This is a genomic window from Methanolinea sp., from assembly GCA_016699325.1.
In the GTDB taxonomy this organism is placed as follows: domain Archaea; phylum Halobacteriota; class Methanomicrobia; order Methanomicrobiales; family Methanospirillaceae; genus UBA9949.
In genome coordinates this window covers 1,146,306-1,261,648 of the sequence record CP064971.1, presented here as the reverse complement: position 1 = coordinate 1,261,648, position 115,343 = coordinate 1,146,306, and the positions used below count along the sequence as shown (strand labels likewise).

116 protein-coding genes, 4 tRNA genes and 2 pseudogenes (2 of these 122 cut by a window edge) are annotated in these 115,343 nt (G+C 54.2%); 45 read left to right on the top strand and 77 right to left on the bottom strand.

Annotation, left to right across the window (positions count from 1 at the left end; genetic code table 11):
* The 6 genes in view from cobA to IPI71_06625 are tightly spaced (each overlapping or abutting the next) and all read right to left on the bottom strand, a layout consistent with a single transcriptional unit that may run on beyond the window.
* On the bottom strand, positions 1-701 hold the 5' portion of the coding sequence (gene cobA, locus IPI71_06650; protein ID QQR70361.1) for a uroporphyrinogen-III C-methyltransferase. It extends 49 nt beyond the left edge of the window; the window shows 701 of its 750 coding nt (coding positions 1-701); its start codon is at positions 699-701; the stop codon falls past the left edge of the window.
* Positions 691-1,581 (bottom strand): hydroxymethylbilane synthase, encoded by an 891-nt coding sequence (hemC, locus tag IPI71_06645; GenBank protein ID QQR70360.1) that lies wholly within the window; start codon positions 1,579-1,581, stop codon positions 691-693. Before hemC ends, cobA begins: the two co-directional genes overlap by 11 nt.
* Complete coding sequence (locus IPI71_06640) at positions 1,572-2,813, bottom strand: glutamate-1-semialdehyde 2,1-aminomutase (protein ID QQR70359.1); 1,242 nt, start codon at positions 2,811-2,813, stop codon at positions 1,572-1,574. Before IPI71_06640 ends, hemC begins: the two co-directional genes overlap by 10 nt.
* Entirely contained in the window at positions 2,800-3,783 is a 984-nt protein-coding gene (hemB, locus tag IPI71_06635) for a porphobilinogen synthase (GenBank protein ID QQR70358.1), read from the bottom strand. The genes IPI71_06640 and hemB overlap by 14 nt, the downstream gene beginning before the upstream one ends.
* On the bottom strand, positions 3,762-5,036 hold the full coding sequence (locus IPI71_06630) for a glutamyl-tRNA reductase (protein QQR71974.1): 1,275 nt from the start codon (positions 5,034-5,036) through the stop codon (positions 3,762-3,764). Before IPI71_06630 ends, hemB begins: the two co-directional genes overlap by 22 nt.
* The gene (locus IPI71_06625) at positions 5,033-5,656 is read right to left on the bottom strand and encodes a bifunctional precorrin-2 dehydrogenase/sirohydrochlorin ferrochelatase (GenBank protein ID QQR70357.1); all 624 of its coding nucleotides are present in this window, start codon (positions 5,654-5,656) and stop codon (positions 5,033-5,035) included. The genes IPI71_06630 and IPI71_06625 overlap by 4 nt, the downstream gene beginning before the upstream one ends.
* 292 nt (positions 5,657-5,948) lie before the next feature.
* Between IPI71_06625 and wtpA the strand changes: the two genes are divergently transcribed.
* The 5 genes from wtpA to IPI71_06600 all read left to right on the top strand — a co-directional run bounded on the left by wtpA (position 5,949) and on the right by IPI71_06600 (position 9,785).
* A complete protein-coding gene (gene wtpA, locus IPI71_06620; GenBank protein QQR70356.1) occupies positions 5,949-7,016 on the top strand; it encodes a tungstate ABC transporter substrate-binding protein WtpA in 1,068 nt (355 codons plus the stop codon).
* A gap of 103 nt (positions 7,017-7,119) precedes the next feature.
* Entirely contained in the window at positions 7,120-7,956 is an 837-nt protein-coding gene (locus tag IPI71_06615) for an ABC transporter permease (GenBank protein QQR70355.1), read from the top strand.
* The gene (locus tag IPI71_06610; protein QQR70354.1) at positions 7,943-9,004 is read left to right on the top strand and encodes an ATP-binding cassette domain-containing protein; all 1,062 of its coding nucleotides are present in this window, start codon (positions 7,943-7,945) and stop codon (positions 9,002-9,004) included. Before IPI71_06615 ends, IPI71_06610 begins: the two co-directional genes overlap by 14 nt.
* Positions 9,005-9,100: 96 nt before the next feature.
* A tRNA-Gly gene (locus IPI71_06605) sits at positions 9,101-9,172 on the top strand.
* Positions 9,173-9,326: 154 nt separating this feature from the next.
* Positions 9,327-9,785, top strand: coding sequence for a YbhB/YbcL family Raf kinase inhibitor-like protein (locus IPI71_06600; GenBank protein QQR70353.1), 459 nt, complete (start codon positions 9,327-9,329; stop codon positions 9,783-9,785).
* Between the two features lie 74 nt (positions 9,786-9,859).
* Here the strand turns inward: IPI71_06600 and IPI71_06595 are convergent, their stop codons facing one another.
* Positions 9,860-10,483 (bottom strand): DUF333 domain-containing protein, encoded by a 624-nt coding sequence (locus IPI71_06595; protein ID QQR70352.1) that lies wholly within the window; start codon positions 10,481-10,483, stop codon positions 9,860-9,862.
* 304 nt (positions 10,484-10,787) lie between these two features.
* Here IPI71_06595 and IPI71_06590 point away from each other — a divergent pair, with 304 nt between their 5' ends.
* Positions 10,788-11,570 (top strand): DUF169 domain-containing protein, encoded by a 783-nt coding sequence (locus IPI71_06590; GenBank protein QQR71973.1) that lies wholly within the window; start codon positions 10,788-10,790, stop codon positions 11,568-11,570.
* A 6-nt stretch (positions 11,571-11,576) separates the two neighbouring features.
* Here the strand turns inward: IPI71_06590 and IPI71_06585 are convergent, their stop codons facing one another.
* Positions 11,577-11,939, bottom strand: a complete 363-nt coding sequence (locus IPI71_06585; protein QQR70351.1) for a hypothetical protein — start codon at positions 11,937-11,939, stop codon at positions 11,577-11,579.
* Between the two features lie 49 nt (positions 11,940-11,988).
* On the bottom strand, positions 11,989-12,285 hold the full coding sequence (locus IPI71_06580; GenBank protein QQR70350.1) for a hypothetical protein: 297 nt from the start codon (positions 12,283-12,285) through the stop codon (positions 11,989-11,991).
* Positions 12,286-12,406: 121 nt separating this feature from the next.
* Here IPI71_06580 and IPI71_06575 point away from each other — a divergent pair, with 121 nt between their 5' ends.
* Entirely contained in the window at positions 12,407-13,111 is a 705-nt protein-coding gene (locus IPI71_06575) for a small multi-drug export protein (GenBank protein QQR70349.1), read from the top strand.
* A gap of 78 nt (positions 13,112-13,189) precedes the next feature.
* Here the strand turns inward: IPI71_06575 and IPI71_06570 are convergent, their stop codons facing one another.
* Both IPI71_06570 and IPI71_06565 read right to left on the bottom strand, forming a co-directional pair.
* A complete protein-coding gene (locus IPI71_06570; protein ID QQR70348.1) occupies positions 13,190-13,795 on the bottom strand; it encodes a DUF2121 domain-containing protein in 606 nt (201 codons plus the stop codon).
* A 45-nt stretch (positions 13,796-13,840) separates the two neighbouring features.
* A complete protein-coding gene (locus IPI71_06565; protein QQR70347.1) occupies positions 13,841-14,179 on the bottom strand; it encodes a cupin domain-containing protein in 339 nt (112 codons plus the stop codon).
* Positions 14,180-14,252: 73 nt separating this feature from the next.
* Here IPI71_06565 and IPI71_06560 point away from each other — a divergent pair, with 73 nt between their 5' ends.
* The 3 genes from IPI71_06560 to IPI71_06550 all read left to right on the top strand — a co-directional run bounded on the left by IPI71_06560 (position 14,253) and on the right by IPI71_06550 (position 16,633).
* The gene (locus IPI71_06560; protein QQR70346.1) at positions 14,253-15,050 is read left to right on the top strand and encodes a 4Fe-4S binding protein; all 798 of its coding nucleotides are present in this window, start codon (positions 14,253-14,255) and stop codon (positions 15,048-15,050) included.
* A 43-nt stretch (positions 15,051-15,093) separates the two neighbouring features.
* Positions 15,094-15,429: a cupin domain-containing protein gene (locus IPI71_06555; GenBank protein ID QQR70345.1), complete on the top strand. Its 336-nt coding sequence runs from the start codon at positions 15,094-15,096 to the stop codon at positions 15,427-15,429.
* A gap of 127 nt (positions 15,430-15,556) precedes the next feature.
* Positions 15,557-16,633, top strand: a complete 1,077-nt coding sequence (locus tag IPI71_06550; GenBank protein ID QQR70344.1) for a glycosyltransferase — start codon at positions 15,557-15,559, stop codon at positions 16,631-16,633.
* Positions 16,634-17,344: 711 nt separating this feature from the next.
* Here the strand turns inward: IPI71_06550 and IPI71_06545 are convergent.
* From IPI71_06545 to IPI71_06435, 23 genes are all read right to left on the bottom strand, one after another.
* Entirely contained in the window at positions 17,345-17,728 is a 384-nt protein-coding gene (locus tag IPI71_06545; protein ID QQR70343.1) for a hypothetical protein, read from the bottom strand.
* Entirely contained in the window at positions 17,694-18,494 is an 801-nt protein-coding gene (locus IPI71_06540; protein ID QQR70342.1) for a hypothetical protein, read from the bottom strand. Before IPI71_06540 ends, IPI71_06545 begins: the two co-directional genes overlap by 35 nt.
* A 131-nt stretch (positions 18,495-18,625) precedes the next feature.
* A complete protein-coding gene (locus tag IPI71_06535; GenBank protein QQR70341.1) occupies positions 18,626-19,918 on the bottom strand; it encodes a DsrE family protein in 1,293 nt (430 codons plus the stop codon).
* A 92-nt stretch (positions 19,919-20,010) separates the two neighbouring features.
* The gene (locus IPI71_06530) at positions 20,011-20,757 is read right to left on the bottom strand and encodes a SagB/ThcOx family dehydrogenase (GenBank protein ID QQR70340.1); all 747 of its coding nucleotides are present in this window, start codon (positions 20,755-20,757) and stop codon (positions 20,011-20,013) included.
* Positions 20,758-20,846: 89 nt separating this feature from the next.
* Positions 20,847-21,650 carry a formylmethanofuran dehydrogenase subunit C gene (locus IPI71_06525; protein ID QQR70339.1) on the bottom strand — a complete coding sequence of 268 codons (804 nt, stop codon included), beginning with the start codon at positions 21,648-21,650 and terminating at the stop codon, positions 20,847-20,849.
* An 8-nt stretch (positions 21,651-21,658) separates the two neighbouring features.
* Entirely contained in the window at positions 21,659-23,365 is a 1,707-nt protein-coding gene (locus IPI71_06520) for a formylmethanofuran dehydrogenase subunit A (GenBank protein ID QQR70338.1), read from the bottom strand.
* A gap of 2 nt (positions 23,366-23,367) precedes the next feature.
* Entirely contained in the window at positions 23,368-24,741 is a 1,374-nt protein-coding gene (locus IPI71_06515) for a formylmethanofuran dehydrogenase subunit B (GenBank protein QQR70337.1), read from the bottom strand.
* The gene (locus IPI71_06510; protein QQR70336.1) at positions 24,742-25,155 is read right to left on the bottom strand and encodes a molybdopterin dinucleotide-binding protein; all 414 of its coding nucleotides are present in this window, start codon (positions 25,153-25,155) and stop codon (positions 24,742-24,744) included.
* Between the two features lie 53 nt (positions 25,156-25,208).
* Positions 25,209-25,481, bottom strand: a complete 273-nt coding sequence (locus tag IPI71_06505; GenBank protein QQR70335.1) for a 4Fe-4S binding protein — start codon at positions 25,479-25,481, stop codon at positions 25,209-25,211.
* Between the two features lie 439 nt (positions 25,482-25,920).
* Positions 25,921-26,811: a 4Fe-4S binding protein gene (locus IPI71_06500; GenBank protein QQR70334.1), complete on the bottom strand. Its 891-nt coding sequence runs from the start codon at positions 26,809-26,811 to the stop codon at positions 25,921-25,923.
* Between the two features lies 1 nt (position 26,812).
* Positions 26,813-28,162, bottom strand: coding sequence for a metallophosphoesterase (locus IPI71_06495; GenBank protein ID QQR70333.1), 1,350 nt, complete (start codon positions 28,160-28,162; stop codon positions 26,813-26,815).
* 1,097 nt (positions 28,163-29,259) lie between these two features.
* Positions 29,260-29,748 (bottom strand): ferritin, encoded by a 489-nt coding sequence (locus IPI71_06490; GenBank protein ID QQR70332.1) that lies wholly within the window; start codon positions 29,746-29,748, stop codon positions 29,260-29,262.
* 102 nt (positions 29,749-29,850) lie between these two features.
* On the bottom strand, positions 29,851-30,606 hold the full coding sequence (locus IPI71_06485; GenBank protein ID QQR70331.1) for a hypothetical protein: 756 nt from the start codon (positions 30,604-30,606) through the stop codon (positions 29,851-29,853).
* Positions 30,607-30,802: 196 nt separating this feature from the next.
* Positions 30,803-30,979 carry a YHS domain-containing protein gene (locus IPI71_06480; protein ID QQR70330.1) on the bottom strand — a complete coding sequence of 59 codons (177 nt, stop codon included), beginning with the start codon at positions 30,977-30,979 and terminating at the stop codon, positions 30,803-30,805.
* Positions 30,980-30,982: 3 nt separating this feature from the next.
* Positions 30,983-33,421 (bottom strand): heavy metal translocating P-type ATPase, encoded by a 2,439-nt coding sequence (locus IPI71_06475; protein QQR70329.1) that lies wholly within the window; start codon positions 33,419-33,421, stop codon positions 30,983-30,985.
* A 280-nt stretch (positions 33,422-33,701) separates the two neighbouring features.
* Positions 33,702-34,058: a hypothetical protein gene (locus tag IPI71_06470; GenBank protein QQR70328.1), complete on the bottom strand. Its 357-nt coding sequence runs from the start codon at positions 34,056-34,058 to the stop codon at positions 33,702-33,704.
* A 94-nt stretch (positions 34,059-34,152) separates the two neighbouring features.
* Complete coding sequence (locus tag IPI71_06465) at positions 34,153-35,385, bottom strand: anion transporter (GenBank protein QQR70327.1); 1,233 nt, start codon at positions 35,383-35,385, stop codon at positions 34,153-34,155.
* Between the two features lie 15 nt (positions 35,386-35,400).
* Positions 35,401-36,084 carry a 2,5-diamino-6-(ribosylamino)-4(3H)-pyrimidinone 5'-phosphate reductase gene (locus IPI71_06460; protein ID QQR71972.1) on the bottom strand — a complete coding sequence of 228 codons (684 nt, stop codon included), beginning with the start codon at positions 36,082-36,084 and terminating at the stop codon, positions 35,401-35,403.
* Between the two features lie 347 nt (positions 36,085-36,431).
* Positions 36,432-37,046: a LysE family transporter gene (locus IPI71_06455; protein ID QQR71971.1), complete on the bottom strand. Its 615-nt coding sequence runs from the start codon at positions 37,044-37,046 to the stop codon at positions 36,432-36,434.
* A gap of 91 nt (positions 37,047-37,137) precedes the next feature.
* Positions 37,138-38,676: a DUF98 domain-containing protein gene (locus tag IPI71_06450; protein ID QQR70326.1), complete on the bottom strand. Its 1,539-nt coding sequence runs from the start codon at positions 38,674-38,676 to the stop codon at positions 37,138-37,140.
* A gap of 194 nt (positions 38,677-38,870) precedes the next feature.
* Positions 38,871-39,716 carry a methyltransferase domain-containing protein gene (locus IPI71_06445; protein ID QQR71970.1) on the bottom strand — a complete coding sequence of 282 codons (846 nt, stop codon included), beginning with the start codon at positions 39,714-39,716 and terminating at the stop codon, positions 38,871-38,873.
* A complete protein-coding gene (locus IPI71_06440; GenBank protein QQR70325.1) occupies positions 39,709-40,551 on the bottom strand; it encodes an ABC transporter ATP-binding protein in 843 nt (280 codons plus the stop codon). Before IPI71_06440 ends, IPI71_06445 begins: the two co-directional genes overlap by 8 nt.
* Positions 40,552-40,556: 5 nt before the next feature.
* A complete protein-coding gene (locus tag IPI71_06435; GenBank protein ID QQR70324.1) occupies positions 40,557-41,639 on the bottom strand; it encodes an iron ABC transporter permease in 1,083 nt (360 codons plus the stop codon).
* 276 nt (positions 41,640-41,915) lie between these two features.
* On the opposite strand from IPI71_06435, the gene IPI71_06430 reads away from it, so the two are divergent.
* Together IPI71_06430 and IPI71_06425 are read left to right on the top strand one after the other, a co-directional pair.
* Positions 41,916-43,121, top strand: coding sequence for an iron ABC transporter substrate-binding protein (locus tag IPI71_06430; GenBank protein QQR70323.1), 1,206 nt, complete (start codon positions 41,916-41,918; stop codon positions 43,119-43,121).
* Between the two features lie 730 nt (positions 43,122-43,851).
* Positions 43,852-44,589: a tetratricopeptide repeat protein gene (locus tag IPI71_06425; protein QQR70322.1), complete on the top strand. Its 738-nt coding sequence runs from the start codon at positions 43,852-43,854 to the stop codon at positions 44,587-44,589.
* A 166-nt stretch (positions 44,590-44,755) separates the two neighbouring features.
* Here IPI71_06425 and metG read toward each other — a convergent pair whose 3' ends face one another.
* On the bottom strand, positions 44,756-46,747 hold the full coding sequence (gene metG / locus IPI71_06420) for a methionine--tRNA ligase (GenBank protein ID QQR70321.1): 1,992 nt from the start codon (positions 46,745-46,747) through the stop codon (positions 44,756-44,758).
* 34 nt (positions 46,748-46,781) lie between these two features.
* Here metG and IPI71_06415 point away from each other — a divergent pair, with 34 nt between their 5' ends.
* Entirely contained in the window at positions 46,782-47,582 is an 801-nt protein-coding gene (locus IPI71_06415; protein QQR70320.1) for a hypothetical protein, read from the top strand.
* On the opposite strand, the gene IPI71_06410 is transcribed toward IPI71_06415, so the two are convergent.
* A complete protein-coding gene (locus IPI71_06410; protein ID QQR70319.1) occupies positions 47,575-48,489 on the bottom strand; it encodes a phosphoesterase in 915 nt (304 codons plus the stop codon). The two genes, IPI71_06415 and IPI71_06410, sit on opposite strands and share 8 nt — an antisense overlap.
* 151 nt (positions 48,490-48,640) lie before the next feature.
* On the opposite strand from IPI71_06410, the gene IPI71_06405 reads away from it, so the two are divergent.
* Positions 48,641-48,714 (top strand) — tRNA-Phe (locus tag IPI71_06405).
* A gap of 200 nt (positions 48,715-48,914) precedes the next feature.
* Here the strand turns inward: IPI71_06405 and IPI71_06400 are convergent.
* The 5 genes from IPI71_06400 to ppsA are packed head-to-tail and all read right to left on the bottom strand — an operon-like array spanning position 48,915 to position 54,366.
* Positions 48,915-49,532: a methyltransferase gene (locus IPI71_06400; GenBank protein QQR70318.1), complete on the bottom strand. Its 618-nt coding sequence runs from the start codon at positions 49,530-49,532 to the stop codon at positions 48,915-48,917.
* Position 49,533: 1 nt separating this feature from the next.
* Positions 49,534-50,475, bottom strand: coding sequence for a diphthamide biosynthesis enzyme Dph2 (gene dph2, locus IPI71_06395; GenBank protein QQR70317.1), 942 nt, complete (start codon positions 50,473-50,475; stop codon positions 49,534-49,536).
* On the bottom strand, positions 50,459-51,007 hold the full coding sequence (locus IPI71_06390; protein QQR70316.1) for a purine phosphoribosyltransferase family protein: 549 nt from the start codon (positions 51,005-51,007) through the stop codon (positions 50,459-50,461). The genes dph2 and IPI71_06390 overlap by 17 nt, the downstream gene beginning before the upstream one ends.
* Positions 50,979-52,097 (bottom strand): tyrosine decarboxylase MfnA, encoded by a 1,119-nt coding sequence (mfnA, locus tag IPI71_06385; protein ID QQR70315.1) that lies wholly within the window; start codon positions 52,095-52,097, stop codon positions 50,979-50,981. The genes IPI71_06390 and mfnA overlap by 29 nt, the downstream gene beginning before the upstream one ends.
* Entirely contained in the window at positions 52,087-54,366 is a 2,280-nt protein-coding gene (gene ppsA, locus IPI71_06380; protein ID QQR70314.1) for a phosphoenolpyruvate synthase, read from the bottom strand. Before ppsA ends, mfnA begins: the two co-directional genes overlap by 11 nt.
* A gap of 473 nt (positions 54,367-54,839) precedes the next feature.
* Between ppsA and IPI71_06375 the strand changes: the two genes are divergently transcribed.
* Together IPI71_06375 and IPI71_06370 are read left to right on the top strand one after the other, a co-directional pair.
* A complete protein-coding gene (locus tag IPI71_06375; protein QQR70313.1) occupies positions 54,840-56,441 on the top strand; it encodes a phosphoglycerate dehydrogenase in 1,602 nt (533 codons plus the stop codon).
* 378 nt (positions 56,442-56,819) lie between these two features.
* A complete protein-coding gene (locus IPI71_06370; GenBank protein QQR70312.1) occupies positions 56,820-57,179 on the top strand; it encodes a transposase in 360 nt (119 codons plus the stop codon).
* A 309-nt stretch (positions 57,180-57,488) separates the two neighbouring features.
* Here the strand turns inward: IPI71_06370 and IPI71_06365 are convergent, their stop codons facing one another.
* The gene (locus IPI71_06365; protein QQR70311.1) at positions 57,489-58,619 is read right to left on the bottom strand and encodes a 4-vinyl reductase; all 1,131 of its coding nucleotides are present in this window, start codon (positions 58,617-58,619) and stop codon (positions 57,489-57,491) included.
* Between the two features lie 120 nt (positions 58,620-58,739).
* Positions 58,740-59,360, bottom strand: a complete 621-nt coding sequence (locus IPI71_06360) for a hypothetical protein (protein QQR70310.1) — start codon at positions 59,358-59,360, stop codon at positions 58,740-58,742.
* Positions 59,361-59,518: 158 nt separating this feature from the next.
* Here IPI71_06360 and IPI71_06355 point away from each other — a divergent pair, with 158 nt between their 5' ends.
* The 4 genes from IPI71_06355 to leuS are packed head-to-tail and all read left to right on the top strand — an operon-like array spanning position 59,519 to position 65,406.
* Positions 59,519-60,295 carry a prepilin peptidase gene (locus IPI71_06355; protein ID QQR71969.1) on the top strand — a complete coding sequence of 259 codons (777 nt, stop codon included), beginning with the start codon at positions 59,519-59,521 and terminating at the stop codon, positions 60,293-60,295.
* A gap of 4 nt (positions 60,296-60,299) precedes the next feature.
* Positions 60,300-60,665, top strand: a complete 366-nt coding sequence (gene hisI, locus IPI71_06350; GenBank protein ID QQR71968.1) for a phosphoribosyl-AMP cyclohydrolase — start codon at positions 60,300-60,302, stop codon at positions 60,663-60,665.
* A gap of 25 nt (positions 60,666-60,690) precedes the next feature.
* Positions 60,691-62,577: a Flp pilus assembly complex ATPase component TadA gene (gene tadA, locus IPI71_06345; protein ID QQR70309.1), complete on the top strand. Its 1,887-nt coding sequence runs from the start codon at positions 60,691-60,693 to the stop codon at positions 62,575-62,577.
* A 48-nt stretch (positions 62,578-62,625) separates the two neighbouring features.
* A complete protein-coding gene (gene leuS, locus IPI71_06340) occupies positions 62,626-65,406 on the top strand; it encodes a leucine--tRNA ligase (GenBank protein ID QQR70308.1) in 2,781 nt (926 codons plus the stop codon).
* A gap of 4 nt (positions 65,407-65,410) precedes the next feature.
* Here the strand turns inward: leuS and IPI71_06335 are convergent, their stop codons facing one another.
* The gene (locus tag IPI71_06335) at positions 65,411-65,731 is read right to left on the bottom strand and encodes a DUF5611 family protein (GenBank protein ID QQR70307.1); all 321 of its coding nucleotides are present in this window, start codon (positions 65,729-65,731) and stop codon (positions 65,411-65,413) included.
* Positions 65,732-65,766: 35 nt separating this feature from the next.
* On the opposite strand from IPI71_06335, the gene IPI71_06330 reads away from it, so the two are divergent.
* The 3 genes from IPI71_06330 (at position 65,767) to IPI71_06320 (ending at position 67,057) form a co-directional block, all read left to right on the top strand.
* The gene (locus tag IPI71_06330) at positions 65,767-66,495 is read left to right on the top strand and encodes a proteasome assembly chaperone family protein (protein ID QQR70306.1); all 729 of its coding nucleotides are present in this window, start codon (positions 65,767-65,769) and stop codon (positions 66,493-66,495) included.
* A 5-nt stretch (positions 66,496-66,500) separates the two neighbouring features.
* Entirely contained in the window at positions 66,501-66,893 is a 393-nt protein-coding gene (locus IPI71_06325; protein QQR70305.1) for a DUF473 domain-containing protein, read from the top strand.
* 89 nt (positions 66,894-66,982) lie between these two features.
* Positions 66,983-67,057: transfer RNA gene (locus IPI71_06320), tRNA-Arg, on the top strand.
* A gap of 188 nt (positions 67,058-67,245) precedes the next feature.
* On the opposite strand, the gene IPI71_06315 is transcribed toward IPI71_06320, so the two are convergent.
* Positions 67,246-67,701 carry a HEAT repeat domain-containing protein gene (locus IPI71_06315; protein QQR70304.1) on the bottom strand — a complete coding sequence of 152 codons (456 nt, stop codon included), beginning with the start codon at positions 67,699-67,701 and terminating at the stop codon, positions 67,246-67,248.
* A 697-nt stretch (positions 67,702-68,398) separates the two neighbouring features.
* Between IPI71_06315 and IPI71_06310 the strand changes: the two genes are divergently transcribed.
* Positions 68,399-68,701, top strand: a complete 303-nt coding sequence (locus IPI71_06310) for a HEAT repeat domain-containing protein (GenBank protein QQR70303.1) — start codon at positions 68,399-68,401, stop codon at positions 68,699-68,701.
* Between the two features lie 625 nt (positions 68,702-69,326).
* Here the strand turns inward: IPI71_06310 and IPI71_06305 are convergent.
* The 7 genes and pseudogenes from IPI71_06305 to IPI71_06275 form a co-directional block, all read right to left on the bottom strand.
* A complete protein-coding gene (locus IPI71_06305; protein QQR70302.1) occupies positions 69,327-70,238 on the bottom strand; it encodes a pyruvate ferredoxin oxidoreductase in 912 nt (303 codons plus the stop codon).
* A complete protein-coding gene (gene porA, locus IPI71_06300; GenBank protein QQR70301.1) occupies positions 70,235-71,392 on the bottom strand; it encodes a pyruvate ferredoxin oxidoreductase in 1,158 nt (385 codons plus the stop codon). The genes IPI71_06305 and porA overlap by 4 nt, the downstream gene beginning before the upstream one ends.
* Position 71,393: 1 nt before the next feature.
* Positions 71,394-71,654, bottom strand: coding sequence for a 4Fe-4S binding protein (locus IPI71_06295; GenBank protein ID QQR70300.1), 261 nt, complete (start codon positions 71,652-71,654; stop codon positions 71,394-71,396).
* A gap of 1 nt (position 71,655) precedes the next feature.
* Positions 71,656-72,198, bottom strand: a complete 543-nt coding sequence (locus IPI71_06290; GenBank protein ID QQR70299.1) for a pyruvate ferredoxin oxidoreductase subunit gamma — start codon at positions 72,196-72,198, stop codon at positions 71,656-71,658.
* Between the two features lie 108 nt (positions 72,199-72,306).
* Positions 72,307-72,507 (bottom strand): hypothetical protein, encoded by a 201-nt coding sequence (locus IPI71_06285; protein ID QQR70298.1) that lies wholly within the window; start codon positions 72,505-72,507, stop codon positions 72,307-72,309.
* A gap of 55 nt (positions 72,508-72,562) precedes the next feature.
* Entirely contained in the window at positions 72,563-73,435 is an 873-nt protein-coding gene (locus IPI71_06280; GenBank protein QQR70297.1) for a methanogenesis marker 12 protein, read from the bottom strand.
* A gap of 57 nt (positions 73,436-73,492) precedes the next feature.
* A pseudogene (locus IPI71_06275) lies at positions 73,493-74,307 on the bottom strand (DUF368 domain-containing protein).
* A 116-nt stretch (positions 74,308-74,423) separates the two neighbouring features.
* On the opposite strand from IPI71_06275, the gene IPI71_06270 reads away from it, so the two are divergent.
* The 7 genes from IPI71_06270 to IPI71_06240 all read left to right on the top strand — a co-directional run bounded on the left by IPI71_06270 (position 74,424) and on the right by IPI71_06240 (position 80,061).
* Positions 74,424-75,371, top strand: a complete 948-nt coding sequence (locus IPI71_06270) for an NAD-dependent epimerase/dehydratase family protein (protein ID QQR70296.1) — start codon at positions 74,424-74,426, stop codon at positions 75,369-75,371.
* Positions 75,372-75,394: 23 nt separating this feature from the next.
* Entirely contained in the window at positions 75,395-76,558 is a 1,164-nt protein-coding gene (locus IPI71_06265) for a cofactor-independent phosphoglycerate mutase (protein QQR70295.1), read from the top strand.
* Positions 76,559-76,615: 57 nt separating this feature from the next.
* Positions 76,616-77,101: a hypothetical protein gene (locus tag IPI71_06260; GenBank protein QQR70294.1), complete on the top strand. Its 486-nt coding sequence runs from the start codon at positions 76,616-76,618 to the stop codon at positions 77,099-77,101.
* A 13-nt stretch (positions 77,102-77,114) separates the two neighbouring features.
* Positions 77,115-78,239 carry an ORC1-type DNA replication protein gene (locus tag IPI71_06255; protein QQR70293.1) on the top strand — a complete coding sequence of 375 codons (1,125 nt, stop codon included), beginning with the start codon at positions 77,115-77,117 and terminating at the stop codon, positions 78,237-78,239.
* Positions 78,240-78,314: 75 nt separating this feature from the next.
* Positions 78,315-79,259 (top strand): methenyltetrahydromethanopterin cyclohydrolase, encoded by a 945-nt coding sequence (gene mch, locus IPI71_06250; protein ID QQR70292.1) that lies wholly within the window; start codon positions 78,315-78,317, stop codon positions 79,257-79,259.
* Between the two features lie 22 nt (positions 79,260-79,281).
* Positions 79,282-79,917, top strand: a complete 636-nt coding sequence (locus IPI71_06245) for a class I SAM-dependent methyltransferase (protein ID QQR70291.1) — start codon at positions 79,282-79,284, stop codon at positions 79,915-79,917.
* A gap of 70 nt (positions 79,918-79,987) precedes the next feature.
* Positions 79,988-80,061: transfer RNA gene (locus IPI71_06240), tRNA-Val, on the top strand.
* A gap of 816 nt (positions 80,062-80,877) precedes the next feature.
* On the opposite strand, the gene IPI71_06235 is transcribed toward IPI71_06240, so the two are convergent.
* Positions 80,878-81,447, bottom strand: coding sequence for a peptidylprolyl isomerase (locus tag IPI71_06235; GenBank protein QQR70290.1), 570 nt, complete (start codon positions 81,445-81,447; stop codon positions 80,878-80,880).
* A 178-nt stretch (positions 81,448-81,625) separates the two neighbouring features.
* Between IPI71_06235 and nifB the strand changes: the two genes are divergently transcribed.
* Entirely contained in the window at positions 81,626-82,519 is an 894-nt protein-coding gene (nifB, locus tag IPI71_06230) for a nitrogenase cofactor biosynthesis protein NifB (protein ID QQR70289.1), read from the top strand.
* Positions 82,520-83,293: 774 nt separating this feature from the next.
* Here nifB and IPI71_06225 read toward each other — a convergent pair.
* Positions 83,294-83,749: a GNAT family N-acetyltransferase gene (locus tag IPI71_06225; protein QQR70288.1), complete on the bottom strand. Its 456-nt coding sequence runs from the start codon at positions 83,747-83,749 to the stop codon at positions 83,294-83,296.
* A gap of 173 nt (positions 83,750-83,922) precedes the next feature.
* On the opposite strand from IPI71_06225, the gene IPI71_06220 reads away from it, so the two are divergent.
* The gene (locus IPI71_06220; GenBank protein QQR70287.1) at positions 83,923-84,624 is read left to right on the top strand and encodes an epoxyqueuosine reductase; all 702 of its coding nucleotides are present in this window, start codon (positions 83,923-83,925) and stop codon (positions 84,622-84,624) included.
* A 559-nt stretch (positions 84,625-85,183) separates the two neighbouring features.
* Positions 85,184-85,672, top strand: coding sequence for a hypothetical protein (locus IPI71_06215; protein ID QQR70286.1), 489 nt, complete (start codon positions 85,184-85,186; stop codon positions 85,670-85,672).
* 944 nt (positions 85,673-86,616) lie between these two features.
* Here IPI71_06215 and IPI71_06210 read toward each other — a convergent pair.
* Positions 86,617-86,973, bottom strand: a complete 357-nt coding sequence (locus tag IPI71_06210) for a rubredoxin (GenBank protein ID QQR70285.1) — start codon at positions 86,971-86,973, stop codon at positions 86,617-86,619.
* Between the two features lie 129 nt (positions 86,974-87,102).
* Here IPI71_06210 and IPI71_06205 point away from each other — a divergent pair, with 129 nt between their 5' ends.
* Both IPI71_06205 and IPI71_06200 read left to right on the top strand, forming a co-directional pair.
* Positions 87,103-87,294, top strand: coding sequence for a hypothetical protein (locus tag IPI71_06205; GenBank protein QQR70284.1), 192 nt, complete (start codon positions 87,103-87,105; stop codon positions 87,292-87,294).
* A 47-nt stretch (positions 87,295-87,341) separates the two neighbouring features.
* Positions 87,342-87,524, top strand: a complete 183-nt coding sequence (locus IPI71_06200) for a hypothetical protein (protein QQR70283.1) — start codon at positions 87,342-87,344, stop codon at positions 87,522-87,524.
* A 109-nt stretch (positions 87,525-87,633) separates the two neighbouring features.
* On the opposite strand, the gene IPI71_06195 is transcribed toward IPI71_06200, so the two are convergent.
* Together IPI71_06195 and IPI71_06190 are read right to left on the bottom strand one after the other, a co-directional pair.
* Positions 87,634-88,968: an NAD(P)/FAD-dependent oxidoreductase gene (locus IPI71_06195; GenBank protein QQR71967.1), complete on the bottom strand. Its 1,335-nt coding sequence runs from the start codon at positions 88,966-88,968 to the stop codon at positions 87,634-87,636.
* A gap of 14 nt (positions 88,969-88,982) precedes the next feature.
* Complete coding sequence (locus IPI71_06190) at positions 88,983-89,921, bottom strand: hypothetical protein (protein QQR71966.1); 939 nt, start codon at positions 89,919-89,921, stop codon at positions 88,983-88,985.
* 72 nt (positions 89,922-89,993) lie between these two features.
* On the opposite strand from IPI71_06190, the gene IPI71_06185 reads away from it, so the two are divergent.
* A complete protein-coding gene (locus tag IPI71_06185) occupies positions 89,994-90,287 on the top strand; it encodes a hypothetical protein (GenBank protein QQR70282.1) in 294 nt (97 codons plus the stop codon).
* 89 nt (positions 90,288-90,376) lie between these two features.
* On the opposite strand, the gene IPI71_06180 is transcribed toward IPI71_06185, so the two are convergent.
* On the bottom strand, positions 90,377-91,138 hold the full coding sequence (locus IPI71_06180) for a TrmB family transcriptional regulator (protein QQR70281.1): 762 nt from the start codon (positions 91,136-91,138) through the stop codon (positions 90,377-90,379).
* A gap of 68 nt (positions 91,139-91,206) precedes the next feature.
* On the opposite strand from IPI71_06180, the gene IPI71_06175 reads away from it, so the two are divergent.
* Complete coding sequence (locus tag IPI71_06175; protein ID QQR70280.1) at positions 91,207-92,481, top strand: S-layer protein; 1,275 nt, start codon at positions 91,207-91,209, stop codon at positions 92,479-92,481.
* Complete coding sequence (locus IPI71_06170) at positions 92,481-93,182, top strand: glucose-6-phosphate isomerase (protein QQR70279.1); 702 nt, start codon at positions 92,481-92,483, stop codon at positions 93,180-93,182. Before IPI71_06175 ends, IPI71_06170 begins: the two co-directional genes overlap by 1 nt.
* Here the strand turns inward: IPI71_06170 and IPI71_06165 are convergent.
* Both IPI71_06165 and IPI71_06160 read right to left on the bottom strand, forming a co-directional pair.
* The gene (locus tag IPI71_06165; protein QQR70278.1) at positions 93,160-93,906 is read right to left on the bottom strand and encodes an NAD+ synthase; all 747 of its coding nucleotides are present in this window, start codon (positions 93,904-93,906) and stop codon (positions 93,160-93,162) included. The genes IPI71_06170 and IPI71_06165 overlap by 23 nt on opposite strands.
* 477 nt (positions 93,907-94,383) lie before the next feature.
* Positions 94,384-95,271, bottom strand: coding sequence for a TIGR00269 family protein (locus tag IPI71_06160; protein QQR71965.1), 888 nt, complete (start codon positions 95,269-95,271; stop codon positions 94,384-94,386).
* Between the two features lie 55 nt (positions 95,272-95,326).
* Here IPI71_06160 and IPI71_06155 point away from each other — a divergent pair, with 55 nt between their 5' ends.
* From IPI71_06155 to IPI71_06135, 5 genes are all read left to right on the top strand, one after another.
* A complete protein-coding gene (locus IPI71_06155; GenBank protein QQR70277.1) occupies positions 95,327-96,184 on the top strand; it encodes a serine/threonine protein phosphatase in 858 nt (285 codons plus the stop codon).
* Positions 96,181-98,133 carry a DUF460 domain-containing protein gene (locus IPI71_06150; GenBank protein QQR70276.1) on the top strand — a complete coding sequence of 651 codons (1,953 nt, stop codon included), beginning with the start codon at positions 96,181-96,183 and terminating at the stop codon, positions 98,131-98,133. Before IPI71_06155 ends, IPI71_06150 begins: the two co-directional genes overlap by 4 nt.
* Entirely contained in the window at positions 98,126-98,986 is an 861-nt protein-coding gene (gene thiL, locus IPI71_06145) for a thiamine-phosphate kinase (protein QQR70275.1), read from the top strand. Before IPI71_06150 ends, thiL begins: the two co-directional genes overlap by 8 nt.
* Positions 98,987-99,073: 87 nt before the next feature.
* Complete coding sequence (locus IPI71_06140; protein ID QQR70274.1) at positions 99,074-99,457, top strand: hypothetical protein; 384 nt, start codon at positions 99,074-99,076, stop codon at positions 99,455-99,457.
* A gap of 151 nt (positions 99,458-99,608) precedes the next feature.
* On the top strand, positions 99,609-100,424 hold the full coding sequence (locus tag IPI71_06135; protein ID QQR70273.1) for a hypothetical protein: 816 nt from the start codon (positions 99,609-99,611) through the stop codon (positions 100,422-100,424).
* A 271-nt stretch (positions 100,425-100,695) separates the two neighbouring features.
* Here IPI71_06135 and IPI71_06130 read toward each other — a convergent pair whose 3' ends face one another.
* Positions 100,696-102,729, bottom strand: a complete 2,034-nt coding sequence (locus tag IPI71_06130; protein ID QQR70272.1) for a tetratricopeptide repeat protein — start codon at positions 102,727-102,729, stop codon at positions 100,696-100,698.
* Positions 102,730-102,869: 140 nt separating this feature from the next.
* On the opposite strand from IPI71_06130, the pseudogene IPI71_06125 reads away from it, so the two are divergent.
* Positions 102,870-104,463: pseudogene (locus IPI71_06125) on the top strand (IS1634 family transposase).
* 35 nt (positions 104,464-104,498) lie between these two features.
* On the opposite strand, the gene IPI71_06120 reads toward IPI71_06125, so the two are convergent.
* The 16 genes from IPI71_06120 to IPI71_06045 form a co-directional block, all read right to left on the bottom strand.
* Complete coding sequence (locus IPI71_06120) at positions 104,499-104,705, bottom strand: hypothetical protein (protein ID QQR70271.1); 207 nt, start codon at positions 104,703-104,705, stop codon at positions 104,499-104,501.
* 293 nt (positions 104,706-104,998) lie between these two features.
* Complete coding sequence (locus IPI71_06115) at positions 104,999-105,139, bottom strand: hypothetical protein (protein ID QQR70270.1); 141 nt, start codon at positions 105,137-105,139, stop codon at positions 104,999-105,001.
* On the bottom strand, positions 105,136-105,810 hold the full coding sequence (locus IPI71_06110) for a hypothetical protein (GenBank protein QQR70269.1): 675 nt from the start codon (positions 105,808-105,810) through the stop codon (positions 105,136-105,138). Before IPI71_06110 ends, IPI71_06115 begins: the two co-directional genes overlap by 4 nt.
* A gap of 229 nt (positions 105,811-106,039) precedes the next feature.
* Positions 106,040-106,453: a hypothetical protein gene (locus IPI71_06105; protein QQR70268.1), complete on the bottom strand. Its 414-nt coding sequence runs from the start codon at positions 106,451-106,453 to the stop codon at positions 106,040-106,042.
* 210 nt (positions 106,454-106,663) lie between these two features.
* Positions 106,664-106,852: a hypothetical protein gene (locus tag IPI71_06100; GenBank protein QQR70267.1), complete on the bottom strand. Its 189-nt coding sequence runs from the start codon at positions 106,850-106,852 to the stop codon at positions 106,664-106,666.
* Positions 106,853-107,082: 230 nt separating this feature from the next.
* Complete coding sequence (locus tag IPI71_06095; protein ID QQR70266.1) at positions 107,083-107,907, bottom strand: hypothetical protein; 825 nt, start codon at positions 107,905-107,907, stop codon at positions 107,083-107,085.
* A 230-nt stretch (positions 107,908-108,137) separates the two neighbouring features.
* A complete protein-coding gene (locus tag IPI71_06090; GenBank protein QQR70265.1) occupies positions 108,138-108,701 on the bottom strand; it encodes a hypothetical protein in 564 nt (187 codons plus the stop codon).
* Positions 108,682-108,963: a hypothetical protein gene (locus IPI71_06085; protein QQR70264.1), complete on the bottom strand. Its 282-nt coding sequence runs from the start codon at positions 108,961-108,963 to the stop codon at positions 108,682-108,684. Before IPI71_06085 ends, IPI71_06090 begins: the two co-directional genes overlap by 20 nt.
* 96 nt (positions 108,964-109,059) lie before the next feature.
* Positions 109,060-110,211: a hypothetical protein gene (locus IPI71_06080; GenBank protein QQR70263.1), complete on the bottom strand. Its 1,152-nt coding sequence runs from the start codon at positions 110,209-110,211 to the stop codon at positions 109,060-109,062.
* Between the two features lie 500 nt (positions 110,212-110,711).
* Positions 110,712-111,524, bottom strand: a complete 813-nt coding sequence (locus IPI71_06075) for a hypothetical protein (GenBank protein QQR70262.1) — start codon at positions 111,522-111,524, stop codon at positions 110,712-110,714.
* 419 nt (positions 111,525-111,943) lie between these two features.
* Complete coding sequence (locus tag IPI71_06070; protein QQR70261.1) at positions 111,944-112,744, bottom strand: hypothetical protein; 801 nt, start codon at positions 112,742-112,744, stop codon at positions 111,944-111,946.
* A 146-nt stretch (positions 112,745-112,890) separates the two neighbouring features.
* Positions 112,891-113,457, bottom strand: coding sequence for a hypothetical protein (locus IPI71_06065; GenBank protein ID QQR70260.1), 567 nt, complete (start codon positions 113,455-113,457; stop codon positions 112,891-112,893).
* A 141-nt stretch (positions 113,458-113,598) separates the two neighbouring features.
* Positions 113,599-114,324, bottom strand: a complete 726-nt coding sequence (locus tag IPI71_06060; GenBank protein ID QQR70259.1) for a methyltransferase domain-containing protein — start codon at positions 114,322-114,324, stop codon at positions 113,599-113,601.
* Entirely contained in the window at positions 114,321-114,659 is a 339-nt protein-coding gene (locus tag IPI71_06055; GenBank protein ID QQR70258.1) for a nascent polypeptide-associated complex protein, read from the bottom strand. The genes IPI71_06060 and IPI71_06055 overlap by 4 nt, the downstream gene beginning before the upstream one ends.
* A 5-nt stretch (positions 114,660-114,664) precedes the next feature.
* A complete protein-coding gene (locus tag IPI71_06050; protein QQR70257.1) occupies positions 114,665-115,138 on the bottom strand; it encodes a pseudouridine synthase in 474 nt (157 codons plus the stop codon).
* Positions 115,083-115,343 carry the final stretch of a DHH family phosphoesterase gene (locus IPI71_06045; GenBank protein ID QQR70256.1) on the bottom strand. Its footprint extends 1,137 nt past the window's final position, so 261 of the gene's 1,398 nt are visible here — the last part of the coding sequence; the start codon falls outside the window, past its right edge; its stop codon occupies positions 115,083-115,085. The genes IPI71_06050 and IPI71_06045 overlap by 56 nt, the downstream gene beginning before the upstream one ends.

Here is a 115,343-nt window from a genome sequence, read left to right as displayed (position 1 = left end):
CCAATGACGATGACTGCCGGGGGCTTCACCCCTTGCTCCCCGGCAATCTCCCCGATATCCCGGAGGGTCCCGGTGGTCACCCGCTGGTTTTCCCGGAGCCCGTTTTCGATTATTGCCACCGGGGTACCGGGATCCATTCCGTTCCCCATCAGGGATGCTGCGATTTCCGGGAGGTTCTTCACTCCCATCAAGATTACGAGGGTCCCCTGCTGCTGTGCCAGGAGTTTCCAGTCTAGCGCCTGTTCCGGCTTGGTGGGATCCTCGTGGCCTGTAATAATCGTGACCTGCGAGGCGAACTTCCGGTGGGTCAGGGGAATCCCCACCGCGCCGGGAACGGCAAGGGCACTTGTGATGCCAGGGACAAGTTCCACAGGGATGTTGTTGGCCCGGAGAACTTCGAGCTCCTCCCCACCGCGCCCGAAGAGGAAGGGATCACCGCCCTTCAACCGGACCACCTGCTTTCCCTCACGGGCCTTCGCCACCATCAGGGCTTCGATCTCCTCCTGCTTTAGGGTATGTTCCGACCCGTATTTTCCACAGTCGATCTTCTCAGCCTTTTCCGGCAGTCCGGAGAGTATTTCCTCACCAGGCAGCTGGTCGAAGAGAATCACGTCAGCCGAATCGATCACTGCGCGGGCCCGGATGGTGAGAAGTCCCTCCCCTCCTGGCCCTGAGCCTACCAGATATACCTTACCGCTCATCCCTGATCCCCATTCTCTCGTATGCTTCCCTGATCAGCGTTCTTCCTTCCTTCCGCAGTATCCTTCCGCAGGCACGGGCTTCGTCCATCGATGTGACATCCTCCTCGATCCTTACCTGCCGGTCACCGTCAAGCGAGAGGATCTCCCCGATTAGGTGGCCGTTTTGGCAGGAGATACCATGAGGGGTGAAGCATCCACCGCCCACTTCCTCCATCACCGCCCGTTCAATCCCTGTATCGAAGCGGGTCTCAGGGTGATCCATCTCCGTGAGGATCGCTGTCAGCTCCGGGTCATCCCGACAGACCACGGCAATGGCCCCCTGGTTCGGGGACGGTACGAACTGGTCAGGGGATAGCCTCGTACCCGGAACCGAGAGTGACATCCGCTCGATGCCTGCCTCCGCAAGCACGATGGCATCGTACTGGCCGTCCGCGAGTTTCCGGAGCCGGGTGTCCACGTTGCCCCGCAGCGGTTCCACGAAAGTTCCCGGCAGGTTGCGGAGGATCTGGGCCCGCCGGCGGGTGCTCGAAGTCCCGATGATGTGCACGATATCGAGCGGGAGTGTGTGGGCCAGGAAATCGGCGGGCGAATCCCGTTTAAGGATAGCGGCCGTGACCAACCCGGCCGGCCGGAGCGCGGGGATGTCCTTCATGCTGTGGACGGCACAGTCAATTCCGCCTTCGAGAATGGCATCGTCGAGTGCCCGGACAAAGACCCCCTGCCCGCCAATTTCATGGAGCGGCACCCCATCTATTGAATCCCCCCGGGTGGTGATAATGGAGAGCTCGGTCCGGTGTCCCAGGTCACCGAGCAGCGCCGCTACCCGCTCGGCCTGCACCATGGCCAGCCGGCTCCCCCGGGTCCCTATCTTCAGAGACATGCCTGGTATGCCGCCGCAATCCTCCCGATATCTCCTTCTTCATGGACGGCTGAGAGGAAATTGGTCTCAAACTGTGACGGTGGGAGGAAAATTCCTTCTTTTCGCATTGCATTCCAGAATGCCGAAAATTTTGCGGTATCGCATTCCTTCACCTCCTGGTAGGTGCGTGGGGGTCGGTCCCTGAAGAAATATTTGAACATCGATCCCAGCTGCACAAACGACCCTCCGGTCTTCCGCTCCACGGCCTCGCCGATTCTCGCTCCTGCAGCCTGCATCGCCTGGTAGCTGTCCCGGTGTGCGTGCAGCCATCGGACTGTGGCTATGCCGGCAGCGAGGGAGAGGGGATTTCCGGAAAAGGTTCCTGCCTGGTATACCGGGCCGGACGGGGAGACCAGCTCCATGATCTCTTTCCTCCCGCAGAATGCTCCGATGGGAAGACCGCCACCGATGATCTTTCCAAGCGTGGTGATGTCGGGCCGCACGCCGAACATCACCTGGGCACCTCCGATTCCCAACCGGTAGCCGGTGATGACCTCGTCGAAAATGAGGAGCACGTCATGTGCCCGGGTGATCTCCCGCACCTCCTGGAGGTAGGGGCCATCCGGGAGAACGGGGCCGATATTCCCCATCACCGGTTCGAGGATGAATGCTGCGATGTCCTTTTCGCGGGACAGCAGGCTCTCCAGGGACTCCGGATCATTGTAGGGGACCTGCCAGGTATGGGAGACCACATCAGGGGGGACACCCGCGGAATCAGGCACGCCATGGGTGGTTGCTCCCGACCCTGCTTTTATCAGCACGCTGTCGTGGGCGCCGTGGAACCCTCCCTCTACCTTGACGATGTCCTGTTTTTGGGAAAAGCCCCGTGCAAGGCGGATGGCGGCCATGGTGGCCTCTGATCCACTCGAGACGAACCGGATCATGTCCATCCCGGGATGGTCGCGGATGATCATCTCCGCGAACTCCGGTTCGACCGGTGACGGCGTCCCATAGAGCCAGCCTTTCGAGAGCTGCCCGGTGATGGCCTGGTAGACGAGCGGATGGGCATGGCCGAGGATAAGCGGGCCATAGGCCATGCAGCAGTCAATAAGGGTCTCGCCGTCAACTGTGGTAATCCGGCAACCGTCCCCAGATTTGGTATAGAACGGATACGGCTTGATGGCCCGGACCGGGCTGCTCACGCCGCCGGGCATCAGCCCCCGTGCCTTCCGGAAGAGATCACGACTCCTCATCGAGCCACCCTGCCACATCCCCGGCAAAGTAGGTGATGATGAGGTCTGCGCCTGCCCGCCTGATGCACAGGAGGCTCTCCATCGCCACCTTTCTCTCATCGATCCATCCCTGGGCGGAAGCAGCCTTGATCATCGCATACTCGCCGCTCACCTGGTAGGCTGCGACAGGCAGGCCTAACGCCCGAATCCCGGCCACCAGGTCGAGGTAGAACCCGGCCGGCTTGACCATGAGGATATCAGCCCCCTCCCAGCAGTCGAGCTCGGACTCCCGGATCGCCTCCCGGCCATTGGCCGGGTTGATCTGGTAGGTGCTCCGGTCACCGAAGGAATACCCCGAATCTACCGCTTCCCGGAACGGCCCGTACAGAGCGCTAGCAAACTTGGTTGAGTAGGACATGATCGCTGTATCCGTGAATCCCGCATCATCCAAGGCATGCCGCACTGTGGCAACCATCCCATCGAGCATGCAGGAAGGAGCAACAATATCGGCCCCAGCCCGGGCATGGCTGACTGCGATCTGTGCCATTAGCTCAAGGGACCGGTCGTTATCGAGATCCGGGCCCCAGGGGCCATCAGTGAGGATCCCGCAATGGCCATGATCGGTGTATTCGCAGGCACAGACATCGGTGATAACCACCAGGTCCGGGAGGGAGGCCTTGAGGGACCGGACTGCCTGATGGACTATCCCTTCCGGGTTGTATGCCTCCGATGCCCCGGCATCCTTCCGTGCGGGGATGCCGAAGAGGAGAATAGCAGGGATTCCTTTTTCCCGGAGGCCTTCTGCAGCACGGACAATGCCTGCGGCAGGATACCGGAACTGTCCAGGCATGGAGGGTATGGGTATCGGCCTTTCTGCGTTCTCGTCCACGAAAAGCGGGGCCACGAGATCTGCCTTTGAGATAAAATTCTCCTGTACCAGGGGCTGGAGCAGCCTGCCACGCAGCCTTCTCATTCTTCGTTGCGGAAACATATCTTCTCACCTTGGGTAATTGCCGCTACCAGCGACTGGGCGTAGCCGAGGTCGCCGCATTCTGCGCAGAGCCTGATCGAGACGGTCACCTCTGAAAGGATCTTGTTCACCAGTGCCCGGCTGAGATCATCAACGATCTGGCCGGCCCGCGGATTGCCGGCGCCGAGCCGGGACAGTGCACGGTCCCTCTCCCGCAGCCGGATCGATTCCGCCCAGGTATGGAGGTGCGATAAGGTCTCATCAGCGGCCTTCCCGTTCAGCAGCCGGGTGAACTGGTGTAACTCTTCCTCGACAAATGAACCAGCCTGCTCGGCAGCCTCTTTCCGGGTGTTCATGGTCAGCTCATTGATGCGCCGGAGGCTGTCGATAGTGAAGAGGTGGATCCCATCGATCTCCTCCGTCCCTTCCTCGACATCTCTTGGCTGGGCGATATCGATCAGGACAAGGGGTCGTGGATGGCTGTCCAGCGGCCAGCGCCGGCTCCGCATTATCTCCTGCAGGTTCTCCCGGTAGATGATCGGATGGGGTGCAGAAGTGCAGGAGATAACCAGGTCGGAGATGGTCATATAACGGGGGAGCTCTGTCAGCTTGACCGCCTTTCCCCCTATCTTCTTTGCCAGCACCTCGGCCCGATTGTAGGTCCGGTTGGCAACGTACATCGCCGTCAGTTTCTTGGCAGCGAGGGCCTGGGCGACCAGCATCCCCATTTCTCCGGACCCGACCACGAGAATGCGCTTTCCCTCGAGGCTGCCAAGTTGTTCCTCGGCAAGCAGGACCGCTGCAGAGCCGATGGAGACCGCGCCGCGGTTGATCCGGGTATGCCGGCGCACTTCGATCCCGGTGTGCACCGCCTTGTTGATGCAGAGTTCGAGAATCGGACTTGCCGCCCCGGCCTCCTTTGCCAGGGCAAGCGCGTCCTTGAGTTGCCCGATGATCTGGTCCTCGCCGACAATCATTGATTCCATACCGGCAGCAAGGAGGAGGAGGTGCCGGAGGGCCTCGGTCCCGGTCAGTAGCGAGAAGCCGGATCTCCCTTCCTCCTCGAGCAGCGACCTGAGAGCTGAACTCTCGCCGTGCACCAGGATTTCGATCCGGTTACAGGTCTGGATAATCAGGACTCCCCGAAACCGACCCTTGGCCCGGGCGAGGAAAGCCGCTTCATCGGCGAACCGGAACTGCTCCAGCCTGTCTACCGTTGCCTGGTGGTGGCTGATACCGGCAATGGCGATTGGGACAAAGAGGAGGTCGTTCATGCCAGATACTTCCTCTCGATGAGATTCCATGCAGCATCCTCCCCTTCCCGCAACGCTTCCCAGGCATCCGGGTCATTGAGAACGGATACGAGAATCTCCCGCCGTTTCATGATTTCGGGTTCCGTTTGCCGGAGAAAACGGCGGAGCCGTTCCTGGAGCCTGATCATCCGTTCAAGGCAGGGGAGGGAAGACTGGAGATGTTCCCGGAGATACCTGCTTATAGCCGGGCTCTTCCCCGCGGTTGTTATGGAGAGGGTGAAGTTCTCTCCCCGAATCACAGAGGGGATCACCACGTCCCCCGGTTCTCCGCGGGCGTTGTTGAACAGGATCCCCTGCGATCGGCACAGGGCGCCGATTCGGTTGTTTAAAACCGGGTCCGGTGTCGTGGCAACAGCGAGGTCTGACCCGGTGAGTAGCTGCAGGAGTTCATTATCAGATTTCACGGAGAGATCCGTTTCTACCAGGGTCACTCCCATCCCTGCGAGGCGTGATGAGAATGACCGTGAGTATACTGTCACTTCCGCTTCCCTGCAGAAAAACCCTGCCTTCCGGACGCCGACATCCCCCCCTCCGAATATTGTCACCTTCTTGCCTGAGAAGTCCAGCATGAGGGGGATCATTGCTATAGATCTACCTTCTCTTTTTTAATTAAGATGTTGGATTCGGGGTGGATTTCATACGAGAAAGGTGGCTGGGCGCTGCCTGTTCCCGGCTCTCAAAATATGGAAAAAAAGGTCCTTTTTCAAGGCCTGGTTCGACAGTTTCGTACCGTGGACAGGGCGCTGACGAAAAAGACAATGGAAGATACCTGACACGATGCCGTTTCGAACACACTTTTTTTTCAATGCTCTCCTGGACGCATTACAGCACATGTAAGCAGACTTATTATAGAGGACTGTATACACTACGATTATGAAACAAATTGTAAAGTACCTTGCATTAACCATTCTCGTCATGGGCCTGCTTCTATCCTGCGCCTGCGTCAGCAAGGAACCCGGATCGCCGGTAACGCCCCCTGTCACAACTGCTCCGGGGGAGAAGATCACGGTAAAGGTGTTCCATGCGGGAAGCCTGACCGGGCCTTTTGAGAAACTGAAAGCCAAGTACGAAGCGAAGTATCCCAACACCGAAGTCCTCCTCGAACCGGCCGGCAGTGTGGATTGCATCAAGAAGGTGACCGACCTCGACAAGCCGGCCGAAGTGGTTGCATCGGCCGATTATCTCCTGATTCCCCAGTACATGGTGCCTGCAGATGCCGACTGGTACATCACGTTTGCCAAGAACCGGATGACAATCGCATACACGAACAACAGCAAATTTGCCTCCGAGATAAACGCTGACAACTGGTACAAGATCCTCGCCCGGGATGGGGTCCGGTGGGCATTCTCCGATCCCAATGCCGACCCGGCCGGGTACCGTACCCCCATGGTAATCAAGCTCGCCGAGGGCTACTACGGCGATAGTAGTATCTTTAAGACTCTTATCGGTGACCACAGCGGTATCACGACATCCGAGAGCGGCGGGGTCTGGACTATCGATGCAACTGACCCGACACCTGACGGCACCAAGTTGACCATCCGCCCCAAGAGCGTCGAGCTGGTCCAAATGGTGCAGGCCGGCGGCATCGATTATGCCTGGGAGTACATCAGCGTCTCGGTGCAGAATGACCTGGAGTATGTCGTGCTTCCTGAGGCAATCGATCTCTCATCTGTCGATTATGCAGACGACTACGCGACGGTCCAGGTAAAAGCTAAGAAAGGAGACGGAACGACCATGTACGTAGGAACACCCATTATCTTTGGTGTAACAGTACCAAAGATCGCCGAGCACCCTGAGTACGGGGTTCTCTTCGTCCAGATGCTGATCGGCCCTGAAGGCCAGGCTATCATGACCGCCGACGGCCAGCCGCCGATTGTCCCCGCCGGCGGATTTGGAGCTGTTCCCCCCGAGCTGGCCGGCATGGTCGAAATGAAATCCTAACCTTTTTTTCTGCAGCCAGTAAATGGGTACATGTTTTCCAGGGGATTTTGTCAAAGATGCGTGCGGATCACCTCAGCCGCCCGGTCCCTGAAAGAGGAAGAAAATGACTGATGCAGGGGAAAAATCCATATGGGCGCGCTACAAGAAGGTCGATTCAACCCTGATCGTCTTTTCGCTCATTGGGTCAACCCTGGTCATCTTCTCATTCCTGGCCCTGGCGACCATTACCCTGACCCAGCTTGCCGATCTTCCCTTCCTAATCAAGGTAGCTACCGATTCCCGGGTGGTCAATTCCATCCTCCTGACATTTGGGGCAGGTCTCATGGTGGTGTTAATCCTCCTCCTCTTTGGGACACCCCTTGCGTATGTCCTTGCACGGACCCATTCGCGGGTAAACAGCCTGATCGAGGCCCTGATCGACATCCCGCTCGTGCTTCCCCATACCGTGGCAGGGATCATGGTCTACCTGCTCTTCATGCAGCGGGGGCTCCTGGGAGCACCGTTGAAGGGGATCGGAATTGTATTTGAAGACGCAATCCCGGGAATCGTCGTGGCCATGCTCTTCGTCTCCATGCCCTTCTACATCAACACCGTCAGGGAAGGTTTCCAAAAGGTGCCACTCCATATCGAGAACGTGGCCCGGACCCTGGGAGCGACCCGGTTCAAAGCATTCATACTGGTTGTGCTCCCGCTCTCCGCCCGGCACATCCTGAACGGAAGTGTGCTGGCCTGGGGCCGGGCGATCAGCGAGTTTGCTGCCGTTATCATGATCGCCTATTACCCGATGATCGTCTCCACGCTCATCTATTACCGGTTCACGACCGGCGGGCTCAAGGAGAGCAGTGCGATCGCTTTCCTGATGATCATGGCCAGTTTTTCGGTGTTCCTGGTGCTGCGGGTCGTCACCCGGTACCTGGGGAGCTACGATGATCGCGTTTGACCATGTCACCCTCACCCTCGGTGAGTTCTCCCTCAAGGACATCTCGTTTACCGTCAGGGATGGTGAATACTTTTTCATCATCGGACCTTCCGGTGCAGGAAAGACCATCATCCTTGAGGCCATTGCCGGCCTCCATGTTCCCGATAAAGGAAGAATTCTCCTCTCTGGGAAGGACGTGAGCATTATCCCCCCTGAGCACCGGGGAGTGGGGCTGGTATACCAGGACTACTCACTCTTCCCGCACATGACGGTGGAAAAGAACATCGCATTCGGTTTGAGGATGCACCACCTCCCCTCCGGGGAGATCAAAAAGACGGTTGAGGGGTTGTTGTCCCGGTTCGGTATTGTGCACCTGCGGTCCCGTGCGACCCTGACGCTTTCCGGGGGCGAGATGCAGCGGGTGGCGCTGGCCCGGGCCCTGGCCATCGACCCCGATATCCTCCTCCTCGATGAACCGCTCTCGGCACTCGATCCGGGCATGAAGGAGTATTTCATCCAGGTACTCAAGGATATCCACCGGGAGAACGCTCTCACCATCGTCCAGGTAAGCCACGATCGCCACGAGATCCTCTCGCTCGGCACCCGTATGGCCCTGATCATGGAGGGATCTCTCGAACAGGAGGGATCGGTCCGGGATGTCTATGCGACCCCGGCCAACCGACAGGTTGCCGAGTTCATCGGGTATGAGAATGTAATGGAAGGAGTGATAGTCTCATCGAGCGACGGTGAATGCCTGATCGATGCCTCAGGGCTGCAACTACGTGCATCCTGCACCCTCCCCGAAGGGCGTGGCGTCACTTTCTGTATCGGCGCCGATGAAATCGTGATCCATCCGCCACAGGCACCCCGTCCCGGCCTAGAAAATACCGTTCAGGGGGTTATAACCGCCATCACCCAGGCTGGATACCTTACCAGGGTCAGGATCGATGCCGGTGCGAAGCTCTCCGCAGTGATGGTCCGGGAAAAGGCGGATGATATGACACTCCGGGTAGGCTCCCGGGTCCTGCTGACGATCCGGAAGAACGCAATCCGGATCATAGGGAACTGAACCAGGCGTTTCGCGAAGGAGCGTATCGGAAACCCGACTGTCCTGACGGCGATTCGATACCCTTAATACTCTTTACCGCGTATCGTTGAGAGCATTGCGCCGATAGTGTAGTGGTTATCACTAGGCGTTGCCAACGCCTAAACCCGGGTTCGAGTCCCGGTCGGCGCATCTCAAGTTCCATGTTTTTCGTCCGGAACCCGGTGCAGGATGTTCATAAATCCCCGGGTCAAGAACTGATCTCTTGTTGAAATGAACCTCGTTTTTCCGGCAAAACATTCATGGGATCTCCACCTGTATACCCTACCAAAGGAGGAATTTTCAAATGGAAAACCTGGTAATCAGTATCGAATTCGACAAGAAGATGTTCCCCCGGAAGCATACCTGCGATGGGGAGAACATCTCGCCCGAGATCTTCATTGATCGAATCCGGTCCCCGTTCCTGGCGATCATACTCGAGGACTGGACCGGGACTGACGAACGGACCTGCCAGTGGATTATCTGGAACATCGAAGCACGGGCAGTCATCCCGGAGAACATCCCCAAAGAGCCGATCGTCACCCATCCCATCGCCGCGGTGCAGGGAATAAATGACTTCCATACCATCGGGTATTATGGCCCCTGCCCGCAGAAAGGGGATACCCATACCTACTACTTCAATGTCTACGGGCTGGACGGCCCTCTCAATATAAAACCCGGCTCGGATACAGATGCCCTGAAAGCAGCGATGGAGGGCCACACGATCCAGTATGGTGGCCAGGCTATCGCCATCTACACCCGGTAACCCTTTTTTCAAAGAGCGTTCTTCCGAAGAAAATTTTCAGAGGATGACCCGGTTAAAAAGAGTAAAGGAGATCCTCAGGCCTTGCACCCTTCACCGCGGAAAAGCGCCCACTCCTCGCAGCTGGTGCCATTGGGGAAGGTGCACATCCCATACTCTGATCCGTCAGGGTTCTTCATGATCTCGACACTGCCGCCGATTCCCTCACAATACACGGAAGCGGGGTTCGGCATTCCAACGGTGGAACCAGGTTTGCACCCTTCACCGCGGAAAAGCGCCCACTCCTCGCAGCTGGTGCCATTGGGGAAGGTGCACATCCCATACTCTGATCCGTCAGGGTTCTTCATGATCTCGACCCTGCCGCCGATTTCCTCACAATACACGGAAGCGGGGTTCGGCATTCCAACGGTGGAACCAGGTTTGCACCCTTCACCGCGGAAAAGCGCCCACTCCTCGCAGCTGGTGCCATTGGGGAAGGTGCACATCCCATACTCTGATCCGTCAGGGTTCTTCATGATCTCGACCCTGCCGCCTATTTCCTCACAATACACGGAAGCGGGGTTCGGCATTCCGGGTGTCGGGGCGGTGGTCGCTACCGGTGTCTGGACGGGAGCTGCCGGCTGGTGGGTGCAGCCACAGATGAGGACAGCTGCGAGGAGGATGAAAAGAACTCCGATAAAGGGAATATTCCGGGCAATCATACTCAATCAGGGAAGCTTGGGAGGGGGGAATATTAGTACTTTCCCACCTCGTCCCGACCGTCCACCGACAGGGCCTGTTTCCCGGCATACCGTCCCTTGCCGTTGCAGGAATTCAGGGTTCCATCAGGAGCATGCTATATCCGGAAGCGATGACTGCGGCAGCAAGCAGGAAAAAACCAGGACACCGGTTGCATAACTGATGCCTCATCGCGGGATGCCTGAACCGGCACCGATCCTCCAACGCTGACCGGGCAGGACCGGGTGCATGAAAGACCTATACGGAAGAAATCCCAAATGGTTGTCCATGCCTGACCTTTCCATTCGCGAACTGGGCCGGATGATCGCGTCTGCGTTCCGGTTAAATACAAAACCTCTGGCCGTGTGCGGATCGCCAGAGCCTCCTTTTGATGCGGTCCCGCTGTCCTCTGTTCACCGCTGCATCGCTGTGACCATGTTCCGGATGGCGATGAACGAGGGCCCGCCGGCAGTTTATATCGGCAGCAACGTGAGCCAGGGGTGCTGTCCCGGCGGGCTTTCCCACACCGGGTACACCATGCGTCCGCCGGCGATCAGCTGGTTCGTCTCGACCGGCCGCCCGGGCATTCAGGACGCCCCGGCGGAGTATCTCAAGGCTGGACCGGAACTGGTCAATGCATGTTTCGATGCCATCGGACCGGTCACACCGGCGGGACCATATCTGGTTATCCGCACCTGCGAATCGGTGGCGGACCACGAGGCGGGAATCCGTGCAATTTCCTGTTTGGGAAACGCCGAGCAGATCCGGAACATGGCCGCCCTGGTCCATTTCGATCGGGCAGAACCATTCTTCCCAGTGCTCGTCCCCTGGGGCCCGGCCTGCGACACGCTCGTGACTTTCCCGGCCGGGATGGCGGCAGGTGCCCCCCGCGGTTCAGCCTTCATGGGCCCGCAGGATCCGACCGTAAACCATGCGCTGCCCCCGGATACCATGGTCATCGGGCTTCCCATCACCGTAGCCCGGAGGATGGGAGACAATATCAGCCGGTCGTTCATAAGCAGGAGACCCGGGGTTGCGTTCCCTGACCGGAATACCAGGATGGAGAAATGAGGCCGGTTACTCCGGGTCCCCTTCATCTCCGCAGGGCTTCCCGGCCTGATAGACGGTGATGATCTTCTCGGCGGTCTCGAGCGAAATGACATCGGCAACGTGTTCTACAAAAAGGACCAGGGCACCAGGCGGGATGCACCCCACGCTCTCGCTCCTGGTAAGGATACGGCCGATGAGGTAAGCCAGTTCATCGGGAGAAAGCCGCTTCAACCGGTCGATGAAGTCAAGGTCATCGGTGGCAAAATGGTTTGCTAACGGGGACAGGATGGAAAAGAAGTCATTAGCGGATGCAGGGTAGAGCTGGTCATCAAGCTCCGGTGCAAGTTTCTTCAGGATCGCGATATCCCGGGTGGAAAGCCTCCGCGCCATCGAACATGGATAGGATCTCTCCGGTGAAAAAAGAGTCGTTCCGGTTGGCTCAGGAGGCGTCCGTGCTCCCGTATTCAGCCGGCAGTCCGGTCATGTCGGCTTCCTGGTCATGGAACTCATTCAGCCGCCGGACCGCTGCCGCAAAGGCTTCATCGAGGGCTTTCCGGTTCTCCTCCCGCTCTCCTTCAGGGAAGTGACCGATGGCCTGGTATCCCATGGACCTGTACCGGTCGAGTCCCTCGAGGGCGGACTGGACCGAAGACCGGGTGAGGATATGCCGATTAACGATCTGGGGGAAAAACTGTTCGATGATTAGGCTTACCTTCGGGTTCAGCGTTCCACTCACCTGACAAATGGCGGTGTGACCTGGTAGAATATAATACATCCTTTCATGGAAACCTCCCCTCATCGCGAAGAGAACGCAAGAGATATCGGATCAGTGTTGCCATCCTGTATGCTGGCACTCCATGGTCCATCCGCTTATCACATCCGCCTTCGAACTCATGCCGAAACGGCATATCAGCATTCCCGAGCGGATCCTTCGGATTGCCCTCCCGTTCCTGCTGGGCGTCCCCTATCTGGGTGTCCTCCTGCTTTTCCTCCCCTATGAACTCTGGCTTGCCCACGGGGGACTGCTCATCGCCTATATCCTGCCCCCGGCAGGAAAAGAGTCGATTATTCCGATCGGGATCGCACTCGGGCTTCCCTGGTGGTTGATGGCTGTTTCCATCGCCCTGATGGATATCCTTGCCGCGATTTTCATGGCCCTGAATTTTGACATCGCCCTGAAGATACCCGGCGTTGGCAAGTGGATCCGGAAATTCATCGACAACGGAGAGGAGTTCTTTGCCCGGCGCCCGTGGCTGGAACGGTTCTACTTCACCGGGGTGGTGATGTTCGTGATGTTTCCCCTGCAGGGGAGCGGGGGAATCGGGGGGACCCTCGTTGGAAGGATGATGGGGCTTTCCCCAGGGAAGGTGATGGTGGCAATTGCTCTAGGAGCGATTGCCGGTTGCACAATCATTGCCCTCGGGGCAGAAGTAATCAAAGAGATCTTCCTGACCAACCCTGCCCTGGGATTGGCCATTGCCGCGCTGATCATCGGGACCCTCGCAGTGCTCTATTTCGTGTACCGGAAAAAGATGGAGGCCCGGTACACCCTGCCCCGGTAACCAGGGTCCGCCGGGTAAACAAATCCCGGGGTTACCAGTGTCGCCCGGGAACCGTACCAGTCACCCGGGGAATCCGGTTTATTTCGGGATTATGCCTTCGCTGCGCAAAGACCGCCGGTCTTCCTCGAGTACCGTATCGAGGCAAGCACAACGTTTCGTTTGCAGGAGAATATAGCTCCTGCTTACCGAGGCTGTCCGGGCGGCAGCCTCATTCATGGCCTTCACAATCACCGCGACCGCATCCTCGCGCGTACCCTCCTTCCCATAGCGCTGGATGGCGGAATGAGCAATCTGCCGGGTCAGCTCATTTCCAAGTACAACAAAGGTGCTAGTATCCCCCCGCCCCCGCACCACGAACCGGGACCCCTCGATGTCTGCGATGGCATAATGCCCTGCAGAGGCATAGAGCCGGCGAATCCGCTGCGTGCCGCTCTCGGACTCGGTCACCTCTCCGATGAGGATACCGTCTCGGTCCCTGACCTTTTCCTTGTCGTCCCGGATCAGGATAACGACCCCAAGCTCCTTCGCCCGGGACCGGAGCTGTCCGTCGTTTGGGATGACACCGGTATAGAGCTCTCTTTCAAGAGTGGTAATGGCTGCATCATCCCCTCCCAGCCGGATCTCCCGCATGTCGCCGGCCATTATCGCCCCTTTCGACCCGGTGTATGCAATAACCAGGCTCATGGCTGTCTCACCTGCCCCTCCACGAAGTCATGGAATGCCGTTTCATCAGAGCAGTATTGTATCCTCTGCCAGGCGGGGTGCCTTGACCGCCATTACCCGGAACAGACCGTTGCTTTCGTTAATCCCGCGGTGTGGAACCCTGGCCGGGCTCTCGGCAAGCATGCCCTTTCCCAACGTTGTCCGCTCGTCCCCGATCTCCACACACCCGATGCCCTCCAGGACATATAAGGAGACGTCGACCAGCATGGTATGCTTCTTCATCGCTTCACCCGGCCGGAGGGTGACGACCACCGCGACTGCGTGGGGCGATTCATGTGCTTCCCGGGCATCGACATGGTGGGGTTTGGGGCTGTTAGGGAGTCTCTCCACGTCCATGACCTTCATGATCAGGGATCTCTCTTGCGGATCAATATCAATTTAGAGTATGGCATCACAGAAGAAACTGTCAGGTGATAGTATGGCCTACCAAGAGTTCAGGTTCATAGGATTCCTTTACGCCCTGGTCTTCTTCTTCGTCCTCTTTGTGCTCTGGTATACAAAGCGGTGGAGACGCTGGCAGGGGGTAGCCCTCCTCGTGATCACAGTTACCCTTGGCTTTCTCATTTTCTCCCCGATCATCCCCTGGCAATTCCAGCAGCTTGTCCTCAGGGACGTCCAGGGGATCGGCGGTCCGATTGGTATCGCGGTGATCGGGATCCTCACCATGCTCGCCCTCTCGTTCCTCTTCGGCAGGTTCTATTGCGGGTATCTCTGCCCGGCGGGGGCAATCCAGGAGCTTTCCTACCTTGTTCCGGTTCCGAAACTCCTGTTGGATAACAAGGTCGTGCCGTACCTGTTCCGCTGGGCATTTTTTTTCGTTTTCATCGGGGCCGGGATCGTGCTTTCCAAGGGCATCCTAGCGTTTTTCGGCATCCGGGACTTCTTCAACCTCGTCTTCTCCGCCGCTTTTTTCGTCTTCCTGGTCATCATCGGGCTCTCATTCTTCCTGTACCGCCCGTTCTGCCGGTTCTTCTGTCCTTTCGGGGCACTCGTCTCGATCCCTGCCATGGGAAGCAGGTTCAAGATCCAGCGGACCGATGCCTGCATTGATTGCATGAAGTGCGAGAAAGCCTGTCCCACGAACGAAGCGAAGCAGACCGATCTGAAAGCGGAATGCTATCTCTGCCACCGCTGCCTCGATGTCTGCCCGGTGGAAGGTGCGCTGGAGTACACCCGGGCCGGGGGAAAAACCAGCCAGCCGGTGAAAAAGAAGTAAAAAGAAATAGCCATAAAAGAAAATACCAGTGATATTCCATACCATGACAACCGCTGCACGTGATGAACTGAAGGGAAAAGTCCTCTCTCTCAAAGACCTGGTCGATTACCAGCAAGGGACCATTGCCAGCCGAATGATTGTCAGCACACCGTCCGGGAGCATCACCGTCTTTGCCTTCGATGAGGGTGAGGCTCTCTCGGAGCATACCGCTCCGTTTGACGCCGTCCTCACCGTTATTGACGGCAGAGCAGAAGTTACCATTGGAGGTCTTCTGAATTACCTGGAACCCGGGGAGACCATCATTATGCCGGCCAACATCCCCCATGCGGTGTCAGCAATCACCCGGTTCAAGATGATGCTCACCATGATCCGGGGCTAGCCGTCTGATAAAAACTGTGGATGCAGTTTTTATGTCAAAACCCATTAGGAGAGAAACCATAAAGAAATTCTCACTGGTTGATTGCCTGTAGAATAAATAGAATTAAATTCGCTCGAAAGGATTTGAAATGAAATGTGCGGTCTTTCATGATTATTTTGGAGCAGTTGGAGGGGGGGAGAAAGTTGCTCTCGTTATTGCACAGGCTCTTGACGCAGATATCATCACTACCGATACCGATTGTCTTGAGAAGTTTGGATGCAATATTCCGGTCATGAGCCTTGGGGAAACCCCAAAGATCCCTCCTATCAAGCAGACCACAGCAGTTAATCGATTCTCCTCGTGTGACTTCTCTGATGAGTACGATTTTTTTATTTTTAGTGGCAACTGGGCGCATCATGCATCAGATAAGCACCATCCAAATCTCTGGTACTGCCACACCCCGGTAAGGGCATTTTATGACCTCTATCAGATCCTTCTCCAGCGCCAGTCTTACCTCAGGCGCCAGGCCTTCAGACTCTGGGTATATCGGCACCGCCGCCTTGATCAACAGGCCGTCTCGCATATCGATAAGATAGTGACCAATTCGCAAAATACACTGGGAAGGATAAAGCGATACTACCAACGGGATGCCGTCATTATTTATCCCCCGGTTGATACTTCGCAATTTTCCTGCAGGGAATACGGGGACTACTGGCTTTCTGTGAACAGGCTCTACCCTGAAAAGAGAATCGAACTCCAGATCGAGGCTTTCAGGGAGATGCCTGATGAGCGGCTCGTTATTGTAGGTGGATATGCACTTGGAGATCACGCCAAAAATTATGCACTCCGACTCTACGAAAACCTACCGGCAAATGTAGAGATACGAGGAGAAATTACGAGCGAAGAACTCTCTGAACTGTACGCCACCTGCAAAGGATTTGTGACTACGGCCTTGGATGAAGATTTTGGGATGACGCCTGTAGAGGCCATGGCTTCGGGGAAACCGGTGGTAGCGGTGCGCGAAGGGGGATATAAAGAGAGTGTTGTCGATGGAGTGACAGGATTCCTCGTGGATGCAGATGTACCGAGCCTTGTTAAAGCCATGAGAGTTGTTTCAAAGAACCCGGAACAATACAGGAAGGCATGTATACAGCGTTCGCGATTGTTTGATATCTGTTTTTTTAAGGAGAAAATAAAAGACCAAGTTCGTTCATTGTTAGAATAATAGAGCCAAAGAGAGACTGTCCAATCAATAAATTCCATATATAAACTGATCTGATCTTTCCGCCATCGGGGGCTCGTAAAGGTTCAAATCTGGTAAAACAAGTTGTATTAGATACGTTTCGGTACCTTTATTTACTTTCCAATCACGCGCCCCTATGGTCATCTTTTCCGATGAAGTTGAAAGCAAGGCATTACACGACCTGTTTTCAAATCAGATGCCGATACCTGACTTCACCAGATGAAGGATGAGAAGGTAGTGTTTATGTACTTTTGGCCGGGATGATTATTTTGAGCAGGATTCACTCAAAGAAGAAATTACAGGCCTTGGCTGAATGGTAATCCCGATAGGAGGCTATACTGGTCAATTGCTTCTGGCGAATTGGGTTAAGTTGTCAACCTAACTTCGCCACTTTTCAGTACTTCCATCAAATTTAAACGACTTAACCCAATTCGCCAGAAGCAATTTACCAGTGATTTGGCGCCTCCAGGCTACCATATCTCTTGATAAAATCTCCAAGAATTGGGCGTATTTCTGGGGAGAAGTTGGAAATGATCTTGACAGGATACCCAAAAGAAGGGTATATGATCGTAAGTGTCAAATTCGTGAGATAATTTTTGAGGACTTTCAGATTTTTCACGACGGGATCTTTACAGAAAAGTTGTGTCAAACTCACCAGGACTTTGGTGAGGAAAACGATCAACACGCACCCGATCACCGCGTGTTTGGACCAGTGCCGGATCGGCCGGGCTCGGCTCCTTCTTTGAGGTCCCGGATGAACTTCTCTGCACGGTCACGATTCTTGTAGGCATTCAGGATGTTTTCGGGATCATCATCGATGGTTGATTCAAGCACGAAGAAACCTTCAAGACCGGTTACATAGGGGTTGGGGATATCGCCAATGATCTTCTGGAGATGACCACGGGCGATGATCCAACCCTCAGGAGCGATATACTGGCCGAGATCTTTTCCGCGTTCAACCTTCTTTGTGAGAACCTTCCCCTTCTCCAGGTCTTTCTCAAGTTTCCTTGCTTTCTTCGTCAACTGGTCACAGGCCAGGTCGTCACAGAAAAATATATGCCCGGACTTCTTCGCCATCCCGATATTTGACACATGAATAGACCCGGTTGCCAGAAACGAATGAAACCTGGCTTTCTTTCCTGGCATGGTAGATCGTTATCTCGTTCCGGTATGGTCCTTTCTTCTTTGCTTTCAGGGTCAAATAATGGAACTTCAGATCGCGGATCCTTCGTTTGTTATCCTGGGTATTCCCTCCACAGTCAAACACCAGAAGACTGCCTTCAGGAAGAACGCTCGAGCATAACCGGATCAGCATCTGCATATGCTTTTTATCCTGAACATTTCCTTTCTGGATGGTCAGCATCGTCGGTATGTTATTGAGGCCGACACTGATCCCAAATGCGATCTGGAGTTTCCCTGGCTGATTGTCCCGGGAATACCCTAACTCCCCCAGCGGACATTTTGTCCCCTCAAAGTAACTCGAACTGAAGTCCACGAACTGGGTTGGATCCACGAGGCTCTGCTGGGAGATCCAGCGTTGAAACTGGTCAAGAACAATCGACTTTCTTTCTCCCAGTCGTTCCAGAGTCCGATACAAACTCCGGTCTGAAATTGTATCTTCAAACCCCAGTGTCTTGAGAAGTTCGTCGGGGGTAAAGTCCAGAATCTTATTGATCGATACCGATTGATTGAGTTTGTTGCTGATGAGAGCTTTTACGGATGGTATGAATGACTTGCTTCGACCACCAACTCCGCCAAGAACTGATGCGAAAAAGTTGGTCTCCGAATCAATTTTATCGATTAATGCTATATTACCTAATGAGAAGGCTGTGTTTTTTTGCATGAAATTATATAAACACTACCTTCTCATCCTTCTTCTGGCGAAGTCAGGTTGTCAAGATTTTATGGAATTACAAAAAATGGCGAAGTTAGATTAGATCACAGTTCCAGGATAGAAATACTGGTATTCTATAATTAGAATAACAGGACCCGCTGATAATCGGTAAGAATTCCTCCAGGGGCCTTAAAAAAGATTTGTGAAAGCATTGCAGGATCTACCATTTGGACTCCTTTGCATGCAGGGCTACCCGAAAGCCCCCGTTCCCGGAAAGATGGAGTATACGCATAATACTCGAGGTTGCCCGTGCCATTTGTTGCCGTAATGACTGACTGGATATTGAGAACCGGATCGGTATCGCTAAGCTTATGGTGCCCTGATAGGGAATAGATCCCGTCTTCCATGAACACCACCCTGGTGAAGATTCCCAGGTGTGAGCAGGCCAAGGCGAAGGTAAGTGCCCCGAAAGCCATTTCATTCCCATAGGGAGGGTGGGTAACGAGCACCACAAGAGACGGATGATCAGAGTGTCCCGGGGACCGTATCTCCGGTACTTTTAGATTTCTTGGAAGCTGGATCGCACATGCTGAATGCGAAAGGACCGGATGAATCCTGCAGAGACGACTGGCAATCTGGGATATATCCCAGATTCGTGCCGGAGGAATGGTGCATGAAGAGATTACCTTCCCCTTATTCCCGGTAAATGTCGCAAACCCTCTCGACGCTGCACTCCGGGAACAGACCAGGAACAGGGGAGAGAGCCCTTTTTTCTGGGCTGCCTCGTTCACTTTCAGGAGCATATCCCCTGCATTTACCGTCATTGTCGGCCGCTGGTCATGGTGCATTAAATACACCCCATCCAGGAAACCGTACAGCTCAGGAGAAATCTTCTTTCCCACTGCTGCATGGAAGAGATCGATTATTGTGGAAGGGGACGTATTCAGGTAAGGAGATGCACACTGGAGGAACCCCAGACAGCGGTCCTTTGTTTCCTGCTGGGTCGCTTTCAGGAGAATTTCTGCAAAGGAACTGCCTGTTCCTGAAGTCCCCGAACCTGCACAAACGATCTGATCGGGACTCCTCCTGGAAAACGGCTCTATCGAAATACCGCGCGTCAGAAGGTCCCGGGAATCAAATATGAACCGCACGTGCGGCAATCTGAAGAGGATGTCCCAGAGCTTCGAGAGACGGTGATCGACGAGGCAGTAACAGGCATCATTCGAGAGGAAGAGAGAAAAGCCCGGCACGGGCGTTCGGGGATGGTGATGAAGGCTCTCAGGGTAGTGGCGGGTGCAGTATAATTTCAGAAGTTCGGTTATCCAGGTGAACCTCTCCAAGGTCAGCTTCTCTGATGTGTAAAAGATGTTCGAATACATCATGACCCGCACCAGGGTGACCCGCACCAGGGCGGGAGTTGTCGCTGCAGACAATCCAGGGCTCTCTTTGTATCGTTACTCCCGCGGGCGATTCCAGCTGATTTCCAACCCTTGCCGTGTCTATCCATTGTCCATTATCCATTATTTCAGAAATCCCGGTTAACCCTCCCGACTGCCGCAACGTACAGCGGCCACTGGGACTCCGGATCGAGGCCCATCAGCTGAACCATCATCTGGTCATGGAAGAGATCGATGGGGTGAACACGGCATCCGATGCAAGCCGAAGCCATGATTAAAGCCTGGCAGATATGGCCGGTCTCGATAAAGATGCTCCTGTATCCCCTGTTCCCAAGTGCCCAGACAGAACGGTGGGGGGAGGCTATCCACAGGAACGTGACCGATGCGCGGGTGATAACTTTGAAATTCATACTCGCCGTTCCCATGGAAAAAGGGATATCGGAGTCCTCCCGTATGGCCGCGATCCGGTGAGTGCCGGGGAGGTAGTGGTATATCCCGGTCGGGAGATCCTCAATTTCTCCCGCAACGAAATAGGTGTCAATAGGGTGCCGCTCCCCGCTTGAAGGAACATTCCGGATGCGGGTAAGACTTCCATCCAGTTTCCTCTCTCCCTGCATACACCAGAGCAGATATGAGAGTTCTTTCATAGTCAGCGAGGAACGTGAGAAGAATCCAACCGGCTCCCAGTTTTCAAGTGCCTTGCGAACCGGCATCTCTGGTATCCTGATACGCTTCGGGCTGGGAAGCTTAATGATTTTTGTGCCTTTCGGAACCGGCAGTTCAGGAGAAGGTTCCGGAACTCTCAGGATCATGTCCACCGTGGAGTAGTCCGGGTACCTCGTTTTTTCCATAAATTCTTTTCCTGGGTTGGTCATTGGATCACTCGAGTCGATTCAGAGATGTATTCGATGGGGGGGGAAGCCTTCATCAGGATTGCCTGGCAGGAAAAATGGGAGGATCCGGTTCAGGAAGCCATAACATAGAGATTTGCATAGACTTCTTTTCCTTTTACTTTAGGGTGACGCTCCCCCAGATCACCAATATAGTGGTTAAAGATCGCAGTCGTACCATCGATTTCCCGTTCGGCCATTCCCACCTTTTTGAACCCGGGGAGCATATACTGGATCGCACCAAGCACATAGATATCCCCCTTTACCATCTGGCCTCCGACACGTCCCTGGACGTCGCCTTTGATAACAACGGTCCCCCCTTCCGCGTGGGTCGACACATGGATGAAGGCATTCTTCTCGATGATTATGGTCCCGCCGAGCATGAACGTTCCGATGTCGTTTCCTGCATTACCACGGATACGGATTGTCCCTCCCCGCATTCCCCGCCAGTCACCGCGATATGCACATCCAACGTAATTCTCAGCGTTGCCATCGACAAGGATCTCCCCTCCTTCCATCGCGATCCCGCAAAATGAATGAACGTTACCCTTAACATGGATTTTGCCACCTTTCATCCATCCGCCGAGATACATGTCGGCATTGCCATCGACCGTGATACTGCCGGCAGTCATCTTGGTGCCGATATACTTCACCCGCGAGCAGTCACCCGCAATCCATATTTCTGTCTCTTCTGGGGTCTTCCCGGCCTTTCCCGAGACTTCAAAGAAGTCGCCTAGCTTAAGCGTAGCCTTTCCTTCGCGGGCATCGAGTTCAGCGATTTCTGCCGGGGTCTTTCCGGCAAATACATCCGGGGATATGTTGTAACACTCGAGATACAGTTCGGGGGTTTTGTAGGGTTTCATGGTTACCAGAGCCATGGTTCACCTCAGGCCTCCACATCGATGTTGATCACATACGGGTTTGGAGCTAGGGAGTCCCATACCGGGTAGTTGCCGAGACTGACCGTGTACTCTTTCAGGAATTTTTCGTGAATGTCCCGGATGACCTGGGGGTTCTCTTTTACCTTGGCATTAACCCATATGGTTCTCTTGTTGCCGTGGCTGACAATATCACCGTCTTTTACCACGATCTCTCCAGACTTGATGAACCAGCGCGCCCGTGAAAAAGCCCGCTCAATCAGTTCCGGATCTGATGGCATGTCCTTGTAGTTAAGATCGAGGACCACCACATTCGCATCCATTTTCGGAGCAAGCCCGCCGAACATATGGGAGAGCCCCAGCGCTTTTGCCGGTCCAGCCCTCGTCATCTGGGCAATTTCGTAGAGGTTGCGTTCGGTCTCGATGGAATGCAGGGTTGTTGCATCAATCACCTTGTTGCTATGCTTGAACGAGGCCAGCGTCTCATCCCGGGCCTTCCTGCTCATCAGCCACTTGATGATTCGCGGATACCGGATGAATGGGCCCGCATTGGGGTGATCGGTGGTGATGAAGGTCCTCATCGGATCTTTTGCATATAACCCCAGTTCGAGCCCGATTGCCCACTGGATGCCGCATACTTTGATATCCTTATCATAGACGTAAGGGACAACTCCCGCAGCAGTCTCAAGTTCTACATCGGTATTCGCCCACTTCAGGTGGTTTAAGTGGTTGAGGTGGTGCTCGAAAGGACCGTCGGCAGTCATGGTGGTTGTCTCATCGAGCGTCACGCAGCCCAGATCGACGGTGATATTTTTCTGTCTGTTGATGTATTCCATAACCTCCCGGGCTTTCGACTCGAAGTTCCCCCATGAATCGCCGCCATACGAGTGAAACTGGATATGGGTGGAATGCATGACTGTATCGCGGGAGAACTTATTCTTTGCTTTCATCCCTTCAGCGAGCCGGAGGGAGTCCAGCGTTACCCTGTAGTTGCCAGGTATGCCAAGGCTGTTCTGATGGATATGAATCGAATGCGGCAGTCCGAGATATTCGTTGGTCTTCATGAGGCCCGTGATAATTTCGGCAGGCGTTATGTCAAAGAACGGGACCGGATCATTGAGGGTCAGACAGTTCAGGCCCCATGCCCAGGCTGCTGTTCCACCCGGGTTGACCAGCTTTATCCCGTATCCCTTGGTAGCTGCCAAGAGCCAGGCAACATACGAGGCACTGTTCTCAATTTCTCCGTTCTTGAGGTATTCAAGAACGAACCAGTTGTTGGCAAAGACCGGGAGCGCTCCCTGATCGATGATCGGGGTGTCGTGTATCTCTTCGTGGACGTGAGGGGAATGCAGGGGCGGCATGGCAGCCTCCATGACAAAGGCGTACCCCATCCTGGCATAGTCGTACCCAGTCTTGAAGGTGCTGGGGATCGAGAATCCGCTCTCTACCCGGAAGTTCTCCTTTGCGTCGGGACTCTTGAAAAGTTTGTCTTCTGGCCGCATCAAACGTCCGACATTTACCTTTGGGCCGGCGACATGGGCATGGATATCAACACCGCCCGCCATCACCACTTTACCACGGGCATCGATTACTTTCGCATTTGACCCTACCTGTTCTACAATACGGTCATCCTTTATGGCGATGTCAGCCACATCACCGTCAATATTCCGGGTCGGATCGATGACAAACCCGTTCCTGATTAAAATCTCAGCCATGCTCACTGCTCCGCTACGGAAGGTGCTTTCGCGTGCTCTCTGGCAGGCAGCCAGATCGGTTCGGTCTGTGTGAGCTCGCACATGCGTTCGTAGATCTTATCGAAGAGCTTTTCATCGCTGGGTACTCCTTCAGGCCCATCAACGACTTTCTTGAACTGAATCGGCACATTGTCCATACGATAGACTACTCCGGGCTCTTCCACACCAACAACGCGTACAGGGATATGAAGGTCTGAGATTTCACTTGCCATGCAAATGTTCGGATCCACGGTTATGAACGGGTGCTTCTTCAGGTGCTTGATGGCATCGATCGGGAAGTGAGCGCCGGCATCGGTCCCGACATTCACAAAACAGTCAACCTCGTCCCTCATGGCGAGGTCGATCGAGCTCGTCTCTCCAGGGTTCATATGAGCATGGGTACCCTTTGAGAGGTCAATGCAGTAGGGGAACCCGAACTGCCATGACCAGACCTGGCCTGGTCCAGCAATGTTGTAATGGCCCCGCATGGCCATGATTGACGCCTTGGTGTGGCTGTTAATATCCCGAGTCAGGCTAATGGCCGCATCAACATTATGATTTCGGCCATCAGTATGGCAGCAACCCATTCCGTAGAAAATCATGACAAACCGGGCCTTTTTAATTTTTTCCGTTGCTTCGAGGATTTGATCCTTCTTGATTCCTGCAACCTCATCGGGGATGTCATGCCCCCGGAGAACGGTCCTGAAGGCGTCGAAGAGGTCGTAATCATGCCCCTGTCTGATCATGAGGTGGATGTTTGCAAGTTTGGCCGTGTCGGTCTCCCGAGGATCTATACAGATTATCGTGCGCTGCATCTTCCCCTTGGTGGTAAAGAATCCCCGGGGAAAGATGGAGTAGCGGGAGGTATGGCGGGGATGGGCATGCATGGGATTGCAACCCCAGAACAGAACAACATCGGCGCGGTTCTTCACCTCACCTAGAGTGCAGCTGGGATAGCCATTGTCGAAGATGGCGAGAAATGAGGGGCCATGGCAGATTGACGCACAGTTGTCGAGCACGGCACCGGCCTTCTCGGCCACCCGTGCAACAGCACTCATCCCTTCGCAATTGGTCGAACCGAACCCGTAAATTAGCGGTTTTTTGGCCTTGAGCAGGGTTTTTGCTGTGTAATCAACAGCTTCATCGTAGGTTATCTCTGTGAAACTCCCGTCAGGCTGTCTCATCCGTGGCTTTTTTGGCCTGTCGGGACTCGAGACATGATGAAAGATCTCATTTCCAATAACACATGCATTCCTCGTCTCGAGGATTTTCTTTCCATCATCTGATACAAGAACTTCAATGTCATCACACGATGCCCCACAGTAGGGGCACCCGACCTGGGTGATCCATTTTGGCATCTAAATACCTCCTTTCCAGAGTCCGACTGCCCCCTGAACCAGTTCAAGGGCAGTTTTTATCTTTTGGTCTATTGCAGGCTCGATGGTGACCGGAAAACCGCTGTACTGGGGAGTCCCGGTCGACTGTGTCCGGGGCGGAACGATCTGGTTCGCCCACACCCCCTGTCGAATGTGAGCAAGGCCGGGAGGGCAGAACTGGGTTGGCTCGATCGCCTTGACAATGACAGATCCGACTTCACTAGTGACCCTGACATTGGTATTCCTCCAAATACCGATCCGTCTCATATCCTCAGGGTTCATTTCGACAACAGAACAGGCTTCGAAATACTCGCGGGTAGTCTTGCCCTTTTCCATGGCCTGTCCCTCTTCAATAGCACGCTGGGTAATCATGTTCAGCACGATTTTTTCACTCATATGGAAACCTCATTGACTGTGGTAAGGCTCATCAATCTCCTGGTTTTTAAGAATCAGACTGGTGAGACCGCACGTTCTGACGGAAATTCTCCGCGACCAGAAAGCGAGATCACGTTATAGGGACATGCATCGATACATACGCCGCAACCAGCGCAGAGCTCTGACTTGAAATCGAGGCTGATCGATTTTCCGTCCCTGACCGTGTAGATCTTCTCCCTGGTGACCGGTTCAAAGGTATAAATCTCCAGGGCATTGACCGGGCATGCCGCAACACAGTTGCCGCATCCGGTACAGCGTTCGATGTTTACATGTACACTGAAAGCCATGTAAGGAGGAGGGGTTGTCATTATTATTAAACATTATGAAATTGTTAATGACAATAAATTATATTAAATAAACCATAACTAATTCGTGTTTACATATGGTTAATGTGAGTTGGAGCGCCGATCCAGGATTTCGACTGGATCCCGATGATGACCGGTGGTATATTAAATGTGGTTATGGGGTTTTTATTCCTGACTTCTCCGGAAGAGGGATGAGAGGGACTGTTTATATAATTTTATGCCGAGAAAATGCGGCCTTCTCATCAGGTAACATACATTAATCGAAAAAATTGATTCGTAGACCAACTTTTTGCATCGGTTCTTGGCGGAGTTGGTGGTCGAAGCAAGTCATTCATGCCCTCCGTTAAGCTTCTCATCAGCAACAAGCTCAATCAATCGGTATCGATCAATAAGATTCTGAACCTTGAGAAACCTTCTTTCATCAGGGCTCCCTGTTCTCTACAGCTCCAAAATCCTGGATCATGCGATTCCGAAATCCCTTATAGTCCATGTCATCAAGCTGATCTGTTAACGTACTTCCACTGTACGCATACCGGTAGATCCACTCAACGACCCTGCCGACAACCTTCACAACATTTTCTTCAGAATCCACCCGGATGAGTTCCCTCCCGATAACCGGATGGCGCCCACGCCTCCCCCCTACCGTGATCAGGTAGTGTGGCACGGACCCCCTGATTATATGGAAGGGGCATGTGTCGATACACATGCCACACTGCACGCAGCGTGCGTAATCGAGCACCAGGCGACCATTGACCATTGTTATCGCCTTTTCCCTGCATGTGTGTGCACAGGTTCCGCATGCTGTGCACAGACCTTCATTCCTGATCGGCTCCCGAAGTCCGGTTACTCCTATCTCACTCAGTCGCTCGCTCATGCACCCATTCGGGCATGCCGAGATGGCGATTCGTACCCGGACCGGCATTTCCCGGCCAAAATGTAACCTGTCCAGGCGCTCAAGCAGTGTGATCGTGGGAACATTCGACAACCGGCAGCGGTCGGTCCCGGGACATGCAGTAATGTTTACGATCTCTTCATGTTCTGCTCCCAGGCAGATACCGATCTTCCCGAGTGATTTGAGAAGCGATGGAATTTTTTCCAGGGGGAGAGAGGGTATCTCGATGGTCTGGCGGACCGTAAGGTGCACCGCTCCCAATCCCCTCTTCCGTACAGCTCTTCCGATTCCGAGAAGCTGTTCAGTGGAAATGATTCCTCCCGGAATTCTCAATCGTATTGTGTAGAGGTTACTGTTTTTCTCGGGAATGATCGCTCCCTTCTGTTCGAGGTGGTGGAGAATTTCAGGCTTGACCTGCATCCTAGCACCGCCCAGGCAGACGCTGATCAATTTTTCTCTCTCTATGCGGCGATATCCTATCCTGAAGGGAGAGATCGCGGAATGAGAGAACCTCATCTATTTCCATAATGAAGTTGTGGATCTCATCCAGAGAGATAGGGCGATATCCGATAACCTCCGCACTCACATTTACGGTCCTGCGATGAGGGTTAAAGAAAGGATAGCGAACAAGATCCTTGTTATGGACATGTCCATGAATTACCCAGCCCTCGAATGGTTCCACTAGCTCTTCAGGATTGTGGATGAAGAGGTATGGAGTTCCCCTGTACCGCATGAGGAGGCAATGAGACATGAATGGGTAGTAGGGATCATGATTTCCTTCGATATAGAATATGCACCCTTTCAAGCGCTCAAGATACGATTCGAGCGATATCGTGCTCATGTAGGAAAGATCACCGAGAAATATCACGGTATCGTTCTCCTTTACGGTCCAGTTCCAGTTCCTGATGAGCACCCTGTCCATTTCACCAGGATCGCTTGGTAAAAATGGTCGCTTGTAGCGAAAAATGCTGTTCACATGGCCGAGATGGAGGTCGCTTATAACATAGATCTGGGGTTCGTCCAGAAACCGCGATCTGGTCATCTGGTATCCCTTTCCAATCCTGAACCGGCGGAGGGAAGGCCTGGCGTTTTTCCTCAGGTACGATTTTGAAGCATCAAGCCACTTCTTCTGCGAGAGATCGTATTCTGCCACCGGCAAACCATCTTTTCGAAGGCATATCCTAAGAATTTCGATGTACACCGGATCGCCATTCCCTTCTTCCGGCAGCTGGGATATCAGATTGCTTTGATCCTTCTTATTCCTGATTGCCACACTGTTCTTTTTCTCACCTTTTAGCCGATGGGGATGAGCCCGGGGATCTCTGGCAGGAAGGGGCGGAACAATCGTGAACGGCACCGGAGTCCCACAAGCAATGCGATCGGCTAACGATCCTGGCCGGGCAGTCACAGGGCAGATGCGGGAGAGGAAGAAGACGAATGAACGGAGTCCTGGAGAGGGAAAAACCTGGTAAAATGAAACCACCGGTTCAGACTGCACATGCGTGACCTGATTTACCGATATCAGGATTGGCCCGGATACTTCGGCGCTCCTGGAAACAGCCTCCATGATTTCATGCTGGCTTCCCCATTCTCCGGATGATATCTCTGCAAGGACAAGGTAGGGATGGCGATCGGGGTCCCGGCACAATCCCGTATCGCCGATCCACCACTCAAGGGCCCCTTGTAACCGTGAAGAAGGGATGCCGAGCCGTAAATCGAGACGGTACCGCGAAGTATCGTTATACCGGCTTTCCGGACTCGTCTCTTCCATAGGGCACTAATGGTTTGTGATTAATTATTGTAAAGATTCATTAAAGTATCTTTACATTGCCCTTTTAGGAAGGAGCCTGTCTAACGAGGTCGAAGATTGGTTGGACAGAGTTATTCCGGAAAGACTCCTATCACCCATTTCGGGATACAACAACGAATCAAACCGGAATGGGGGTTTGTATGCAGCATCCCTGTTATACCGGGATATCTCCAAAGGCGTTGAATCGATGATGCCATTTGTTTCACCATAATCCCGGCAGAAAGTCCGACCAGGAATGTGCATGAGATGTTCAACCTCTTCTGCATTAAGTTGATTCTTGACAAAAAGGTGAAGCGTGGAGTGGGCCGGAAGGAGTATACACTCACGATCCTGGGCAATCCCGGGTTGCGACAGTCCCCACATGAGAGTGAAGCGACCATGCCCCCCCATAGGAGAGCCTCCGAAAACACTTCACAGCGACCGTTTCGGCATGAAAAGGGGGTCGTACCTGAAGTGGTTCACTCCCCTGCTGTAGCACCTTTCCTCAGGATGCTGCAGAAGAGGGTACCGGTCGATGTAGTTCAAATACTGGCTTATCGGCATCTGGTTTGAAAACAGGTCGTGTAATGCCTTGCTTTACAACTTCATCAGTGAAAATGACCATAGGGGCGTGACTCTAAAGTTTATAAAGGTACCGAAATATATCTGATACAACGTGTTTTACCAAATTTTCACCTTCCTGAGCTCCTAATAGCATAAAGATCAGATAGGTTTATAAAAGGAGTTTACTGATTGGACAGGCTCCGGGATGAGTTGGCCGTGTCCGTAAATATGGTGAACCTGCGTCCCTTCTTACATATGCTACTCCAGCAGGTTCCTGGTGGTGACATTTCTGTTCGTTCCAGCGCCGTGGAGGGCGGAGAGTTCCAGCGCTGGCTTCACGATACGGGTACAGCATGCAAGATGAGACAGTCGCCTCTGAGTTGTAGTCTCATCCTCTGGCCTTCCATGCAGGCCGGCAAAGTATTCTTCCGGGCTCACGATGTGCTTCCCACACTCCCATACATCCGGTGAGCCGTTAAGGATAATGGTCCAGAACCGTGGGTTTTCTGGAAAAATTATGTTCTCTTGCCAAGCTCGTGGTCGAGCAAGAAAAGATGCCCCGGCACGTCGCCTATCATTTTGATCTTGGCAAGTACCTCGCTTGCAGTGGACTCCTCCTCAACCTGTTCTTTCACAAACCAGCCGAGGAAGTTTTTTGTGGCATGGTCTTTGTCCTTGGCGGCGAGATCCACGAGATCGTTGATTAGCCCGGTCACCTTCTTCTCATGGGCGTATACCTGCTCAAAAACTGCCTGGAGTGATTTCCACGGCGTCTTTGGTGCCTCGATGGCCATGAACTTCGGTGTTCCGCCTGCCTCGATGATATAGTCATAAATTTTCATCCCATGTGCCATCTCTTCCTGCGACTGGAGCCGAAGCCACCGTGCAAAGCCTTTCATGGTGATCGACTCACAATAGGCAGACATGGCAAGGTAGAGATAGGACGAGTAGAACTCGGCATTCACCTGCCTGTTCAGTGCATCTTCCACGGGTTTTTTCAGCAAACGATAAACCCCCTGATACCCAAAGTGTTGATTTGTTTTCGTTTAATCCTTTCGAACAAGCCGGTGAAACCTGAAAAAGGGGATAAAATGGATGATAAGGGTTTAGCGGGTGACAATGACCGATGCATTCTGGTCAAATGGATTGGTCCGCATCGCCAGAGAGAAGAGATAGGGGAAGTTTCGTTTGAGATAGTGCACGTAGTCCACCCACTGCAGTGCCAGGTTTCTGTAGACCCTGAGCAGGTCTCCTTTCAGGTGGTCGAGGTCGCTATCCGGGAGCGAGGACAGGTCTTTGCGGCGATTGAGCTCTTCGGTGAGGTGGAAAACAGCTCTCAGCGTTTCGGTGAATGACTGGTGCTCCAGGAGGACCGGGTTTTCCAGGAGGCGGAGCAGGAAATTTCTCCTCTCTTTGAGAAAACCCGATACGCCAAACAAATCTACCTCTTTCAGGTCGATGCCAAAGCTGTAGCCTGCCATGTAGCTATTGAGACTGGAGAAATCGCCAGCTGTCCAGTCACCGGTTATAACCAGGCGGTGCCTGACTTCATCAAGATTGGGATCGCAACCAGAGAGGTAGGTGAGGAGCTCGGTGCCGACTTCCGAATAAAACGTTTCGATCACCATGTTGATCTTCTCGAGCCTCTGGTTACGGGCCCTGATTGCCAGAAGTTCGTTCAACACGATGGTCACAAGGAACACGCTGATCGGGAGAAATCCTAGCGAATTGAAGATGTAGTTCATGGTGTCCCGTGTGTTCTGGAGGACGGTGAGTTTGATCGCGTAAATCAGGGCGGAGATACAGACCAGTACAATCCCCAGTTTTAACTGCCACGAAAACGTGCGGACGAAATTATCCATACAGACTCTTGTGAAGGCGACCGGTAAAAAGTAGGCTGTACACCTGGTCCACTGCCGACCGGTCGCCCGGGATGAGCGTTCTGACATTGCTCCGGGTTAAAAAACCACAAAAGCCCTCGTACCGGTGGACGTACTCGTGGTTAGCAGAGTGGGGGGAGAGGGTCTCCTGATGAACGGAATGTGGAACCTGTCTTTCCTAGTGTGATGCTATCGGCCCGTCATCCTGGTTCCCGGAAGCATACTTTTCGGGATCGTTTTCGAACTTCTTCTTGCAGCCCGGAGCACAGAAGTAGTAGGTCTTTCCCTTGTAGACACTCGTAAATTTCGCCGTCTTCTCATCAACGGTCATCTTGCAGATGGGATCGATTGCCATCGGTCAGGCACCTCGCATTTCTTTTTTTTTGGCAGGAGGGATATACTTTTTGAGCATCAGCGAGAGGGAGATCACGGTCACCGAACTTGCCGCCATGGCCAGCGCCCCAAGCTCGGGACTGAAGGTATAACCGGTAATCGGGTATAAAAGCCCCGCTGCAAGCGGGATGAGCGCCGTATTGTAGGCAAAAGCCCAGAAGATGTTCTGCCTGATCCGCTGCATCACTTTCCGCGAGAGCTGGATCGCCGCGGCAGCGTCCAGGAGGTCGTCCTTGATCAGGACGATATCCCCTGATTCAATAGCCACGTCTGTCCCGCTTCCGATGGCGATCCCTACATCTGCCCGGGCAAGGGCGGGGGCGTCATTGATTCCGTCACCGACAAAGGCTACAACACCGCCCGCCTTCTGGAGATTTTCAACTTCACGGGCTTTATCTTCTGGCAGCACTTCTGATATGACCGTCCGGATCCCCACCTGCCTGGCGACCGCTGCAGCGGTGCGCTGGTTATCGCCGGTGATAATGGCAACCGAGAGGCCCATGGCCTCGAGTTCCCTGACAGCTTCGGGGGTGGTTGTCTTGATAGTATCGGCAACGGCTATGACGCCGCCAGGAGCCCCGGCGATTGCAACGATGACCCCGGTCTTCCCGTCCTGTTCAAGAGCGGTAACCTGCGAATCGAGTTCCGGCGGGATGATTACCCCGTGTTCTGCCATGAGAGCGCGGTTCCCGATATACACTTCTTCCCCGAGCACACGGGCGAAGACCCCTTTGCCGCCAAACGTGGTAAACTCGGCGGAATTCTCGGGCCGGATACCCCTGGCTTCAGCCTCCCTGACCAGGGCATCTGCAAGCGGATGGGACGAGTTCTTCTCCACCCCGGCAGCAATGGCAAGCAGGGTCCGTTCATCGATTTCGGCTGCGATGATATCGGTGACCGCTGGCTTTCCGCGGGTCAGAGTACCGGTCTTGTCAAAGACCACCGATGTAAGACGGTCGGCCACTTCCAGTGCCTCGCCGTTTCGGACCAGGATGCCGAGCTCTGCGCCTCTCCCCACGCCCACTGTCACGGCAGTCGGCGTGGCAAGTCCAAGCGCACAGGGGCAGGCCACCACCAGGACCGAGATGAGTGCGGTCAGGGAAAAGAGCAGGGGCGCACCGAGCGCGACATACCAGACCAGGAATGCTGATACGGCGATAATCAGCACGACAGGGATGAAATAGCTGACTGCCGTGTCGGCGATACGCTGGACCGGTGGTTTCGATGCCTGCGCTTCTTCGACGAGATGAATGATTTGGGCAAGGACCGTGTCTCTGCCAATCCGCTCGGCCCGGAATGTGAAGGCGCCAGTGGTATTCAGGGTTCCCCCTACCACCTGCGATCCCGGTTCCTTGAGCACCGGGATCGGCTCCCCGGTAATCATCGATTCGTCCACGTAACTTTCTCCCCCGGTAACCTCGCCGTCGACCGGGATCTTGTTGCCGGGCTTGACCACCAGTACATCCCCGACCACCACGTCCTCTATCAGGACGTCCGTTTCCGTTCCTTGCCGGATGACCGTTGCCGTCTTCGGACGAAGCCCGATCAGGGTCCTGATCGCCTCCGATGTCCGGCCCTTGGCACGCGCTTCCAGGTACCTGCCGAGGATCAGGAACGAGGCCAGCATGATTGCGGTATCATAGAACATGAACTCCCGGGTGAGCACGATGCCGAGTGTGCCAAGGACACTTGACCCGAATGCTACGCCGGTGCCCATGGCATACATCACGTCCATGTTGAGGGTCCGGTTATGAAGTGCGTTTCCGGCAGCACGAAAGATCGGAAGGGCGACATAGACAAAGACCGGTGTGGTAACAACCAACATCGCCCAGGAGAGAGCTTCCATGGATACGGGGAGAGGGAGAAACATCAGGATAAAGAGCGGGATGCTCACGGCGAATCCGATCGAGAACCGTTGCATCTTTTCCGCGAGATCTGCCTGACGGGCTTTCTCTTCAGCCTCGAGCGAGAGCTCCTCGGCAAGTCCCAGGTACTGGTAACCTGCCGCTTCGATGGCGCTCTTCATATCCTCGATGGAAGTGACAGAGGCATTGTATACGACGTAGGCTTTCTCGGTTGCGAGGTTCACCCGAACCTGGTTCACGCCAGGGAGGGCAGAGAGTGCCTTCTCAATGGTCTCAACGCAGGTCGCACAGACCATCCCTCCAACTTTCAGAACAACCTCGTCATGGATAACCTCGTAGCCGGCAGCCGCGATCACCTTCTCAATTTCCTGCAGCGTTACGACCGAGGGGTCGAACTCAACGCGGGCGGAATCGGTCCCGAAGTTTGCACGTGCAGTCGTTCCCTTTCCGATGCTGGCGATGGCATCCTCAATGGTCAGGCTGCAGGTCGCACAGTGCATCCCGGAAATTTTGAGATCGGCGCTTATCTTTTTACCCATACCTGCCCCTCTCCCTCCTGGTTCAATATGATATCACGAAGGCTAATAGATACTTCTTTTCCGTGCGGCAGGGTTACGGGTCGTCCGGAGGTTTTCCCCGTCCAGTACATATATCACATCACCGGGATCTGGCACGGGTATGGAATAACCAAATCCCTTTTAGGTAGTCCTGTTCTTCCTCATCGTTGCGCCGGGAATAAACTTCCTCTCCCTCTGGATGGGAGGTCAAGGCCAGGTCACTTTCCCGTGGAGAGCTATCATCGCCGCGATTCTTGCCTTCCTAGTCGCAGGCTCGTTCAAGATAGGAGACCTGTGGGAGAAAGCGGTTGTGCTCCGCTTGGGTCGATATACCGGGCTTTGCAGGCCCGGGCCCTTCTTCATCACCCCGTTCGCCGTGCAGGTCGTGTACTCGACCGACCATTGTAACATCACCATCCCGTTCAGGGCCGAGAAGACTCCAGCGGAAAATAGGCCAGGGAATAACGATCGTTACCTGATCTCCACCCCGCAGGGTCGGTTGCCCGGGGTTACACCCGGCTTTTTTCCCCGGCATCCGGGGATACTGTCCTTTACCGTGGTGGGTGCCGACCGGAGGAACAATCCCGGCCGGGTGCCGGTGCCTTCTCGTGACTGGCATGGCATTTTCCTAAAAGAACCCTGTCACCTGCTGTCATCCAATCCTGTTCATCTCCACCTTCCAGGAGGATGCGATCCATTTCACCAGCAGGGGGTCAGATCGAGAGGAACACCGAATAGACCATAATATTCAGGACCGTGAGGGGGAGGCCAACCCGGAAGAATTCCCAGAACGTTAGGCTGTACCCTTCCTGTTCTGCCTGCTGGATGACGATGACGTTGCTTGCCGCGCCAAGGATGGTAAGGTCCCCGGCAATGGTGCTCCCCGCAGCCAGGGCGAGGATCTGCTGGATCGACATGCCCTGCTGGATGATGAGAGGCTGGAAGAGGGCAACAAACGGTACATTCGAGATAAACTGGCTGACCACGACTGAGACGGTCATGATGACCGGGATTGTGGTGAGGTGCGAATAATCGATGGTCCCCTGGAAAAACCCGGTGTCGTAGACGCTCTGCATCAGCACGAACATCGCCGCAAAGAAGGCAAGGGTATACCAGTCGACCTTCATGAGAATCTCGTACCGGTTCGGGCTGGCGATCAGGACAGGAGCGGCTCCGGCAAGCGCAATTAGCATGAGGGGGAATGTTTCCCTTCCGGTCAGTCCCATGACGATCTGGACACCCACGAGGGCGAGAATGATGCAAAGCGAGAGTTTCGAGAGCCGGGCAAGGGCTTCGTTTTTCACCGGGTCGTCCCTGGGAGGGAGGGGGCATTCTTGTGGCGGCGGGTAGAAGAACCGGACGACCAGCCAGGCGATGACCAGGTTGATTGCTGTCGGAAGGGCAAGGTGTGCGAGAAAGTCGGTGAAGGCATTGCCGAGTTCTGCGTATTGGGCAAGGAGGAGGTTCTGCGGATTGCCGATGGGCGTGGCAACGCTTCCGATGGTGATGGCAAAGCAGAGAGCCAGAAGAGCTCCTTTCGGGTTGATACCGGTCCGAAGAGCATACCAGAGGATGAGGGGTGTGCCGATGATGGCCATGGTGTCGTTCATCATCAGCGCCGAAAAGAGTCCCATGGTAATCATCATGGCGAGGAGGAGACAATCCGGGGTTCTCGCCCGCGAAAAAAAGTGGGACGAGACCGCCCGGAGATACCCGCTCTCGGTCACTGCTGCCCCTACCACGAACATGCCGAACAGGAAGAACATAACCTCGGCATTGATCGAGCGGAGTGCATCGGCTGGGGATATCTGGCCGAAGAGTAGGACTGCTATCGCCCCTGCAAGCATGATCTGCCAGATTCGTATCCGCAACCTTCCGACCTGGCGGACGGCTATCAATACGAAGACCAGGGCAAGGACGATCAGGGGCAGGATCGAAAAAGCCATCCCTGGGCCGTCGCCTCACTGTTCCCGCTTCACGCGCCAGGAGAGCAGGACACCCTCGTCCATGGGTTCTGCCCCGGAGAATGTGAGCTGGACAAAGGTCTCCGGGGCGACGAATCCGGGACCGTCCGCCAGGGTTGGTGCGTCCCGGCCACCGATAATCATGTTCCCCACAAAGCAGGTGAGCTCGTCAACCAGACCTGCCATGAAGAGCGCCGCTATGAGGGTCCCGCCCCCTTCCACCATCACTGTCCGGATCCCCTGATCAGAGAGAAGGGAGAGGAGGCGGGGGAGATCGACCTGTTCACCACCGGCCCGGAGGACCGTTGCATATCGTCCAAGCTCCGCCACTTTCGCAGGATCAGCCCGCTCCGAGCAGGCAATGATCCGTCTACCCTCGCCCTTGTGCAGGATCGCAGCGTCAGGAGGAGTCCGGGCCTTGCTATCCACCACGATCCGGACAGGATGTTCCGGCATACCCCGTGCCATCCTTATCGCCCGAAGCTCCGGTGATTTGACTGTAAGGGAGGGGTCGTCAGCAAGGACCGTCCCGATACCCACCATGACAGCATCGCTCTCGGCCTTGATCCGGTCGACCCGGGAGAAATCGGCAGGCCCGGAGATCCTGACCTGCCTTCGCTCCCTTGTGGAGAGCTTGCCATCAGCACTCATCGCGACATTGACGTGGACAACGGGGCGCATGCTCTCAGTTTGCATCGCTCCTCTCTTCAAGATTGCCGGATCGTTTGGTGGAAGGGTTGGTTGAACAACTGTTTTCCGGCCTCTCTCAGCCGGTGTCTCCAGGGCTTCGTTGTGCTGGTGTGATGCATGCCCATGTTTCGTCCGCCACCGCCAAATCAGACCGGGAACCTGCCCACAGGACATTTTCTGCCCCGATAGGGAGTCCTGGGAGGACGCTTTTTAATGCAGGCCGGGTGCTGATGAATTAGGTTGGAGCAGATGCGCTGAGGATACAATGATGCCGATAGCATCACCTAATATCGCACATCCTCCGGGTCTCTCCAGCCGGGCTTAGTTGTGCCGTTTTTCTAGCCCCCGTTTTGAAGGATGAACCCGGCAAGATAGGAAAGGCCGAACACGATCAGAAACAGTCCGCAGAACCCGAGAACGTAGCGGTAATGCCGTTCAGCAAGGACAAACCGGCCCCGATGGACGCTGGTCGAGACAAGGGTGAACCAGCCAAGGTCCGCTGCCCAGTGTCCGGCAAGAAAGGCGACAAGCAGGACCAACCCTCCGGTACGGCAGGCTCCGATGACAAGCGCGCTTCCCACGGTAAACCACCAAATCCAGAAATAGGGGTTGGATATGCTCGTGACTGCCCCGGCAAGAACCGGATGCACGGTTTCCTCCGCTCCTGCTGAAAGCGTGAGAGTTGCGGAGCGAGCACCCCTGACCGTGAGTGCTCCGAAAATGACCAGAGCCAGTCCCCCGATGCCACCGATGAGCCAGGAGTAATTACCGATAAGAAGTGAAATTCCGGCCACGATGAGGACTACCATGAGGAGCTCGACTGCCATATGCCCGAGAGTGACCCGGGGCCCCATGCCCCATCCTCCCTTAAGGGATGCGTTAATGGTGGCCACGAGAGTTGGTCCGGGCGCCAACGCACCGGTGAGTCCTATCAGGAGCCCGAGCGCCAACATCTCGATAATTTCAGGGATCAATACCACTCAGAGATCGTATGTCTGGTTATACTATCAAACGGTAGGCAGGCTGGCGGACCGGCCATATAGCTCAGATCCAGCGACAGGAAGCTCCGCAGTTATCTCCACGGGTTTTCATCAGCAGGAACGGGGTCTCTCCCATGATACGTGAGGCAGTCTCCTCGAGAGTGGATGAGTTGCCATCGGTGATGGCAAAAACGGCGGGACCAAACGAACTCATGCCCGTGCATGCCGCCCCGGCTTCCCGCAACCCGGTGATGAGGGAGCGCACAACCGGTACCTGCCGGGCTATTTCGACCTTCTTGAACCCGGTACGCTGGATAGCAGAGACAGCTGCACCGAACATCCCGAGATCGTGGCGGACTATCCCGGGGAGCAGGCGCATCACGATCTCGTGGCAGATCTCCTGCACCTCTTTGCGGGGGACAGGGCAGGCCTCGCGGAAGACGTCCTGCTCCCTGGTGCCGCTCACACCGGGGCCGAGAATCGGGATTACCAGGATGACCTGCCAGTCTTCCGGGAATGGATGCCGGGCGATGACCGGAGGGGGCGGTATTCCCGGAGACGCTGATGAAGGGCGGAAATCCGTTTTCTCCCCGGATTCCCCGTAGCTGTGACCGCCATCGACGATCAATCCGCCAGAACCAAACGCGGCCGTCCCGATGCCCGAAGTCCCTCCCCGGCCAACCACACGGGAGAGTTCCTCTACCGGAACGGTGATTCCATACAGCTGGCACATCGCCGTTCCCGCAGCGAGGGAGAGCGATGTCCCGGTACCGAGGCCGGCATGCTGCCGGGGTGTGCGGATGATGGTGAATGCTGCACTCCCCGTGATCCCGAACCGGGAGGCTACAGCTTCCACCGCCTGCCTGACCCGTGCGGCCTGGGCCTCATCTCCACCGTCCACCCTGCAGACCGGGTTTCGTTCGGCCTCGATCACGGTATCTGGAGCTTCCAGCGTTATGCCGATACCGCCGTCCACCCGTCCCAGCCCCCCATGGAGGTCGATCAGCCCGAGGTGGATGCGGGATGGTGCCCGTACCCGGATCCGGGGTTGTCGTGCAAATGAGCCGGCCGGGAAGAGTTCTTCGATGGCCATGAACGGCACGTCGTTCCTGATAATGCGGTAGGTCCGGGAGAGGAAACGGGTATGTGGGGCAGTGCCGAACCGCCTGATGATGTCAGGCCCCGGTAAGGCGAACCGTATATCCGATATTTCCCGGCGGGACTCGATCCGGTGCTTCTTCAGGATCTTCCCGATCGGGATATCGGCCCGCATCAGGTCGTCCCGGAACCCGGGCTCGAGCCGTTCGACAGGGGTGTAGGAGATGGCATAGATGAGGATTTCCCCGGTTGTGCAGTTCACCAGTTCCACTATACGGTGGTTTACCGGGTCCCCGGCCCCGATATCGAGAAGTGCGGCAACCTCGCTGCCGGCCTGGATGACATTCTGCGAGACTGTTCTCACGCAGACATCGGATCCGGTGATTGCCTCAAGGAGGGTGGTCACTGATCCGTCGGTGAGCAGGAGGACGGTCTGGAACGGCGGGAGGGGGCCGGTGATCTCTTCTATCGTCCGGATGCGTTCATGCAGGGGTCCTTCGGACATACTTCCAGTGTCAGTCTCATGTGCGGTGGGAACCATCAGTATATCAGTCTTGCGGCAGGTGCCCGGGTGATGGAACAGGAGATACTCTGCATTCCCTCAAGCCCGTACTTTGGGGCTGGTGAATGCGAATCCGGGACCGGTTCGGAGAGAGGTTTAGGTAAAGATTCTCCGCGAGGTTATATATCGGGGCCAGGTTATCGGCCGTTTACTTCCCACCATAGCTTCACCCTTATCGTTGTCCCGGTATAGGTATATGAGCCATTCTCCTCTGTGAGGACCCTTGAAAAATAGTCACGCACAATTTTTTCCTGACTTTCAGTGCTCACCCTGTACTGGTTCACGTACTCATTTATTGCACTCTCGAAGTCAGGGAATATCCTCTTATGCTCCATCGGGACTGTTTCCACATTTGGATAAATCCCCATATCATAGAGCACATTATAAAGGACGTCCACCTTAGGCCCGCATTTAAATTCCCGGCGATGCAATTGAGGCCACAGATCGATCATGGTCTTTTCCCAGCTTGTCATTCCCGCAAACCAGAAAAGGTATACCCACTTGGATGAAGCCCTGCACATCGACTTGATTGAAGCCTTAATATCCGGCATTCCAAGAGAATAGGAGGCAATCACGATATCGTAGCGGTGGGGAAGATCCCGGGTGGGATCAATATCTTCCCAGCGTTTCTGAAGGATGGTGAGATTTGCTATCTTTTCCCTGGCAGCCTGCTCGGTCATAACTTCAACCATTCCCGCCGCAGGCTCTACAGCAGTAACGTGGGTCACTTTTCGTGCGATTGGCAGGGCAAGGGTTCCGGGTCCTGCACCGATATCCAGCACCCGGGACAGAGGAGTTAGTGGCAGCGCTTTCAGGATATGATCGATCCGCTGTGGGTTCTCACGTGACTGGGCTAGGAACCCGGAAGCTTTCTCTCTTGATTCCCAAAGGTTTGTACATTCTTCGTATCCTCTTGACTGAATATTATCACTATAAAGCCGCTTCCAGACCGCATTCCAGTCAGGCAATCCACTTTCAGTCACAGGCATTCACCATCTCTCCTGTCGTTTCGGATTTACGTATCGGTTCTACGGTAAAGCAGTACCTGTTTTCCAGGATGCACCGGGGAATCACGATGTTCACACCTCCCACCGTTCTTACCGTACAGTCCTCGGTGTAGATTTTTCCGAGCACTTCTTCGGTAATGACCGTTGAAGGAAGACCCTCGGCCGTAATGCTGTTTTCATTCATGACCACTACCTTGTCGCAGAACCAGGCAACATGGTTGGGATCATGGCTGCAGGCAAGGATGGTGGTGCCCTCATCAGCGATCATCCGCATGATCTTCCATATTTTTACCTGGTTCGAGTAATCAAGCGCCGAAGTTGGTTCATCGAGGAACATCATGGGAGTTTCCTGGGCAATTGCTCTTGCCATCAATACCATCTGGCGCTGCCCTCCGGAGAGCTGGTTGTATGGTCTGTCAGCCAATTCTGTGATGCCGATCGTTTCTATCGCATCACGTGCAATCATCCTGTCCCTGCGGCTAATTCCGAAGAAACCTCCCAGGTGGGGGGTCCTGCCCATAAGAACAACCTCACGGACCAGGTAGGGAAACGGGGGTTTATGCTCCTGGGGCACGTATGAGACCAGTTTCGCGGTATCCTCATATTTTAAGGTTCTTATGTCTTTTCCATTCAGTCTCACAGACCCTTTCTGGGTCTTCAGGAATTTCAGACAGCACTTGAACAGCGTTGTCTTCCCCGAACCGTTCGGGCCGAACAGACCGCAGAGGGTCCCTTGCTCAACGCCAAAGGAAATGTCCCTAAGCACCGGGACTGATCCATAGCAGAAATGCAGACCACTTACTTGAAGCATCTTCTTCACCCGAAAATCACTCGACCTTTGTTTCTCAGGAGATAGCACAGGTAGGGGGCACCTAGGATCGAGGTGATAATCCCAACAGGGATCTCCGAAGTCGTCAGTGTTCGTGCAAGAGTATCACAGAGAATAAGGTAGAATCCGCCCATCATTGCTGCACAGGGTATCACGTAACGGTTATCAGGGCCAAGAAGCATTCTCGCCGCATGTGGCATCATCAACCCTACCCATGCGATTATGCCGACAAGAGAGACTGCAAACGCCGTAATTAGCGTTGCAAGCGAGATGACAACCAGCTTATACCTTTCAGGGTTTATTCCGAGGCCTTTTGCCTCTTCATCACCCATCGAGAGGATGTTCAATTTCCAGCCCAACCACCACAAGATAAGAAAACTCCCGAGAACAACCGGGCCTATGGTGAATACATCCTTCCATGTCGCATAATAAAATCCTCCCATGAGCCAGAATACGATCTCTCTCAGGGCAGTATCCGTTGCAGTGTATTTCAGAATCGAAACAAACGCAGAAAAGATGGATCCGATTACGACACCAGACAGGATCAATGTGACGATGGGAGTCTCTCCCCTTACGCGGGCAAGGAGATACGCCCCGGCTACTGCAGTGGCTCCAAAAATAAATGCCGGTATCTGGACTGAGTGAAAAATCATCGGAAATACAATTCCAAGCGCAGCGCCAAATGCTGCCCCCGATGATGCTCCTAGGATATATGGTTCCACCAGGGGATTTCTGAATACCCCCTGGTAAACCGCCCCGGCTACGCCCAGGGCTATTCCAACAAATATTGCGAGGAGGACACGTGGCAACCTGATATTCCAGATGATCGTATTATGGAGGTTGCTTATCTGGGAGAGATCGTAGAACGGAGTGAAATGAGCCAGAATGGTAACATACACTTCATGAGGTGATATTGAATATGCCCCAGCCACCATTGCAACTCCGGCGGACAATGACAGGATGATGAAAAGTGCAGCAAGTACCAGTATTTTTTTCTTTTCCGAGAAAAATTCTGAATCGAGATCTCCTATTCTCTCAAATATTTCCCTTCTTTTGAACCACTCATTCATGATACTCACTCGTTCCACACCAGATCGCCTGTATATGTGGATAAACGATCATCAACAATACATCACAGGTACTACTACACCTATAATTCAGAGCAGTTATTAAACATTTTCATGTTCTTGTTATGGTTTATAACGAGTCCATTATATTTCTTACGTAATGGAAGATTATTATGCTTATATAATAAAAAAATCTTCATGATCAGGCAATGTAACGATACATCCCGCCATCCATCTCCATCAAGGCGAAGAAGAGTGCCTTGGGTCCTGATACTCTTCATGGTGTTGGGTGTCACAGGGTGTGTGATCTTTGCAGGATGCACAACTCCGTCCAGCGATGGGAGCAGTTCCCAGCCATTTCGTGACAGTGATTACCGCATAGTCGAGGACATGCGGGGGATTGATGTGAAGATCCCTGCACACGTTGAACGGGTAGTGACGATAAACGATGGTTTTATTGAAGGGATCCTTTACAGGTTAAGGGAAGTGGATACGGTTGTAGGAATGGGGGGAGAATGCTGCCAGAAAGTATTCGACTATTCTTTCGAGGATATTTCCGGAGAGAGCTATACGTACATTCAGGGGATGAACCCGGTACTCTATCTAAACCCTCATCTCAAGGATCTGCCACTCGTAACAACGGGAGCCACGGGGATCAACTATGAGACCCTTGCAAAGCTGGACCCGGATGTGGTTATCATCCGCCTGGGAGCCTATGCGTTCAGAGCCGGCAGTGAGGAGACCGTTGATAAGACCATACAGACCATCGATTCGCTGGGAATCCCTCTTATTATCCTAAAAGGTCCGCCTTTCCAGGACAGACAGGATGTGAGCAATATTGCACAGGAGATCAGGATAATCGGACAGGTATACGGAAAAGAGAAAGAGGCAGAGGATCTAGCGGCGTACCTTGACAGCAGCCTCACCATGATACGCGAACGGACGAAAGATGTTCCCGAAGAGCAGAAGCCAAGGGTAATGCAGTTCGGACTCTCTCCCAATGCACGGTCCGGCGGTGGAGCCGGCATGGCATGGGGTCTCGACACAATTGAGTCATACTTCATTGAAGATCTTGCGAATGCCAAGAACGCATACCGGGGGAACGGGGCATTCGTCATCATCAGCACAGAGCAGATGCTCGCCCTGAACCCGGATGTCATTGTTCTGCCCACCGCGCAGGGTTACCATCCTGCCCGGGAGATCTATACCGCTCCCTACTATCAGAATCTCCAGGAGCTTGATGCCGTGAAGAACCGGAGGGTATATGCGCTCCCATGGACTCCCTACAACTGGGCAAAACGGTTGGAATACCCGATAGAGGCACTCATCATCGCAAAAGCAGCGTACCCTGAACGTTTCAGCGATGTGAAAGTCCATGAATGGGTCCTGGACTTCTACCAGAAGGTCTATGGTGTTGACCTGGCAACCGCAAAAGAACTCCGATCAGCCCAATGGCTTGACTGGACTGTTGAGGAAGATTTCTAAAACCTTTTTTCGTAAGGCCTTGAGGATGCATCATCCACGGTGAAACCCTTTCTTCCCTTTAACTCTCAAAAAACCACACCAGTCTTTTTTTTGCCAGGTATACAGTCTCTCCCATCATTACATAATGCCGTAAGCGGGGCGAGCATCCCATGCCACCTGTACCTTCCAGGCCGGGGTTCTCATCTCCAGGAAAGGGGCAGGGAACATGATTTTCCCTGCAATCGCGATGGCCCCGGCAGGAGGACAGGCTTTCTGTTGGTGCGGGGGGTGTCTTTGGCATGACGGCCTCAGGCCCGCTGGCAGGGACACCTGGTGGGTGAGGCAATCGGGGTTGGGCGGTTACCCGTGAACGGTGCCCGGATAATCACCAGGGGGGCACTGGTGCTATCATTTGCGCAGGCAGACAAGAGGGACGTTTGTGAGGCTTTCCCTCCCGGGCTTCATCCAGGCGGTACGGCCACAGGGATCAGAGCCTTTATCGGCCTGGCCTTCTTGTTATTGGCCTGCCAGCCCGCTCTGCGGCACCGGGGACACCCGTTCGCGACCATCATCGCTCTACCCCCCCGTAAACCATGGTGATGTGCAAACGATCGCCCAGGATCGCAATAACGGTGATACTGGACAACGAACCACGGGGCGCCAGCCGGATGGCCCTGATCCACAGGTTTCTTCGGGAGAGGGATGAGAGATGTCATCATATATGGATCAAGATATGCCAGGCCAGGGTAACATGATCAAGACGAAAAGACGCAGCGGAGCTGAACTTGCCTCCATCGGCAGGTATCTTGAGGCTCTTGCAGCCTTCGATGAGGATCTTGAACAGTCCAGCGACCAGGTCCTCCTCATCGGGAAAGCGCTCACCCTGGACAGGATAGGGATGTTTAAGGCTTCCCTGGAATGCTGTGAACGGGCGATCGACCTGGAGCCTGCCAACCCTGACGCATGGTTCGTCCGTGGTATGACGTTCTACTGGCAGGCCCGGATGGAGGATGCGGCCCGGTGCCTTGATCATGCCGTAACGCTTGATCCAGGTCATGTCCATGCCTGGATGGCCCGGGGCAACTGTGCCTACGAGATGGGGAACCTGGAAGGGGCTCTCCATTCCTATGAAGTGGCCATCTCTCTTTCTGCAAACCTCCCCAATGCCTGGTATAATCAGGGGGTGTGCCTTGCCGACATGGAACGGTTCGAGGAAGCGATCGAATCCTACGACAACTGTATACGAATTAATCCCGGGGTGAGCATTGTGCATGCAAACCGAGGCGTCGCCCTCGTCGCCCTAGGGAGGTATGAGGAGGCACTTGCTGCATTTGATACCGCGCTGGAACTCGATCCCCGGGATCTAACGGCTCTCAACGACAAGGGACTGCTCCTTTCCCGGATGGGACGGGACGAAGAGGCGATGGCTATTCTCGACAAGGTACGGGAACAGGCACGCAGGGAGACTTACACGCGTAGGGTCTGGTAACGTGGATGTATTTGCTTCATTAAAAAGTGTCATTCCCTGCGGGCTGTCGGACAGTCATCCTCACCCTGGTTTTTCGTCTTTACCATAATGAGGTGCCGGTACTGCCATTCACACTGGTGCTCTGGGTGTTCCTGTTACATCTGATCAGGGTTTGGAGTTTGGATATTTACCGGATTTTTGTACCTGTTGGCACTTCCTTTTCCGGCACGAGCAATGATGCCTGATCTCCTGCGGCAAGGATCATACCGTTGCTCTCGATCCCGAAAATCTTCGCCGGCTGGAGGTTCGTCACTACCACAACCGATTTCCCGGTGATTTCTTCCGGCGTTGTGAACTGGGCCATTCCGGCAACAATCTGCCGGACCTCAACCCCGATATCCACCTTCAGCTTCAGAAGTTTATCCGACTTCTGCACCTTTTCTGCCGAGATCACCTTCCCGATCCTGATATCAAGCTTGCAAAACTCTTCGAAGGGTATAATCTCCATTTTCATCGCCTTCTTTCCTGCTTCTTCGATCCGCTGTGCCAGAAGCCTGTCCATCTCCCCGATGATGGTATCCTCGAGCTTTGAGAAGACAGGTTCAGGGACCGGCAGCGGGACCGGGGGGATATCCACAATAGCTTCACCGATCTGATGATCCTGGATCCGGTCGCTCTCACCGAGCATCTCCCAGATTTCCTGTGCTTTCTCCGGGATAACAGGCTCAAAGATCAGGCAGAGCGCCCTGACCAGCACCAGGCAGTCCTTGGTTACCTGTGCTGCAGCATCGCGGTCGGTCCTGACCAGCTTCCAGGGAGCGTTGGACTGGATGTAGTTGTTTCCGTAAGAGGCAAGGGCCATCATAGCATCAATGGCAGTCTTGAACTCGTACTCTTTCATTGCCACCTCAATCATAGCGAGAGAACGGTCTATCTCGGCGAGGATGTCCTGCTGTACCGGGATATCCGGGATTCCTCCGAACTCCTTGCGAGCGAAGAAGAGGGTCCGGTAAACGAAGTTGCCGAGTGTGTTGACCAGTTCATTGTTGATCCGCTCCTGGAAAACCTTCCAGGAGAAATTGAGCTCCTTGGTATGATTGGTGTATGAGAGCAGGTAGTATCGGAGGTAATCAGCCGGGAAACCCTTATCGAGGTAGTCATCATTGGTCCAGACCACGTAGCCACGGGACTTTGAGAATTTGTGGTCATCCACCTTGAGCATCCCGCTGGCAACCACCGCATTGGGCGTCCTGTATCCTGCCGCCTTCAGGAGAGCCGGCCAGAAGATGCAGTGGTGGTAAATGATGTCCCCGCCTATGAAGTGGATGATCCCGGTCGACTCACCGCACCAGTAGTCCCTCCATGATGCTTTGGCCTGCTCTGCCCATTCCTCGGTAAATGAGATATAGCCAATCGGGGCATCAACCCAGACATACACGACCAGATCATCGCGTCCCGGGAACTTCACCCCCCAGTCCAAGGTTCTCGTGATACACCAGTCGCGAAGTTCGTCTCTTACCCATCCCAGGGCGTAATTCCGTGCATTCAGGGTTCCGGAGAGGGTATCTAGATAGCCGAGCAGGAAGTCGCGGTACTCGCTCAGCCGGAAGAAATAGTGCTCCTGGTCGCGGAATTCGGCCTTTGTCCCGCAGGCCATGCAGGTCGGTTCCCTGATCTCCCCGGGCTCGAGATGACGCCCGCACCCCTGGTCGCACTCATCGCCCCGGGCCGGCATCCCGCAGTGTGGGCAGATCCCTTCCACGTACCGGTCGGGCAGGAACCGCCGGCACTTCGTGCAGTAGCTCTGCTGGATGACCTTTGAATAAACCTGTCCGTTCTCTATAAGCCGGTTCAGGATGGAACGAGTCCGGTGGTGGTTTGTCGCGTCATCAGTCATCCCGAAGTGATCAAAGATAACGCCAATCCTCCTGAAGGTCTGGTCGAAGTGAGCATGATATCGTTCCGAGAGATCCCGTGGCGATACGTTCTCTTTCTCTGCACTCACCACTATCGGGGTCCCGTGGTTGTCGGAACCGCAGATGAATACCACCTTCCCGCCCCTCCGTCGGAGGTAGCGAACATAGAAATCGGCCGGAACATAGGTCCGGAGGTGTCCGATGTGGCAGGGGCCGTTGGTATAGGGAAGTCCGCAGGTCACCAGGACGGGTCTGTCACGCATCACTATCTTTTTTGACGATTATGCTATAAATAGCATGATTACCATGGGAAAACGACTCTCCTTCCCCACAAGGTCCTTCGGATCAGACGCTGTCCTTCCCGATCTGGCCCTCCTCACAGCCTGGGTTGCGGAACGGAGGGGCAGGGAAGGAGACCTCATCTCATTCCTCCTCGAAAGGGCCCTCCGGCCCCAGTTGGATGCCGGGATATCATTGCCCTGTGCCGGAGGGTCGTTCTATTCGGACCGGTGGAGGCAGGCTATCAATGGGATCGAAGATGGGGTTGTGACCGGTGAGCTGGAATGCCGGGCGGAAGATGTCGCCCGGGATGCAGAGGATCTTATCCGGGTCCGGAGAGGACTCTTCGTAGCCATCCCGGGCCCGCACCTGCTGGGTCTCCAGGACCGCTATTACCAGGATCGCGGGGAAGCCGGGGAAGCACTCTTCTCGGTATACCGGTCCCTGATGCGGGAGCAGCGGGACGCCGGTGTGGATGGCCATGTCCTCTTCTGTGAGAGAGTCCACCGGCCGGAGCTCGAGGCGCTTGCCAGGCGCAAGGTATTCTTCTTCCCGAAATCCATGACCAGGAAATCGCTGTCCCTGCTGCTGGAGTATCAGCAAACGATAGCCGTATGGCCGTCCGGGCTTTCGCTGCTCTCAGGTCTCATCGACGATTATGAAGTACACCGAGTGGTGCTGCTCAATCCCGATGCGCAGGACTTCCGGCAGGCACTGCAACTCATGGATCCCGACCAGATCTTCTGCGGCGGTTACTGTAGGGAGTCCTGTGATGAGTACTGGACGAGCCTGGTAAAATCGGCAGAACTCCTCATATAGATTCGGCGATTTCCACGAACCGGGAGAATTCCGGGATGGCACCGAAGAGCCGGAAGCGAATCCGCTGCCACAAGGTGAAGTCAAACGTCCCGCCGGCTGCATTGGGGTGACCGCCTCCCCCATACTCGCGGGCGATGAGGTGGCTGATTGGTGGAACCGAACGGAGCGAGAACCTCCCATCGCGGGAGACCAGGACTTCGATATCCGTCGAGAGCTCCTTGCGCATCCGGGCCGCTGCCTCGCTGGGATATCCGAAGAGGGGTGAAAAAGCGATCCGGTACCGTGTTCCCAGGATGGTCGCCTTTTTTACGCTCTTTGCAATCTTGGCCTCCATGTCCGTCACGATGCCACGGTATTCCTCCTCGATATGCCGGTCGGTGAAGATGCCCTCAGCGAGCCGGTCACGGACATAATCGCGGTTTTTCCACCGCTGGAGAACCACACCGAGGACTGCTGAACGGGGGTCTTCGTGCTTCCAGAGGTCGTAATCGCAGACAACGCGGGCCACCTCCTGTGCTATAGGGTCATCAGGGAGGAGGTCCCGGGCACAGATCCCGCAGGCACAGGTCGAGGTATCGATGTGCAGGAGGCTGCAATAGCCTTCTATCGAAGCCCGTTCCTGGTCCGACCAGCGGTGGTGATCCCGCCACTCGATCTGCCACCCTGCTGTATGAACGTTCCGGACCTGGGTCTCGATGCCGGGCTGGCAGCCCAGGTCGCTGATGGAAAGAACAGTGCCGGTACCGTCAATTGTTGCGATTGCATCGAGGGCATGGGGGAAGTTCCCGACCGAACAGAAGATGCTGGTTACCGGCCCGAACCGCATCCGGTGAATGGCATCGCCACCCACCGCATCGAGATCGTTATGGGTCAGGTGCACCAGCTGGCCTCTCCGCGATGTTACCATGGAGATAACCCGCTCTTCAAAGGCCGATCTGGTTCTGGATCTTTGTAAGTCCACCTATTCCACCGCCGGTTTAAAAAAAGGTGCATTATATAGGGGATGCAACCTTAAACATCACATTTTATTAGTGTAAAAGGTGAATAATGTATTCCTCGCCTCAGTAGCTCAGTTCGGGAGAGCGCCAGACTGAAGATCTGGTTGTCCCCGGTTCAAATCCGGGCTGAGGCACTTTGACAGTTACCTTCAATGCCTCTCCACTAATTTTGGAATAACCGGTAAATCCACTATTTATATTGTTTTGTGAGGTCGACCCGCGAAATATTGGGTTATAGCTTTTTTGGTTGAAATGAAAGGGGTTTATCCAAATCCTCCCTGTTTTGATAGGAGAAGAAAGAGAAAGCATGGCTTCACAGAAAAAATCTCTCCGATTACGTATGACGTCTCCTTATTACCATTATCTCTACCGGGATCTCTCTGACCTCATCCCGATGGAATGGATATGTCCGTCTCACTGCCAGAAGGCCACGCGTCACTTCACTGATCTCTCCCCTGCCAGCCAGGTAGGAGCGAACAAAGGATAGGCTCCCCGCATTGAATATCCCGTAGGTTACCGGCGCTAGTACCAGGGCTGTATCGATGAACGGCCTGTCGGCATGAACCTTCTGGGCACCAAATGGGGGGTTCATCACGACGGTATCACATGCCCCCACACGGAAATGAGTACTCTCGTCCCTGCAATCAGCCTCAAGGAACAGGATACTGACATCGTTCGAGGTTGCATTCTTACGGGCGATCTCAAGCGCTTTTCGATCGATGTCAACTGCAATCACTTCGCCTGCACCGAGAATTGCAGCGCCGATTGCTAGGATTCCTGTTCCACAACCGAGATCGCAGACCCGCTTTCCCCTGATATCTCCTCTCAATGCTGCTTCAAAAAGGAGCCTGGCGGCAAGGGCTGGGCGCGTAGGGTATTGTTCGAGATGTGGTGAAGGATCAAAAAATCCTTCCAGAGTTTCAAGCCGGCGCTCTAACTGGTTTAATTTCATTTCAGAGTATCTCGTCAACCACGTACTCTTCCCAGCTCCGGGCACCACAGAGGATCTCGAACTCCTCGGGAGTAAGGACCGGAACGGGAAAGCGGTTCTGGTCATCGTATGCAAGTCTCGGGCATGCAGTGTTCACATATGCTTCGAACCCGAGATTCAGTAATTCATCAGGAGTCACTTCATTCATAAAGACGAGGTGTGCTCGGTCACAGAGCGAGAGGAGATGTTTGGCACGGGCATAACGATTTTGGCCCGGCTTTGTACAAACGATGATTCCGATACGCTGCGCTGTCCGGGCTCTCTCGATGATAGTATGCCGAAGCCGGAGATATTTCCCGGAATCAACCTCGATGGCCTCTCCTGAAAGCGGGTCGAGCGCCACCACATGTGCGCCCGTGGCCAGCTGCACCCCCAGGGGATGGAACACTCCCGTCCCAACAAAGAGTATCTCTGATATCCCCGGAATCCTGGCAGATTCAAATGAGCAGCCAAGCACCTGGCCCGGCTCAGGGGTCCTGCCCCCTGCAGTCCGGAAGACCGGTTCGAATCCTTCAGACCTGAGCACCTCCGCTATCGCTGGAAGCATATGCGTGTGCTGACTGGTTGTGATAATTCCGATCGCTTTTCCATTGAGAAGTGGCAGCGCGGCGCGAACAACTGAAGGATCAAAATCCACCCGGAAGGGCACGTGAATGACGTCCGGATGGGAGACGAGTGGAGTATGACCGAATTGAACGAGTACATCGGCATAACCAAGCAGTTCGAGGGCCAGGTCACAGGCACCGTAACAGGGATCGCCACTGATGATGACAGAGAATCCCTGGCCGGAAAGGGCTTCCGCGATGCGGGCTGCCCTTCGCTTCAGTCCTGCGGGGAGCTGGAGGGCAATAATACGGGCGTCCCGTTCCCGCAACGCTCGGACGAGATCAGAAATATCGGTCAATCACATGCACCCTGTCGGTAACCTCGATAGTTATCAGAGCCTTGTAGGGCCTGCCGATATCGGGGTATCCTTTCCGGATGGCAAAACAGATATCGGCAACCTTGGCTCCTGCCACATCGAGGGCGGCAAGGATACCCTTTGTTGTCCCCCCTGTGCTGATCACATCGTCAACGATAACTACCCTTTCTCCCTCTCTCACACCGTTCAAAAAGAGCTGGCCTCTGGAATATCCTGTGATCTGGTGGACCGGTATCTCCCCAGGCAATCGATATTCCCGCTTCCTGACAATATTGAGGGGAATGTCGGTCATGCTGGAGATAATCGATCCGATCGGAATCCCCATCGCCTCGGCGGCAACGATCCGGTCAACGCCGTTTAAATCAAGTACCTTGATCATGGCGGTCGCAACTTCACGCAGGACGGCGGGGTCGAGCGAGGGCACCCCGTCTGTAATAGGGTGGATGAAGTAGTTGTATTCGCCACGCTGCACTACCGGGCAGGTTTCAAGAGAATGAATCAGCCTTTTCAGCATACTGTTCACCAATATCCTTTAAAAATGCTTCAATTATGCCGGCATGCACATGAGGCATACATATGATCCGGAGGTGGCCGTTCCTGGTGAAGGAGACCTGCCAGGGATCGGGGACGGCTGCGGCTTCAAAGGTTGCTACGTTTACATCGGGGGTGACTATGCGCTGGATTCCGTAACTTTCCATACCCTCGATAAGCCGTTGGGTATTCTTCATGCATCCCTGGACAACCGCGGCCATCCCCTCGTAACCGAGGTATTCCAGCACCGCAAGGGCTCCTGCAACCGATCCTCCCGGCCGGGTGCCGGAGAGGGTAAACTCCTGTTTCACGGTGAGGTAGGGGGTATCAACGGAGAGAGAACAGAGGTCTTTTTCATTTCTGAACAGGAGGCATCCTGCCGGGATGGTGCTCATTCCCATTTTATGGGGATCGACAGCAATGGACATTACTCCGGGTATGGCAAAGTCAAATTCGGGAGCACCTTTCAGGAACGGGAGTACCATGCCACCGAACGCCGCATCAACATGGAAGAAGATCCCGTGGTCCATCGCTATTGTCGCAAGTTCCCGGATCGGATCTACCATACCGTATTCAGTCGTCCCTGCAATTCCCACCATGCAGCAGGTATTCGAATCGATTGCTCTCCGGAACAAGTCGGGATCCGCCCGGTAATTTTCGTCAAGGGGCACTGAGCGCATCTCAAGACCGGTCATATCGCAGGCTTTTTTGAATGAAAAGTGTGCTGACCCGGGGATAACAACATTCGGCGAAGATATTTTCGAGGTCGCCTTCGCGATCCGGAGCGCCTGAATGTTAGACTCGGTTCCGCCGGTCGTGGCATAACCACAGGCACCAGGGTGGTGGAAGAGCGTGCCCAGACGGCTGATGAGGAGCTGTTCGAGCGATACAGTCCCGGGAAATAGACCCGGATCGCCGAGGTTGGTCTCCATGAAGAGGGAGTGGGCGCGGACTGCAACGGGATGGGGAAGAGTGCACATCGAGCTGAGGATGTTGCGGTGGTCCTTATCCTCCTGTTTCCTGGCAGTTAAAAAGCTGAAGAGTTCTTCTTCGGAAATTCCCTTATCCCGCATTTGTCCGTCTCGCACTCTCAAGGATGATCCGTTTCTCGGTCCGGGCGACCGTTTCTCTTATCTTTTGTATGGCATCGATGTTTGCCGAGACGCTGGTGATGCCATGGTCCACCAGCCACTCCACCATATCCGGCTCCGATCCGGCCTGGCCGCAGATCGAGCATTCGACACCGTGTTCGCGGCAGACCTGGATAGCACTGTCTATGAGTGCCAGCACTGCAGGGTGCTTTGGCTGATACATGCTGGCTACGTTCTCGTTGTTCCGGTCGATGGCAAGGGTATACTGGATCAGGTCGTTTGTCCCAAACGAGGCAAAGTCGATCCCGGCATGGATGAATTCCTCGATCATGAGGGCACAGCCCGGTATCTCGATCATGATCCCGATAGTTACTTTCTGGGTGTCCACACCCCATTCCCGCATCATCGAGCAAGCGGAGATGAACTCATCGGGATGGGAAACCATGGGAAACATCACTCCGAGGTTATCATATCCCTGGTCCCAGAGCCTGCGGAAGGCCTCGACCTGAAGACGGAACTGGTCCTGGCTATGGAGATCCCTTCGGATTCCCCGCCATCCGAGCATGGGGTTGTGCTCATGGGGCTCGCTTGCCCCGCCTTCCATGCCCCGGAACTCGTCGGTCGGCGCATCGAGTGTCCGGACCCAGACCGGTTTCCCGTTGAACGCATCGAGCACGATCTTTATCCCCCGCATCAGTTCCTGGATGAACTCTTCCTCCTGGCCGTATGTGATAAACCAGCCGGGGGTCCGGTTCAGGCCGAGGATGAGGTGCTCGATCCGGAGCAGACCTACCCCGTCTGCACCGGTAGCCGCAGCCCGCTCGGCCGCCTCCGGGATGGAGACGTTGACCTTGACACTCGTTGCCGTTATGATCGGTGCTGCAGCAGGAGCAGCTGGTGCAGCATGAACTACCTTTTCGGTGGCTTTCCGTACTGCTCCCTCATACACGAATCCCTTTTCCCCATCGACGGTTACCAGCTGTCCCTGGGCAAGGACGGTCGTTGCATTCCGGGTTCCTACTACGGCAGGAGTGCCCAGTTCCCTGCTCACGATCGCGGCATGGCAGGTCATCCCACCCTCATCGGTCACGATGGCTGCCACCTTCTGCATGGCAGGGACCATGTCCGGGTTGGTCATAGGTGTCACCAGGATGTCCCCTTTCTGGATCTTACCTGTGTCCTTGATGTCCTTGACGATCACCACCCGGCCGGTGGCGATTCCAGGCGAGGCCCCCTGTCCTCGTACCAGGATTGTCTCAGTGGCGGCCGCAACGTAGGAAGCCGGGGCGGTCTGACGGATGGTGGTGATTGGCCGCGATTGCAAGATATATATTTCATCGCCGACGATTCCCCACTCGACGTCCTGCGGAACACCGTAGTGGGTCTCGGCAATCATCCCGAACTTGGCAAGCTGTGCGACTTCATCATCGGTGAGGACCGGGGTATCCTGCCTGTCGGGAGGAAGGTCGAGGGTTCGCGTTCCATGGTCGCCATCTGAGACGATGGCGGTTTTTTTCTTTACGATGAGCCGGTCGATCACCTTGCCGGTCCGCTGGTCAAAGATATATTTGTCCGGTGAGACCGATCCCGATACCACCGCCTCGCCCAGGCCCCATGCCCCTTCGATGATGACGAGAGGCTCGCCGGTCACGGGATGGGAGGTGAACATCACGCCAGCTTTCTCGGAGTTGACCAGCTGTTGGACCACCACAGCAATGTTAACGCTCCGGTCATCGAATCCCTGCTTGGAGCGGTAGTAGATAGCCCGCGCCCCATAGAGAGAAGCCCAGCACTTCTGGACTGCTTCGAGAAGGTTCTTTTCACCCCTGATGTTGAGGTAGGTCTCCTGTTGCCCGGCAAAGCTGGCATCCGGGAGGTCTTCTGCCGTCGCGCTGGAGCGGACAGCGACGATCATGGATCCGGAGTCGAGTTTCTTATACGCCTTCTTTATCTCATCCTTCAGCCGGGCAGGCATCTTCTCGGCCAGGACTGCAGACCTGGCTTTCCGGGATACCTCCTCGAGGGCAGCATTGTCATCAACGTCGAGCTTCTCGAGGTCTTCAAAGAGGGACTTATCGAGTCCGGTCTCGATAAGGAACTGGCGGAACGCACGGCTGGTCACCACGAACCCTCCCGGGACCGGCAGGCCTATAGATGCCATCTCACCGAGCGATGCACCTTTACCCCCCACCGCAGCAATATCTTCTTTCCGAATCTCTTCGAGCCACAGAATGTCCGGCATCTCCTTCATACACGCACCACTATTTACTCAACCATCAAGTGCTTAATAAATTATCATCATCCATGGAGGGCATTGCCGTTCCGGTGATCCGGTTCTCCTGGCGGACCTGTCCAATCAGGAAATTTTCTATATAAGCTTATCTGACCTGTCTGCCATCACAGGCTTCCCAGGATTTCTAAACGGGACTGATGGCTAAACGGGACTGATGGGAGACTTGCAGGGGCATGATGGTAGCCGATGCTCTTTTCCTTCTTCGGATTCCGACTTAATTCCAACCATTTTCCCGTGAGATTACAGTTTTCTTGTGTTTTTTTCTCTCCCGTTTGATTTGTTGTTGTATCCAGAAATGGGTGAGAGGAGTCCTTCCGGAAAAACCCTGTCCAACCAGTCTTCGACCCGGTTGGACTGGCTCTACCGTGCCGGCCCGGCAGTGTAAGAACAAGACTCAATAGGTGGGGAGTTCAAACAGTATAGGTTTTAGTGTGAGCTTCAAGGTTCTGGTCAGCGATCCGCTGGCCGAAGACGGTCTGGACATACTCAAAAAAGAGTTCCAGGTAGACGTGAAAACGGACCTCTCCGCTGATAATCTGGTCGGCATCATTGGCGACTACGATGCACTCCTGGTCCGGAGCGGGACCGAGGTAACCGCCCGGGTGATCGAGGCGGGCTCCCGGCTGAGGTTCATTGGCAGGGCCGGTGCCGGGGTGGACAATATCGATATGGCTGCGGCGACCCGACGGGGAATCATCGTTGCCAATGCGCCGGAAGGAAACACCCTTGCCGCGACCGAACATACCATGGCCATGATTCTCTCCCTTGCCCGGAACATCCCCCAGGCCAACAGCTCGCTCAAGAAGAAGGAGTGGAAGCGTTCGAAATTCATGGGCGTCGAGGTGAATGAAAAGACGCTTGGGATTGTCGGGCTTGGGAGGATAGGGCGCGAGGTTGCAAAACGAGCAAACGTGATGGGCATGCATTGCGTCGGGTATGACCCGTTCATCAGCAAGGAAAAGGCTTCGCAGATGGGGGTTGAAGCACTCTCCCTCGAGGAGCTCTTCAAGGTTGCCGACTTTATCACGGTGCATACGCCACTGATAAACGAAACACGGCATATCATCAATGCAAGCAGCATCGCCACCATGAAGGACGGGGTGCGGATCATCAACTGTGCCCGCGGCGGGATCATCGATGAGAAGGATCTCTATGATGCAATCGTTGCCGGCAAAGTTGCAGGAGCTGCGCTCGATGTATTTGAAGAAGAACCCCCGCTCGACTCGCCCCTGCTCACGCTCGAAAAGGTGATTACCACCCCGCACCTGGGTGCAAGCACGGTCGAGGCCCAAACAAACGTCGCGGTCTCCATTGCCAAACAGTGCATATCGGTTCTCAAGGGTGGATCGGCGAAGTACACGGTGAATGCCCCGATCATACCGCCCGAGTATGCCGACACTATTGAGCCGTTCGCCTACCTGGCAGAGAAGATGGCACGGTTCCTCACCCAGCTCACTCCCGGAAGGCTTGAGAAGGTGGAGTTCACGTATGGAGGCGACCTTGCCCGTATCGGTAACAACACCCGGTTCATCACCCTTATGGCCCTTAAGGGACTGCTCGACCCTATCCTGCAGGTGCCGGTCAACATCGTGAACTCCGAGTTTGTCGCCAAGGAGCGGGGTATCAGCGTTGCGGAGACGACCACCCCGGAGTCCGGTGGATTCCGGAGCCTGGTCACCATAGGTGTAAAGACCGATCAGAAGATGGAGACCATGAGTGGGACCGTGTTTATGAAAGGTCGGTCCCGCATCGTGGCTATTGGTGGCTACACCATGGACATGATCCCGGAAGGTTACGTGATCGTTTCGCGGCACCTCGATAAACCGGGTGTTATCGGGCGGGCCTCGACCATTCTTGGAAAGCGGAATATAAACATTGCCGGGATGCAGGTCGGGCGCATCAAGCCCGGAGAGGAAGCCATAATGGTTCTGAACGTGGACTCCGAGATCCCACCCGATGTCATGAACGAGATCCGGACCATGCCCGGGATCTTCACTGCGGTGTTTGCAAAGATCTCGGACAAACTTATCTGACCACTTTTTTTCTACTCAAAATCACGGATTAAATACATCCAAATAAGAGCGATTGTAATCGGGGTTTGATCCACAAAGATCCCGGCCGTTTCCGGAGTGGTCAAGGGTCGCATATCAGCGGTGAAACCAGTTCCGGTTTCGGCTGATCGTAGTCGAATCAACAAGCAGCGTGGCTTTTCTCCTGGGATTTCGTTTTTTGCAGAAATCACCCAGGGTGCGCGAGGTGAGAAGGATGCACGACGATTCATCAAATCTGCTCATAAACCGATAGAATTGATCGGGTGTAGGCACTTCGTTGGTATGGGCAAATCGCAGGAGGGAGGGTCGTTGCAGATCCTCACTGCATATGGTCACCATTGAAAGCGAGGGTCCGACGCAATGGATGACCTGCAGATCCCTGGCCGCGGTTCCGTGACGCGATGGTCCATGACTTCTGGGCAGCTGTATTTCCGGTATCCAGGCCGTCAGGCACTCTGCAATGCACATCTTCTTCGTGAACTAAAAGGGATCACGGAGAATTACCACCAGGACTGGAGTGAGCATATGCATGACCTTATCCAGGAGATAAAAAGGGCCGTGGATGAGTGCCGCGAGCATTCATTGTCCCTTTATCCTCGTCAGGTCTCAATGTTCGAAGAGAGATACCACCAGATAATTGAATCCGGTATGCAGGGAAATCCGGTCCCTGATGTTCCTTGTACTGGAATGAAACGTGGGCGAAAGAAGCAGTTAAAATGAAAAACCTCATCGACGTTCCCAGAAACGTGAGAGGATATCTTCTCGTTCATGTATGACTTTCTCGGTGCCGTTCTCCAATAACCTGGCTGAACAGGATATCCGGATGATGAAACTGCAACAGAAGACTTCCGGGACGCTCCGGAGCAGGGAAGGAGCTCTCTGGTTCCACGTGGTCGGGGACTACATCTTGATGGTGAAAAAAAATGGGATGCCTGTGTTCACGCCTCTACCGAAGGTCTTCCGAGGGCGACCTTTCTGCCGTTCACAGAAGAGTCTGAACAGTAACTTTGTATCTTCAATCCTGCCGGTTCAGGATCCGTTACCATCATCCCTGTTCTTGATTTCAAAGACGCAGTTTGCATCTCCTTTCGACCTGCACGAGATCTCTTTACCCCGCACCTTAATCCCGAATGCGCCTTCAATGATTCCTGCGAGCAACCCGGCTGTACCGTAACAGACCTTTTTTCCAATATTGCCGAATGACTCGGACTCAACGGTATGTTCGAGAACGATCGTCTTTGTCTTTTCTGCCTCGTTCCACGTCATGGAAACGATCCGGAACCAGCCCATCTGGGAGAAAAACGTGAACGCCATATCAGCGAGGGTATTCGGATCGGTGATCCCCATCTCCTTGTAATGTTTGACATTCTCTTTTCCCATGTCCATGTATGCCCGGTAGTTGACACCCCCGGCAGACATCTCCCCCATGGTCTTGATCAGCGAGTTGGTCATGGAGGTGAAGATGAACCTGGGCATGATTACTACCGGCTCATCGATCAGCCTGACCTTCCCCTCAATAGGTTTATGCTCGATATATTCGGTAATTGCAGAATCCCCCCTGACGATCGCCTGGGCCTTCCATTTCCAGCTTGCCTCGGTCTGATCGGCAACAAACTCACAATAATCATCGCCGTTTGCCCGGCATTTCGTTTCTATGCAGAACCAGTTCTTTCCGGTGATGGCAGCAAGGACTCCCTCAATCCATCCCCGGTGAATTCCACAAACTGGCATCTTCCAATCATTCATCACCTGAGACTCGAAGGTCTGCCTGGTCCGCATAACTATCTTTTTCTCGCTCTGGGAAACGAGCTCGAACGGCGCTCCCCATCCCTGCTGATGCTGGAGCTGGAATACCAGCAGTAAGAATTCAGGGGGGGTAAGGTTCATTCCCAGTTTTTTGAGAAAGTTATTCAGACCTACTGAACCCAGTCCCACGGCTCTGAAGAGCTGCACGGTTGCCTTCACTGCCAGTTTCCGGTTAAGGTTAGCCTCGTACATCTCGTAGATTGCCCGAACGAGGTAATCAGGGTTGCTTGCCGTACGAACGCCAAGGAAGAGAACCGTACCCTGTAAGGGATCGAACTCCATATAGTCCCGGATATCCTTGGTTCCTGAGATGATTGCTTCAAAATCACTTTTCTCGATCTTCTTTCGCTCCATATCTGTATCTCTTGACTGAACGTATTTAAATTCTCCCGGTCCAGGGGGAATCAGAGGTTGGAAAAGTATTGTACGATAAAAATACGCTTTTTAATTGAATATTATTCTGGCATGCTAAGATTAACCAATATCGAGGTCAAGAGGTTTATCCTGGAGATCCTGGGAGAAGGAAAACTCGTAAACATCGATATCATCCTCGCTCCGTACAATCAGGACTTCATAAGGGCCATGGAGCAGCCTGAAGGAGACTTCGCCTCTCTGTCCGGTCCTGTCGTTCCCAACGATCTGCCCGTTCCGGCGAATCTTCACCGCAACGTCCGGGACAGGTACACCCTCGCGCTTGATCACGATGACTAACCTCCCGATCCCCTCTGTCTTCTTCCCGATCTCGGGGATACCAAGTGTATAGGACGATGTGAAATGGCTCTTGTCATAGATCCTGCAACCAAAAATGATCCGTTCCACAACGGCTGGATTAAGGGGATAGAAGGTGAACTGGTCGTCCCCATGGATAAGATAAATGGCCTTGTTTCCGTAAATTTCTCCCTTGTGATCGGAGAACAACGCCCCCTCCGGCTCGCCTTCGAGGAAGAGGAGGTATGCCTTCCTGCCCCGGCCGGATGATATTCCCGCTCCGTGTAACCCATTCTCCCTTGCCGTTTGTAAAAGGCTGGAATAGGAATAGGTACCCCTGGGTGGCACTTCCCTGATAAGAACATCGACAATTCCGGCACTGTCCATTGATTATTCCCCCGGAAGGATGGAGAGTCCATCCGACCCATCCATATGGAGGTAGTCATAGGAACCTGATATTTTTTATCCTCCTCCTGGTTCAAGAAAGGCGAGACATAAATTAGGGGAGGGGCAATATTGTGAGAGAGTTTTCCGTGAATTCCCTACTGATCATCCCTGCAGCCGCTGTCGGGCTTACCCTTCTCTATGCTTCGATGCTCGATATCAGGGAGAGGCGGGTGCCGTTCAGAACCTGGTATCCCATGCTCGCCATAGGGCTGCCGTTCACCGTTTTATTTTATGCCCTCCTCATCGGAGAAAAAGGTCTTGTGGCAGCACTCCCGCTTCTCATCTTCAGCGCCTTTTTTTCGTTGGTGTTCTTCCTGTTCGCACGGTTTCGTCTCTTTGGCGGAGCTGATGCCTGGGCACTGATCTTTCTCACCGTTCTCGTTCCCTTATTCCCGGTTGTCCCTATTCTCGGGGTTCCGCCATTTCCGTTCCTGCCCTTAACAGCTCTGGTCAATGCAGTCATAGTAAACCTCTTCACACCGATTGGAATTCTCATCTTTAACCTGCGAAACGGCAACCAGGCTCCGTTTCCCTACCTGTTACTCGGATTTCCGGTTGAGGGGGACCGAATCAGCGAGAGCTATGGGTTCGTTATGGAAGAGATAACTGCAGAAGGGGAGACTCTGAATCGCAGATTTGTGGGGATTGGAGAATCGCTTCTTGACATGGTTCGTGGAAAAGGGAGGGTGTATACCCTCGACATGCGACGGAGACCTGATGAGTATACCCGTGAGCGTGAACTCTACAAAAGGGCGGGCAGGGTCTGGATCTCCTACGGAGTGCCGTTCATCGTTCCTATTATGTTCGGGTTCGTGTCCGCACTCATTGTTGGAGATTTTATCTTCGCCCTGTTAAAAATCGTGATGGGAGGATGACATGATTGCATTACACTATACTAACGGCCTGATCCCTGTTGTTGTCCAAGATGCCGGTACGCAGGAAGTACTGATGGTTGCCTATGCCAATGCAGAAGCCGTTGAAAAGACACGGGAGACCGGCTTTGCCCACTATTTCAGCCGGAGCAGGAAGAAACTCTGGAAAAAGGGAGAAGAGAGTGGACATGTCCAGAAGATCCAGGAGATACGGGTCGACTGTGACGAGGACTGCATCCTGTACCTTGTCAAACAGGAGGGGGCGGCCTGCCACACGGGTTTCCGGAGCTGTTTTTACCGGACAATCGAGGGGGAGATCATTTCTGAAAAAGTATTCGATCCCTCGAAGGTATATGCTAATAAAGATCAATGATCATATACCATAACGGTGATATTTTTTGAAATTAGTACCTGATACCAGCGTCGTCATCGACGGACGTATCACCTCACTGATAAATTCCGGTGAATATAAGGGTGCAACAATAATCATACCCGAGGCAGTAATAGCAGAACTCGAAGCACAGGCAAATCAGGGGCGTGAGATCGGGTTTTCCGGACTCACTGAGCTCCAGGCCCTCTGCAAGCTTGCAGAGGAAGGAGTGATTTCGCTTACCTTCACCGGGGTCCGGCCGAGCCTTGAACAAGTGAAACTGGCCAGCGGCGGGGAGATTGACGCTCTGATACGCAATGCCGCAATAGAGCATGATGCACAGTTCATAACGAGTGATGTGGTACAGGCCGAAGTGGCCCGGGCCAAGGGGCTCGATGTTATCTACCTCAAACCCCAGCTCGAGGGGTTCGCACCTCTCGGCATTGACCAGTTCTTCGACGAGCATACCATAGCCATATACCTGAAGGAGCGGGTACCACCCATGGCCCGGAAGGGATCAGTTAAGGAGATGCGACTCTTCCGGCTGCGGGAGCAACCGATGTCCGATTATGAACTCCGCAACCTGTCCCAGGAAATTCTCGAACGTGCCAAGCGCGATCCCGATGGGTTCATCGAGATAGAACTGCGGGGAATAACCGTTGTCCAGATCGGATCAATGCGGATAGCAATTGCCCGGCGCCCGTTCTCGGATGGCATGGAGATTACCGCGGTACGGCCAATCGCGGATGTCACGCTCGAAAGCTTCGCCAAGGCTCCGGTTATCAAGAACCGGATCATGGGCGAGAAACGGGGGTTACTCGTGGCAGGACCGCCCGGTGCAGGAAAAACCACGCTTGCCCAGAGCATCGCCACCTACCTTGCCGACACCGGGTTCATCGTCAAGACCATGGAGGCTCCCCGGGAACTCCAAGTGCCTGACCATATCACCCAGTACTCGGGGTTGGAAGGGAGCATGCAGAATACCGCCGATGTACTGATGCTGGTAAGGCCGGATTTTATCATCTTTGACGAACTCCGGAAGAACGAAGATTTCACGGTATTTGCCGACCTGCGCTTGGCGGGGATTGGCATGGTGGGCGTGGTACATGCAATCGGTATTCACGATGCGCTCCAGCGCCTTTCCGATCGGGTCGATTTCGGGGTACTTCCCCAGGTTGTCAACACCATCATCTTTGTGGACAAAGGTGAGATTACCAACGTTTATGACCTCGGATTCACCATCAAAGTGCCGGAAGGGATGTCAAGCGAGATCAATCTCCGCCCGGTCACTACTATCTCTGATTACGAGACCGGGGAGCTTCTCTTCGAGATCTTCAAATACGACTCGGAGACCATCGTCATGCCGGTTATGCGACCGCTTCCGGCTGCTGCGCCGCTGAAGCCCCCCGTCATCCAGAAGGAGCCGACAGAGAGCTCGGCCTGGAAGATCGTCGAGCGGGATATCCAGCGCGAAATCGGGAGGTTTACCGATGGATATGTCGACGTCCACATGCTCTCCGACACCAAGGCCGTGGTGTACATCGAGGACAAGGATGTCCCGGCAGCCATCGGGAAAGGTGGAAAGAACATTGCCGGTATCGTGAACAAGGTCGGCATCGGGATCGATATCCGTCCCCGGAGCGAGCTCGAGAAGCAGCCACCGGCACCAGCAGTGGTCGAGGAGGAGTTCCAGCTGGGCGGAGGGGTGAAGATCAGGATGGAAAAGAAGCAGCTGGCAATCATCTGCCCGGAACAGGCGGGAAAGATCGTTGATGTTTTTGCCGGCAAAGAATACCTCTTTACCGCAACGGTGAACGATTCCGGTGAGATCCACCTGGCCAAGAACAGCAGTATTGCGCAGGAAATGATCAGGCGCTATAATGACGGGGATGCCATCAGGCTCCGGCCGGTGTAAGATAAAATCCTCTGTTTTTCGAGTAAATCAGGAGGAAGGCAACTTCATATGAACAATCCCGATATACGCCGGATCGAACGTGAGACTCTCGCCCGATGGAAACATGCGTTTGAGCCCGACCCGACCGATGGTGAAAAATTTTACCTGACTGTTGCGTATCCCTACCCGAGCGGAGCGATGCATGTAGGGCACGGAAGAACTTATATCGCGCCCGATGTCATTGCCCGGTTCTGGAGGATGCGGGGTAGGACGGTACTCTATCCCATGGCTTTCCATGTCACTGGAGCACCAGTGATAGGTATTTCAAAGAGAATTGCCCGTGGTGATCCAAAGGCACTGTCACTTTATCGCGATCTTTACAAGGTTCCGGACGACGTGCTCGCCCGGTTCATTGATCCCCTCGCCATCGTGCGCCATTTCTCGGACGAGTACCAGCGGGTCATGGCTTCATGTGGGATTTCCATCGACTGGCGGCGACGGTTCACTACGGTGGACCCCCAGTACAGCAGGTTCATCGAGTGGCAATGGAAGCACCTGAAGGAGGGCAACCATGTGCTCAAGGGAGCCCATCCAGTGCGGTTCTGCCCGCAGTGCGATAATCCTGTCGGAGACCATGACCTGCTGGAAGGCGACAAGGCCGAGATCCTCCGTTTCACCATGGTGATGTTTGCCTGGAACGGTGCGATCATCCCCACTGCGACGCTGCGACCAGAGACGATTTACGGCGTCACCAACCTCTGGGTCAATCCCGAAGTGACTTACGTCCGGATTCTCCTGGATGGGTCACCCTGGATCGTGAGCCGGGAAGCCGCAGAGAAACTCTCGTTCCAGGACCATACCGTTGAGATTACCGGTGAGATTCCGGGAGCCGAGCTGATCGATCAGACTGTCTCGCACCCTCTCTGCGGAACCGTCCCGATCCTTCCGGCACGGTTTGTCGATCCGGACATGGCAAGCGGGGTTGTCATGAGTGTCCCTGCCCACGCCCCTTTCGATTATATCGCACTCCGCGATCTCCAGGCACGGGGAAAATATACCGAAATCGAGCCGATCCCCCTGATCGTTGTGCCCGGATATGGCAGGTTGCCTGCCAGGGATGCTGTTGAGCGGGCCGGAATCGTAAGTCAGGATGATCCGCGGATGGAGGCCCTCACCCAGGAAGTGTACGGAGCAGAATTCACTCGTGGCCGTTTGTTTGACCAGTATGGCGGGAGTCCTGTCCGGGAGGCCCGGGATTCGGTTGCCTCCCTGATGACGGAGCGCTATGGATCCCTGCCGTTTTACGAATTCGATACCCGCTCTGTGGTCTGCCGTTGTGGCTCAAAGGTCGTGGTCAAGATCCTGCACGACCAGTGGTTCCTCCAGTATAGTGACCCGGCATGGAAGGAGCAGGTGACCGCCCTCATCGAGCGGATGGATCTTGTTCCTCCCGAAGTACGGGCGGAATTCGAGCGGACCGTTGACTGGCTCAAGGACTGGGCTTGCACCAGGCGCGTTGGTCTGGGCACCCGCCTGCCATGGGATCCTGACTGGTTGATCGAGCCCCTTTCGGACTCAACAGTGTACATGGCGTATTACACCATCGCCCATCACCTGAAGACCATGTCTGCGGAGTTGCTTTCCCCCGAGGTCTTTGACTTTATCTTCCTTGGGAAGGAGACTCCGGGACTCCCTGAGCGGGAGAAACTCGACCTCATGCGCAGAGAGTTCCTCTTCTGGTATCCCTACAATTTCCGGTTCTCTGCAAAGGATCTCATCTCGAACCACATGACCTTCCAGCTCTTCCACCACGTGGCTATCTTTCCCGAGCCATGCCTGCCCCGGGGCATGGTTGTCTTCGGTATGGGGCTCCTCAACGGTGCAAAGATGTCCTCTTCCAAGGGCAACGTCTTCCTGCTAGAAGATGCCGTTGAGGAGTTCGGCGCCGATACGGTCCGGATGTTCCTGGTGGGAAGCGCTGAGCCCTGGCAGGATTTTGACTGGAGAAACGAACTGGTCGCGTCAACACGAAAGCAGATTGACCGGTTCATGGGCACGGTTATTGAATGCCAATCTGGGCAGGAGAGCCTGGAGGGGCTCGACCGGTGGCTGGAGAGCCGGCTGCAGGGTCACATCGCGAAGACAACAGAAGCACTTGAACGGTTCCAGACCCGCCAGGCCCTCCAGGAAGCATTCTTCGCGATCGAATCGGACCTCAAGTGGTACATGAGGAGACTGCCCCCGGGTTCTTCCGGAAGCGCGGTCCTTGAGGATCTCTTCTCGGTATGGGTGCGGCTGCTTGCACCGTTTATCCCCTTCACCTGCGAGTTCCTCTGGAAAGAGATCGGGGGAGCGGGGCTCGTCTCCTATGCTCCATGGCCGGTTGCCGATCCCCGGGCGATCAACAGCCAGGCCGAGCTTTCTGAAGAGCTTCTGGCCCGGACGGTTGAGGACATCGAGTCCATCCTGAAGATCATCCAGCTTACACCCTCGGCAATAACGATTTATACGGCACCTTCATGGAAGAAAAAGGTCTTTTCCACGGTGGCCGCAGCAGAAGACAGAACCGCGGTGATCAGGGAGATCATGGGAGATGCAGAGATGAGGAAGAGAGGAAAAGAAGTGCCCGACGTGGTGCGGCAATGCACCACGCTCATCCACCGGCTGCCGCCCCAGGTCGTCGCCGAGCTTTCCAGGGAGATACCCGATGAACTGGCCATCTTTTCGGCTGCCACCGGTTTCCTTTCAAAGGAATTCTCGGTCCCGGTATCTGTCTGTGAGGCCGGTGAAAGCTCGCATGCAAAGGCCGCGTTCGCTCTCCCTTTCAAGCCGGCAATCGTGATAGAATAAGGGGTCAGTCCTCCTTTTCCACAGCCTTTGCCTTTTTCACACGTTCCTTGGTGGTGTATCCCGTGGTAATATCGAGATACCTCCGGAATCTCCGGTTTGTATCGAGTATGACCTCGTCGCTGGAACCGGAGTCCGATTCTGTGTGCACGATGAGCGTTTTTCCTGTCTTTCCAACTGAGACGTCAAGCAACTTGAGAGCGCCGTATCTGATCTGGTAGTGGTCGCCAGCTGTGCGGACCTCTGCATCGAAGCACTCCCGTAGGGCATCGACCATCCGGGAACCGAGATCGCTGGTCATTCCCCTCTTTACCGGATATTCTTGCATAATACTTTTTTAGATAGAGGGGATATGTTAAGATAATGTCGCCGGATGCCAGTCCTGATATCAGGATCTTCTCCCGTCCTTTGAGCCATGAGGGCTCGTCTGTTCTCATGGGATTTCCCGGGAGCGGCCTCGTTGGGAGCATCGCCCTCCAATACATGGTCGAACAGCTAGAATTCCCGCAGATCGGGAGTATGAACAGCAAGTATTTCCCTCCGCTTGCCATGATGAACCGGGGGGTCATCAACGTCCCGGTCCGCATCTACGAGAAGAAAAATATTGCAGCCATTGTTGCCGATATTCCCATCCACCCAATGATCTGCTACGAAGTGGCAAACGGCATCATGGACTGGCTGATGCCATACAAGGTTAGGGAAGTGGTCACCATCGCTGGTATCATCACGAACGAACCCGAAAAGCGGGTCTTTGGTGTGGCGACATCCGATGAGGCATTGCCGAGGATCCAGGAGAACACCATTATCCTTCCCATCGGCAGCATATCAGGGATCGCCAGCAGCATCCTCACCGAGTGCAAGATCAGGAACATCCATGCCTATGGACTCCTCGGTGAGACCATCAATTCACCCGATCCCCGCGCCTCAGCATCTGCAATCGAGGTGCTGAACCGGATGTTTGACCTCGGGCTTGATGTTCAGCCACTGCTCGAACAGGCAGAAGAGATCGAGTCGACCATGCAGAAGCTCTCCGAACAGGTGCAGTCGGCGGAGACTATGCCAAAGAAAGAACAACTCCCGATGTACGGATGAGAGCCATGAACTGCTACGCACTGACCAGTATCTCCCCCGAAATAATCCGGGAGCTCCAGCGGGGGAAAGCACGGACCGTTGAATTGCAGAGTACCCACAACGTAATCACTCTGGCCGGGCTTGAGCCGGGAACAGCGGTTTTCATGACATCGGAGAACCTTGAAGACCTGACGCCGGGCGACACCGGCATCATTGTCGAACTCATCTCAATCAGCATCACCATGAAGCGGATCATGGAGTTCACCCAGGGGTTACACTACGAAGAACGGGAACGGATGTCTGCCCGCATTAAGATCAGGTGTATCGGTTCCTCAATGGTGAAGAATGTCATCCATGAAACCTTGATCCGGCCCGTTTCTGTCGAAGTAGTCAAGTCTGCGTGCTATCACGCGCTCTGACCCAACGATACTTTTTTTGTAGAAGGTTCGCGGTGTCCGTCCTGTTCCGATAGTTAATATGGGTAAAGCGCCCACAGTATGGGGTGCGAGGGCCTGTGGCTTAGCCAGGATAGAGCGCCGGGCTTCTAACCCGGACGTCGGGGGTTCGAATCCCTCCAGGCCCGTTCCTCTTTCGGGTGGATATGAAATCCAGACTCCGGTGCACCCTCTCGCCATTCTGGTATATTATCGTAATAAGACAAATTCGTGGAGATAATTTTTGGGGACTATCAGGTTTTTCATAACGCTATCTTTACAGGAAAGTTATCCGGATATATGATTCAGCCTGGCTTCGGAAGGCATCCAGCGGTTCTTACTCCTCTCTCCTGAGAACCTCTTCTGCCATATCCCTCACGTAGTTATTTTCATCGTTCAACATGGCCTCGATGGTATGTTTCGAACCCGCTGGGCCGATCGCTCCAAGACTTTTCACCGCCATATACCGGACATGGTCCTTTTCATCCGATAATAACCCGATGAGCGGGCCTACTGCCGTCCGCTCCTTTATCATTCCCAGCGCTTCAGCAGCCCTGTACCTGACCTTCCAGTCAGGATCGCGAAGCAGTTCGATCAATCGTCCGGATGCCGGTTCCCCGATATCGGCCAGTGCCCGGGCCGCCTGGGCGCGTACCGCCTTTTCAGGATCCCGGAGGGCGCGTGTGAAGAGCTCGGCACAGGCCGGGTTCCGGGTCATCGCCAGAAGGTAGACGGCATGTCTCCGGGTCAGCGAATCCTCGGAAGTCTGGACACGGACGGCGAGGCTTTTCATTACCTCTCTCATGAGTGGGTCGGTATCCGGGAGGTTGCTCATGCTCATGGGGTTTCAATCCCTGGAACAATAAATTAGGATGGTTTGAAGAGGCAGACACTTCATTTTGTCAGACCTGTCCAGATGAGGAAAAACACGAATCCGATAAGTACCGTGGTAACAGGAATGGAGGGTCCTGCTCCTATCAAGAGGGATAAGTCCAAAGAGTGTCAGAAGAAATCCAAGGCCGATGATAGGCCCTTCGCTCCTTACCCAAAGACCGGACAGTCAAATATTCCATCTCCCTCATTCATTGTCCGCTCCTTCACGCCCACGGTAGTTCATATCCCGCCTTCACCCTAATTCTTTCTAACGTTGTACATTTACGTATATCAATATCAGGTTTATCCGTATGGGAAGTCGTTTTCCATCATTATTACAACAATCTAACTTTGAATTAAGATCCTGTGAAAGAAATAACTCTGTTTCTTATGATCCACGAAAGGATATCCCCGGGGGTTACAGGGTTCGGGGTGTTTCTTTCGACTTAGACGGCTTTTTAATCTGGTTTAGCATTCCTGCCTTAAAATACACGATATATCCGTCACCGCCGTTCAATGATGCCACGGGTGATGGAGTTTCATCAGGAATACCTTTAATAGTTCATAATTTATCATGCACAGTGCTGACATGCACCACGTCCGAGGGGGTAAATGACATGTCATACATGGATATTGAAAACCTGTCGATGGATGAATTACTGAAGCTTCTCCGCCACCGGGAGATCGAAATACGGTGGAGAGCTGCACGGGCATTGGGAAGCTGTGGTGGGGATGCGGTGAATCCACTGATCGCCCGATTGTATGACGACGACCAAAATGTCAGGATGCTCTCCATCTGGTCTCTCGGGAGAATCGGGGATAAACGCGCCATCGGGCCGATATCACGGGCACTTCATGATCCTGATACAATGATCCAGATAGCAAGTGAAGGAGCCTTGAGCCGCCTTCGGAGATCATAAAAAACCTGCATGAAACACACCGAAGCGATGAAAAACTTAACTTGTCCAGGATCCTTTCCCCCCTCCCAGGATTACCGTTCAACGAATCGTTGCAGAACTTTTTTTGAATGAAACAGTCCTCAAACCAATACCATGCTATCTTGCACCATTGGATCCCAAATGTGCACTTGAATTGAAATCGAATTGCCAGAAAGGATAACGATAAAAGCGTAAAAATGATCGTACTTTGAGGAGAATTACATAATTTGAAGAAAAAATGCATCCCCAAATTATTGCAGACCGAAGAAACCAAAAATGGTTGTTTTTAGAACTGGTATTGACCATCCCTCCTCTTACCGAATCCACGGGGGATTGACTCAATTTCTGCTTCTGCTGCTCTCGAATTGTTGGTTAAAACCAAGTTACCCGGATTGTTGAGGGAACCGATCTTTCAAAAAAAAAGGAAATCCGGGAACCTGACTTCCCAGATTTTCATGACAGATGAGCTGTCTTCAAGGGAGATTGGCAAGAGGCCTGCACTTTCGTGCAGCAGCGGTCCCTGGTTTGTGGTGAGGAATGAAGCGGGAACCAGTCCGCACCGTTCCTCCACCCTTCATTCTCCCTTGAAGTGTCCCGACACCGGTTTTCAGCGACTTTTCACGTCTTTCAGTTTGATATCGATCCCGAACTTCTCGGCATTCCGGTCGGCGATAGCTTGGATCTTGGCGATCTCGGTATCGTTCCGTTTCGGTTTGAAGAGGTGGCGGAACCGTTTCTGCTCTGTTAAGTATGCCTCGACTGGTTTTCGGACCACCTTCTTGACCTTCGTAACCTTCCCCTCTTCCATCTCGAAGTTCACCCAGAGACCGGTCTCAATGGCAAGCTTTCCTATGGCGATGGTCTTTTCCGCTTCAAACCCCCACCCGGTGCAGCAGGGGGCATGGATCTGGACATAGCAGGGGCCCGGGGTGTTGACTGCTTTTTCGATCTTCTTCTTGAGGTCCGGTGGATAGGCGATGGAGGCCGTCGCTACGTAGGGAGCGCCGTGGTTGGCCATGATTGCCGGGAGATCCTTCTTGGGGCGCGGGTTGCCGTACGAACACTTCCCGGCCGGGCTTGTGGTGGTGCTGGCATCGTAGGGAGTCGCCCCCGAACGCTGGATCCCTGTATTCATGTAGGCTTCGTTGTCATAGCAGATGTAGGTGAAATCGTGTCCTCTCTCGAAGGCGCCTGATATACAGAGGATGCCAATATCGAAGGTCGCCCCGTCACCCCCCAGAGCGATGACTTTTTCCTTCCTCCCCTGCTTCTTCAGCGCTGCAACGATGCCAGACGCCACTGCCGAGTTGTTCTCAAAGAGTGAGTGTATCCAGGGCACGTTCCATGCCGTCTCGGGATAGGGGGTCGAGAAGACCTCCATGCAGCCGGTCGAAGAGACGATGATGGTATCCTTACCTGCGGCCTCGAGGATGAAACGCGCCGCCATGGCAGCCGCACAGCCACCGCAGGCACGGTGGCCGGGATCGAAAAGCACGCAGGCTGCTTCATCGCCCTTCATTTTAGCACCTCCTCTCGGAGACCATAGAAGATGTCCCCCACTCCGGCCTCCGCCTTGGAGACAACCGCTGCAATATCCTTCTTCCTCACATCGCGACCGCCGAGCGCTATGATATAGTCGAAAACCGGCACCTGCGACCCGTAAAGGGCATCGCGAATCTCGAGAGCTACCGCGCCTTTGGATCCGAGTGATATGTTCTTATCGAGGACCGCGACCGTGCTGACACCGGCAAGGGCTTTCTGCACTTCCTTTTTGGGGAACGGGCGGAAGGCCCGGATCTTGAGCAGGCCCACCTTCTTTCCGGCATTCCGCATCTCGTCGATTGCATCCTTCACCGTCCCGCAGATCGAGCCCATGGCAACGATGGCACAGTCTGCATCATCGAGCCGGTACGCCTCTGTAAGCCCGGTGTAGTCCCTTCCAAACATTTCGGAAAATACCTTTCCCGCCTCGGGAATGACACTCCGGGCCTGGTGCATAGCCTGATCGATGACATACCTGAACTCCATATAGTAGTCCGGTGCTGCAAACAGCCCGAAACTGATCGGATCGGAGGCATCAAGGCGGTGGTAGGGATTGAACGGCGGCAGATAGCTGTCGGCCTGTTCCCTGGTGAGCATGTCCACCGGCTCGTAGGTATGGGAGAGGATGAAACCGTCAAAACAGACAAAGGCGGGAAGGAGTATGCGATGGTCCTCTGCGACACGGTAGGCTATGTAATGGAGATCAGCGGCTTCCTGATTGTCTTCGGCATACAGCTGCATCCACCCGGAATCGCGGAGCGAGATCGAGTCCTGCTGGTCATTCCAAATTGAGAGCGGTGCACCCATCGCCCGGTTCACAATAGACATCACCACTGGAAATCGCATGCCCGCACAGTTGAAGCATACTTCAAACATCAGGGCCAGGCCCTGGGAAGTGGTGGCGGAATAGACACGTGAGCCGGCAGCGCTCGCCCCAAGGCATGCCGAGAGCGCTGAAAACTCGCTCTCAACGGTCATGTATTCGGCATCAATACTGCAGTCGGCAACCATATCGGCAAGAGCCTCGACGATGTGGGTCTGGGGGGTGATGGGGTAGGCGGCGATGACCTCGGGACGGCAAAGGCCTACAGATCTTGCCACGGCATGTGATCCTTCCATGATCTCGAGCATGCTACTTCTCCTCCTTTTTCATCTCGATAGCCTCTGAAGGGCATTCTTCTGCACAGAGCCCGCAGCCTTTGCAATAATCGTAATCCGGAATCGGTAGTCCCTCCTCGTTCTCCCGGATGCACCCCTCAGGGCAGATGATCGTGCACATCCCGCACATCGTGCATTTATCGGAGATGAACTCGGGGCGGAACACCCGCCAGCTGCCGGTCTTGTTCTCCCGGGACTTCCCGGGCCGGGCCGTGCATCCCAGTCCGAGAGCCATATCAGGACGCCCCCTTTACAAACCGGTATGCCTCTTTTGCTGCAGCAATATTCTTTTCGGCGAGATCGCCTTTGAATCTTCTCCGGACCGCATCCTCGAGGGCCCCGAGCTCGATCTCCCCGCTTGCGGCTGCAAACGCCCCCATGAGCGTGGTGTTGGTGATGGGGACCCCAAGCGTCCGGAGTGCGATCGAGGTCGCATCAATCGTGATGACCCTCACCCCCTTTGGAAACGGGTAGGTGAGAGCCTTCTCGGTATTGATGATCGCAACACCCCCCTCCTTCAACCCCTGGAAAACATTTACGTCCCGGATGAGGGAGCTGTCCTGGACGATGACATAGTCGGGTTCATAGATCTGGCTCCGGAGCCTTATCTTCTTGTTGTCGAACCGAACAAAAGCCTGCACCGGTGCACCCCTGCGTTCGACACCGAACGCCGGAAAAGCCTGGGCAAACATCCCGCCCTCGAAGGCGGCGACCGCGATCAGCTCGGCTGCGGTGACCGAACCCTGACCGCCCCTACCATGGATACGAAGCTCTCTCAAGAAAATCCCAGTATAATTTTACATGATTAATAATAAAGAACTTGGCAATCGTTAACTGTAGGGTGTCACGATTGGTGTCCGTTTTGTTGGCAGAGTTTTGCCTGATTGTTAGAGTCTTTCAGTCTTTATTGAAATTGTTTTTCTCGCAGTAGACTGATGCAGGGTCGTCCAGTTCAGGATTTCCTGCTTGCGCCAGTTGTTGTAGCGGTGATCGAACCGCCGGGCTTCCCAGGCAGGATATTTCTCCTTGATCCGGATGATTCGTTGTTCCAATGAGAGGATATGGTATGCGGTGATCGTTTTGACCAAGGAGGCATTTGACTCCCGGTACAGGTCATGCCAGGGGCGATGATAATAAAAAAATCTACAGATTAACACCGATCCCGAGAATATCTTTCTTCCCTCCAAACACATCCCGTGCGATGGCGCAAAGTCCGCGGGAGGCGCACCACTCGTCATACACGGCAACCGGTTTTTGTAAGAGGGATTCAACCTCCTCGGCTATGCAGGGTGCAAGGGACCCGGCAATCGCCACCCCGGCAGAGGGGGCAAGCAGGAGGAGTGCCGCGCATTCCATGGCGGTAAACAGGGCTACCGTGCGGTAGCGTTCACCCGGCGGGAGGGTGTGGTTCACCCCCGCCCTGAGGAACGCCCCGTTGGCGGTTATCTTCCCGGCATCTATCGACCGGATTGCCTCCACGTCAAGCGCACCGTGCTCGAGCCCTGGTGCAAAGATACAGGCATCGAGAGCGCCAATGATCCTCCCTCCTGATACCAGCACGGTTACAGTATTTGATGAGGCGTCAGACACCACGAAATCTTCGCCAAGGTCTCTGGAAACAAGGTAGGCAATACCGATCTTTTCCGGGCTTGCCTGGTGCGAATAAGCCTTGAACCGGACATCGGTAGGGGAGCCCCGGTGGAGGCCGGGGACTGCCACGGCAGGAAGCCCGCTCTGCCGGACCTGGTCGAAAACGCAGGTCCCGCCCCCGATATGCTTGCCGGCCCCCTCGCGGCTGATGACTCCACGCTCATCGAGTTCCTGCACCCGGGTGATCGTCGCGAACGCATCTCCCATGGAATAGGTCAGCGCTATGCCTTCGATTCGGTTGAGAGGGCACAACCGGGCAAGGGACTGCCACCGGAACTCCCTGGCCTCCTCCCTGGTTATCTTGAAGCAAGACTCCCCCGAGGAAAACCGGATTGCGGATGTCCCGTGATCAATGCCTATGAACATCTGTACTTTCCCCTTGGTATGCCTCTCTTTTTACCGTTGTGATCAGATCACCCGCTTTTACGTGACAACAGGGAACCTTCGCAGGGTGAGCTCTAAAAAGACTATGATTAGCACCCCAGCCGCACCCGGTATCCAGAGGGTAGAAACGGTTCCTCCGGCCGAAACGATCTGATCAACTACCATCCTCATCGATCCGAGCATAAGCCCCGTCAGGAAGGCAAGCGCCTGAGTATGGTATGTGCGGAGCAGTGCTTTCAGGATCCGGCTCATGGTGAGGAGCCCGGCGGCACCCCCTGCAATATATACGATGAGGGGTGCGAGATCGAGGGTGGCAATCGCCGCCAGGAGGTATGTATACTGGTTCATGAGGTGGGTTATGTATGCCCCGGAAATTCCCGGCAGGATCATGGCACACAGGGCGATGAACCCGGTGATGAAGAGCACCGGAAGGGAGTGGCCGAGCGCAGCCTGGTCAATTCCGCCGATACCGTAGCCCTCGGCCACCCGAGCCCAACCCAGGCAACCGCGATAACCGCATCTGCCTTCTCGATCCGGTAGGAGATGATCAGGGACGAAGCGATGATCAGGCCGAAAAAGAAGGCAAAGTTCTCGGCAGGAAAGGTCAGCATGAGCGAGAGGATGACCCCGGACATGGCCAGCAGTCCCAAGCCTGCTCCTGCCACGAGCACCCTAAGAAATACCCGGTCAATCCTGCCGAACGCCTCGGTTGCCTCGGCCTTCCTGCCACGGAGCAGCGCGGTGAGCGGATCGGCGCTGATGCTGCCGATGGCCAAGACCAAGCGTTCATAAATCCCCGTTATCAGGGCGATGGTGCCGCCCGATACCCCGGGGATGATATCGCACATGCCCATGAGCAGGTCTTTGAGAAAGATCAGACTTCCTTGCGGGGCATCGATTCTCGAAACTACATAATGAGTATGACAAAGAGAGATTTTAATGATTAAGCACACAGTAAAAGGAGAAGAGCATGAAGGCAATCGTTACCGGTGGTGCAGGCTTTATCGGGTCTCATCTCGTTGATGCCCTCATCCGTCGGGGTGATGAGGTCACCATCATCGACAATCTTTCCACCGGTGCGCTCCGCCACATCGCAGGGCATATCGAATCCGGTGCGACCAGGTTCTGCCAGCAGGATCTCCTCAAGGATGGATGGCAGGAGGCATTCAGGGGTGCCGATCGGGTCTACCATATCGCAGCGGATCCCGATGTGCGGGCGAGCTCCGAAAACCCAGGACGGATCTATGCCCAGAATGTCACGGCTACCATCAGGGTGCTCGAAGCCATGCGGGAGTCCGGGTGCAACGAGGTTGCATTTACCTCAACTTCAACGGTGTATGGAGAGGCCGATATCATCCCGACCCCGGAGGAGTATCCACGCATGGAACCCATCTCGATTTACGGCGGCACGAAACTTGCCTGCGAAGCGATGATCTCCAGTTATGCCCATAGCTACGATTGGCGTTCCTGGGTATTCCGGTTTGCAAACATCATCGGCGAGCGGAGCAACCATGGCGTCATCTGGGATTTCATCCATAAGCTCCTCCAGGACCCCTGCACGCTGGAGATCCTCGGTGATGGGACACAGGCAAAGTCCTACTGTTCGGTTACAACCTGCGTTGACGCCGTGCTGTTTGCCGTAGAGCACACCAATGAGCCTTTTGCCTGTTTCAATATCGGGTCGGAGGACTGGATCGATGTGACCTCGATTGCATCCATCGTGGCCGGGGAGATGGGACTCCGGGACGTGGTCTTCCGTTACACGGGAGGCGACCGTGGCTGGGTGGGGGACGTGCCCCGTATGCTCCTGTCGGTTGAGAAGCTCAAGTCGCTTGGCTGGAGACCTATTGAGACGTCAGAGGAGGCAGTTCGTGCGGCCGCACGGGCCCTGATCCGGGAAACCGGCGTCCATCCCTGAACCCTCTGGGACGACAGATTGCAATGCAGAAGAAATACTTGGTCATTCTCGGCGACGGTATGGCGGATGAACCCCTCGACGAACTTGGCGGCAAGACCCCGCTCGAGTTTGCCCATACGCCGAACATGGACCGTATCGCCCACGACGGCTGCATGGGTCTGGTGCAGACCATACCGGACGGATTCGAACCCGGAAGCGATATCGCCAATCTCGGGCTGCTCGGCTACGATCCGCGCACCTTCTACACCGGAAGAGGCCCGCTCGAAGCGGCGAGCATGCAGATCGAGCTCGGCTCATCGGATATCGCTTACCGGTGCAACCTGGTCATGGTCCGCGATGGCATCATGGCCGATTTCTCGGCCGGCCACATCTCCAGCGCCGAGGGAAAAGAACTCCTTTCCTCGCTTGAAAACACCGTTCCCTCCGCAACGTTCTATCCGGGTATCAGCTACCGGAACCTGCTCGTCCTCCACGGTGGATCGGGTTCGCTCACCGTGCCGCCTCATGACATCGTGGGCAGGGAGATCGTCCCGTTCCTCCCGAGAGGTGGGGACGGTCCCGCCCTGATATCCTGCATGGAGAAGAGCAGGGAGATCTTCCGGGACCACCCGGTGAACCGGGCCCGGCTCGCAGCCGGCAAACTTCCCGCCACGCAGGTATGGCCGTGGAGCGGGGGAAAGAGCCCGTCACTTCCGTCCTTTCGGGAGAGGTTCGGGAAACGGGGCGGCATCATTTCTGCCGTCGACCTGCTCCAGGGTATTGCCCGGTGTGCAAAAATGGAAGTGATCGAAGTTCCCGGAGCGACAGGATATCTCGATACCGATTACCAGGCCAAGGCAAGGTATGCCCTATCGGCACTCGAGCACCTGGACTTCCTCTACGTGCACATCGAAGCTCCCGACGAAGCTGGTCACCTCGGGGATGTCCGCGAGAAGGTGCTTGCCATCGAGCGGGTCGACGCGATGATCGGGACAATCATGCAGGGCTTTGCCGGGATCATCGCTATCCTCCCCGATCATCCGACCCCGGTGCGGCTGAAGACACATACTACCGATCCGGTTCCTTTTGCCATACTTGGAAAGGGGCGGGACACCACCCGTACCTTCTCCGAGCGGGAAGCGGCGAGGGGGGGATATGGCACTATCACGGCAACCGAACTCCTCCCCCTCCTCTTCTCACCTTCCTGAAACAGGGATTTTTCTCTATCATAAACCATATCAGAGCGGCTGTCAAACTATGATCTCATGGGCACCCGGAAGAACCTCACCATAGGGGTCACGGTCAACCTCGAACACTATGAGAACCTCCGGCTCGAAGTGACCGGCGAGGTGGGCTCTGCTGAGGATGCCGGGGAACTGGCCGCATTCCTCGATGAGGTTCTCGGGAGATTCGGGCGGGGAGACCCGGTGACCGCCGGGAAGGTGGACTCCTATCGTACACGGGTTTTTCCAGCCCGGCATCCATCTCCTGTTGCCCCGACCCCGGAGGGGGGCGAACATGGTGGCCGCCCGAAAGGAGGGGGACATGGTCTTCCGGTGGATGGAGAGCCTCCGGAAGCTGCAACTGCTGCCCGGAATTCAACCAGTACGGCACCGGCTCCTGCACAGAACTCCGGAGAAATGCCCGCCTGTGAGATCTGCGGCAGCACAATGACTCCGGCCGAACAGAAGATGAGCCGGCTGTTCACGAGCCGTACCCTCTGCCGGGCGTGTCTTCGGGATTGTAAATAAAGTGGTGCACATAATGAAGAAGACTATCCTGATGTGGGATGAGACCCTGTTCCGCGATCCCGAGGTCTTTGAGATCGATTATGTCCCCGAGCAGTTCAATCACCGCGAGACGCAGATGAGGGAACTCGCGTTCCAGATACAGCCCGGCCTCCGGGGAGGTCGGCCTCTCAACAGCATCTGCCGCGGGCTCCCCGGTACGGGAAAAACCACCAGCGTCAGGAAACTCTTTGGGGAGATCGAGGAGTCTACCAGAAAACTGATCCCGGTATACATCAACTGCCAGATCGACAATACCAAGTTTGCCATATTTTCCCAGATATACCGCAAGCTGTCCGGCCATCTTCCCCCGGCATCGGGAACCTCGTTCAAGCAGGTATTCGATGCCATCGCCCGCCTCCTCCAGAAGGAAGAGGCCGTGCTGGTCGTCTGCCTTGATGATGCCAATTACCTCCTCTACGAGAACGAGATAAACAGGGTTCTCTATTCCCTGCTCAGGTCCCACGAAGCGTATCCTGGGACCCGGATCGGGGTCATTGTGATAATCAGCGATATGGATGTCGATCTCTCGCGGGCTGTTGACGCCCGGGTATCCTCGGTCTTCCGCCCTTCCGAGATTTACTTTCCCCCATACAGCGACGGAGAGGTCCGCACGATCATGCAGGAGCGGGTGATGCAGGGGCTGTATCCCGGATGCCTATCAGAGGAGATGTTTGATCTGATCGTTGAGCAGACGCAGAAATCGGGAGACCTGCGTGTGGGAATCGATCTGGTCAAGCGGGCGGCACTGAACGCTGAACGAAAGGCAAGCCGGACCATCGATCGCGATGATATCTGCAAGGCTTATAATGTTTCGCGATACCTGCACCTCGCCTCATCGGTCAAATCGCTTAACGAAGAGGAGAAAAGCCTGCTCCGCTCCATTGCAGGGCAAAGCATGCAGGATGCCGAGATGAATGCCGGTGAAGTCTACAAAGCGGTGAAAGAGACTATGCAAATCGGGTACACCAGGTTCTACGAGATCGTCAAGAAGCTTGATGCCATGCGCCTGATAAACCTGCATTACCGTGACGGGCGAGGGCGGACGCGTGTGATAAGCCTTCGGTACGACCCTGCAAAAATTCTTGAGAATCTAGGTTAAGGGTATTTAAAAACGAATCATTTGACAAATCTTATCTCTTCATCTGCCATTTTTATGTTTAAGGGGGTATTCCACGTGCTCAGTGTAAATGAATTAGCGCTTGAAATTTTTGAAAACCTCGCTGAATATGCCGAGGAATTTAACGCAGCCTATCACGAACTCGACAATGGGGCCCGGATCGTAGACTGCGGTGTCAGCACCCGGGGCGGGTATGCAGCGGGGAGGGCATTTACCGAGATCTGCATGGGTGGTCTTGGTGAAGTGAATTTCCGGATGGGACAGGTCGGGGAGTTCCCCGTTCCATTCATTGATGTATTCACCGATTTCCCATCGGTCTCCTGTCTCGGCGCCCAGAAAGCCGGATGGACGATCAAGCTGAATACGTATTTCGCGATGGGGAGCGGCCCGGCCCGGGCACTCTCGTTAAAACCGAAGCACACCTACGAAGTCATCGATTACGTAGATGACTTTGACTCGGCCATCATCGCCCTTGAAAGCGACCACCTCCCGAACGGGCAGGTCATGGAAAAGATTGCCGAGGATTGCGGGGTCGATGTCGCCAATGTCTGTGCCGTTGTGGCCCCCACATCCTCAATCGTCGGTTCCATCCAGGTCGCGGGACGGTGCGTCGAAACCGCTATTTACAAGCTGAATGAACTCCATTTTGATACGCGCAAGGTCATCTCGGGTTTCGGGACCGCCCCCATCCCACCGGTCAGGGGACCAAAGAATGCAATGGGCGTCACGAACGATGCAACCATCTATCATGGACGAATCATGCTGACCATGAAAGCTCCCGATATCAAGGATTACCTGGAGAAGATCCCGAGCTGCAAGTCAAAGGGATATGGGAAGCCTTTCAACGAGATCTTCAAAGCAGCAGGGTATGACTTCTACAAGATCGATACTTCGCTTTTCTCTCCGGCCGAAGTTATCATCAACGAGGTCTCCGAAGGGGCAGTATATCACACCGGGAAGATCAACCCGGAGGTCACTCTCAGGTCATTCGGGCTCATCTGATGACCCCTCCTTCCTTTACCTGATGAACGGGCATAGTTCCGAAACAGCCCGGGCCGCATGGGAACGGGAATACCTTGCGAAAGGGAGGCTCTACGGCGGAGCGCCCCGGGAACTGCCCTCCCTCCTTCCCGGGTCACGGGTTCTTGAGGCCGGGTGCGGAGATGGCAAGACGCTTGCTGCGATGGTCCCGCTGGGCTGGAAGATCATTGCCCTCGACTTTTCCCGCTCCGCCCTCGACCTTTCCAGGAACAATCCTCACCTGGGTGCCCTTGACTATATCCTGGCCGATGCTGCGGCACTGCCCTTCAGGGACAGGATCTTCGATGCCGTGTTCCTCAACCACATCGCTGGCCATGTACCGGAACCTGTCCGGGCGATGATTGCCGCCGAATCGTTCCGGGTCCTGCAACGGGGCGGCAGGCTCTTTTTCAGAGGGTTTTCTGTTGACGACTTCCGGGCAGGCACAGGGATCGCGATTGGACATTCAACCCGGGTCAAAGGAGATGGTATCCTGACACACTACTTTACCAGAGACGAGGTGATCCATCTCTTCTCATCCCTTAGCCCGATCTCTGTCTCCGAAGAGCGGTGGTCCCTGAAGATACAGGATAAGATTATGCCACGGGTTGAGATTGCAGGAGAGTTTATACGGGAGTGATCCGTTCCCGGCCGACTGTGCAAAGTCAACAATCTTAATATCTCGCCCATCGAATTCGTATAGTCTTTCCGGGCTCGTGGTCTAGTTGGTTATGACGTCGCCCTTACACGGCGGAGGTCAGGAGTTCGAATCTCCTCGAGCCCATGGTCCATCGCTTAATGGTGTTCCCGGGATCCAGGTCCTCGATTGCATGGGGCACCTGTTCTTCCAGCAACGCTTCATGGAATGGGGGAAAGACCGCGAGCGCCATCAGAGCAATCACTTAAGTGCCTGGTGCGGCACCCCCCCCAGTTTTATGAAAAATTTTATGTCGTTTTATGCGTTCATCCAAAAATCTGGACATGGGAGGGGTTGGGACTGCAGAAGGAGGAGAAAACAAAGGTTTTTCAAATCCTAGAGATAATCGGTTTTTTTAGGAAATTAGCCCCGAATCGTCATTAGAAATTTTAATGTTTTTTGTGACGCCAGATCACTCAAAGGAGTCCGGAATGGCTGACGCATCCAAAAATATCCTAAAAGAATACGAATTCGACCACTTAATTTATATACCTGAAAATAAAATCCATTTTTTGGTGCACCGATTCCGCGGGCGAAGCCTGCCTGAAAAGCACTAAACAATCAAGGTGGCATCAATATTGGCAGTACTCCAGGCAAAGCAATGACGGGGCGGTTGTTCGGTACACCATTTTGAAAATACTACATCCTGATAAAAAAGGTATCGGATCGTATCGGGCAGCACTGTCTGCCCGAAATCTCTTTTTCTTCTAAAATGTGTTGAAACCTGAAAATACCTGAGCTATGGATTCAATTTTCAACCAAGCCTTTTTGTGCCGGAAAAAATTGTTTGGCGCCGATTCCATGGATTTCGATCTGGCCTGTGGACCGCGGCCCGGGACATCTCAATGATTCAGCGGTTCTAGGGACAATGAAGGCATCTGGTGAGGATGCGCTCTTCCAGTATCATGGCTTCCCGACGATTTCGACAAGGGTTATCTGAAAGACCAGATCTTTCCCGGCAAGAGGGTGGTTCTCATCAACGGTAGTTGTCACCTCGGTGATATTCGAGAATTTCAGATAACCAATTGTACCGTCTGGTTTCCTCCAGATATACTCCTCACCAATACCAGGGTACGTCATGGGCACCAGGTTTCGGTCTGCCTCGAGCTGATCTAGGGTCTGCCTGATCGCATCTGTTTTCAGCGTATTCACCAGATCCGGATGATAGGGCCCATAGCCTTTCTCAGGGGGAATGGTCACCGTTATTGTCTGGCCCGGTGTAAGCCCGATAACCGCCTCTTCAAAACCGGGAATCACCATTCCCTTACCGATAGTGAATTCAAGGGGTGTCTTATTTTCATTCGTATCAAACAGCGTCCCATCAGGGAGTGACAAAGAATAAAAAACCTTCACCGTATCCCCCGTCCCTGCAAGTGGCTGCGGTGTGGATGTGCAGCCGGAGAGCAGGACGAATGCGATGCATAACGTTATAATGCAGAAAAACCCCTGCAGAACCGTCTTCTTCCAGGTCATAAAAATAAATTCGTTGAAATGGGAGATATGGCTTGCTCTCGTTCCACAAGAACCGCTTGCCTTTTTTTCTGAAACATCCAGTGTAATTTACCCTGATTCCGGGTAAAATTATCCTGATTGAATTAATTTTTATAGTGGAAGCCCGAAATTTTCATAATACGCGGATGTGATGTTCACCATGGCAGAAGAAGGATACCGAGAAGCTGAGGTCAAGGGAAAAAAGGTCAGGTGGGACCCTGAACAACTGAGAAGAATCCGGGAACATCCCTGTTTTTCCGAGCGGGCCTGCCATGCCTTCGGGCGGGCGCATGTTCCGGTTGCCCCCGCATGCAATATCCAGTGCAACTACTGCATCAGGGATTTCGATTGCGTGAACGAGAGCAGACCGGGGGTTGCCTCAAAGGTCCTCTCCCCCGATGAAGCCGTGGAATTGATCCGGAATGCCATAAAGAAGTATCCTTACATCAAGGTCATCGGGATTGCCGGACCAGGAGAGCCGCTTGCCAATGAAGCAACCTTTGAGACGCTGCGACGGCTCAAGGAGGAATTTCCAAACGTCATCAAATGTTTAAGCACCAATGGTCTCCTCCTCCCGGAAAAAATAGACCTGTTGCAGAAATATGATGTTGGAAACGTCACGGTGACTCTGAATGCCATCGATCCTGAGATCGGGGCAAAAATTTACGAGTATATCATCTATAAGGGAAAAAAATACACCGGAGAGGAAGGGGCCAGGATCCTCCTCGAAAACCAGCTCAGGGGAATTGAGATGGCGGTTGAACGGCACATGATCGTCAAGATCAACACCGTGTACATCCCCGGCATCAATGAAGACCACATCCCTGCAATCGCTAAGAAGGTCGGCGAGATGGGAGTTTACAATTTCAACCTGATCCCGCTCATCGCACAATACAGGTTTGCCGACATCACACCGCCGACACCAGAGATGAAGCGGAAGATGCAGGACGAGTGTGAGAAGTACGTCAGGCAGATGCGGCACTGCCAGCGATGCCGTTCCGATGCGATCGGTCGCCTCGGCCACGATGTCCAGTCCTGCCTCTACCAGGAATAATTTTTGGATATTTTGCTACACTCCATCACCGTTTTTCCAAGATTGTCGCAGGATCTCAAGGGTCCTTACTGTTGCAGGAATTGCCACCAGCGGAGTTACGTCTGGGCGGGCTCTACAGTTCTTCAGCCTGGCTTTTATATTACATGAGCAGATCATCGGCGGAGAGTGAGAGATCATTCATGGCGAGAATGAACCGTCCCATCAACATTTCGACGATTTCTGCCCAAACCTAATCGTTCCTGCAGGGGATCCCGAAAACAGGTTGCTTTGAGGTTCCTCGGCCTCGTTTCATTCCCGCGTTCCGGACAACCTTTCGCTTATTCTTCCACCTGACTTCGCCACCTTTTTCGTATTTCCATCAAATTAGATGACTTAACCCAATTCGCCAGAAGCAATTTACCAGTGATTTGACGCCTCCGGGTGACCATATCTCCTGATAAAATCTCCAAGAATTGGGTGTATTTCCGGGGAGAAGCTGGAAATGATCTTGACAGGATACCCAGAAGAGGGGTATATGATCGTAAGTGTCGAATTCGTGGAGATAATTCTTGAGGGCTTTCAGATTTTTCACGACAGGATCTTTTACAGAAAAGTGATGTCAGACTGGACAGGACTTTGGTGAGGAAAACGATCAGCACCTACCCGGCATAGGCTCGGTTAACTCCGGCCTCGAATCATTCCCTTCTCTTCATCACCTGCTCCGTCCACGCTGAGTGGCCGACCGCAAACACCCCGTACATTAAATAGTTTGGGTGAGGGGTGTCACCCGGGTATTTACTCCACAACCGGCTCACTTCCTCCATCGGCCTCCCTCACCATCGGGCAGACATTGCATCCTTCCATTTCACCGAAGCAGAAGATGAAGCGGTCACGGATTGATCGCGGCAATTCCTTCTCAGGAATAGGTACCCACCCAAGTTTCTTGTAGAACGAAATGAGAACCAGGGTGGAGTGAATGTAGATCTTCTCGTGACCGCATGCATTCAGCAGTTCCTGAACGACAATCCGGGCCAGGCCGTTCCCCCTGTAATCGTCCAGGGTAAAGACGCAGTCCATCTCATTTCCATCCGGGTGACGTGTGAACCGGGCCGTAGCACCCAGGTTGCCATTGATAAAGGCACCAAAGATCCGTTCGGTGGCAGGGTTTGCCTTCTGACCTCTGTACTGTTCCCAGACCTTTTCGGCAAGCGGGAATTCGCCAGGAGCCAATTCACGGGAGATCAGATCCATAATTGTCCTGGGTTGTTGGGGGCAATAAAACCCGGTACATGAGAACCTGTGTCGGGAAGTACAGCTGCATCCTGTCCCGGATCCTGGCGATAACGACTCTTATCCCCCTAAATTTTGATTGTCCCTGGATGGATGCAAAGGTTCAACCCCTTGTCCGAAGAATACAATATTCCATGACTAGTCCCGACACGTTAACTCGTCACCTCCAGGAAACGGCGCTCGAAAAGGGCGCCGATCTCTTTGGTGTTGCCGCTTCAGACTGCTTTCTCAACCCGCACTATACCGGGAACAAACCTCAGGATGTCATGGAGTCTGCTCGTTCTGTGATTGTCATCGGGGTTGCCGTCCCTTCCGGGAGCATCGATCATCTCCCTAGGGGGAGGGCAGAGTATACGAATACCCTGATGGCCGGGACTGCAACGCTCCGCGTGATCGCCTTTCACCTGGCGCGGGAGATCGAAAAGAAAGGGTATTCAGCCACCATCGTTCCAACCGAAGGCAGCGAGTTCGGGTACTGGTATGCCGACCGGGAGACCCTAATGGCAGATATCTCGATCAAGTATGCCGCGTTCTGTGCCGGCCTTGGGTCATATGGGATCAACCACCTGCTGATAACCGATGCATATGGTCCACGGGTGAGGATGACGGCCATCATCACCGATGCTCCCCTCGATAAAAGTGGTAACTCGTTCCGCCCGCTGCTGTACGAAGGATGCAGGGATTGCATGAAGTGTGTTGAAGCGTGCCCGGTAACTGCCTTCACAGCAGATGGAATGATCGACCGCCATCGATGTGCTGACTATATGTTCCAGACCCTCGGGGGCCTCCGGTGCGGGCTCTGTGTCAGGGCATGCCCGGCCGGGCGGAGAGGGTAACCAGCAGGAACCGCGGCCCCCGGTTCCCTGGCATACTCCTTTTACAGGCAAACCCCCGGACGTATCTCATTTATGCTCCACCGTTCAACACATTCCGGATACCCCCCGTTCCCCGTTGCATCAACCGCCTCAGTTCCACTATTCTTCTCAAGGACACGACCTGACAGGCGATCAATGAATTCGTGCGAGCAAACTGCGCGAAATGTTGTAAACTTCTTACAAGCTTTGAGTTCCGTGGCGTAACCATACTCCTGAACAAACCCATGGGCCCGTGTTGCAGGATCAAGAAAAAAAATATTGATGCCGTTTGTGAAACCCATGGACCCGAAGCTTTTTGAAGTGAGTGCGGAAGATAACGATTTCGAATTCCTGCGATCAATACCAAAAAAAAGAACAGCCATGATACGGTAAAATCGAGTCCTGTATCCGGCATCGCCCGGGTTGCGTTGCAGATATCATTCTCACGTGGGGGGTTGGTTTGAGAAATGTTTTATATTCACCGGTATACTTCAGGATGCCAGCAGTCCGTTCGTGGATGGCAGATATTTTACGTGAGATTATGATCCGTGTGAAAGATATACCTGAGGCTACGCGGTGGAGGATGGCAAACCATGTCCTTACCCGCCTTGTCGTCACGCTGGGTGAGGATTCGGGTAGCAATGATGTTTCTGCATTCCGTGACCGGATGTTTTCCGAAATGGGACAGGAAATCCGCGCCATCGCCTCCCGATACAAGATGCCACGCGACAATGCCGCACATCTAGTCCAGACCCTTGGGATTATCTCGGTAGTCTTATTCGGGCCCGAGTTCGAAACAAAGTATATCGAGGGATTCCCTGATGAAGCGGTCATCCGCCTGACCGAATGTGCCATGTTCCGTGACGTCAGTGCACACGACATCTCTCCCATGCAGGTGAACAAGGTCTGCCAGGCCTATGTTCAGCACGCTATCATGGCCCTGAACCCAGAGTTCACGGTGACGATCAACCGCGCCCGGTGCCGCGGCGATTCGTTCTGCGAGATGATCATCGGGAGAAAGGAGCAATGATCTCTGTATCTTCGACCGGGCGGGTATGGACATAATCCATCATGCCGATTTATGTCGATTGAGCCAGGAGCCTCTGGCTTCCCGGAGCAAGGTGCAATGATTTTTATGCAGGGGCACCCGTTCCTGTGAATATTGGGGGAAAAGGGGAGGTGAATCGCTTACCTGAGTAACTTTTTACACGAACGTTGAAGTTGCCAGGGACGGACAGAAATAATTTGTGGTATTGCGAAGATGGAGAGGATTGCACCCACAAGGAGCAGGACAGAGAGGATATGGGGTGAGTAACCTTTCACCGCATGCTGTAACTATATCATCCGAATAATCTCACCCTGATCGACCATCGTGAAAAACCAAGCAATATCGAACCGATAAATGGATTTATCAGCAGGATACCAATTAAATATACCATTCACCCTTTCCCCTCCGTCTTTGGCTGGAGGCTAAGCGTTCATGGTCCATCTATTGCCTATCCATCAACTGATCAACCAATACCCCCTGTGCTGATGATATCTCCTGCACAAGGACGGACCAGTTACCTGATCAGGGTTGTAAGAAACCGCCCGCACCTCGACCTGAACTTTTATATATTCCACCGGGGATGGTATAGCAGTGGAATGCTGGACATTGCCGAGCTCACGGTGAAAGCCGTGGAACAGTACAAGGAGAAGATGACCCGCATCTGCCTTGAGTGCCCTCGTTACCCCAGGAACTGTCCTCCCAGGCGATGCCCGAATTATACGAGTGTTAAACTTCCCGCCTGCTCCAGTAAAGCGACGCTGTTTGGTATAATACGAGCATATACCTGATATTCAAACGGGTATCACCATGTCTTTTAAAAGGTCCGCAAGGCCGGTCAGAAACCGCGTATAAGGTTCCCGGACCTTCCATTTCGAAGAAACCAACAGCCAGCTCTGTCCTGCTGTGTGAGAAGAAAAATTGATTGATTATTCGGTTGGGACAAAAGCGCTCTTGCCAACCTTTGCATAGACACCGCAGACAGGGCAGATATAGCTGTCCGGCAAATCTTCAAACGCTGTTCCCGGCTTGATCCCGTTCTTCGGCTCACCCCGCTCAGGATCGTACATGTATCCGCATGCGATGCAGCGATACCGTCCCGTTGGGGCTTCCATCGCAGTGAATGCAGTCTTCCCTATCCTTGCCTTCCCGCACACAGGGCAGGTGTAGTCCTTCGGGAGATCTTCAAACGCTGTTCCCGGTGGGATACCGTTCTTTGGTTCCCCCCGTATGGGATCGTAAATGTATCCACACGCTTCACATCTATACGGCCTCATTTTTTTCATAACAGTTCCCCATATATTTTGTTGCTCGGTGCAACACAAAATTGAAGATCGGATGAGGTAATAAATACATCCATATCGCTATTCGGGTCCCGGCACGGACGGTCAAAGGATTGGGCGGCGAACAGGTGCATGAAGAAGAAGCTTCCGATCCTGAAGAGGACGGTTACCGTCCAAGGCAGCCTGGATCTCTGGGTATATTTCCGGTCCTTCAATGACCAGCTGGAACCGGGAACCTGCTGGCATGCCTGTTCACCGGGTCGGTTCCGGCAGGATTGCCCTTTCAGGAGAACGGGCCGGGCAGGCTGCCGCGGCCGGTCATGATGTCATCCTGGTCAGGGAGAAGGCATCCCCGGATGACCTCCCAGGTAATGCCGCCCAAAAAAAGGGTTGCTCGGGGTGCCCGCACCTCGCATGCTGCAGTGGTAGCCCGGCAGATGGAGAGGATTTGCGTGGGTGTACTGCGTAAAAACCCCGAAATCGACTGCTTTCCGGAAATTGTGCAGCCTGAGCGACAAAATATATGGGAAAGGCGAAGTGATCGCCCCGATTAAAATTTATGGGAAGGTCATCATCTGGGCCGTTATTTATGCTGAGGAGAAGCCCCCCGATCTCGTAGCCGGGATCCGGGCATGGGAACAGGAGATACAGGTTAAACCTGAGTCAGGGGATATTCCCGTTCCGGAATTTGCCGGCAAGGTATTTCATGAGGGGGTAGACGCCGTCGGCCATTGGATGGACCTCCATGAAGTCTTCAAATGAGGCGATACCGGTTTCCTGTCGTATCAAGAACGCGCTGTATGCGGCAATGATGCCTGCTGCCGGTGCAACGGTCTGGACCCCGCACACCTTCCCGGTCCCGGGGTCAGCGGATACCCGCGCAAACCCGGTCCGGCCTGAGGGGACCGACCAGAACGTTCCCGGTCCGGCTGGTCCTGGTGTCATGGCCGATACGGCAGAGGATGTCTCGCCGTCCACGAACGCGTATTCCTGGAAGAGGTTCATGGACCGGGGTATCGCCGAATAATCCATCTCCCGCTCCCGTCCGAGGATATTTTCGGCAGCCACGATCCCTTCAGCCCGGGCGACAGGGGTGAGGCGGGGAGAGCCGGTGACATCACCACAGGCATACACGCCGGGCATGCTGGTACGCATCTTCCTGTCGACGATGATCTCGCCATTCGGTCTCTTGTCGATGCCGACAATCATATCGGACCGGGCGTTTAAGCCTGCTGCAATCAGCACGGCGTCACAGGACAGTTCCGTGACACCGTCCTCTCCTTCGAGCACGACTCCCGCAACCCGGGTATTTCCTCTGATCCCCTTCAGGACAGTATTTTCCAGTATTTTCGTCCCGGAAAGTTCGTTTCGGGCGAGATGAACCAGTTTCGGGTGAAACATCTTGAGAAACCTGCTGCGGCTGACCAGATGAACCTCAACTCCGAACTCCTGGAAGATAAAAGCAAGTTCGGCGGCCATCACCCCCCCGCCGATAATCACCAGGCTCCGGGGAAGGGCGGCCATATCGGGGATGGAATGGGGGGTTATGACACCTTCGAAATCGATCCCGGGGACCCGGGGAATGTTTGGTTCTGAACCAGTGGCGATGATGACGGCATCGGTTGCGATTACATCGCAGTCGATATACATCGTGCCGTTTTCGAACCGCCCCTCCTTTCCGTAGACGATCGAGACTCCGGCTTCCCGTGTCTCGGCATCGAGGATACCGGCAATCTTCTCCTGGACCCTCTTCATCTCGGCAAGAAGACGGGGGAACTGGATGTCCGGCACCGATGAGAGAATTCCGAGGGAGTGAAGGTTCCTGGCCGCAGCATGTACACGCGCTGCCTCGTTCAGCGCACAGACCATCATGCAGCCGTAATGGAGACACTGGCCGCCGATAGCTCCTTTCTCTACCAGGGTAACCTCCTGTCCGCTCTGGGCAAGACGGAGCGCTGCCGTCCTACCGGCCGGTCCCCCTCCGAGAATCCCGGTCACTCCAGCCGTTCGCATCAGAGGATCTCTACTCCCTCATCCATCGGCTCGGAGAGAATCTCGCCTGAAAAGGCATTTATTTCCAGGATCTTCTTGCCTTTGATCTGCCAGACCGGGATGTACATCTGCTGGATTTCGATCCCGAGGTTCTTCCGGTCAGGCTTGATGACCTTATCTTCGTAGAAGATGGCATCCCCTTTTACCTGCTTTATCCGGACCTTTTGAGTAAGTTTCTCGATAAGCCCCTGGGTTATCTGCTCGGCAGCGTCTTCTCTGGAGATCCGTGGTTTCACGACTTCGGATCCGGCAGGGATTTCTGATTCGGTGAAGTTCATGCCTTCTGAAGGCACCCGCATCCCGTTGATAGCATTGATGGCACCGGAACCCTCGGAATCAAAGGGGATGCGGTGATCCTGGTAGACCTTTTCCCCGGAACTCTGGTAGGTGAAGAACCAGTATGGCAGAAAGCGCAGGGATATGCTTCCCTGGATGCCGGCGATCTGCTGCGCGGACTGCTTGTTGACCTTGATCGGGAGGTGCGGGAGTGTAATGCCGGATGAGACCTCCAGGGAGGGTTCCCGTGCACCGGACGCTTCGGAGGCCTCCGGGACTCCCGCAAACGAGAGCAGGAGGGTTCGCTCCAGGACCCGTGCAAGGGCAGCCTCTCCGGCATACCGGATAAATTCAGTCGATCCCCAGCGGATACAGTGATCGGCCCTGGCGCTGTCATTGAGGGTGAAGAGGAGCTTCTTGCAGTCAAGCTCCTCATTCTCAATTTTCAGGCAGTACTTTGTCCTGTCGAATTCCTCGATTTCCGAAGGATTGTTGGAGCAGAGGACGAGGAGGGTTTCCCCCTCACGCATCGCCGAGAAATCGAGGGGAGCTTCAACATCCTGCACCTCAAACCTTGCGGTTTCCAGAATGGCCTTTACCGCATTTCCTGCATTTTCCCGCAACTTTCCTTCCATCAACCATACATTTCCTTCAGCATATAGAACAATTTTTCTATTGCGATGAACGGTGGTTGAATGATGAGCCTTCCCCTTAAATTTGTCAATCAGAAGATCCTGGAACACGCTATGGAGGTTACCTTCGACCCGCGGGATGGCCGGGATATGGTGGCGCATAACTTCCTGCCCATCCCCCTCCGTGAGTTCGGGGATGTGATTGGCCGTTTGCGGGGATGCTTTCAAGACAGGCGCATACGTGTGGGCAGCCTTATCAGCGCTCTGGAGCAGGGGAAAACAACGGAGATTTCCGGATATTGCCCGGATGGACAGGAATCGTCGCTGTCCGCAGTTCAAGGCTCGATGGGCTCCTGATGAGCAGGGAGCGCTCTCCCAATCCTATCGGGGAGGGGTCATGGAGATCGAAAGAACGCATCCCGAACCGGTTCACCCAGCTGGGATCTCTAGATCCGGAGCCAGCTCGAGAAAAAGTTCCAGTACATGGTGAAAAACCGGATGAAACCCGAGGCCTCGGAATAGAGTGCCGTGAACCCCTCTTCTTTTGACCCCATCACCACCAGAGCCTGTTTTCCATCGATGATGAACACACCCCCTGCCAGGCTTTTCTCGGTCGCAGCCCCAGAGTCAGGGGGTGTCATTACCGTTACGTGGATCCGGTCAGGAACCGGAGTTGTAAACCGGTCGGTGATGATATCGACCTGGATGCCTTCATGCAATGACAGCAGGGTCGTGACCAGTTCCTGTTTCAGGTGGTCCCAGTAGAAGAGGATCTGAACGCGTTCCTGTGCACCCCGGAGAAGTTCGAGGAGGCGGGAACGGATCTGTTCATCCCCGTGAATGCTCCAGATGAGCTCCTGGTCGCCACGGGCAGGTCGCGCCGCCTTGAGGAATACCCGCGAGAGCTCGGTCCTGGCCCTCGTGGCATCGGACTCGATCAGCCGCAGCAGGGAGTTGACGGCATCATCGGGTTTGACAGGGTTGAACCGTTTTGGGGTGGACTGAGAAATCGAGACCAGGCTTTTCTGTGAGAGGCGTTCGAGAACCGGGTAGACCGATGCGCGGGGCACACCCGACAGCTCATGAAGTTCGGTGGCTGTTGCACCCGGGGCCTGGAGTAATGCGACATACACGAGCGCCTCGTACTTGGTCAAACCGAGGGTCTTCAGCGATTCTACAATCGAGGCTCCGGGTGTTGCGGGTTCCACCATCGAATACATATATATAGGGTTGATTCTTAAATGTTGTTATCGCAAAAACAACAAGGGGAAATACCATGAAATTTGCTTATTTGGGGATTCTGGTTATTTTAATCGGGTTTATTATGTTTCCGGCAGAGGCGGGGACAAAATATATGTCCGGTGGTCCCAAAATGACGGCCTCGATTGCCGGGAGCAACGAAGTGACTCCCGGAGACGATGCTACGATCCGGGTGAACATCGAGAATAACGGTCTCATCGATATCAAGTTCGTCCAGTCCGGCATCGTCGACCGTGACGACCTTCCCAATACGGCAAAAATGGTCCGGGTACGACTTGAAAGCGGAAATTCCCCCATCACCATCAAGTCCGGCCCCCAGATGATCGGTGATATCCGGGGAGGCACCCATGTCCCGGTCCTGTTCCCGGCCAAGGTGGACTCCACCGCACGGGCTGGGATATATATTCTCCCGCTCACCCTGGAATACACATATCTTCGCGAAGCAGAGCAACATGGCCAGGACAGCATAGTCTATACCTACAAGGAAGTCACCGAGACCATCGGGCTGCCGTTGACCATCAGCCCCAGAGCATTCCTCGAAATCGAGGACATCACTGCCAATGACCTGAATGCCGGCAATGAAGGATACCTCATCCTCCGGGTCCGGAACACCGGGCATGGAGATGCAGGTTCAGCCATCCTCAAGATCACCCGGAATGGCAACAGTCCGGTCATCCCCACGGACAGCAGCGTTTTCATCGGTGATTTTCCGGTCAACGGCACGGTCGATACACGGTTCAAGGTATCGGTGTCCCGGGAAGCAGGAGCACAGAGCTACCCCCTCGATGTGTTCCTGGTGTACGAGGATGATGCCGGTGATACCGTTTCTTCTGACAGGGTGACCATCGGAGTACCTGTCAGGGGGAAGATCGAATTTGCCGTTACCCGGAATCCCGGGGCGGTGCAGAGCGGGGATAAGGCGGTTATCGAGGTTGAATACCAGAATGTCGGGGAAGCGACCGCATATGGCGCCCAGGCCCGCATCAGTGCGGTTGATCCCTTCACCAGCAATGACGACACCGCATACCTCGGGGATATCGCCCCCGGTGAGAGAGCTGTTGCCCGCTATGAAGTAGCCGTGAGCAGTTCAGCGACCCCGAAGGAATACGGGCTTGACTCGGAGATCCGGTACCGCGACGCCCTCCATAACAGCCAGATATCCGATTCGATGAAAGTCACCGTTGTCGTCAGACCGGCACCGGCCCTGCTCCCGCTGGTTATCGTCCTGGTGCTGGTTCTTGCTGGAATCGGAGCTGTTTATTATTTCATGGCAAGAAACAGAAAGAGCTGATGAAGTGCTGGAAAGGACCCATCCCTCCTCCTGATATCAGGACCATCGAAGACATGGTGCCGGTCCTGGCCGATCCGACCTGCAGGGAGACGGGACCGCTCTATTTCATGTACCGCGACCTTGCCCTTACCGGGCAGGACCGCAGGTGGATGGAAAAACACCGTATCCGCTACGATATCACGGTGATATCGCCCCGGGACCTGTGTGGCGAACTGGCCAAGACCAAAGGTCATTACCACCCTGCCGCTCCGTCCGGTCTAGGGTACCCGGAGATCTACGAAGTGCTTGAGGGCAGTGCCCATTACCTCCTCCAGAAGAAGGATCTTTCCGACATCGTCATGGTCCATGCCAGTCCCGGGGACATTGTAGTTATTTCCCCCGGATACGGTCATGTGACCATCAATGCCGGGCAGTCGGACCTGGTCATGGCAAATCTCGTTTCATCGGCGTTTTCCAGTGAATACGGCGAATACGAGAGGAGGAGGGGTGGCGCCTACTACGAGCTTTCCGGGGGAAACCTGGTCCGGAATCCCGCATACCAGGGAGTTCCGGGGCTTCGCAGCATCAATGCTTCGAACCTGCAGTCCCGCCTGCCCCTCCCGGACAGGGGGCTCTACGAGCTGGTGGGAACCGATCATCTCGCGTTTCTGAACCATCCGGAAGAAGGAAACGAACTGTTCAGTCTGTTCCAAGAAGCGTAGGTGCCGGGAGCCGCTTGTGCTCGCTCGCCTTTACCAGGGAAAGGATCTTTTCTTCGATAGGATTGCTGCTCTTCCAGCCGTTATGCGATAGTGAGCGGAGTGCGGCATCGATCTCGGGATAGGCAAGCCCGATCTCGCTTTCATCCTGCTGCCCGACCCAGAGCCCGGCAGACGGAGGTTTCCTGATGATCGGTTCAGGTATGCCGAGGTCATGGGCGTACTCGTAGACTTCTGTTTTGTACAGGTGAAGGATGGGCTGGATGTCGGCGGCATCGTCACCGTACTTTGTGCAGTATCCGAGCAGGTACTCGGTCCGGTTCGAGGTTCCGCAGACTAGACGCCCGTCCCTGTTCGCATGGTAGTAGAGGATCGCCATGCGGGTTCTCGCCATGAGGTTCCCGAGAAGGTATGGGGACTGGGTGAACCCTGGCAGTCCCCGGTACGCATCGAGAATCGGTTCAATGGATATGACCCGGTGATCCATCCCGAGCTTGCTGCAGAGAAGGCGCGAGTCTGTGATATCCTCCTGCGGCGTCACCGCTGCGGGGAGCGTCAGACCAAGCACCCGCCCACCTCCGAGCGCACGACAGCAGAAGGCTGCGGCCACTGCCGAATCGATACCCCCTGATATTCCAATAACGATCTGCTCCAGCCCGCTGCTCCAGACTGCGTACCGGATCATCTGCTCGATCCGGCCCATGGCACATCCGCGGTCCCCGTCCATCATACACCACTCTCACGTGAAATCGATTAATCTTTTGAGATGTACCAGGCACTGGCGGCTATCACTGAATCCCCTTCGACCAGGACTTCATCCATTCCCGGGGCTGATTAGCGAGCGGGATAACCCAACGATACCTGTGACCCGGAACCCCGGGGCGTTCCTCCACCCGACCGGCCATCGTGGAGATGGTGTTTTGGCCCGTTTGCACACCCACCTTCGGGGTGTTTTCGGAAGGTCCAGGATAACAGCGATCATACCGGACAGGACCATTCCCCCGATAACCTGGCCTCCGGAGGACCGGAGGAGGGAAACGTAAAATGCACCTGCACAAGAGATATCTGCCAGCTGGTGGGATAGGGATGGTGGAAGGTCGTGGGAAAGGCGGCTATCCAGGCGGTAAAGGGGGGAAGTGCGAGAGGACCTTAGCCGGCCGGAATGCATGGAAAAGGCGCCAGAACATTCCCTTCCTGGCACCGATCATCGGAGCACCTCCGAGACCATCCGGCATGTCCTGCACTCCCCGATGAACGGTTCACCGCAGCGATCACAGGTGAGGGTTGCAGGTGCTCCACCCTCACCGGCTTTTCTCAACCGCTCGCCGAGGTTAACCAGCGAGTACCGGGTGGCTGGGTGGCGCCATGCGTAATCGTTGAGCAGGTTCCTGACATCAGCCCGGAGTGCATTGTGAGCATACGGGCACCTCCCGATCTCGAAGCCCTTGACATGGAGAAGTGCATACAGGGCTACTTCCCGCTCCGGGATATACATAAACGGTTTGATCCGGGGCACCAGTCCTTCAGCAGCCCCGGCCGGGCGGAGCAGGCGGTCAGCATCGCCGCGGAGGACATTCATCAGCACGCTCTGGGCTTCGTCATCGAGGTTGAAGCCGAGCGCAAGCCGGGTGATGCCCTGCTCTTTGGCAACCCTGTTCAGGAGATGTCTTCGCAGAACCCCGCAGTAGGAACAGGAGAGCCGATCGCCCTTTTTCATGACGATCTCATCAACGGTAATCCCGAAGTATTCCGCAAATGAAACCGGGATGTGCTCGACCCCAAGGCCTTCTGCAATACTCCGGGCGATCGAGAAGTCCCGGTATCCTGCGATACCTTCATCGATGGTAAGCGCCGTCAGGGTGACGTCCCTCCGTTTCCTGAGCAGCCCGACCAGGAAATGAAGGAGCGCACTGCTGTCCTTTCCCCCCGAGATCGCCACCCCGATCCGGTCACCCGGACATATCCACCGATGCTGCCGGATGGCACGTTTTGCCTTGGATTCGAAATCCGATACAAAGTGGGCCCTGCAGAGGTGGAGACCGGAGTAGCGCTGGAAGATGATGGCGGAACGCCGGCACTTGCTGCACGGGATATCTGGCAATCAGATCAACCTTTATTTCCCGTATAGATAAAAATGTGTAGAATAGATGGGAATTTCTGCCGATACTATCCGGGGACTTCACCGCTACGAAATCCGTATCCTGATGATCCTTGAACGCCTGATGCGGCGATACCGCTGGGTCCCGCTCGATACTCTCAGGAGGACGATCGGCCTTTCCGAATCAGAGGTGTCCTACCGGCTCGGCAGGATGATGGCAATGGGTCTCGTGCGGTTCGATGCCGTGCCGTACGAAGGGTATTCCCTCATCTTCCAGGGCTATGATGCCCTTGCGCTAATCTCCCTTTCCAGGAAAGGTACGGTCCAGGCCCTCGGCCCGCTCATAGGAGAGGGTAAGGAGGCGGTGGTCTACGGTGGCCTCGGGCTTTCCGAGCTGGCCCTCAAGTTCCACCACGTTGGCCAGCGCTCGTTCCAGTCCCCCCGGGTCAAGCGGGAATATATGCCCGAGGAGGGTCACTGCCCCTGGATCTTTGCCTCCCGCCTCTCGGCCGAACGGGAATTTGAGGCGCTCAGGACGCTCCACCCTGCGGTCAGCGTCCCTCTTCCTGTTGATATCAACCGTCATACCGTGGTCATGGAGTATATTCCCGGAGCCACCCTCAACCGGTGCACCCTCGAATCCCCCAAAGAGGTCCTTTCGGAAATTCTCGAGAATGTCCGCCTGGCGTACGGCAACGGAATCATCCATGCCGATCTCTCCGAGTTCAACGTGATGCATGACGGTTCCCGGGTCTATCTTATCGACTGGCCGCAGTGGGTCGGCATCGATCACCCCAATGCGGCAGAACTCCTGGTGCGGGACATCGGGAACATCACCCGTTACTTCACCCGGAGATACGGCACTGATGTTCCTGCGGATGAAGCCCTGGGCGAGGTTACCGGATGAGGGTGTATGGTATTGATGTCATCAAGGGCTCGGTCCGGTCCCGTTCGCGCCGCCCGATGTATGCCCTGGTGAAAATAGAGGACGGAAAGATCCTTTCTGAATCGGAAGTGACAGGGTTTCGCCTCTTCCGAATCCTTTCCGAAGAACGGCCCGATATTCTCGCGGTCGACAGCCTCCAGGAGATAGCCGTTGACCAGCACGACCTGTACGCGTTCCTACAGTCCCTTCCTCCTGCGGTGAGGCTGGTCCAGGTCACCGGGGGGGAGCGGAAGGAGACGCTTGGGAAGGTTGCCAGCCGGTTCAACATCAGCTTCGACCGGTTTAACCCATATGATGAGGCGCGGACCATCGCCCGCGTGGCAGCGCTTGGTGCAGGTGCAGAAGTCATAGCCTTCGAAAACACGAGCGATATCGTGGTGAGCCGCCATCGCTCTCCCGGGAAGGGAGGATGGAGCCAGAACCGGTATGTCAGGAAGATCCACGGTGCCGTTCAGCAGAAGGCACGGGAGGTCGAAATGGCCCTGGTCGCCGCAGGCCTGCACTACCATAAGAAAGAGACACGGGCGTTTGGAGGCAACAGCCGGGTCTCGTTCGAAGTCTCGGCTCCCCGCGACCAGATCCCTGTCAGCACCTTCCGGGGTGCTGATGTCCAGGTGCGCATCAGCGGCAAGCGCCTGGATCGGATCACATTTCGTCCCCTCTCGGGAAAACCGCGGTACCTGATCGTGGGAATCGATCCTGGAACGACTACCGGAATTGCTGCCCTTGACCTCGATGGCAACCTCCAGTTCCTATCAAGCTCGAGGCAGATGGCCATGTCGGAGGTCATCGAGGCCATCTACAAGGTCGGAAAACCCCTGATCATCGCCTCCGATGTCCACGAAATGCCGTATTCCGTGGAGAAGATACGGAGGGCGTTCAACGCTGCGGCCTACACTCCGCGGCAGGATATGAGCGTTGAGACGAAGCTAGAACTGACCGCACCGTTGCCGTACCAGAACGACCATGAACGCGACGCCCTTGCTGCAGCACTCGAAGCTTTCCGGAGCCACCGGAACAAGTTCCAGAACCTCCTGCGCCGTGTCCCACCGGGTTACGATCTCGATGAAGTCCGGGCCGGGGTTGTCCGGGGCCAGGCGCTCGAGCAGGTTCTTGCCGATATAAGGGGAAAGGAGAGGCCCCGCGAGACCGAGGCCCCGAAGATCGAGATCGATGCCAAGCGGGACGAACGGATCAGGATCCTCGATGGCACGGTCAAACGCCTGAAAGGGGTCGTCCGTGAACTGCAGGAAGAGGTCCGCAAGAAGGATCACGAGGTCATCCGGCTCCAGTCGCGGATAAAGCGGATCCGGTCCCGTGAAGACCAGAAGATGCGGAGGGAAGCGGAGCTGGCCACACGGGACGCGATAATTGCCAACCTCAAAAAGAGGCTCAGGAGGGAGGAACGGACGGTCCAGAAACTCCGGAAACGGATGGAGAAGATACTGGTCCATGAAGAAGCTTCTGTCGATGAGCGGATGGTCCCCCTCAAGTCCCTGTCATCCCTGACCCGGGAAGGGGTGAAAGCGCTTTCTGACGAGCTTGGTATCCGGGAAGGGGATATCCTGTACGTGCAGCGGATTGATGTGTGGGGACGGAGTGCTGCCCGGGAGCTTGCACAGATGGGTATCGATGCCCTGGTGACCAGGGTTCACGAGTATGCCCGGATCGATCCCCAGCTCGTTGCCATATTCCGCGAAGCCGAGGTCCCGCTGGTGAATTCCGATTCGGCAGGGATCGTCATGAAGGGAAATATCGCCTATGCCGACCGCGACCGGCTCGATGAAGCGGTGCGTTCCTGGGAAGAGGGGCAGAAAGAGTACAGAAGGGAGAAGAAGGAACAGCTCCTGGAGGATATTTTCAGGGAGTACCGTTCCGAACGGGGCAAGGAGATGAAGAAGGGTGGATGAGCGAGAGTTGAGGAAGGTGGTAAGAGAGGTGATCGGCTCCGAGCACACGCTCGATGATTGCGCGGTCTTTCCCTGCGGTGCCGGGTTACTGGTCACCACCACCGACATGCTCCACGAGGAGACCGACTTTCCCCCTGGCATGACCGACTGGCAGAGGGGATGGATGGGTGCTGCAGTGACCATCAGCGATATCGCGGCAATGGGTGCCGATCCGGCATGCGTCCTGATGGCCGTCGGGCTCGACCGGAGCGCCCGGCTCCGGGATATCCTGGAGGGGGCCAAGGCCTGCTGCGAGCGTTGCGGAGCGGTCCTTGCCGGAGGCGACCTCGATTCCCACCGCGAACTGACTATCGTGAGTTCTGGGATCGGGTTTGCCGACCAGGTTGTCCGGAGAGGCGGAGCACGACCCGGCGACCTCATCGGTATTACCGCCCTGCTTGGCAGGGCACAAGCCGCACTTGACGGGTACCGCCATTACGAGCGGTTCCTGTTCGAACCCATGCCGAGGTGCGAGGAGGGCAGGATCCTGGCCCGGGCAGGAGTTACGGCGATGATGGATATCAGTGATGGGCTGGTTGCATCGCTTCATGATATGCTCGATGCAAACGAATGTGGGTTTTCCATCGGTTCTGCCTTGCTGCCGCCAATCGAAGGAGTCGATCCTGGCAGGAGCAGGGAGTATGCCCTTTTTGGCGGCGGTGATTTCGAGCTGCTGTTTACCTGCCCGCCCCAGATCTTACCCTTATCCGGAGTGGAAATACGGGTTATTGGGACCGTTATCGAGGAGCATACCGTCCGTATCGATGGAAAAGTCGCATCTCCCCGCGGATACCTGCACACGTGGGATGAATAATCGAGCCAGATATTTTTTCATTTCACCTGAATGGTGGGAAAGGTTTTATCCATTGGGTCGGAAAAAGTACATCAAAATGGAGGAATCATGGTCAACAGAATAACCCTTGTGAAAATCGTTTTCGTTCTTCTTATTTGTACAGCAATCACCGGGTCTGCTGCTGCGACAGGATACTCTGTATCCGTGTCTGCGTACGGAAACGGTCTGCCGTCAAGTCAGTTTTCACCGTCAAAGCTTTCCGTATTGAAGGATTACGCCGCCATAAAGGGAACAACAAGCGCCTTTTCAATAACAGGCATGAATAAGATCGACAACCCTGGTTTTACACCGTCCCAGGGTTCGGTTTCCGCCTATTCAAAGATGAACAGCATGCAAAAAACAGATAAAGGTTGCATTGCAATGGAAATCAGCGATCGGGTCTCGATGTCGGGGTCTATCTACACATTTGATTACACGATCTCATTCTTCTAATTTTTTTAACACTCAAGCGTATTCCTTTTTAAATCTCCTTTTTTCTGTTTTTGATGAGAATACTGGGTTCTTTTTTTCTTAAAACGCGGTTAAAAAATTATATATACTATAAAAATTCACAAACCTGTTAAATAACAATCAAGGTGGCGAAATGAAGCGAACATTTATGTTACTGGTATTTTTATCTCTCGTTCTGGTGTCGTTTGTCGGAACGGCACAGGCAGCACGAACAATACCTGCCAGCAATGAAACATCCACACTTATTGTCGAAGTGACGGCATATGCCGATACTTCTCTCAGGGCCCGGACAGACCTGGTTCTCTGCCAGGGCAACGAGGACTTACGGGATAATCCGCCTCTCAACAGCAGCGGCGAAGGGGTCAATTGTATCATCCATCAGGAGCATACCATGGCCACCTCCGGTTCTACCTATTATGCCAAGGATATCATGGTTGATACCGGAAACCAGATCGATCCGGCCAACAACCTGAAAACAACCCGGCACATTGATTTCTCGGCAACTTCCGATGGCACTCCGGCAGGGAATATGTACTCAAGCGAGTCCACAACGGTAACCTCGACATCGACCGCATATACAGGGGCAGGATGTTGCAACTGGGGGATACAGGACAGCGCAACCCTCTCGTCAACCTGCGACCAGGTAACAGCCGGAAGCGAAGTGAGCCTGTACGAAGGAGAGGTTACTTCCGACAGTTCGGCAAGGATCATTGCTGCATTTATCGAGGAGCCGGTAGAGATAACGTATTCGGTCAACGTAGGACCAAGTGCCCAGACCGGTGAAGATCATGCAAAGGGTTCGGCTACCGCGTATGTTGAGGCCGATATAACGGAAGGGAGCGGGGATGGAACCGCTGAGAGTACCGATATGGGCTATGATCAATCGACCACAGTTCGCGGTTTGATCGATCTGGTCATGGAAGTCAGTTTCTCAACCGGTGGATCCTGATCCACAATCTTACCATTTTTTTGTGATAGTCAGGTAATACATACCTGTTTGTACTGAGGCTTCTCGTAAACGATACACCAGTCCTTGGGGCGTGCATAACGTATCACCAGACAGCTTCGTAATCCCAAACCAGGGCTGGACTGATGAGTCTTTTGCTTCGTTTTACAATCACTTTGTCGCCACCATACGTAGCAGCAACCAGATCAAAGAGCGCTACGACCGAAATATACCGGTAGAAAGAGCAACCTTGCGTTTAACCTCCAAAAAGAATTTACTCACCGTGATACGACGGCCAGATCGTCCGGATTGCCAGGATTCGTCCCATTCTTGCATCCTGGTTCTGGGGATTGATACTGAGTGCTGTCTCAAAAGTTTTCACTGCATCGGTAATCTTTCCTGCTTTCATTAGTGCATACCCTTTGTTTGACCATGCATCGCTGTTATCCGGGTCGATGGAAATCGCCCAGTCAAACATACTGACGGCGTCCTCAAATCTCCCTGCCCGGTAGAGTGCAAGACCTTTGTAGATATAAGCCTCAACATTGCCGGGTTCCAGGGAAAGGGCACTGTCATATACGGTGATCGCCTCGAGATAATTGCCGGCACCGATGAGCAGGTATCCTTTATTGAGCCTGGCAGCAACATTGGCAGGCTGGATCTGGATAACTTTGTCATATAATTTTATAGCTTCATCGTAGTTGTTGTTGCTTCCCAGTGCATAGGCCTTGTTCATAAGTGCTGGGACGTTTTCAGGATCCTTATCGAGAATTGCATCGTAGTAATGGATTGCTTCATACGTTCTCCCCAATGACTTGAGTGCGGAGACTTCGTATACCCACGCATCGGTGTCATTGGGGTTCAACTCAAGGGCTTTCCGGTATGCCCCGATCGCACCTTCAAATTCTCCAGTCCTGTGAAGTGCATATCCCAGGCTGAACCAAATATTCGGAGAATTGGCATCGAGCAACAAGGCTGACCTGTATGCGGGCACGGCGTCGTTGAACCTGCCGGAGGATGCAAGTGAATGGGCTCTGGTAACCCAGGCAAGGTAGTTCTCTTTGTCAGCTGCAAGCGCATGATCGCTCGCCTCGATTGCTGCTTCAAAGTTACCGGTCTGGTACAGGGCGTTTGCCTTGTATCCCCACGTAGTGCTTTGAGAGGGGTCAATTTCAAGAGATCTATTATAGGCTTCGAGAGCTTCATCATACCTTCCGATGAATGCCAGCAGGTACCCCTTGTTCGCCCAGACAACTGCATTGTCCGGTTCGATTGCCAGGGACTGGTTATACGCTTCCAGCGCCTCCTCGTTCTTTCCCAGGTTGATGAGGGAAGTCCCTTTATTGTTCCAGGCAACGCTGTTTCGCGGATCGATCTCAATAGCTTTTTCGGCTGAACGTAACCCCTCATCGTAACGACCCTTATTGTTCAGGACAAAAGCCATCTGCGCCCAGAAATTGGTGTTTCCTGGAGAGAGTTCCGTGAGCTGGTCGTAGAGGGGCAGTGCATCATCGTAACGCCCCAGTCTCACCAGCAGCGAAGCTTTGGCGGACAATGCTGTGATGTCGCCGGGACTCAGCTGTAATATCCGGTCATATTCCCTGAGCGCCGTTATGGAATCCCCGGTGAGGAGGGAGAGCTCGGCAAGCGATTTTGCTGCGGGTATGAACCTGGGATCCACGGAGAGGGCATACTTGTAGGATCCTTTTGCACCAGGAAAATCCCCCTGTGCCCACAACAGGTCACCGCGATCTTTTGCCGTAATTGCCCGACCCGGATCGAGTGCCAGTGCCCGGTTGTATGCAGACAGGGACTCGTTGTACCGGCCTGTTGCGGCCAGAACCTGCCCTTTGTAACCCCAGATAACAGGGGAGTCCGGGTTCTGCAGGAGTCCCTGCTCGTAGACCTGCAGGGCTGTTTCCGGGTCATTGTTCAGGAAAAAGATACTCCCCTTGTAGGCCCATACCGGTGCCAGTCCGGGATCAAGCAGCAGAGATTGGTTGTACGCGACGAGTGCTTCTTCATACCGTTCCGTTTTCTGGAGAAGGATTCCTTTCCTGGCCCACAAGGTAGCATTAGACGGTTCTATTGCAATGAGTTCATTATATGTTTTCAACGCCCGGTCCACATCTTCCTTATCTGAAATATTGATATTTTCGGGTTCCTTCGGTTGAAACGAGAAAAAACCAGATACAGCCAGCTCTGAGATATTGATGGTGGAATGGTTCGCCGTTTTAGGGGTTGTACATCCGGATAGGCCAATGCACAGGAGCAGAGTGCCGATGACCAATATCGGTGTAATCTTCATGTTCACATTATTTGATGACCATTCTATAAAGTCACTCTGACAAGGGAAAAAATACCATGGAATGAAATAACCGACGTTCCGCAGATCTCACGAAGAAGCTAAACATTTTTAGCTAACTTCTGCATAACTACTAAAGCAGAATGAGATTTACGTCTGCCATCGTAGCCCACCACGGGATTGTTGCAGGAATCTATGATGATCTTGAGATAGGCCGGATCATAGACGAAGTAATCCCGAAACAAGGTCAGCATAAATTAGCGCATTCCGTTGTGCTCAAAGCCATGATTATGAATGCTCTCGGATTCAACGAGAGGAGGCTCTATATCTTCCCGAAATTCTTCAACAATCTAGCGACAGAACGATTGCTCGGACCCGGAGTTTCACCCCAAGACCTGAATGATGATGTTCTTGGGAGGACTCTGGATAAGATTTACGAGGCAAATTCAACCGACCTCTTCCTCAAAATAGTTCTTCAGGTCATGCAGAAAGTCCAGTTTGGCACCCAGCTTCTCCATACCGACACCACCAGTGTGAGCGTCCATGGCAACTATGAGCATATTGACGGGACACCAGCGATCCAGATCACCTACGGCCATACCAAAGATAACCGTCCAGACCTCAAGCAATTCGCATCAGCACCATTACCAACCAGCACGGGATCCCGCTCTTTGCCAGGACCTATTCCGGAAACGCCTCGGACAAACGGAACCTGATCGAGTCAATACAACAGTTCAGGGCAGCTGTACAGGTTCCTCAAGACGCCTATTTCATCGCCGATAGCGCACTCTACACCTCGGAAAATATCCAGAACTTACGTCAGGATCTCCACTGGATCACCCATGCCTTCCACGATTACCGAAGTAAAGACCCTGCTCCACGCCGATGTTCCGCTGAATCCGGGCAAGGATACCCGGTATTTGTTCTATGAAACCAGATCCGAATATGGCGGTATTTCTCAAAAATGGGGTACTCGTGCATTCAAAGGAGATGCAGATCCGGAAGGAGAAGCCATTTGAGAAGCGTCTCGAAAAACTGGATGTACAGACCACAAAATCGTTCAAGAAACTCCTGGGACTGGAATTTGCATGTGAGATGGATGCACAAGCAGCAGCAGTTCACTGGTCGAAGAACCATCCCTGGTACCGGTATACCAAGTTTGAGATTGTCCCAACCTCGCGAAAGATCGAGATGAAACGAGGTAGACCCAGGAATGACGAGGAACGACGTATCGCCTACACCGTCCAGGCAGAAATCGAACGGAACACCGAAGTAATTCTTGCTGAAATGGAGAAACTGGGGAGATTCATTCTGGCCTCAAATGACCTCTCTTTGGAGCCTGAAACAATGCTTGAATATTACAAAAACCAGGCGGCTGTCGAGAGAGGATTCCGGTTCCTCAAGGACAAGAGTTTCAGGGTCTCCGAGGTTTATTTGAAAAAACCCGAAAGGATTGAGGCTCTTTCGATGGTCATGGTCCTTACCCTCCTTATCTACTCTTTGGTGGAATGGCTGATTCGGAAACGTTTGAAGGAACAAAATGAGTTTGTGCCTAATCAGGTGAATAAGCCAACCCAAAGACCCACATTGAAATGGATATTTACTGATTTTCTTGGGGTCACTGAAGTGAAAGCGGATATTTCCGGGGAGATAGAAGTACAACTGACTAATCTAAACGAGAATGCAAGAAAAATAATTGCGATTCTTGGAGGAAGGTGTGAAAATTATTATGCATGAATCGAGATCTGCGGAAAGCAGGAAATAACGCACTTTCAGAAAACGGGAGGAGCTGCCATCGTCGGCATACTGCTGTTCGAGGGGGCGGGCTGGCGGAAGTGAGAGGAGAGGATTTGCTGGTGCCAGTTGACTTCGCCGCTATCCCGGTCTTCTGCAGCCATCATCGGATAAGCGGAGGCGGTCATCACCGGACTCCGAAGAAGACCTCCCACCAGGGGAGATTGTGCCCTGGGACCGCTCACGATGTGGAAAACGAATTCGTCTGCAATTTACAGATGTCCCCGCATTGAACTGTATCGCCGCCGAAATGCCGGGCAGAGCACTTCCGCCAGACAGGATAAAGCTACCGCCGCAATCCAGGTGAGACTGGGCCCATCAGGAACATCTCCCGGATAAAGAACTGGTGCTGTTTTCATCACAAGGTTCAACCAACCCGGGGTTCTGTGAATGTTCTTATTCAGTCATTATTTACAGAATTTTAAAAAGAAAAAGAACCGGGAGGGATCCCCCGGTGTTCACCTTGGCGAAATTCCGCTTATGCGAACTTCGAGTTCCAGCTCATGCTCTTTGCGAAGGTCGAGATGTCCCCAGCGAATGACGTGGCGTCCTTGAAGGTCATGGTCATCATGAGTTCATCTGCGTCCTCACCATCAACGTCACGGCCGCCCTCTCTCACGCTGCCCTGGATGTAGGCAGAGACCGATCCCTTGACGGGATATCGGCGGCGTAGGAACCGACACCGACATTGTTGTAGATCTGGATGCCCGGGTCAGCGGACTTCATGACGAAGCGCTCGCCCATCTGGGTGTTCAGGTTGGCGACCTTGAGGTTCATGCTGCTGCCGGTCTCGACAATGTTGCAGAAGGTGGGTGCTTCCCTATCGGCTCCGAACGGACAGAGCATCTGCTCTCCGATAGCTCCGTAATTCTCACCAACACCATCGAGCATCATGTAATCGGTGGTGATGATAGAGGATGCGTCGATGCCGAGGTAGGTGATCTGCTTGACGGCCTGGACGTTGTACTGGCCGGTGAGCTTGTTCGAGGTGCTCACATCGAGGTCCTTGTCATAGGAGAGGTACCCATACTCAGCGTTCTGGGTATCTTCAGTATATACGGTCTGGTAGAGAACGCCATCACCGAGTGGCGGGATGGTTGCTAAGTTCTCATCACCACTCATAATAGACATCTGGACACTGGATGCAGCGTTGAAGTTCCCGACCCCAATGACGGTCGTGGACGTCGAGAGTCCCTGAACTTCTCTGACCTGACAGATCCCTGGTTCTGCCATCGCCATGCCGACCACGAGAAGAGGCAGGGCAATGACCAAGATTCCGAGTTTCTTCATAAATATCCTCCTACATTTCATGCTGATACTCTCAGCATCACCTTCTTTTTTCGTACGGAAAATTTATAAACCTTTCCGTTCGTTTTCCCCAGATAAGAAGGATATGAGCGGAATTTGGGAAATATCGTATCGATGACCGTGAAATGTGACTGGATCGCTCCTGGAAAAAATTGGAGAAAGAAAAAGAACCGGGAGGGATCCCCCGGTGTTCACCTTGGCGAAATTCCGCTTATGCGAACTTCGAGTTCCAGCTCATGCTCTTTGCGAAGGTCGAGATGTCCCCAGCGAATGACGTGGCGTCCTTGAAGGTCATGGTCATCATGAGTTCATCTGCGTCCTCACCATCAACGTCACGGCCGCCCTCTCTCACGCTGCCCTGGATGTAGGCAGAGACCGATCCCTTGGACGGGATATCGGCGGCGTAGGAACCGACACCGACATTGTTGTAGATCTGGATGCCCGGGTCAGCGGACTTCATGACGAAGCGCTCGCCCATCTGGGTGTTCAGGTTGGCGACCTTGAGGTTCATGCTGCTGCCGGTCTCGACAATGTTGCAGAAGGTGGGTGCTTCCCTATCGGCTCCGAACGGACAGAGCATCTGCTCTCCGATAGTTCCGTAATCCTCACCAACACCATCGAGCATCATGTAATCGGTGGTGATGATCGAGGATGCGTCAATGCCGAGGTAGGTGATCTGCTTGACGGCCTGGACGTTGTACTGGCCGGTGAAGCTTGTTCGAGGTGCTCACATCGAGGTCCTTGTCATAGGAGAGTACCCCATACTCGGCGTTCTGGGTATCTTCACTATATACGGTCTGGTAGAGAACACCACTACCGAGTGGCGGGATGGTTGCTAGTTCTCATCACCACTCATAATAGACATCTGGACACTGGATGCAGCGTTGAAGTTCCCGACCCCAATGACGGTCGTGGACGTCGAGAGTCCCTGAACTTCTCTGACCTGCGGGATCCCTGGTTCTGCCATCGCCAGGCCGACCACGAGAAGGGCCAGGGCAATGACCAAGATTCCGAGTTTCTTCATAAATATCCTCCTACATTTCATGCTGATACTCTCAGCATCACCTTCTTTCTTCGTACGGAAAATTTATAAACCTTTCCGTTCGTTTTCCCCAGATAAGAAGGATATGAGCGGAATTTGGGGAAATATCGTATCGATGACCGTGAAATGTGACTGGATCGCTCCTGGAAAAAATTGGAGAAAGAAAAAGAACCGGGAGGGATCCCCCGGTGTCCACCTTGGCGAAATTCCGCTTATGCGAACTTCGAGCTCCAGCTCATGCTCTTTGCGAAGGTCGAGATGTCACCAGAGAATGACGTGGCATCCTTGAAGGTCATGGTCATATGGAGTTCATCTGCCCATTCCCAGCCACCCTCACCATCAACGTCACGGCCGCCCTCTCTCACGCTGCCCTGGATGTAGGCAGAGACCGATCCCTTGGACGGGATATCGGCAGCGTAGGAACCGACACCGACATTGTTGTAGACCTGGATGCCCGGGTCAGCGGACTTCATGATGAAGCGCTCGCCCATCTGGGTGTTCAGGTTGGCGACCTTGAGGTTCATGCTGCTGCCGGTCTCGACAATGTTGCAGAATGTGGGTGCATCCCTATCGGATCCGAACGGACAGAGCATCATATCTCCGATCTCTCCGTAATCATCACCAACACCATCGAGCATCATGTAATCGGTGGTGATGATCGAGGATGCGTCAATGCCGAGGTAGGTGATCTGCTTGACGGCCTGGACGTTGTACTGGCCGGTGAGCTTGTTCGAGGTGCTCACATCGAGGTCCTTGTCATAGGAGAGGTACCCATACTCAGCGTTCTGGGTATCTTCACTATATACGGTCTGGTAGAGAACACCACTACCGAGTGGCGGGATGGTTGCTAAGTTCTCATCACCACTCATAATAGACATCTGGACACTGGATGCAGCGTTGAAGTTCCCGACCCCAATGACGGTCGTGGACGTCGAGAGTCCCTGAACTTCTCTGACCTGCGGGATCCCTGGTTCTGCCATCGCCAGGCCGACCACGAGAAGGGCCAGGGCAATGACCAAGATTCCGAGTTTCTTCATAAATATCCTCCTACATTTCATGCTGATACTCTCAGCATCACCTTCTTTCTTCATGCGGAAAATTTATAAACCTTTCCGTTCGTTTTCCCCAGATAAGAAGGATATGAGCGGAATTTGGGGAAATATCGTATCGATGACCGTGAAATGTGACTGGATCGCTCCTGGAAAAAATTGGAGAAAGAAAAAGAACCGGGAGGGATCCCCCGGTGTCCACCTTGGCGAAATTCCGCTTATGCGAACTTCGGGTCCCAGCTCATGCTCTTTGCGAAGGTCGAGATGTCACCAGAGAATGACGTGGCATCCTTGAAGGTCATGGTCATATGGAGTTCATCTGCCCATTCCCAGCCACCCTCACCATCAACGTCACGGCCGCCCTCTCTCACGCTGCCCTGGATGTAGGCAGAGACCGATCCCTTGGACGGGATATCGGCAGCGTAGGAACCGACACCGACATTGTTGTAGACCTGGATGCCCGGGTCAGCGGACTTCATGATGAAGCGCTCGCCCATCTGGGTGTTCAGGTTGGCGACCTTGAGGTTCATGCTGCTGCCGGTCTCGACAATGTTGCAGAATGTGGGTGCATCCCTATCGGATCCGAACGGACAGAGCATCATATCTCCGATCTCTCCGTAATCATCACCAACACCATCGAGCATCATGTAATCGGTGGTGACGATCGAAGATGCGTCAATGCCGAGGTAGGTGATCTGCTTGACGGCCTGGACGTTGTACTGGCCGGTGAGCTTGTTCGAGGTGCTCACATCGAGGTCCTTGTCATAGGAGAGGTACCCCATACTCAGCGTTCTGGGTATCTTCACTATATACGGTCTGGTAGAGAACGCCATCACCGAGTGGCGGGATGGTTGCTAAGTTCTCATCACCACTCATAATAGACATCTGGACACTGGATGCAGCGTTGAAGTTCCCGACCCCAATGACGGTCGTGGACGTCGAGAGTCCCTGAACTTCTCTGACCTGCGGGATCCCTGGTTCTGCCATCGCCAGGCCGACCACGAGAAGGGCCAGGGCGATGACCAAGATTCCGAGTTTCTTCATAAATATCCTCCTACATTCCATGCTGAAACCTAACTTCGCCACTTTTCAGTACTTCCATCAAATTTAAACGACTTAACCCAATTCGCCAGAAGCAATTTACCAGTGATTTGGCGCCTCCAGGCTACCATATCTCTTGATAAAATCTCCAAGAATTGGGCGTATTTCTGGGGAGAAGTTGGAAATGATCTTGACAGGATACCCAAAAGAAGGGTATATGATCGTAAGTGTCAAATTCGTGAGATAATTTTTGAGGACTTTCAGATTTTTCACGACGGGATCTTTACAGAAAAGTTGTGTCAAACTCACCAGGACTTTGGTGAGGAAAACGATCAACACGTGCCCGATCACCGCGTGTTTGGACCAGTGCCGGATCGGCCGGAGCTCGGCTCCTTCTTTGAGGTCCCGGATGAACTTCTCTGCACGGTCACGATTCTTGTAGGCATTCAGGATGTTTTCGGGATCATCATCGATGGTTGATTCAAGCACGAAGAAACCTTCAAGACCGGTTACATAGGGGTTGGGGATATCGCCAATGATCTTCTGGAGATGACCACGGGCGATGATCCAACCCTCAGGAGCGATATACTGGCCGAGATCTTTTCCGCGTTCAACCTTCTTTGTGAGAACCTTCCCCTTCTCCAGGTCTTTCTCAAGTTTCCTTGCTTTCTTCGTCAACTGGTCACAGGCCAGGTCGTCACAGAAAAATATGTACCGGACTTCTTCGCCATCCCGATATTTGACACATGAATAGACCCGGTTGCCAGAAACGAATGAAACCTGGCTTTCTTTCCTGGCATGGTAGATCGTTATCTCGTTCCGGTATGGGCCTTTCTTCTTTGCTTTCAGGGTCAAATAATGGAACTTCAGATCGCGGATCCTTCGTTTGTTATCCTGGGTATTCCCTCCACAGTCAAACACCAGAAGACTGCCTTCAGGAAGAACGCTCGAGCATAACCGGATCAGCATCTGCATATGCTTTTTATCCTGAACATTTCCTTTCTGGATGGTCAGCATCGTCGGTATGTTATTGAGGCCGACACTGATCCCAAATGCGATCTGGAGTTTCCCTGGCTGATTGTCCCGGGAATACCCTAACTCCCCCAGCGGACATTTTGTCCCCTCAAAGTAACTCGAACTGAAGTCCACGAACTGGGTTGGATCCACGAGGCTCTGCTGGGAGATCCAGCGTTGAAACTGGTCAAGAACAATCGACTTTCTTTCTCCCAGTCGTTCCAGAGTCCGATACAAACTCCGGTCTGAAATTGTATCTTCAAACCCCAGTGTCTTGAGAAGTTCGTCGGGGGTAAAGTCCAGAATCTTATTGATCGATACCGATTGATTGAGTTTGTTGCTGATGAGAAGCTTACGGATGGTATGAATGACTTGCTTCGACCACCAACTCCGCCAAGAACTGATGCGAAAAAGTTGGTCTCCGAATCAATTTTATCGATTAATGCTATATTACCTAATGAGAAGGCTGTGTTTTTTTGCATGAAATTATATAAACACTACCTTCTCATCCTTCTTCTGGCGAAGTCAGGCTGATACTCTCAGCATCACCTTCTTTTTTCTTAAGGAGAATTTATAAACCTTTCCGTTCTTTTTCCGCAGATAAGAAGGATATGAGCGGAATTTGGGAAATATCGTATCGATGACCGTGAAATGTGACTGAATAGCTCTTGGAAAGAATTGGAGAAAGAAAAAGAACCGGGAGGGATCTCCCGGTGTTCACCTTGGCGAAATTCCGCTTATGCGAACTTCGAGCTCCAGCCCATGCTTTTTGCGAAGGTCGAGATGTCACCAGAGAATGACGTGGCGTCCTTGAAGGTCATGGTCATCATGAGGTCCTGTGCGGACTCCTCACCAACGTCACGGCCGCCCTCTCTCACGCTGCCCTGGATGAAGGCTGAGACCGATCCCTTGGACGGGATATCGGCGGCGTAGGAACCGACACCGACATTGTTGTAGATCTGGATGCCCGGGTCAGCGGACTTCATGACGAAGCGCTCGCCCATCTGGGTGTTCAGGTTGGCGACCTTGAGGTTCATGCTGCTGCCGGTCTCGACAATGTTGCAGAAGGTGGGTGCTTCATTATCGGATCCGAACGGACAGAGCATCTGATTTCCGATAGTTCCGTATCCCTCACCAACACCATCGAGCATCATGTAATCGGTGGTGATGATCGAGGATGCGTCAATGCCGAGGTAGGTGATCTGCTTGACGGCCTGGACGTTGTACTGGCCGGTGAGCTTGTTCGAGGTGCTCACATCGAGGTCCTTGTCATAGGAGAGGTACCCATACTCTGAGTTCTGGGTATCTTCAGTATATACGGTCTGGTAGAGAACACCATTACCGAGTGGCGGGATGGTTGCTAAGTTCTCATCACCTTTCATAATAGACATCTGGACACTGGATGCAGCGTTGAAGTTCCCGACCCCAATGACGGTAGTGGACGTCGAGAGTCCCTGAACTTCTCTGACCTGCGGGATCCCTGGTTCTGCCATCGCCATGCCGACCACGAGAAGGGCCAGGGCGATGACCAATAATCCGAGTTTTTTCATATGTATTCTCCAACATGCATGCTGATACTCTCAGCACCATTAGATAACGTGCAGGACTATGTTTTTAAAAAATAATGATCACAGCGGTTCATTTATCGAACCCTGCAGGAAATCCTATAACCGCGAGGTTAAATTCAATCCATCGGGGCGGCCTGGACAAACACGATTTTTGAATATATCCTGGCCCCAGCCATTCAATGTACATCTGAAAGCAGGACTTCCAGCCGGCAACCAGGACAAGAAAGGTAACGTAGTTTCCTACCGAATAGGGGGTGAAAGCACACAGTACATTCTCCCTGCACGGTCTTCCAGGAAAAAATATCGAGAACACTCCTGGAAGATTGATTATTATCCAGTGCAGGAAAAAAAAAAAGGTGAAAACCAGGAAAACTGGGTTTCCCCGTTTTCATCCGGCTCCTTCAGGGACCGAAGCCAGACTGGTAGTGCATCTTCTTGTCGAAGGTGAATATCTCCCCGATAAGTTCCGTGCGATCCTCAAACGAGGATTCTTCTCCGAGGTTGTCCGGGGCTCCATTCATCCCCTCTTTGATCGTCCCCCTGATGAAGGCCGCGACCGTCCCTTTCGAAGGGACTCCTGGTGTATACTCTGTCACAAGGATGTGGTAATTCGTCTCAACCGGGGTGTCGGCGCTCTTAGTTATGAACCGGTTATTCGCTGTAGTGGCAACATTGGCGACACTCAAGGTGAATGTACTGCCCGTCTCTACCATATTGCAGAATGCCCCAATGGAGCCACCAGTGCCGAACGGACAGAGCATCCGGTTTGCGGCATTCTGTGAAGTACCTGCGCCGCTTGTCATCAGGTATTCTGACGAATAGATCGAACCGGCATCGATGCCAAGGTACGTTATCTGCCTGGTAGATTCGATGTTATATTGCCCGTTCAGTCTCTCTGCCGTGTTGACCTCAAAGCTCTTGTCATAGGAAATATACCCGTTACCGGCGCTATGGGTGTCTTCGGTATAGACACTCTGATACACGACGGATGAAGCTCCAAGGGGGGGCATGTCGCTCAAGGACGTTCCTGAAGAACTGCTGATGACGACCTCGCTCTTCTGGTCAAAGTTTCCTACTCCAATCACTGTTGTCTGGATGGAGAGCCCTTGCACTTCTCTGACCTGGCAGATCCCTGGGTCTGCCAGTGCAAATCCGCACAGAAAGATACAAATTCCAAGAAAAACGGTTATTGGTTTTTTCATGCATCCTCCATTAGTTACTGCTGATATACTCACACAGCATCCATAAACAGCTGGGGAAAATTGAATTAAATCCTTTCCTGTTTTATTTGCATATCCTTCTCCATGAAACAAACCGTCTAAAGGAGATAAAGAGAAATTCTCTCCAATCACGAACCGCTCAGAACAGAATTATAGCTCATGGACTTTGAAAACGAGATAATATCCCCGCTCATCGAATGGGAGTTATAAAATTCCAGGGTCATGACGAGTCCCGATGATTTCTCAACATTGTTGTCCATCCCTTCCAATGCAATCTGTTTTCCGTTAGGGTAACTGGAGTAAATCTGAGGTTGTAAACCATAACTGGCAGTCGCATTGCTCCCCTCCATGATTGTGCCTTTTATGAACGCAGATACCGAACCCTTCGAGGGAACTGCGTAGCTATAGGAACTTACCTGCACATTGTTGTGGATCTCGATTCCACCTTTGGAACCCCCAATGATAAAGCGATTACCAAGCTCTGTCGTCATGGATGCTATCTTGAGATTCGTGGTGCTGGACGTTTCAACTTTGTTAAAGAACGGAGGAGCGATGGTTTCACCCGAAAATTGGAATGCAGCAACTTCTGCAACCGACAGTATCGCGAGACATACAAGGCATACTGCGAGAATGACTGTTTTCGTAGCCATGGTCAAAACGCTCTTTTCGATACACCGGTTGATGCGATCCTTCATTAATCTATTGGACAGGAAATTGGATTGGTATCACCTTGAGTTAGAAAACAAAGGGACTCTGACCGGATTTCTCACTGTCCGACAATGGAAAAAAAACACAATCCCGATGCTCGTTAATCTCAGTCAGGGACGGTATGCCCATCACTTCCTCGCGATGGTAAGGTATCCCGAATGTCCAACCCGCGTCGATGGCCGCGTCCCCCGCTTCGAGCGGGTCATCTCCCGCTCGATGCATTCTACCGCTCTCACCGATGAAAAGAGCCCTTCTGCCGTTTCCAGCACGATACAGAGATGCTCGATGAACGGGGTATAGCAGGCAAGGTAGCCTCCGGGGCGAAGCAGGGAATGGGCATGGCGGACATGCTCCGGACCGATGGTCATGTCGTAATGGACGATATCAAAGAGATCTTCTGCAGCAAGGACATCACCCGGGATGACCTCGACATTGGCAAGACCGGCCTCCCTGATATTCTCGGCAGCAACCCGGGCGAAGTCCTCCCGCGTCTCGTAGGTCACCACCTTTTTTGCAACTCCTCCGAAAAAGATCGCGGAAATACCGCTGCCCGTTCCGGCATCGAGCACCACATCGTTCCGGTTCATCCCGGTCAGGGCGATCACCAGCCCGATGTCCCTGGGAAGCATGGGTGCCCCGGTCCGTTTTGCATGCTCAAAATAGTCCGGGGCCCGGGGGATGAGCACCCGGAACAAATGACCGGTATGCGATTCGATCGTATCCCCGGCCGATGCCATCCCAACCGCATCGAGATCGATGACTCCCCGGTCCGTGGAGAACATCCCGGTCCCGCTCCGGACAAAGAAGGTCCTGCCCTCGCCTACCAGCAGGACCCGCTTTCCCGGCCCGATCATTTCGAGACCTTCAGGATCGCCTCGGCGATATCTCCCCGGCAGACGATGAGCGCCTCGCGGGCTGCATCGGGGGAAACCCCTGCCTGTTCGGCTACAAGCAGGACATCGTCCTCGGGTATTGCGGGTGCATGTTCTTCGAACCGGGGATGACCCGCAATCTGGTAGGTGGTGACCCCCTGCATGGTCATGGCGGTCACTTCGGCAGTATCGAAGATATAATTCCCTCTCGGGGTTTCGATCACGATACGGCTGACATCGTTGATCGGCTCCACCTGCATCCCTAACTGTTTCATCATCTGCTTCATTTTCCTGGGATTTATGTTTCCGGGCATCATGTCGCTCACCTTCCCTGCCGTACTTTTACCGCTACACCGTAATTAAAGCAAAGCATCTCCCTGCCAGAGAGAACCGCCGATCCGGTCGCAAGGAGCTCATCGTTGCCCGTCACCACCATCACTTCGTCGCCGGATCGGATACCGGCATCTGCAGCGACAACGTGTTTTGCAAACGCGTTCTTCCCCTCCCTGATGAACTCGGCAACCTCGTCGAGCACCACTACCCGGTAAGCGGGCGGAGGGAGAGCGGCAAGGAGCCTCAGGGCTCCGTCTATCCCGAGCGTGAACTTCCCATCCATAGCCCTGACCGTTACCAGCCGTTTTCCTCCGAGGCTGACCTGTCGGACCCTCCCGGTCCGGGAGAGGATGAAGTTGCAACCGTCAGGGAAAAGCGCTCTTCCAGCCCCCCGTCCGAACTGGAAATCAGCGATGACCTGCACCTGCGCCTGCATACTGTCCGGCGAGCACTTCGTTGACACGTATCACAAACTCCTGTTCTGATTCCCGTGGGATGAAGGCCCCTGCGGCGATCCGGTGCCCACCCCCTGCACCCCCCAGCGCGGCCGAAGCGTCAACGATGGCCTGCTGGAGGTCGATTCCCCGTTCAACGACCCGTTCCGTAGTCCGCATGGAGACCTTGGTCAGGTTCGGGTCATCGGGCTGCTCCACCATGATCAGGATGGG

Bases quoted from the DNA above. Each gene is read 5' to 3' on its own strand.
- IPI71_06365 (QQR70311.1), bottom strand. From the start codon at position 58,619: ATGGAGCGAAAGAAGATCGAGAAAAGTGATTTTGAAGCAATCATCTCA.
- IPI71_06425 (QQR70322.1), top strand. From the start codon at position 43,852: ATGATCAAGACGAAAAGACGCAGCGGAGCTGAACTTGCCTCCATCGGC.
- IPI71_06065 (QQR70260.1), bottom strand. From the start codon at position 113,457: ATGAAGGATCGCATCAACCGGTGTATCGAAAAGAGCGTTTTGACCATG.
- IPI71_06295 (QQR70300.1), bottom strand. From the start codon at position 71,654: ATGGCTCTCGGACTGGGATGCACGGCCCGGCCCGGGAAGTCCCGGGAG.
- IPI71_06135 (QQR70273.1), top strand. From the start codon at position 99,609: ATGAAGCGAACATTTATGTTACTGGTATTTTTATCTCTCGTTCTGGTG.
- IPI71_06515 (QQR70337.1), bottom strand. From the start codon at position 24,741: ATGCCAAAATGGATCACCCAGGTCGGGTGCCCCTACTGTGGGGCATCG.
- IPI71_06525 (QQR70339.1), bottom strand. From the start codon at position 21,650: ATGGCTCTGGTAACCATGAAACCCTACAAAACCCCCGAACTGTATCTC.
- IPI71_06330 (QQR70306.1), top strand. From the start codon at position 65,767: ATGTCGCCGGATGCCAGTCCTGATATCAGGATCTTCTCCCGTCCTTTG.
- IPI71_06185 (QQR70282.1), top strand. From the start codon at position 89,994: ATGATGAGCCTTCCCCTTAAATTTGTCAATCAGAAGATCCTGGAACAC.
- IPI71_06485 (QQR70331.1), bottom strand. From the start codon at position 30,606: ATGGATAATTTCGTCCGCACGTTTTCGTGGCAGTTAAAACTGGGGATT.
- IPI71_06280 (QQR70297.1), bottom strand. From the start codon at position 73,435: ATGTTCATAGGCATTGATCACGGGACATCCGCAATCCGGTTTTCCTCG.
- IPI71_06455 (QQR71971.1), bottom strand. From the start codon at position 37,046: ATGTTGGCGCTCGGGCTCCTGATAGGACTCACCGGTGCGTTGGCGCCC.
- IPI71_06590 (QQR71973.1), top strand. From the start codon at position 10,788: ATGCCTGACCTTTCCATTCGCGAACTGGGCCGGATGATCGCGTCTGCG.
- IPI71_06475 (QQR70329.1), bottom strand. From the start codon at position 33,421: ATGGGTAAAAAGATAAGCGCCGATCTCAAAATTTCCGGGATGCACTGT.
- IPI71_06165 (QQR70278.1), bottom strand. From the start codon at position 93,906: ATGGACGGGGACCGCGGATGTGCCATGGGCCGGATCGAGCAGATGATC.
- IPI71_06360 (QQR70310.1), bottom strand. From the start codon at position 59,360: ATGGACAGTGCCGGAATTGTCGATGTTCTTATCAGGGAAGTGCCACCC.
- IPI71_06200 (QQR70283.1), top strand. From the start codon at position 87,342: ATGCCGCCCAAAAAAAGGGTTGCTCGGGGTGCCCGCACCTCGCATGCT.
- IPI71_06530 (QQR70340.1), bottom strand. From the start codon at position 20,757: ATGACCAACCCAGGAAAAGAATTTATGGAAAAAACGAGGTACCCGGAC.
- IPI71_06060 (QQR70259.1), bottom strand. From the start codon at position 114,324: ATGATCGGGCCGGGAAAGCGGGTCCTGCTGGTAGGCGAGGGCAGGACC.
- IPI71_06260 (QQR70294.1), top strand. From the start codon at position 76,616: ATGGGCACCCGGAAGAACCTCACCATAGGGGTCACGGTCAACCTCGAA.
- IPI71_06500 (QQR70334.1), bottom strand. From the start codon at position 26,811: ATGCAGGTCAAGCCTGAAATTCTCCACCACCTCGAACAGAAGGGAGCG.
- IPI71_06560 (QQR70346.1), top strand. From the start codon at position 14,253: ATGGCCTACCAAGAGTTCAGGTTCATAGGATTCCTTTACGCCCTGGTC.
- ppsA (QQR70314.1), bottom strand. From the start codon at position 54,366: ATGAAGGAGATGCCGGACATTCTGTGGCTCGAAGAGATTCGGAAAGAA.
- mfnA (QQR70315.1), bottom strand. From the start codon at position 52,097: ATGCGGGATAAGGGAATTTCCGAAGAAGAACTCTTCAGCTTTTTAACT.
- IPI71_06070 (QQR70261.1), bottom strand. From the start codon at position 112,744: ATGAAAAAACCAATAACCGTTTTTCTTGGAATTTGTATCTTTCTGTGC.
- IPI71_06210 (QQR70285.1), bottom strand. From the start codon at position 86,973: ATGAAAAAAATGAGGCCGTATAGATGTGAAGCGTGTGGATACATTTAC.
- IPI71_06100 (QQR70267.1), bottom strand. From the start codon at position 106,852: ATGAAGAAACTCGGAATCTTGGTCATTGCCCTGGCCCTTCTCGTGGTC.
- IPI71_06430 (QQR70323.1), top strand. From the start codon at position 41,916: ATGGTGTTGGGTGTCACAGGGTGTGTGATCTTTGCAGGATGCACAACT.
- IPI71_06215 (QQR70286.1), top strand. From the start codon at position 85,184: ATGATCCGTGTGAAAGATATACCTGAGGCTACGCGGTGGAGGATGGCA.
- IPI71_06600 (QQR70353.1), top strand. From the start codon at position 9,327: ATGGAAAACCTGGTAATCAGTATCGAATTCGACAAGAAGATGTTCCCC.
- IPI71_06615 (QQR70355.1), top strand. From the start codon at position 7,120: ATGACTGATGCAGGGGAAAAATCCATATGGGCGCGCTACAAGAAGGTC.
- IPI71_06520 (QQR70338.1), bottom strand. From the start codon at position 23,365: ATGGCTGAGATTTTAATCAGGAACGGGTTTGTCATCGATCCGACCCGG.
- IPI71_06315 (QQR70304.1), bottom strand. From the start codon at position 67,701: ATGAAAAGCCTCGCCGTCCGTGTCCAGACTTCCGAGGATTCGCTGACC.
- IPI71_06495 (QQR70333.1), bottom strand. From the start codon at position 28,162: ATGGAAGAGACGAGTCCGGAAAGCCGGTATAACGATACTTCGCGGTAC.
- IPI71_06055 (QQR70258.1), bottom strand. From the start codon at position 114,659: ATGATGCCCGGAAACATAAATCCCAGGAAAATGAAGCAGATGATGAAA.
- IPI71_06170 (QQR70279.1), top strand. From the start codon at position 92,481: ATGAAGTGCTGGAAAGGACCCATCCCTCCTCCTGATATCAGGACCATC.
- IPI71_06460 (QQR71972.1), bottom strand. From the start codon at position 36,084: ATGCGCCCCGTTGTCCACGTCAATGTCGCGATGAGTGCTGATGGCAAG.
- IPI71_06550 (QQR70344.1), top strand. From the start codon at position 15,557: ATGAAATGTGCGGTCTTTCATGATTATTTTGGAGCAGTTGGAGGGGGG.
- IPI71_06090 (QQR70265.1), bottom strand. From the start codon at position 108,701: ATGGGGTACCTCTCCTATGACAAGGACCTCGATGTGAGCACCTCGAAC.
- nifB (QQR70289.1), top strand. From the start codon at position 81,626: ATGGCAGAAGAAGGATACCGAGAAGCTGAGGTCAAGGGAAAAAAGGTC.
- IPI71_06305 (QQR70302.1), bottom strand. From the start codon at position 70,238: ATGAAGGGCGATGAAGCAGCCTGCGTGCTTTTCGATCCCGGCCACCGT.
- IPI71_06095 (QQR70266.1), bottom strand. From the start codon at position 107,907: ATGAAGAAACTCGGAATCTTGGTCATTGCCCTGGCCCTTCTCGTGGTC.
- IPI71_06505 (QQR70335.1), bottom strand. From the start codon at position 25,481: ATGGCTTTCAGTGTACATGTAAACATCGAACGCTGTACCGGATGCGGC.
- IPI71_06255 (QQR70293.1), top strand. From the start codon at position 77,115: ATGAAGAAGACTATCCTGATGTGGGATGAGACCCTGTTCCGCGATCCC.
- IPI71_06410 (QQR70319.1), bottom strand. From the start codon at position 48,489: ATGGTAACATCGCGGAGAGGCCAGCTGGTGCACCTGACCCATAACGAT.
- IPI71_06450 (QQR70326.1), bottom strand. From the start codon at position 38,676: ATGTCCGAAGGACCCCTGCATGAACGCATCCGGACGATAGAAGAGATC.
- IPI71_06595 (QQR70352.1), bottom strand. From the start codon at position 10,483: ATGATTGCCCGGAATATTCCCTTTATCGGAGTTCTTTTCATCCTCCTC.
- IPI71_06370 (QQR70312.1), top strand. From the start codon at position 56,820: ATGGATGACCTGCAGATCCCTGGCCGCGGTTCCGTGACGCGATGGTCC.
- IPI71_06075 (QQR70262.1), bottom strand. From the start codon at position 111,524: ATGAAAAAACTCGGATTATTGGTCATCGCCCTGGCCCTTCTCGTGGTC.
- IPI71_06570 (QQR70348.1), bottom strand. From the start codon at position 13,795: ATGAGCCTGGTTATTGCATACACCGGGTCGAAAGGGGCGATAATGGCC.
- IPI71_06470 (QQR70328.1), bottom strand. From the start codon at position 34,058: ATGCCAGTCACGAGAAGGCACCGGCACCCGGCCGGGATTGTTCCTCCG.
- IPI71_06310 (QQR70303.1), top strand. From the start codon at position 68,399: ATGTCATACATGGATATTGAAAACCTGTCGATGGATGAATTACTGAAG.
- metG (QQR70321.1), bottom strand. From the start codon at position 46,747: ATGCGTGACAGACCCGTCCTGGTGACCTGCGGACTTCCCTATACCAAC.
- IPI71_06140 (QQR70274.1), top strand. From the start codon at position 99,074: ATGGTCAACAGAATAACCCTTGTGAAAATCGTTTTCGTTCTTCTTATT.
- hemC (QQR70360.1), bottom strand. From the start codon at position 1,581: ATGTCTCTGAAGATAGGGACCCGGGGGAGCCGGCTGGCCATGGTGCAG.
- IPI71_06575 (QQR70349.1), top strand. From the start codon at position 12,407: ATGGTCCATCCGCTTATCACATCCGCCTTCGAACTCATGCCGAAACGG.
- IPI71_06555 (QQR70345.1), top strand. From the start codon at position 15,094: ATGACAACCGCTGCACGTGATGAACTGAAGGGAAAAGTCCTCTCTCTC.
- IPI71_06390 (QQR70316.1), bottom strand. From the start codon at position 51,007: ATGCTGAAAAGGCTGATTCATTCTCTTGAAACCTGCCCGGTAGTGCAG.
- IPI71_06220 (QQR70287.1), top strand. From the start codon at position 83,923: ATGACTAGTCCCGACACGTTAACTCGTCACCTCCAGGAAACGGCGCTC.
- IPI71_06325 (QQR70305.1), top strand. From the start codon at position 66,501: ATGAACTGCTACGCACTGACCAGTATCTCCCCCGAAATAATCCGGGAG.
- IPI71_06400 (QQR70318.1), bottom strand. From the start codon at position 49,532: ATGAAATTAAACCAGTTAGAGCGCCGGCTTGAAACTCTGGAAGGATTT.
- IPI71_06480 (QQR70330.1), bottom strand. From the start codon at position 30,979: ATGGCAATCGATCCCATCTGCAAGATGACCGTTGATGAGAAGACGGCG.
- IPI71_06105 (QQR70268.1), bottom strand. From the start codon at position 106,453: ATGCTCGATGGTGTTGGTGAGGATTACGGAACTATCGGAGAGCAGATG.
- IPI71_06440 (QQR70325.1), bottom strand. From the start codon at position 40,551: ATGCTTCAAGTAAGTGGTCTGCATTTCTGCTATGGATCAGTCCCGGTG.
- IPI71_06565 (QQR70347.1), bottom strand. From the start codon at position 14,179: ATGAAGGTCATGGACGTGGAGAGACTCCCTAACAGCCCCAAACCCCAC.
- IPI71_06235 (QQR70290.1), bottom strand. From the start codon at position 81,447: ATGACCTGGAAGAAGACGGTTCTGCAGGGGTTTTTCTGCATTATAACG.
- IPI71_06640 (QQR70359.1), bottom strand. From the start codon at position 2,813: ATGAGGAGTCGTGATCTCTTCCGGAAGGCACGGGGGCTGATGCCCGGC.
- IPI71_06545 (QQR70343.1), bottom strand. From the start codon at position 17,728: ATGGCGAAGAAGTCCGGGCATATATTTTTCTGTGACGACCTGGCCTGT.
- IPI71_06625 (QQR70357.1), bottom strand. From the start codon at position 5,656: ATGATCCCCCTCATGCTGGACTTCTCAGGCAAGAAGGTGACAATATTC.
- IPI71_06205 (QQR70284.1), top strand. From the start codon at position 87,103: ATGAAGAAGAAGCTTCCGATCCTGAAGAGGACGGTTACCGTCCAAGGC.
- IPI71_06265 (QQR70295.1), top strand. From the start codon at position 75,395: ATGCAGAAGAAATACTTGGTCATTCTCGGCGACGGTATGGCGGATGAA.
- IPI71_06085 (QQR70264.1), bottom strand. From the start codon at position 108,963: ATGAAGAAACTCGGAATCTTGGTCATCGCCCTGGCCCTTCTCGTGGTC.
- IPI71_06130 (QQR70272.1), bottom strand. From the start codon at position 102,729: ATGAAGATTACACCGATATTGGTCATCGGCACTCTGCTCCTGTGCATT.
- porA (QQR70301.1), bottom strand. From the start codon at position 71,392: ATGCTCGAGATCATGGAAGGATCACATGCCGTGGCAAGATCTGTAGGC.
- IPI71_06175 (QQR70280.1), top strand. From the start codon at position 91,207: ATGAAATTTGCTTATTTGGGGATTCTGGTTATTTTAATCGGGTTTATT.
- IPI71_06435 (QQR70324.1), bottom strand. From the start codon at position 41,639: ATGAATGAGTGGTTCAAAAGAAGGGAAATATTTGAGAGAATAGGAGAT.
- IPI71_06415 (QQR70320.1), top strand. From the start codon at position 46,782: ATGATTACCATGGGAAAACGACTCTCCTTCCCCACAAGGTCCTTCGGA.
- IPI71_06155 (QQR70277.1), top strand. From the start codon at position 95,327: ATGGGAATTTCTGCCGATACTATCCGGGGACTTCACCGCTACGAAATC.
- IPI71_06540 (QQR70342.1), bottom strand. From the start codon at position 18,494: ATGCAAAAAAACACAGCCTTCTCATTAGGTAATATAGCATTAATCGAT.
- IPI71_06630 (QQR71974.1), bottom strand. From the start codon at position 5,036: ATGAACGACCTCCTCTTTGTCCCAATCGCCATTGCCGGTATCAGCCAC.
- IPI71_06610 (QQR70354.1), top strand. From the start codon at position 7,943: ATGATCGCGTTTGACCATGTCACCCTCACCCTCGGTGAGTTCTCCCTC.
- hemB (QQR70358.1), bottom strand. From the start codon at position 3,783: ATGTTTCCGCAACGAAGAATGAGAAGGCTGCGTGGCAGGCTGCTCCAG.
- wtpA (QQR70356.1), top strand. From the start codon at position 5,949: ATGAAACAAATTGTAAAGTACCTTGCATTAACCATTCTCGTCATGGGC.
- IPI71_06225 (QQR70288.1), bottom strand. From the start codon at position 83,749: ATGGATCTGATCTCCCGTGAATTGGCTCCTGGCGAATTCCCGCTTGCC.
- leuS (QQR70308.1), top strand. From the start codon at position 62,626: ATGAACAATCCCGATATACGCCGGATCGAACGTGAGACTCTCGCCCGA.
- IPI71_06110 (QQR70269.1), bottom strand. From the start codon at position 105,810: ATGAAGAAACTCGGAATCTTGGTCATTGCCCTGCCTCTTCTCGTGGTC.
- IPI71_06335 (QQR70307.1), bottom strand. From the start codon at position 65,731: ATGCAAGAATATCCGGTAAAGAGGGGAATGACCAGCGATCTCGGTTCC.
- IPI71_06465 (QQR70327.1), bottom strand. From the start codon at position 35,385: ATGGCTTTTTCGATCCTGCCCCTGATCGTCCTTGCCCTGGTCTTCGTA.
- IPI71_06245 (QQR70291.1), top strand. From the start codon at position 79,282: ATGAACGGGCATAGTTCCGAAACAGCCCGGGCCGCATGGGAACGGGAA.
- IPI71_06510 (QQR70336.1), bottom strand. From the start codon at position 25,155: ATGAGTGAAAAAATCGTGCTGAACATGATTACCCAGCGTGCTATTGAA.
- IPI71_06270 (QQR70296.1), top strand. From the start codon at position 74,424: ATGAAGGCAATCGTTACCGGTGGTGCAGGCTTTATCGGGTCTCATCTC.
- IPI71_06585 (QQR70351.1), bottom strand. From the start codon at position 11,939: ATGGCGCGGAGGCTTTCCACCCGGGATATCGCGATCCTGAAGAAACTT.
- IPI71_06150 (QQR70276.1), top strand. From the start codon at position 96,181: ATGAGGGTGTATGGTATTGATGTCATCAAGGGCTCGGTCCGGTCCCGT.